104 protein-coding genes and 1 pseudogene (2 of these 105 cut by a window edge) are annotated in these 115343 nt (G+C 36.3%); 96 read left to right on the forward strand and 9 right to left on the reverse strand.

Annotated features, from left to right (window positions below):
• On the reverse strand, window positions 1–94 hold the 5' portion of the coding sequence (locus tag HBB17_RS05010; RefSeq protein WP_167956323.1) for a nitroreductase family protein. The gene continues 425 nt to the left of window position 1, outside the view; only the first 94 of its 519 coding nucleotides appear in the window; it begins with the start codon at window positions 92–94; its stop codon lies off the left edge, out of view.
• Window positions 95–254: 160 nt separating this feature from the next.
• On the opposite strand from HBB17_RS05010, the gene HBB17_RS05015 reads away from it, so the two are divergent.
• The 28 genes and pseudogenes from HBB17_RS05015 (at window position 255) to HBB17_RS05150 (ending at window position 27950) form a co-directional block, all read left to right on the forward strand.
• Window positions 255–647: a winged helix-turn-helix transcriptional regulator gene (locus tag HBB17_RS05015; protein ID WP_167956325.1), complete on the forward strand. Its 393-nt coding sequence runs from the start codon at window positions 255–257 to the stop codon at window positions 645–647.
• A 101-nt stretch (window positions 648–748) separates the two neighbouring features.
• Entirely contained in the window at window positions 749–1597 is an 849-nt protein-coding gene (locus HBB17_RS05020; RefSeq protein ID WP_167956327.1) for a hypothetical protein, read from the forward strand.
• A 296-nt stretch (window positions 1598–1893) separates the two neighbouring features.
• On the forward strand, window positions 1894–3363 hold the full coding sequence (locus HBB17_RS05025) for a methyl-accepting chemotaxis protein (protein WP_167956329.1): 1470 nt from the start codon (window positions 1894–1896) through the stop codon (window positions 3361–3363).
• Window positions 3364–3691: 328 nt separating this feature from the next.
• Window positions 3692–4591: an NAD-dependent epimerase/dehydratase family protein gene (locus HBB17_RS05030; RefSeq protein WP_167956331.1), complete on the forward strand. Its 900-nt coding sequence runs from the start codon at window positions 3692–3694 to the stop codon at window positions 4589–4591.
• A 74-nt stretch (window positions 4592–4665) separates the two neighbouring features.
• The gene (locus HBB17_RS05035) at window positions 4666–4887 is read left to right on the forward strand and encodes a hypothetical protein (RefSeq protein WP_167956333.1); all 222 of its coding nucleotides are present in this window, start codon (window positions 4666–4668) and stop codon (window positions 4885–4887) included.
• Between the two features lie 169 nt (window positions 4888–5056).
• A complete protein-coding gene (locus HBB17_RS05040) occupies window positions 5057–5218 on the forward strand; it encodes a hypothetical protein (protein WP_167956335.1) in 162 nt (53 codons plus the stop codon).
• Between the two features lie 243 nt (window positions 5219–5461).
• A complete protein-coding gene (nudC, locus tag HBB17_RS05045) occupies window positions 5462–6349 on the forward strand; it encodes an NAD(+) diphosphatase (RefSeq protein WP_167956337.1) in 888 nt (295 codons plus the stop codon).
• A gap of 193 nt (window positions 6350–6542) precedes the next feature.
• Window positions 6543–6998 carry a thioredoxin-dependent thiol peroxidase gene (gene bcp / locus HBB17_RS05050; RefSeq protein WP_167956633.1) on the forward strand — a complete coding sequence of 152 codons (456 nt, stop codon included), beginning with the start codon at window positions 6543–6545 and terminating at the stop codon, window positions 6996–6998.
• Window positions 6998–7744: a peroxide stress protein YaaA gene (yaaA, locus tag HBB17_RS05055; protein WP_167956338.1), complete on the forward strand. Its 747-nt coding sequence runs from the start codon at window positions 6998–7000 to the stop codon at window positions 7742–7744. The genes bcp and yaaA overlap by 1 nt, the downstream gene beginning before the upstream one ends.
• 29 nt (window positions 7745–7773) lie before the next feature.
• Complete coding sequence (locus HBB17_RS05060; RefSeq protein WP_167956339.1) at window positions 7774–7917, forward strand: GNAT family N-acetyltransferase; 144 nt, start codon at window positions 7774–7776, stop codon at window positions 7915–7917.
• 359 nt (window positions 7918–8276) lie between these two features.
• Window positions 8277–8896: pseudogene (locus HBB17_RS05065) on the forward strand (DUF6434 domain-containing protein).
• A gap of 44 nt (window positions 8897–8940) precedes the next feature.
• Entirely contained in the window at window positions 8941–9492 is a 552-nt protein-coding gene (locus tag HBB17_RS05070; protein ID WP_167956340.1) for a hypothetical protein, read from the forward strand.
• A gap of 335 nt (window positions 9493–9827) precedes the next feature.
• Window positions 9828–11153, forward strand: coding sequence for an aminotransferase class III-fold pyridoxal phosphate-dependent enzyme (locus tag HBB17_RS05075; protein WP_167956341.1), 1326 nt, complete (start codon window positions 9828–9830; stop codon window positions 11151–11153).
• 34 nt (window positions 11154–11187) lie between these two features.
• The gene (locus HBB17_RS05080; RefSeq protein ID WP_167956634.1) at window positions 11188–12342 is read left to right on the forward strand and encodes an iron-containing alcohol dehydrogenase; all 1155 of its coding nucleotides are present in this window, start codon (window positions 11188–11190) and stop codon (window positions 12340–12342) included.
• 271 nt (window positions 12343–12613) lie between these two features.
• Entirely contained in the window at window positions 12614–13417 is an 804-nt protein-coding gene (locus HBB17_RS05085; protein ID WP_167956342.1) for an ABC transporter ATP-binding protein, read from the forward strand.
• The gene (locus tag HBB17_RS05090; protein ID WP_167956343.1) at window positions 13414–14253 is read left to right on the forward strand and encodes an ABC transporter permease; all 840 of its coding nucleotides are present in this window, start codon (window positions 13414–13416) and stop codon (window positions 14251–14253) included. Before HBB17_RS05085 ends, HBB17_RS05090 begins: the two co-directional genes overlap by 4 nt.
• Window positions 14254–14269: 16 nt before the next feature.
• Window positions 14270–15103 carry an ABC transporter permease gene (locus tag HBB17_RS05095; RefSeq protein WP_167956344.1) on the forward strand — a complete coding sequence of 278 codons (834 nt, stop codon included), beginning with the start codon at window positions 14270–14272 and terminating at the stop codon, window positions 15101–15103.
• Window positions 15104–15162: 59 nt separating this feature from the next.
• On the forward strand, window positions 15163–16392 hold the full coding sequence (locus HBB17_RS05100) for an ABC transporter substrate-binding protein (RefSeq protein ID WP_330588158.1): 1230 nt from the start codon (window positions 15163–15165) through the stop codon (window positions 16390–16392).
• A gap of 152 nt (window positions 16393–16544) precedes the next feature.
• Window positions 16545–17915 carry a dihydropyrimidinase gene (gene hydA, locus HBB17_RS05105; protein WP_167956345.1) on the forward strand — a complete coding sequence of 457 codons (1371 nt, stop codon included), beginning with the start codon at window positions 16545–16547 and terminating at the stop codon, window positions 17913–17915.
• Window positions 17916–18018: 103 nt separating this feature from the next.
• On the forward strand, window positions 18019–19515 hold the full coding sequence (preA, locus tag HBB17_RS05110; RefSeq protein WP_167956346.1) for an NAD-dependent dihydropyrimidine dehydrogenase subunit PreA: 1497 nt from the start codon (window positions 18019–18021) through the stop codon (window positions 19513–19515).
• A gap of 101 nt (window positions 19516–19616) precedes the next feature.
• On the forward strand, window positions 19617–20879 hold the full coding sequence (locus HBB17_RS05115) for a Zn-dependent hydrolase (RefSeq protein ID WP_167956347.1): 1263 nt from the start codon (window positions 19617–19619) through the stop codon (window positions 20877–20879).
• 20 nt (window positions 20880–20899) lie between these two features.
• A complete protein-coding gene (locus tag HBB17_RS05120) occupies window positions 20900–21523 on the forward strand; it encodes a cytidylate kinase-like family protein (RefSeq protein ID WP_167956348.1) in 624 nt (207 codons plus the stop codon).
• Between the two features lie 19 nt (window positions 21524–21542).
• Entirely contained in the window at window positions 21543–22691 is a 1149-nt protein-coding gene (locus tag HBB17_RS05125; RefSeq protein WP_167956349.1) for a PucR family transcriptional regulator, read from the forward strand.
• 124 nt (window positions 22692–22815) lie between these two features.
• Entirely contained in the window at window positions 22816–23553 is a 738-nt protein-coding gene (locus HBB17_RS05130; RefSeq protein WP_167956350.1) for a helix-turn-helix transcriptional regulator, read from the forward strand.
• Between the two features lie 172 nt (window positions 23554–23725).
• On the forward strand, window positions 23726–24298 hold the full coding sequence (locus tag HBB17_RS05135; RefSeq protein WP_167956351.1) for a histidine kinase dimerization/phospho-acceptor domain-containing protein: 573 nt from the start codon (window positions 23726–23728) through the stop codon (window positions 24296–24298).
• On the forward strand, window positions 24261–25061 hold the full coding sequence (locus HBB17_RS05140; protein WP_167956352.1) for a response regulator: 801 nt from the start codon (window positions 24261–24263) through the stop codon (window positions 25059–25061). Before HBB17_RS05135 ends, HBB17_RS05140 begins: the two co-directional genes overlap by 38 nt.
• Window positions 25062–25193: 132 nt before the next feature.
• Window positions 25194–26018: a hypothetical protein gene (locus HBB17_RS05145; RefSeq protein WP_167956353.1), complete on the forward strand. Its 825-nt coding sequence runs from the start codon at window positions 25194–25196 to the stop codon at window positions 26016–26018.
• Between the two features lie 228 nt (window positions 26019–26246).
• On the forward strand, window positions 26247–27950 hold the full coding sequence (locus HBB17_RS05150) for an ammonium transporter (RefSeq protein WP_167956354.1): 1704 nt from the start codon (window positions 26247–26249) through the stop codon (window positions 27948–27950).
• A gap of 55 nt (window positions 27951–28005) precedes the next feature.
• Here HBB17_RS05150 and HBB17_RS05155 read toward each other — a convergent pair whose 3' ends face one another.
• Together HBB17_RS05155 and HBB17_RS05160 are read right to left on the reverse strand one after the other, a co-directional pair.
• Complete coding sequence (locus HBB17_RS05155) at window positions 28006–29037, reverse strand: ABC transporter permease (protein ID WP_167956355.1); 1032 nt, start codon at window positions 29035–29037, stop codon at window positions 28006–28008.
• Entirely contained in the window at window positions 29027–29797 is a 771-nt protein-coding gene (locus HBB17_RS05160; protein ID WP_167956356.1) for an ABC transporter ATP-binding protein, read from the reverse strand. Before HBB17_RS05160 ends, HBB17_RS05155 begins: the two co-directional genes overlap by 11 nt.
• 203 nt (window positions 29798–30000) lie before the next feature.
• Between HBB17_RS05160 and HBB17_RS05165 the strand changes: the two genes are divergently transcribed.
• The 12 genes from HBB17_RS05165 (at window position 30001) to trpS (ending at window position 46028) form a co-directional block, all read left to right on the forward strand.
• Window positions 30001–30591, forward strand: a complete 591-nt coding sequence (locus HBB17_RS05165) for a TetR/AcrR family transcriptional regulator (protein ID WP_167956357.1) — start codon at window positions 30001–30003, stop codon at window positions 30589–30591.
• Window positions 30592–30714: 123 nt separating this feature from the next.
• Complete coding sequence (locus HBB17_RS05170; RefSeq protein ID WP_167956358.1) at window positions 30715–32238, forward strand: methyl-accepting chemotaxis protein; 1524 nt, start codon at window positions 30715–30717, stop codon at window positions 32236–32238.
• 85 nt (window positions 32239–32323) lie between these two features.
• Window positions 32324–32932 carry an NUDIX hydrolase gene (locus tag HBB17_RS05175; protein WP_167956359.1) on the forward strand — a complete coding sequence of 203 codons (609 nt, stop codon included), beginning with the start codon at window positions 32324–32326 and terminating at the stop codon, window positions 32930–32932.
• A gap of 385 nt (window positions 32933–33317) precedes the next feature.
• Window positions 33318–34577, forward strand: coding sequence for an ATP phosphoribosyltransferase regulatory subunit (gene hisZ, locus HBB17_RS05180; protein ID WP_167956361.1), 1260 nt, complete (start codon window positions 33318–33320; stop codon window positions 34575–34577).
• A gap of 15 nt (window positions 34578–34592) precedes the next feature.
• Window positions 34593–35228, forward strand: coding sequence for an ATP phosphoribosyltransferase (hisG, locus tag HBB17_RS05185; protein WP_167956363.1), 636 nt, complete (start codon window positions 34593–34595; stop codon window positions 35226–35228).
• Between the two features lie 101 nt (window positions 35229–35329).
• Entirely contained in the window at window positions 35330–36619 is a 1290-nt protein-coding gene (gene hisD / locus HBB17_RS05190; RefSeq protein ID WP_167956365.1) for a histidinol dehydrogenase, read from the forward strand.
• Between the two features lie 18 nt (window positions 36620–36637).
• Window positions 36638–37228, forward strand: a complete 591-nt coding sequence (gene hisB, locus HBB17_RS05195; protein WP_207717320.1) for an imidazoleglycerol-phosphate dehydratase HisB — start codon at window positions 36638–36640, stop codon at window positions 37226–37228.
• 30 nt (window positions 37229–37258) lie between these two features.
• On the forward strand, window positions 37259–37975 hold the full coding sequence (hisA, locus tag HBB17_RS05200; RefSeq protein WP_167956366.1) for a 1-(5-phosphoribosyl)-5-[(5-phosphoribosylamino)methylideneamino]imidazole-4-carboxamide isomerase: 717 nt from the start codon (window positions 37259–37261) through the stop codon (window positions 37973–37975).
• A gap of 68 nt (window positions 37976–38043) precedes the next feature.
• On the forward strand, window positions 38044–39279 hold the full coding sequence (hisIE, locus tag HBB17_RS05205; protein ID WP_238483676.1) for a bifunctional phosphoribosyl-AMP cyclohydrolase/phosphoribosyl-ATP diphosphatase HisIE: 1236 nt from the start codon (window positions 38044–38046) through the stop codon (window positions 39277–39279).
• A gap of 464 nt (window positions 39280–39743) precedes the next feature.
• Complete coding sequence (locus HBB17_RS05210; protein WP_167956370.1) at window positions 39744–40640, forward strand: metallophosphoesterase; 897 nt, start codon at window positions 39744–39746, stop codon at window positions 40638–40640.
• 271 nt (window positions 40641–40911) lie between these two features.
• Window positions 40912–44631, forward strand: a complete 3720-nt coding sequence (locus HBB17_RS05215) for an InlB B-repeat-containing protein (RefSeq protein WP_167956372.1) — start codon at window positions 40912–40914, stop codon at window positions 44629–44631.
• A 311-nt stretch (window positions 44632–44942) separates the two neighbouring features.
• Window positions 44943–46028 (forward strand): tryptophan--tRNA ligase, encoded by a 1086-nt coding sequence (gene trpS / locus HBB17_RS05220; protein ID WP_167956374.1) that lies wholly within the window; start codon window positions 44943–44945, stop codon window positions 46026–46028.
• Window positions 46029–46225: 197 nt separating this feature from the next.
• Here the strand turns inward: trpS and HBB17_RS05225 are convergent, their stop codons facing one another.
• Entirely contained in the window at window positions 46226–47233 is a 1008-nt protein-coding gene (locus HBB17_RS05225) for a LacI family DNA-binding transcriptional regulator (RefSeq protein ID WP_167956376.1), read from the reverse strand.
• A gap of 222 nt (window positions 47234–47455) precedes the next feature.
• Here HBB17_RS05225 and HBB17_RS05230 point away from each other — a divergent pair, with 222 nt between their 5' ends.
• The 30 genes from HBB17_RS05230 to mutL all read left to right on the forward strand — a co-directional run bounded on the left by HBB17_RS05230 (window position 47456) and on the right by mutL (window position 83893).
• Complete coding sequence (locus tag HBB17_RS05230) at window positions 47456–48784, forward strand: extracellular solute-binding protein (protein WP_167956378.1); 1329 nt, start codon at window positions 47456–47458, stop codon at window positions 48782–48784.
• Between the two features lie 215 nt (window positions 48785–48999).
• Window positions 49000–49884 carry a carbohydrate ABC transporter permease gene (locus HBB17_RS05235; RefSeq protein ID WP_167956380.1) on the forward strand — a complete coding sequence of 295 codons (885 nt, stop codon included), beginning with the start codon at window positions 49000–49002 and terminating at the stop codon, window positions 49882–49884.
• On the forward strand, window positions 49885–50724 hold the full coding sequence (locus tag HBB17_RS05240; RefSeq protein WP_167956382.1) for a sugar ABC transporter permease: 840 nt from the start codon (window positions 49885–49887) through the stop codon (window positions 50722–50724).
• Between the two features lie 27 nt (window positions 50725–50751).
• Complete coding sequence (locus HBB17_RS05245; protein ID WP_167956384.1) at window positions 50752–52536, forward strand: glycoside hydrolase family 13 protein; 1785 nt, start codon at window positions 50752–50754, stop codon at window positions 52534–52536.
• A 714-nt stretch (window positions 52537–53250) separates the two neighbouring features.
• Complete coding sequence (gene alaS / locus HBB17_RS05250; protein WP_274380760.1) at window positions 53251–55905, forward strand: alanine--tRNA ligase; 2655 nt, start codon at window positions 53251–53253, stop codon at window positions 55903–55905.
• A 197-nt stretch (window positions 55906–56102) separates the two neighbouring features.
• A complete protein-coding gene (rpsU, locus tag HBB17_RS05255; RefSeq protein ID WP_033166800.1) occupies window positions 56103–56279 on the forward strand; it encodes a 30S ribosomal protein S21 in 177 nt (58 codons plus the stop codon).
• 227 nt (window positions 56280–56506) lie between these two features.
• A complete protein-coding gene (locus HBB17_RS05260) occupies window positions 56507–56875 on the forward strand; it encodes a YabP/YqfC family sporulation protein (protein ID WP_167956385.1) in 369 nt (122 codons plus the stop codon).
• A gap of 15 nt (window positions 56876–56890) precedes the next feature.
• On the forward strand, window positions 56891–58132 hold the full coding sequence (gene yqfD, locus HBB17_RS05265) for a sporulation protein YqfD (protein WP_167956386.1): 1242 nt from the start codon (window positions 56891–56893) through the stop codon (window positions 58130–58132).
• Window positions 58107–59165 carry a PhoH family protein gene (locus HBB17_RS05270; protein WP_167956387.1) on the forward strand — a complete coding sequence of 353 codons (1059 nt, stop codon included), beginning with the start codon at window positions 58107–58109 and terminating at the stop codon, window positions 59163–59165. Before yqfD ends, HBB17_RS05270 begins: the two co-directional genes overlap by 26 nt.
• A gap of 1 nt (window position 59166) precedes the next feature.
• A complete protein-coding gene (ybeY, locus tag HBB17_RS05275) occupies window positions 59167–59670 on the forward strand; it encodes an rRNA maturation RNase YbeY (RefSeq protein ID WP_167956388.1) in 504 nt (167 codons plus the stop codon).
• Between the two features lie 3 nt (window positions 59671–59673).
• Window positions 59674–60789: a DUF3048 domain-containing protein gene (locus HBB17_RS05280; RefSeq protein ID WP_167956389.1), complete on the forward strand. Its 1116-nt coding sequence runs from the start codon at window positions 59674–59676 to the stop codon at window positions 60787–60789.
• Window positions 60790–60813: 24 nt separating this feature from the next.
• On the forward strand, window positions 60814–62460 hold the full coding sequence (locus HBB17_RS05285) for a putative polysaccharide biosynthesis protein (protein WP_167956390.1): 1647 nt from the start codon (window positions 60814–60816) through the stop codon (window positions 62458–62460).
• 85 nt (window positions 62461–62545) lie between these two features.
• Window positions 62546–63169 (forward strand): BofC C-terminal domain-containing protein, encoded by a 624-nt coding sequence (locus HBB17_RS05290; protein ID WP_167956392.1) that lies wholly within the window; start codon window positions 62546–62548, stop codon window positions 63167–63169.
• 65 nt (window positions 63170–63234) lie between these two features.
• Entirely contained in the window at window positions 63235–64539 is a 1305-nt protein-coding gene (locus HBB17_RS05295) for a BaiN/RdsA family NAD(P)/FAD-dependent oxidoreductase (protein WP_238483677.1), read from the forward strand.
• A gap of 19 nt (window positions 64540–64558) precedes the next feature.
• Complete coding sequence (locus HBB17_RS05300) at window positions 64559–66154, forward strand: NAD(P)/FAD-dependent oxidoreductase (protein ID WP_167956394.1); 1596 nt, start codon at window positions 64559–64561, stop codon at window positions 66152–66154.
• A 159-nt stretch (window positions 66155–66313) separates the two neighbouring features.
• A complete protein-coding gene (gene proB / locus HBB17_RS05305) occupies window positions 66314–67180 on the forward strand; it encodes a glutamate 5-kinase (RefSeq protein WP_167956396.1) in 867 nt (288 codons plus the stop codon).
• 46 nt (window positions 67181–67226) lie between these two features.
• The gene (locus HBB17_RS05310) at window positions 67227–67436 is read left to right on the forward strand and encodes a DUF896 domain-containing protein (protein ID WP_167956398.1); all 210 of its coding nucleotides are present in this window, start codon (window positions 67227–67229) and stop codon (window positions 67434–67436) included.
• A gap of 14 nt (window positions 67437–67450) precedes the next feature.
• Complete coding sequence (locus tag HBB17_RS05315) at window positions 67451–68044, forward strand: 5-formyltetrahydrofolate cyclo-ligase (protein WP_167956400.1); 594 nt, start codon at window positions 67451–67453, stop codon at window positions 68042–68044.
• Between the two features lie 71 nt (window positions 68045–68115).
• Entirely contained in the window at window positions 68116–69360 is a 1245-nt protein-coding gene (locus HBB17_RS05320) for a glutamate-5-semialdehyde dehydrogenase (RefSeq protein ID WP_167956402.1), read from the forward strand.
• A 26-nt stretch (window positions 69361–69386) separates the two neighbouring features.
• Window positions 69387–69797: an acyl-CoA thioesterase gene (locus tag HBB17_RS05325; protein WP_167956404.1), complete on the forward strand. Its 411-nt coding sequence runs from the start codon at window positions 69387–69389 to the stop codon at window positions 69795–69797.
• 226 nt (window positions 69798–70023) lie between these two features.
• On the forward strand, window positions 70024–71517 hold the full coding sequence (gene spoIVA / locus HBB17_RS05330; protein WP_167956406.1) for a stage IV sporulation protein A: 1494 nt from the start codon (window positions 70024–70026) through the stop codon (window positions 71515–71517).
• A gap of 371 nt (window positions 71518–71888) precedes the next feature.
• Window positions 71889–72851: a ribosome small subunit-dependent GTPase A gene (gene rsgA / locus HBB17_RS05335; RefSeq protein ID WP_167956408.1), complete on the forward strand. Its 963-nt coding sequence runs from the start codon at window positions 71889–71891 to the stop codon at window positions 72849–72851.
• A gap of 146 nt (window positions 72852–72997) precedes the next feature.
• Window positions 72998–73351: a hypothetical protein gene (locus HBB17_RS05340; RefSeq protein ID WP_167956410.1), complete on the forward strand. Its 354-nt coding sequence runs from the start codon at window positions 72998–73000 to the stop codon at window positions 73349–73351.
• 43 nt (window positions 73352–73394) lie between these two features.
• Complete coding sequence (locus HBB17_RS05345; RefSeq protein ID WP_167956412.1) at window positions 73395–73757, forward strand: DUF6483 family protein; 363 nt, start codon at window positions 73395–73397, stop codon at window positions 73755–73757.
• Between the two features lie 350 nt (window positions 73758–74107).
• A complete protein-coding gene (locus HBB17_RS05350) occupies window positions 74108–74656 on the forward strand; it encodes a hypothetical protein (RefSeq protein WP_167956250.1) in 549 nt (182 codons plus the stop codon).
• Between the two features lie 343 nt (window positions 74657–74999).
• Window positions 75000–75341 (forward strand): arsenate reductase family protein, encoded by a 342-nt coding sequence (locus HBB17_RS05355; RefSeq protein WP_167956414.1) that lies wholly within the window; start codon window positions 75000–75002, stop codon window positions 75339–75341.
• Between the two features lie 377 nt (window positions 75342–75718).
• Window positions 75719–76882 (forward strand): C40 family peptidase, encoded by a 1164-nt coding sequence (locus tag HBB17_RS05360; protein ID WP_167956416.1) that lies wholly within the window; start codon window positions 75719–75721, stop codon window positions 76880–76882.
• Window positions 76883–77245: 363 nt separating this feature from the next.
• Window positions 77246–78919, forward strand: coding sequence for a MutS-related protein (locus HBB17_RS05365; protein ID WP_167956418.1), 1674 nt, complete (start codon window positions 77246–77248; stop codon window positions 78917–78919).
• Between the two features lie 88 nt (window positions 78920–79007).
• Window positions 79008–81695 carry a DNA mismatch repair protein MutS gene (gene mutS, locus HBB17_RS05370; RefSeq protein ID WP_167956420.1) on the forward strand — a complete coding sequence of 896 codons (2688 nt, stop codon included), beginning with the start codon at window positions 79008–79010 and terminating at the stop codon, window positions 81693–81695.
• A gap of 74 nt (window positions 81696–81769) precedes the next feature.
• A complete protein-coding gene (mutL, locus tag HBB17_RS05375) occupies window positions 81770–83893 on the forward strand; it encodes a DNA mismatch repair endonuclease MutL (protein ID WP_167956422.1) in 2124 nt (707 codons plus the stop codon).
• A gap of 252 nt (window positions 83894–84145) precedes the next feature.
• Here mutL and HBB17_RS05380 read toward each other — a convergent pair whose 3' ends face one another.
• Window positions 84146–84334 (reverse strand): hypothetical protein, encoded by a 189-nt coding sequence (locus HBB17_RS05380; RefSeq protein WP_167956424.1) that lies wholly within the window; start codon window positions 84332–84334, stop codon window positions 84146–84148.
• A gap of 331 nt (window positions 84335–84665) precedes the next feature.
• On the opposite strand from HBB17_RS05380, the gene HBB17_RS05385 reads away from it, so the two are divergent.
• From HBB17_RS05385 to HBB17_RS05395, 3 genes are all read left to right on the forward strand, one after another.
• On the forward strand, window positions 84666–85463 hold the full coding sequence (locus HBB17_RS05385) for an FHIPEP family type III secretion protein (protein ID WP_167956426.1): 798 nt from the start codon (window positions 84666–84668) through the stop codon (window positions 85461–85463).
• Window positions 85464–85801: 338 nt separating this feature from the next.
• On the forward strand, window positions 85802–86623 hold the full coding sequence (locus HBB17_RS05390) for an undecaprenyl-diphosphate phosphatase (RefSeq protein WP_167956428.1): 822 nt from the start codon (window positions 85802–85804) through the stop codon (window positions 86621–86623).
• 62 nt (window positions 86624–86685) lie between these two features.
• Window positions 86686–87069: a DUF2500 domain-containing protein gene (locus tag HBB17_RS05395; protein ID WP_330588160.1), complete on the forward strand. Its 384-nt coding sequence runs from the start codon at window positions 86686–86688 to the stop codon at window positions 87067–87069.
• Between the two features lie 373 nt (window positions 87070–87442).
• Here the strand turns inward: HBB17_RS05395 and HBB17_RS05400 are convergent, their stop codons facing one another.
• Window positions 87443–87613 carry a hypothetical protein gene (locus HBB17_RS05400; RefSeq protein WP_167956429.1) on the reverse strand — a complete coding sequence of 57 codons (171 nt, stop codon included), beginning with the start codon at window positions 87611–87613 and terminating at the stop codon, window positions 87443–87445.
• Window positions 87614–87925: 312 nt separating this feature from the next.
• Here HBB17_RS05400 and HBB17_RS05405 point away from each other — a divergent pair, with 312 nt between their 5' ends.
• From HBB17_RS05405 to HBB17_RS05445, 9 genes are all read left to right on the forward strand, one after another.
• Window positions 87926–90358, forward strand: coding sequence for a glycoside hydrolase family 2 protein (locus HBB17_RS05405; protein ID WP_167956431.1), 2433 nt, complete (start codon window positions 87926–87928; stop codon window positions 90356–90358).
• 52 nt (window positions 90359–90410) lie between these two features.
• Window positions 90411–91172: a M48 family metallopeptidase gene (locus HBB17_RS05410; RefSeq protein ID WP_167956433.1), complete on the forward strand. Its 762-nt coding sequence runs from the start codon at window positions 90411–90413 to the stop codon at window positions 91170–91172.
• 199 nt (window positions 91173–91371) lie between these two features.
• A complete protein-coding gene (locus tag HBB17_RS05415) occupies window positions 91372–91866 on the forward strand; it encodes a CarD family transcriptional regulator (RefSeq protein WP_167956435.1) in 495 nt (164 codons plus the stop codon).
• A gap of 178 nt (window positions 91867–92044) precedes the next feature.
• Complete coding sequence (locus HBB17_RS05420; protein ID WP_167956437.1) at window positions 92045–93139, forward strand: sigma-70 family RNA polymerase sigma factor; 1095 nt, start codon at window positions 92045–92047, stop codon at window positions 93137–93139.
• 171 nt (window positions 93140–93310) lie between these two features.
• A complete protein-coding gene (locus HBB17_RS05425; RefSeq protein WP_167956439.1) occupies window positions 93311–94696 on the forward strand; it encodes an MATE family efflux transporter in 1386 nt (461 codons plus the stop codon).
• 388 nt (window positions 94697–95084) lie between these two features.
• On the forward strand, window positions 95085–95708 hold the full coding sequence (locus tag HBB17_RS05430) for a DUF3793 family protein (protein ID WP_167956441.1): 624 nt from the start codon (window positions 95085–95087) through the stop codon (window positions 95706–95708).
• Window positions 95709–95770: 62 nt separating this feature from the next.
• Window positions 95771–96205: a flavodoxin gene (locus tag HBB17_RS05435; protein WP_167956443.1), complete on the forward strand. Its 435-nt coding sequence runs from the start codon at window positions 95771–95773 to the stop codon at window positions 96203–96205.
• Window positions 96206–96231: 26 nt separating this feature from the next.
• Window positions 96232–96519 carry a DUF2325 domain-containing protein gene (locus tag HBB17_RS05440; RefSeq protein WP_167956445.1) on the forward strand — a complete coding sequence of 96 codons (288 nt, stop codon included), beginning with the start codon at window positions 96232–96234 and terminating at the stop codon, window positions 96517–96519.
• A 195-nt stretch (window positions 96520–96714) separates the two neighbouring features.
• The gene (locus tag HBB17_RS05445; protein ID WP_167956447.1) at window positions 96715–97074 is read left to right on the forward strand and encodes a DUF3783 domain-containing protein; all 360 of its coding nucleotides are present in this window, start codon (window positions 96715–96717) and stop codon (window positions 97072–97074) included.
• 13 nt (window positions 97075–97087) lie between these two features.
• On the opposite strand, the gene pnuC is transcribed toward HBB17_RS05445, so the two are convergent.
• Window positions 97088–97822 (reverse strand): nicotinamide riboside transporter PnuC, encoded by a 735-nt coding sequence (pnuC, locus tag HBB17_RS05450; RefSeq protein WP_167956449.1) that lies wholly within the window; start codon window positions 97820–97822, stop codon window positions 97088–97090.
• A 515-nt stretch (window positions 97823–98337) separates the two neighbouring features.
• On the opposite strand from pnuC, the gene HBB17_RS05455 reads away from it, so the two are divergent.
• From HBB17_RS05455 to HBB17_RS05485, 7 genes are all read left to right on the forward strand, one after another.
• Window positions 98338–98730 (forward strand): bacteriohemerythrin, encoded by a 393-nt coding sequence (locus HBB17_RS05455; protein WP_167956451.1) that lies wholly within the window; start codon window positions 98338–98340, stop codon window positions 98728–98730.
• A gap of 139 nt (window positions 98731–98869) precedes the next feature.
• A complete protein-coding gene (locus HBB17_RS05460; RefSeq protein WP_167956453.1) occupies window positions 98870–99742 on the forward strand; it encodes a damage-control phosphatase ARMT1 family protein in 873 nt (290 codons plus the stop codon).
• 375 nt (window positions 99743–100117) lie between these two features.
• Complete coding sequence (locus HBB17_RS05465; RefSeq protein ID WP_167956455.1) at window positions 100118–101932, forward strand: sensor histidine kinase; 1815 nt, start codon at window positions 100118–100120, stop codon at window positions 101930–101932.
• Complete coding sequence (locus tag HBB17_RS05470; RefSeq protein ID WP_167956457.1) at window positions 101910–103496, forward strand: response regulator transcription factor; 1587 nt, start codon at window positions 101910–101912, stop codon at window positions 103494–103496. The genes HBB17_RS05465 and HBB17_RS05470 overlap by 23 nt, the downstream gene beginning before the upstream one ends.
• Window positions 103497–103601: 105 nt before the next feature.
• Window positions 103602–105293 carry a type 2 periplasmic-binding domain-containing protein gene (locus HBB17_RS05475; RefSeq protein ID WP_238483678.1) on the forward strand — a complete coding sequence of 564 codons (1692 nt, stop codon included), beginning with the start codon at window positions 103602–103604 and terminating at the stop codon, window positions 105291–105293.
• 79 nt (window positions 105294–105372) lie between these two features.
• Window positions 105373–106326: an ABC transporter permease gene (locus HBB17_RS05480; RefSeq protein ID WP_238483679.1), complete on the forward strand. Its 954-nt coding sequence runs from the start codon at window positions 105373–105375 to the stop codon at window positions 106324–106326.
• 18 nt (window positions 106327–106344) lie between these two features.
• Window positions 106345–107256, forward strand: coding sequence for a carbohydrate ABC transporter permease (locus HBB17_RS05485; protein ID WP_167956459.1), 912 nt, complete (start codon window positions 106345–106347; stop codon window positions 107254–107256).
• An 18-nt stretch (window positions 107257–107274) separates the two neighbouring features.
• Here HBB17_RS05485 and sfsA read toward each other — a convergent pair whose 3' ends face one another.
• Together sfsA and HBB17_RS05495 are read right to left on the reverse strand one after the other, a co-directional pair.
• Complete coding sequence (gene sfsA, locus HBB17_RS05490; RefSeq protein WP_167956461.1) at window positions 107275–107955, reverse strand: DNA/RNA nuclease SfsA; 681 nt, start codon at window positions 107953–107955, stop codon at window positions 107275–107277.
• Between the two features lie 70 nt (window positions 107956–108025).
• Window positions 108026–108778, reverse strand: coding sequence for an AraC family transcriptional regulator (locus HBB17_RS05495; protein ID WP_167956463.1), 753 nt, complete (start codon window positions 108776–108778; stop codon window positions 108026–108028).
• A gap of 450 nt (window positions 108779–109228) precedes the next feature.
• Between HBB17_RS05495 and HBB17_RS05500 the strand changes: the two genes are divergently transcribed.
• The 7 genes from HBB17_RS05500 to HBB17_RS05525 form a co-directional block, all read left to right on the forward strand.
• The gene (locus HBB17_RS05500) at window positions 109229–111256 is read left to right on the forward strand and encodes a glycoside hydrolase family 127 protein (protein WP_167956465.1); all 2028 of its coding nucleotides are present in this window, start codon (window positions 109229–109231) and stop codon (window positions 111254–111256) included.
• Window positions 111257–111395: 139 nt separating this feature from the next.
• A complete protein-coding gene (locus HBB17_RS05505; protein ID WP_167956467.1) occupies window positions 111396–112451 on the forward strand; it encodes an NAD(P)H-dependent flavin oxidoreductase in 1056 nt (351 codons plus the stop codon).
• Between the two features lie 145 nt (window positions 112452–112596).
• Window positions 112597–113001 (forward strand): NifB/NifX family molybdenum-iron cluster-binding protein, encoded by a 405-nt coding sequence (locus HBB17_RS05510; RefSeq protein WP_167956469.1) that lies wholly within the window; start codon window positions 112597–112599, stop codon window positions 112999–113001.
• Window positions 113002–113322: 321 nt separating this feature from the next.
• Window positions 113323–113817, forward strand: a complete 495-nt coding sequence (locus HBB17_RS05515) for a DUF134 domain-containing protein (RefSeq protein WP_167956471.1) — start codon at window positions 113323–113325, stop codon at window positions 113815–113817.
• 1 nt (window position 113818) lies between these two features.
• Window positions 113819–113950, forward strand: coding sequence for a hypothetical protein (locus HBB17_RS20620; protein WP_274380763.1), 132 nt, complete (start codon window positions 113819–113821; stop codon window positions 113948–113950).
• The gene (locus HBB17_RS05520; RefSeq protein WP_167956472.1) at window positions 113947–114969 is read left to right on the forward strand and encodes an aldo/keto reductase; all 1023 of its coding nucleotides are present in this window, start codon (window positions 113947–113949) and stop codon (window positions 114967–114969) included. Before HBB17_RS20620 ends, HBB17_RS05520 begins: the two co-directional genes overlap by 4 nt.
• Window positions 114970–115006: 37 nt before the next feature.
• Window positions 115007–115343 carry the 5' portion of a hypothetical protein gene (locus HBB17_RS05525; protein ID WP_167956473.1) on the forward strand. The gene runs 245 nt beyond the window's last position, so the window shows 337 of its 582 coding nt (coding positions 1–337); the start codon lies at window positions 115007–115009; the stop codon falls past the right edge of the window.

Consider the following 115343-nt stretch of genomic DNA (forward strand, 5'->3'; position numbering starts at 1 on the left):
CTTCCAATATTTTCTCTAACTTTTCAGGCTCTACCTTTTTTTCAGCATAGTTACGAACAGAACTACGTTCCTTTAAAATGTTTATTAATTCCATGTCTTTTCTTCCTTTCTATAGGCTTTAAATAATCTATGTAGTCATTCTTGATAACTCAACCGGCCTATGCTATAATTTTAGCAGTTACTTTAGAAAAGACAAGAACGCACTTTTTTGTCATATACTACCCAAAAAGATACTGTTAATTAAGGAGAAAAATATGAAATGTCCAAGCACTTTTAGTTGTCCAATAGAAGCCACTCTGAATTTGATCGGAGGAAAATATAAAGCACTTATTTTATGGCATCTAATAGATAGCACTTTACGTTTTAATGAAATCAGCAAGCTTATTCCACAAGCAACTTCAAAGATGTTGACACAACAATTACGAGAGTTGGAGGCAGATAATCTCGTTATTCGTACTGTCTATCCGGTTGTACCTCCAAAAGTAGAATACTCACTAAGTGATTTTGGAAAGAGTATTACTCCAATATTAGATTCAATGTGTAAATGGGGAGAAAACTATTTAGATGGACTAGATGTTCGTCCATTAACTTGTTCGTCCGAAAATAATAATTTAGTAGAAAAGTTGGAACAACAAAAAACGAAATGAAATTCTTAAAAAAAGAAAATATACATTGACAAAAGGTAACATATTACTTAATATTTAAATAAGGTAATATGTTACCTTTTTCGGTTAGAGGAGGAATTAATATGCAAAAGAGAATTGATCGATCAGTTATTATCACAATTGTTTTATTACTAATCACTTCCATTACGGGAATCTTATCTATGAATTTTGATCACAAATGGGTGTTTACCAATCAATACGGTCATACAGTGGAGATGTATGGATACGGGATTTATGCAAACGACACATATTTGAAAGCACCCATTAACATTGGTACAGATTGGATCATTTTGTTGCTTGTGATTCCGATTCTCGTAGTAAGCTACATACAATTTTACAAAAATGACTGCACATTGAATCGGCTAAAAATGGCATCCATTTATGGGGTAATAACCTATTATGCTGCCAGCATCTGTTTTGGAGTGACATATAATCAATTATTCTTGGTGTATGCCGTTCTGTTTGGCATATCCTTATTTAAGACCTTTATCTATACAAGAGCAATCTCCTTGAAGAAAGTCCCAAAAGTTCGTATTAGTATGACAATCTTCTTGTATATATTAGGAGGTTCTTTGTTTGTTGCTTGGTTACCGGATATCATCCCTGCTGTTCTGAATAATACAACACTTTCTTCGATTGGTGTGTACACAACAGAAATTACCTATGTGATCGATATGGCGATTGTGAGCCCATTGATCTTTATCAGTTTATATCTTTTGAAGAAAAGAAATCCGTTGGGTGCAATTATTTACGATATAATACTAGAATTATGTGTCGTGGTAGGAATTATTGTAATATCGCAATCCATCATACAGATGCTATCACATGTAGAAATGCCATTACCAGTTATGATTACAAAGGTTGGTATCTTTGTAGTGCTAGGCGGATTTGCCCTTTATTTTAGGAATAAATTACATAAAGAAATAGCATAAAGAAATTCTATAAATAAATTCTTTAAATAAGGGACTTTGCTGTTCCAGTCTTAGATTTCATTAGTTACAGAACTTATGGAGAGATACAAGGAATAGAAAGCGTAAAATCATATAGAAAAGCTCGGTGATATCAGTTCATTGAGCTTTTGTTTTTATTTAAAAGGTGGCCTACATAAGCTGAGATTTTCTTGAAGATAGGTCGTAATTTTGATAAAATATAAATAAAAAATGTGATGTATTATAGTAAAACAAATTAGTTTATGCTTTTCATTTGACAAAGAGACTGGAGGTTCTATATGGACTATAACTCAATTATTAGAAGAAAAAATCGTATATTATGTATTTCTCTATTTGCCAGTGTTTTATTAAGATGTATTGTAAATGGTTTCTTTTCAGGAATTAAAAACATCTTGACTTTGGGTGCAGCAGGTCTTGTTTTGACTGCAATTGTTAGTTTTTTGTGTTGGAAAATACATAATGGAAGAGTCATGATGTATGGAATGGTTATTGTCTTTTCTGGGCTTAGTATCATGTGTATGAGTATCATTCCTTGTACAACAAACTTTTTGATGTTTTTCCTGGCTATTTTTATGATTTTGATTTACGAGGATGTAAAGCCTATATTTTTACAGTGTGGCATAAGTATGATTTGTATAGTTTATTTTTATTTGAAATACCATGAGAATATGAACAACACATGGACACCAGATACGATGTGGATGAGTTTGGTCTACGTAATTAGTGGTATGTTCGTATTTGGTGCAATGTGCCATTTATCACATGAAGTAAATAAGAACCTTGAGAAGACATATGAGGAGAGCAAAACTGCCAGAGATCAGGCGGAGAGATTATTAGGCGAGATTCAGACTTCGGTACAGGTTCTTGGAGAATCAAGCAAGGTAATTAGCCACAATATATATGATACAAGACAGATATCTGAACTAATTGCGTCTTCTTCTAGGGAAGTTACAGGTATGACTGTGGAAGAGGTTAGTGCAACAGATACCATTGAGAATATGATGGAAGAAGGGTTTGAGAAGACCGTTGTAGTAAAACAGGCCATGAAGGAAATGGCATCAACATCGTCAGAAACCAATGATACAGTTATATCTGGCAGGACCTCAATGAAACAGCTTGTAGACAAAATGACTGAACTCAGTAAACAGATGGACCACACAGTTACAGAGATGAGGATTCTTTCTGAAAATAATGAAAAGATTGTTGAGATTTTGGGAACCTTAGACTGCATTACTTCAAAGACGAATCTATTGTCCTTAAATGCTTCGATAGAAGCAGCGAGAGCAGGAGAGCAGGGACGTGGGTTTGCAGTTGTAGCGACAGAAATTCGTGTTTTATCAGAGAATTCTCGTGAGTTCACGGAGCAGATTCACAAAATATTAGATTCAATCAATGATAAAACACAGGTGCTACAAACGGAAATACAAAATGGAAAACTTGCGGTAAATGAGTGTGTAACAAGTGTTGACGTAGTTGACCAATCTTTGAATCGGATATCAGATAACACCAATCGAATTATGACGAAGTCACAGGATGTAGAGGAAAAAACATCTAAGCTAGAGGAGTTGTTAAACAATACATTACAAGATATCAAGTCTATTCATAATAACGCGGAGGCAACCTCTGCTGCAATGGAAGAAGTATCAGCCAATATTGAAAATATGAATGACAAGGTAGAAAATGTGGTGGCTGGTTATTCGAAAGTTCAGAGTATTACCAAGACGTTGATTCAGAGTGCAGAATTATAATAAACCAGAAGATATAGGATGCTACCTTGTGTATCTTAGCACAAAACAGTATGATAGATATCATACATCAAGGCGCAAAAGAATGTATGTAAAAACGAAACCAGGAGGTAATGTCAAGGTGTAATACCTTTGCATTGTCTCCTGGTTTTGTTTATGTTTTGCTAATATGGACTTATTGTATTAGAACTTGTAGTGATTGTAACATTGGTTGTATTGATGGTTTAGGAAGCAACAGGGGTATTATAAAAAAGAATTTAAGTAGTTAAAGAGCAAAATTAATGGTAAAATAAAGAATAATGACACATTTGAATTATGGAAGGGGAATGACATGAAAAAAATATTAGTTACCGGAGGAACCGTGTTTGTTTCTAGATATATTGCAGAGTATTATGTTAAAAGAGGAGATGAAGTATATGTTCTTAACAGAAATACGAAGGTACAATCCAAAGGAGTTAAATTAATTCAAGCTGATCGATATGATATTGGCGACAAATTACGAGACTATTATTTTGATCTTGTTATTGATAATGGTTATTCAGCAAAGGAGATTGAACTCTTGTTGAAGGCGTTGGGGGATTATAAAGACTATATTTTGATAAGTTCAAGTGCAGTATATCCTGAATATGAGGTACAACCGTTTAAAGAAGAAACGAGTTTAGCAGAAAATAAATATTGGGGAAAATATGGAACCGATAAAATAGAAGCCGAGAAGGTACTGTTGGATCGTGTTCCCAATGCTTATGTTGTTCGTCCACCGTATTTGTATGGACCAATGAATAATATATATCGCGAAGGGTTTGTATTTGACTGTGTAATTAAAGATAGAAAGTTTTATTTACCTAAAGACGGCTCCATGAAGCTTCAATTTTTTCATGTTCAAGATTTGTGCAGGTTTATAGATCTTTTATTGGAACAAAGACCAGAATGTCATATCTATAATGTAGGTAATAAAGAGGCTGTTACAATAAAAGAATGGGTTACCTTATGTTATGAAGTGGTAGGAAAGACGGCGGAATTTGTTAATGTGTATGATGAAATCGACCAAAGAAACTACTTTAGCTTTTATAATTATGAATACTATTTAGATGTCACAAAACAAAATGAATTAATGCCAGAAACCCAGGCACTTCGTGAGGGATTGAAGGAATCCTTTGATTGGTATAAGGAAAATATGGATAACGTTATCAGAAAAGACTATATGAATTATATTGACAATAATTTATTATAGAAAGTAAACGGTTTTTTGCTTGGAGTGCAAGTGCAAAAATGGGATAGGAGAAATCTTTGATATAGGAGGATTATATGATAATAAAAGATTTAAAAGGTAATGAATTGCTCGATATTATACAGATTGATGAAAATCGAATTTCTGATAAATATACTCCATTAACACATGCATTAGTGGTTGTGAAAATTGGAGAAGAGTATTTGATGGGGGGGAATCATTTTCGTAAAGATTGGGAAATAAGTCTAGCACATTTTTCGTGGTGTGCTTTTTCTTTTTCATACAATATTTCTTATTAAATGTATCTTACATTTGACAAAGTATGTTATACTAATAGAGAAATGTATATTGTTAATGGATTATCGGTAAGATTCCTATGGATTTTGTTATAATTAAATCTGCTGAAGAATCTTGCGTATATTCAAGCAAAGGAAAATAACTAGTGAAGACTGAATGGAGAACTTTAGTATGGCGATGAAAGATATGGAAAGAATGAAACAATTACTTGAAGAGAAAAAAGGTAAGAGTAATTTCTTTTATGGAGAGAAGAAAATTGGAGTTGGTAAAGTACAACAAAGACACAAAAACATTGGGACGGATTCAGAAAGAACAAAGAAAATCTCTCAATAAGTAATTTACTTGTAGGATTTATGGAGAATGAATAACCCATAGAGGTCAATTCTAGTAGATAGGATTGGTTTTTATGGGTTTCTTATATAGTGAGTGATGTGTAACAACGGAATAGGTTGGTTAATAATTCTTAAGACGTTGTTATAGAAAGGAACAGAAAAATAACGGATAAATATAGTTAATCTAGAAGGATGCTGTATGAATAAAGGGAAAAACGCACTTGTCTAGTAGAATGGAGAAAAGATGATACAAAATATTGAACCACATATATATAATAATACATATTTGACAAAAGAACAAAAGAATACGGATCATGTATTCGTATTTCAATCAGGCAAAATTTTATTAGTAAAAAAAGAACAGAATTGGACAGTTCCTACAAGACAAGATATAGGAGCATTAAAACAATTTGAAAAGCAAGAAACGATTTACCTATTTTCGATTGATGACCAGGCAATCTTTCTACTGAAAGATTTTGCAGGTAAGACTTATATAAACAATGATTTTACGAATATGAAAGAAAATGAAATATCGGATGAGACTACGTTTGCTTATCATGCGTTAAGTGTACTTCGAAACTTTACCCCAAAATGGCTTGGATTTGCTGGTATTACAGCAAATCATCTATATAATTGGTATCGAAGTAATCAATTCTGTGGTTGTTGTGGCACACCTATGGATTTAAGTACCACAGAACGGGCTGTGCGATGTCCAAATTGCGGATTTACGGATTATCCGAAGATCTGTCCAGCAATTATTGTTGGAGTTATTCATGAGGATAAAATCTTAATGACGAAATACGCCAATAGAAGTTTCAAAAAATATGCATTAATTGCAGGTTTTTGCGAAATAGGAGAGACCTTAGAGGATACGGTACGAAGAGAAATTATGGAAGAAGTGGGGTTAAAGGTAAAGAATATTCGCTACTATAATAATCAACCATGGGGATTCTCAAGCAGTTTACTCATTGGGTTCTTTGCTGATTTAGATGGCGATAACCAGATTGCATTGGATACGAACGAATTAGCAGAGGCAGAATGGTTCAATAGAGAAGATATACCCGAAGATGAAGAGAATAAGTTGAGTCTTACTTATACAATGATGATGGCTTTTAAAAATCAACAAATTTAATTATATAGACAAAGTACCACCAATGGACTTTATTGGAAATATAATAATAATAATAATTCCTATAATTATTTCTTGAAAATTTTTTATCTATCCGTTATGATGAAAGTATAGTTCGAAGTTAATCAGTTTATGTTTACATGAAACAGGACTTTACAAATATGATAATGGATTTAGTAAGAAAGGATCGATGAATATGTTAGAAGTTGGAATGAAAGCACCTGAATTTACATTACCAGATCAAAATGGACAAATACATTCGTTAGAAGAATTTCGAGGTAAGAAGATTATTCTATATTTTTATCCGAAGGATAATACACCTGGTTGTACAAAACAAGCTTGTGGATTTTCAGAATTATATCCTCAATTTATGGAGAAAGATGCAGTAGTTATAGGAATTAGTAAAGACAGCGTGGCATCACATAAGAAATTTGAAGAGAAGTTTGGATTATCATTTCTATTATTAGCAGATCCAGACTTAGAAGCAATCAAATCTTACGATGTGTGGCAAGAGAAGAATATGTATGGAAAGAAGACGATGGGTGTTGTTCGAACCACGTACTTGATTGATGAAACTGGTATGATCATGAAAGTTTTTGGTAAGGTAAAAGCAGCACAGAATCCGCAAGAGATGCTTGAGGAGTTACAATAATGAGGATTATTATCTCACCTGCTAAGAAGATGAATAATCGTGCAGATGAATGTGGGATACAAGAATTGCCGGTATATATTCGTGAGACTGAATTAATAATGAAATGGTTGAAACAGCTATCGTTTGATGAAGCGAAAAGTTTATGGGCTTGCAATGACCAACTAGCAGAACTTAATTATACACGGTTTCAGAATATGGATCTGTATAAGAATTTGACACCAGCACTTCTTGCATACGAAGGACTGCAATATCAGCATATGGCACCAGGTGTATTTTCAGAGGAGGCGATCCATTATGTGGAGAAAAATCTTAGAATCCTGTCTGGGTTTTATGGTGTTCTTAAACCATTTGATGGGGTTACACCTTACCGCTTAGAGATGCAAGCAAAGGCAAACATAGGGGAAAGCAAAGGACTCTACCAATTTTGGTCGGATAAACTATATCATGAAGTATTCGATGAAGATCGAGTGGTAATTAATCTTGCTTCGAAAGAATATTCCACATGTATTGAACGTCATTTATCTGTCGAGGATCATTTTATAACTTGTGTATTCGGGGAAATGAAAGGTGAAAAAATTGTTCAAAAAAGTACCTTAGCAAAGATGGCTCGTGGAGAGATGGTTCGCTTTATGGCAGAAAATAATGTGAAATCACCAGAAGAAATAAAGGAGTTTCATGAACTTTCCCTTGTATTTCAACCTGAATTGTCAACGGATCAACAGTATGTATATTTGATAAAAAAGTAAGGAAATGCAAAACAGTTACATAGCTTCTCATGGAGAAGTATGTAACTGTTTTTGGATATGGAACGAAGTTGCTTTCCATGCTAATCCAAGCTTCAATTCAACAGATGGGATACAAGAAGGTTATTCTTAACACAAGTCAGAGAAATCTTAGGGTCCAACATGTTTATGAATAACTAGGAAAAGGCGTGTTTTTTGGTGGGAAAATATATTGAATTAAGATAAGATCGGAGTGGTATTATGGATACAACTAGATATATTTTTAGGAACATGATATACTCTTTTACAGAAAATAATCATATTCTAGAAACATGTTTGAAGCAAGGAACATATGATATTTTTGAATCATACATTTTATTTAAGAATTTAGGGTAGAGATATAAGGGAGGCTGTCGTATGGATTATAAGAAAGCAGCAGAACATTGGAAAAAGAAAGATGCTGAGAGCATAAAGATGAATGAGCAACAGTTAATGCACAGACAGTCTCTTGTTGTAACGTAATGAGAAATTGTTATTAATGAGGGGGGGATTCGTTATGGAACGACCAATACTTAGTAAACAACTAGATCAAACAACATTTCGTAGTTTTTATTATCGAAAAGAAGAATTAGTAGACTTTTGTAGAATGAATGGTTTACCCACTTCTGGCGGGAAGATTGAGATAACAGACAGGATTGCGTATTTCCTTGAGACTGGAAAAATCATAGAGAAAGCCAGATCTATGAAGGAAGGGACAAAAAAACTGGAAGCAAAAGCCAAAGAAGCAAATAGAATAACAGGAGACATTTTGGAAGATACCAGAATCGAACCTAATTTTGTTTGCTCTGAAAAACATCGAGTATTCTTTAAGGAACATATCGGAAAAAGTTTTACATTTAACGTTGCTTTTCAGAAATGGTTAAAGCGAATACAGGGAAAACATATCGCGATGCCATTATGGCATATAAGCAGATTCTACAGGAGAAGAAAAATGGAAAAACAACCATTGATCCGCAATTTGAATATAACACCTATATTCGAGATTTCTTTGCAGATAACGATGGAATCCATAATGAGAAACGAACATTGAAAGAGGCGATCCAATGTTGGACATATAAAAAACAGTTACAAGGCCATAATAAGTATGAACGAACGGACTTAGCTGTTTTAAAGTGATTGAAACAATTGTATTATGTTTACCATTTGGAGGAGAATATTATATGAATATTAGTTTTACAAATGCCCTTGCTCGAAAGATTACAGCTAAATATGAGGAAAAACAACAAGAAAAACGCAAGAAAGAACAAGGACAACATTTTCTTGTTGCTAAGATGGAGGCAACATTTTCTATATTGTTTACTGGATTTGCTATCTTTTTGTTGGTTTGCTTAATCATAATTTCTTTTCTTATCCCGTATATGGTTGAGACAGAAGAAGATCGGATGGTACTGCTGTGGTTGTACATTGTGTCAGGTATTATGATTATTTTATGTATGGGAACCACCATCTATTATCGTTCTTGGAAGTTGACAAGGTTTCCAGATCGTTTAGTTATCCGAAAGTTATGCTTTCATAAAGTGATTAAACTTTCAGATATAGAGGCAGCTATGAGAAAAGGGAAAGTGGCAAGACGAACGAGTCGATTCTATTATTTGCCTTATAAAAATGGGTATTACAAGGTGAATATATCCCAAACTCAATATACAATATCCATTCTTGATGATGTACTACAAGATTTAAGAGCGGACGAGAAGATGAGTTGTAAGAATTAATACATAACAAAAAGACGGAATATGAATAAAGACTACTCCTTTTGGATACCAGAAGGATGTAGTCTTTTTTACTATAAATCCAAACTATTTGGAGAATTCTTATGTAATTCCATCGGAAAGAGAGAACAAAAAGGAGTAGTAAAGGTATACAAAAGAAGTAGAATGTTACTCTTTTTTTGTGATTGTAGAAGAAAGGAATTCGAGATATAAATAATACATCAAACACAACAACATATGTGTTGCAGCACAAAGACAAAGAATAAAGTGCATTGTATGACCTTTTTTTACATAACAACATGTGCTAGTGCACAAACAAAAGCAAAGGAGAGATGGATATGACAGGAGAAGAAGTAAAAGAATTATCAAAGAAATACGTATTACAATCTTGGAGCAAACAAAAGTATACAAATCCAATTCCAATAGAAAAAGCAGAAGGAATATACATGTATGATTATGATGGCAACCGCTATACAGATATGTCAGCACAGTTAGTCAATCTGAATGTAGGGTTTGGGGATGAAGATATTGCAGATGCAATCAAGAAGCAAGTTGATCAGTACTGTTACTTAGCTCCTTCCTATGCAGTAGAATCTAGAGCAACCTTAGCGAAGATGATTGTTGATCTTCTTCCTGATAATTTCGGAAAAGTATTTTTTACCAATGCTGGTGCAGATGCCAATGAGAATGCAATTAAGATTGCTAGAATGTATACAGGAAAGAATAAAGTGTTAAGTAGATATAGAAGTTATCACGGTTCTTCCTTTGGAGCAGGTAATCTTACTGGTGAACCAAGAAGGTTTCCATTGGAACCTGGTATTCCTGGGTTTGTAAAATTCTTTGATCCCTATATCTATCGGGAAGCCATTGATTTTCCATCAGAAGAGGCTGCTACAACATTTTACTTAACAAAATTAGAAGAACAGATTAACTATGAAGGCGCAGATAGTATTGCAGCGATCGTAATGGAAACAATCACTGGATCGAATGGAGTTATTATTCCTCCAAAAGGATATTTACCAGGAGTAAGAGCGTTATGTGACAAATACAACATCGTAATGATCTGCGATGAAGTAATGGCAGGCTGGGGCAGAACCGGTAAGATGTTCGCATTCGAGAATTTCGATGTAAAACCAGATTTAGTTAGTTTTGCAAAAGGAGTTACCTGTGGATATGTTCAATTAGGCGGCGTTGCTGTTAGTAAGAAGATTGCAGAGTATTTTGATGAACATCTGTTATCCTGTGGACTTACCTATAGTGGTCACCCACTTGCATGTGCAGCCGGAGTCGCTTGTGTGAATTATTATACGAAAGCAAGTATTCTGGAGAATGTAAATAAAGTTGGCAAAGTATTAGGAGAAATCCTAGAAGAAATGAAAGAAACATACAAATGTGTAGGCGATGTTCGATATATTGGTTTATTCTCCGCAATCGAACTTGTGAAAGACAAGAAAACGAAAGAACCGTTGGTTGCTTACGGAAAAGATCCACAAGGAATCATGGGAAGCATTGTTGGAAAATTAAAAGCAAAAGGATTTATGACGTACTCTCATGAAAATATGCTCTTTGTAAATCCACCTTTGATCATTACAGAGGAACAATTACGAGATGAGATGAAAAAGATGGCGGAAGTATTACAGGTTGTTGATGAAGAATATTTATAGAAAAATAGTATAAGTAACAACGAAAGCAGGTGAGATAATGGCACAATTTACAGTTCCATCTCATATTGTAATGGGACAGGGAGCACTGAATGAAGCAAAACTTTACATCAAATCCTATGGAAAGAAAGCATTAATCGTTACAGGAAAACATGTTGCAAAATCAGAGATGATGAAGATGTTACAGGACATGCTGAAAGAAATAGCGGTAGAATATATCGTATTCGATGGAATTACAGGAGAACCGAATGATCAAATGATCGATGCAGGAATCCTTGCCTATACAGAGAATCAATGTGATTTCCTAATCGGTATTGGAGGAGGAAGTCCACTTGATTCAGCAAAAGCAATTGGTGCGATGATTACGAATCCAGGAAAAATTGCAGATTATAACGGCAAAGAAATTCCCAATAAGATACCACCTGTTGTAGCAATTCCCACCACAGCAGGAACCGGATCGGAAGCAACTAAGTTTACAATCATAACCGATTCGAAAAAAGATATTAAGATGTTACTGAAAGGAGACTATCTCATACCAGAATTAGCAATCCTCGATTATTCCTTTGGTATGACGGCTCCAGAAGAAGTAACAGCAGCAACAGGATTAGATGCACTAACCCATGCGGTTGAGGCATATACGTCTAAAAAAGCCACAGTAATGACAGATACCTTGGCAGTGTCAGCAGTTAAGAGAATTGTTCGATTCTTGCCAATCGCTTATCAAGACAGAACGAATACAGAAGCCAGACAGGAGATGGCAATTGCTGCTTTAGAAGCGGGAATCTGTATCAACAATGCAAGTGTTACACTTGTCCACGGGATGAGCAGACCAATCGGTGCACTATTTCATGTACCTCATGGAATGTCCAATGCGATGTTATTATCCAAATGCATGACATTTGCAGCAAGTGAAGTTTCAGAGCGACTTGCCGTATTGGCAAGAGCAACAGAAGTGGCAACGAAAGAAGATTCCGATAAAATTGCAGCAGCAAAGTTTGTGGATCAATTGGAGAAAATCTGTGCAATCTGTAAGATTCCAACGTTAAAGGAATATGGAATTGATCAGAAGACATATGAAAGTTCCATTGATAAGATGGCAACCGATGCTATAGCAAGTGGAAGCCCAGCTAATACACGAAAAGAAGTGACAAAAGACGATTGTATCCGATTGTACAAGGAGTTATACCAGTAGAAGATCCGATAAGTAATATTATCTGGTTAGGATATCAAAAGTCTACATTTCATTTAATTATATGAGATAAGTTCATGTTTGTATTAATTGAAGTAAGTTCGTTTTAGTAAGGAAGTTTGAGTTATTAATTAAATAGTAGGAACAAAAAATGCGTGACAAAGAGGTCATCAAGAAATCTCTTTGTCACGCATTTTGTCATTTACGCAAGTAATGATGCCAATACCATGCTTGCACGTGTATTCGCATATTACATAGTACAGGAGGAGTCGATATGAGTGAGATGTTAAAAGAAGAATGGAAGAAGGAAATTGAGATTAAGATTGATGATGTGTGTATGTCCTTCAAAGATAACAGTGGCAATGATGTACAGGCCTTGAATCACATTAACCTTGCTATACACAAAGGTGAATTCATCTCTCTTCTTGGTCCTTCTGGATGTGGTAAAACTACATTACTTCGTACCATTGCAGATCTATTAGAACCAACTACAGGAAAAGTCAGAATTAGTGGGATGACCCCAAAAGAAATCCGTTTGCAACAAAAGTTCGGAATCGTATTCCAAAGTCCCGTATTGTTCGAATGGAGAACCGTTAAAAAGAATGTAGAGCTTCCTTTAGAAATCATGTACTGGAGTAAAGAGGAACGATCCAAACAGGCAGATAAGATGTTGGAATTGGTTGGACTTACAAAATTCGCGGATCATTATCCGAAACAATTAAGTGGTGGTATGCAACAAAGAGTAGGTATTGCAAGAGCATTTGGTATCAAACCCAACATTCTGCTGATGGACGAACCGTTCTCCGCATTAGATGAATTTACAAAAGAAAAATTACATGATGATTTACTAAAGATGTGGAGAGAGACGAATAAAACCGTTATCTTCGTAACCCATAACATTCAGGAAGCAGTTTATCTGTCAGATAAAGTCTGTGTCTTGTCTCCACACCCAGGCAGATTATCAGCAGTTGTTGATATCGATTTAGAAAGACCACGAAATATTCGTATGAAAGAATCGCAGCATTTTACGGATCTTGTAGCCAAAGTAAGAAACAGTTTTGAAGGAGGGAGCCTATGAGTAAAGCAAAGAAGATTCTCTCATCAAAACCCCTGATCATGATGGTATGGTTTCTTGTGTTGGTTGTCCTTTGGGAAATAGGTGCGAGCAACATGGAGAAAACAAAGCGAACCCCAGAGAATATTCTACCACATGTTTCACAGATTGTTGGATCTGTGACGGATGGCAAGTTGGTGAGTAACAATATGACAGCAACGCAGATAGTTTTGAAAAGTGCAGGAGCAACGTTAGAACGAGCGTTGATCGGTTTCTTATTCGGTTCAGTTTTTGGATTCTTAATGGCACTGCTCATGAAATTATCCAATCTTGTGGAAAAGACCATTTTCCCTTATCTGATGCTTATTCAGATGATTCCCATCATTGGTATGGCTCCAATCATTTTGGCAATTACCCATGATATTGGAACAAGCCGAATTGTGATTGCAGCAATCCTCACATTTTATCCAGTTGCGACGAATACGTTAGCAGGATTGAATTCCGTTTCCAAAGAAAAATATGAACTAATGTATTCTTACGCAGCGAATAAATGGACTATCTATAAAAAGGTGTTGATTCCTTCTTGCATACCTTACTTTTTTACGGGATTAAAGATTTCTGCACCAATGGCAATTACCGCTTCCATCTTGGTGGATACGTTGCAAGGGGATGGAGGGCTTGGCTGTATGTTATCCCAATCACTAAAACATGCCATGAGTATATACGTATTCTGGCAAATCGTTTTCTTCAGTGCCATCATTGGAATACTAAGCAGTGTGTTAATGGGATTTATTGAAAAATTAGTTTCTCCGCAGATGCGACAATTCCGTCAAAGCCGAAAACATAGAAGCAAAGCCTAAGAAAGGAGGCAATTGTATGATAAAGAGAAAAAAGAATGTGTTTGTTCGTTTTATTACGAACCCGAAAGTACAACCCTTTCTAAGCGTGATCTTACCAGTGGCATTAGGACTATTCATATTCATATTGTGGCAAACCCAGGTATTACATAAGCTTCTTCACACGGATACATTTACATTGCCACTACCGAGCCAGATCAATCAGATCATCGGAGATAATATTCCAAAGATTATAACCAATGTAAAATCGACGGTATTGGTAGCAGTAATTGGTTTAACAATTGGTTCCTTGATTGGATATCTGATCGCCGTGATTGCAACGGTATTTCCCAAATGGGGTGCAGGCGGATTATCAATCGTGGCTGCATTCAATGCGATTCCAATCGTTGCATTAGCACCTGTAATGACCAATTGGACAAAAGATGTCAGCAAGGATGCAAGTGTACGAAGTATGGTTGCAAAGATTTTGGTCGTAATGATCGTTTCCATTGCCACAATGAGTGTAAATGCGTATCGAGGTCTGAATGATCTTCCGGTATTTTCCCTTGATTTGATGAAATCATATGCAGCAAAACGAAGAATCGTATTCTTGAAACTGCGATTACCGAACAGTGTACCCTATATATTTACCGCACTTCGTGTAGGTGTTCCTTCCAGTGTAATTAGTGCTATTGTTAGTGAATATTTTGCAGAATATATAACAGGTGTTGGAAGGCAGATTCGAGAGAATATTGTTATCGCACAATATGCAACCGCTTGGGCCTATATAGCAGTCGCCTGTATCATTGGTATTAGTATGTATTGTATATTGATGATCTTTGAGGGTATTTTGCTAAGAAACAGAAGATCGTAATGAAGATTACGAGAGTGTTACTGGCTGAATATAGAGTAATTTCAAGCTTTGAGACCTAAATGAAACTAGTTAATTTGATGAAAGGACATGGTGATGATATGAGAGATATGAGAAGATGCAGAACAAAAAAAATGAGTGCAATACTTATGGTAGCAGTATTAACAATGGCTTCTATGAATGGTTGTAGTAGTAAGAAAGAGACAACGAAAACGAACCAGACGAACCAAACAACAGAGGCTACAACAACGTCACCAGAAGGAACGACAGCAGCTGACACGAGTGAGGCAGGAGTGATGTCCAATGAAGAGATTATTAAACAAGCGGCTTCCGAAGGAAAAGTAGGAAACTGGGGACTTGGTAATGAATATGAGATTCAGGCGTTACTAACAAAGTACGGACAACCAATTACCTATCTTAGCCAGGCATTTGATATGGACGGTTTTGATGATGATTCCATCAGTTTAGCTTCTGCAATGACATTTAATGAATTAGGACTTGTGAAGAATAGTTATGATGGCGGATATAATTACGGAAATACCGTTGGAACCATTGATATGAATGAGGAAGGAGTTGCTATGTTAGAGGATAATATCTTCTGTACAAAAGCATTTGCAATGGCAAATCCAAACACAGTAAAAGCGTTCATCTATGCATCGATGCAAGGTTGGAAGTATGCGTGTGAAAATCCGGAAGAAGCAGCAGAAATCGTTTACAAATACGGTTCCTCTGTTTCACCAGATCATCAAGCTTATATGGCAAGTGAAGTAAAGAAACTAGTTGAGACAGACATGCAAGGAAGTGCAGTTACAGAGCTTGGTAAAATGGATGAAGCAGCAATGCAACAGACATTACAGTTAGCGCAACAATACATACAACTTGATGACGCGACAGCAGCAGACAAATTAAGCAAACTTACCTTAGATGATGTGAGAGACACTTCTTATTGGGAAGCAGCAGCTTCTTCTACGGACGGAAAATTCGGTGATCTGGAAAAAACAGATGTAACAATTCAATTAAAGTGGCTTCCACAAGCACAGTTCATGGGTTACTATGTAGCATTAGAAAAAGGTTACTATAAGGAAGTTGGTCTAAACGTCGATGTTGTTTCTGGTGGTGGAGATATCAGTGAAACAACGGCAGTAAGCAATGGAACAGTAGACTTTGGTGTTACATGGTTAGCAAACTTGATCGCAGCGAATGCAGGCGGTATGGATCTGTTAGAAGTATCCCAAGTATATCAAAGATCAGGTCTTGTCTTAGTTTATAAGCTAGATACATTTACAAAATAGAGAATAACTCAAACTTCATACTTGAATGTATGGAACGCGTATGTGGTTGTGATATTTAGTTGGGGTCAATCCATGGATTGATCCCAGGATCTAAGAAAATAGAAGGTAAGGAATTACCTAAAAGATAATGAAACAGAAGGGATGGATGAAATATGGATTTGCTAATAAAGAATGGAACGGTTGTTACAGCAAAAGAAAGTTTTGTGGCAGATGTAGCAGTAGATGCAGGGAAGATTGTAGCAATAGGAAAGGACTTACCGATGGAAGCGAATCAAGTAGTAGATGCTACGGGAAAGTTAGTGCTACCTGGTGCACTGGATGTGCATACCCATTTGGCAATGCCATTTGGTGGAACAGTTTCTGCAGATAGTTACTTATCAGGAACAAGAGCCGCTGCTTGTGGTGGAGTTACCACCGTATTTGATTATCCAGTGCAGCACAAAGGAGAAACCATCTTAGGATTGGTGAATTCGAAGAAAGCAATTTTGGAAAAAGAGGCATGCGTTGATTATGCGTTTCACTGTTGTATTACCGATCTGAATGAAGGTACGATTCTTGAAGAGATGGAAAAGGCAGTAGAAGAAGGAATCACAAGCTTCAAATGCTTTTTAGTATACAAAAAAGAAAATATGATGGTTGATGATGGAACGTTAGCAAGACTGCTACTTCGAGCGAAAGAACTCGGTGCTATGATTAATGTTCATGCAGAGAATCCAGATTTAATTGACTTAAATATAGAAAAATTCCTGGCAGAAGGCAAAACAAGTGCCTGGTACCATTACCTAAGTAGACCAGAGTTTGTGGAAGCAGAAGCAGATAAGAGAGCTGTGCACTGGGCAACGCATCTTGATGCACCAATCTATCTTGTACATATGGCAGATAAAGAAGGATTGGAGGCTTGTATTGATGCAAAGAAGGCAGGGCATGAGGTTTATGTAGAAACTTGTCCACAATATCTGGAATTTACTTGTGATGTATACAAGAGAGAAGATGGTAGGAATTTCGTATGTTCCCCTCCAATGAAAGGGCAAGAGAGCCAAGATGCATTATGGGAAGCTTTGAAAGCTGGATTTATCGATACCATAGCAACTGATCATTGTCCATTCCAAAGTTTTGAAAAGGATTGGGGAAAAGATAATTTTACAAAAATTCCGAATGGTTGTGCAGGTATTGAAAACATGTATCCATATATGCTTGATGCAGCCAATGCAGGAAAGATTTCGTTTGAAAGAGTTGTTGAGTTATGTTCTACAAATCCAGCAAGAATCTTTGGTTGTACAGAGAAAGGTTCTCTTGCAATTGGAAAAGATGCAGATATCGTGATTTATGATAAAGACAAAGATTTCACCATTCATGTTGAGAATATGCATTCTGATTATGATCATACCATTTGGGAAGGAAAGCAATTACATGGATATCCGGTACAGACCTATTTACGAGGAAACCTTGTATATGACAATGGTGAATTTGTTGGTGAAGTAGGAGCAGGCAAGTATGTGAAACGAGTTCGTAAAGCAAATTAACTAGATCAAAGGGAATATCAATAAAGGGATATATACCAGGATTTTAATGACGAATAAACAATTGATAAAAATGATGGTAGAAAGATGAATGGAGGCGATCCGTATGGTAGTAATAGACAGAAAAATTAGTACATTAACAAATGCTTGCTTTCTTTGTGAAGACCCAACTTGTACAAAGGCATGTAGAAAGCAACTTGATCCAGCTAGAGTAATCCGCGCACTTCGCTTTGAGAACATGCAAGGTGCCAGAGCACAGATTACAGAAGAATCCACTTGTGAAACATGTGAAGAGAAAGCATGTATGAGTGCCTGTGTGAGATCGCAATATGATCATCCTGTTGCAATTGACGAGATTATGAAAGCTACAAAGTTGTTGCCAGTTCAGGAGGACATGCAGAAAATTGACCTGACAACACAAATCTGTGGTGTAACATGTGAGAATCCATTTTTCTTATCTTCATCAGTGGTTGGTAGTAATTATGAAATGGTTGCGAAAGCATTTGATATGGGATTTGCTGGTGTTGCATTTAAGACAGTAGGCATGTTTGTTCCTAAAGAAGTTTCTCCACGGTTTTCACAGATTGAGAAGGAAGGTGAAAAGTTCGTTGGTTTTAAGAATATTGAACAGATTTCTGATCATACGCTGGAAGAAAATCTTGGATTCTTCCGTCGGTTAAAGAAGGAATACCCAAGTAAGATCATTATTGCTTCTATTATGGGACGAACGGAGGAAGAATGGACCAAACTTGCAACATTAGTAGAAGAAGCTGGAGCAGATATCATTGAATGTAACTTTTCTTGTCCTCATATGAGTGGCTCTGGTTTAGGAAGTGATGTGGGAACAAATCCGGAGTTGGTACATCTCTATACCAAAGCGACGAAGAAAGGAACCACATTACCAGTGCTAGCAAAGATGACACCGAATATCACCAATATGGAGGTTCCAGCCAGAGCAGCAGTGGAAGCGGGTGCAGATGGCTTGGCAGCAATTAATACGATTAAGAGTATCATGAATGTGAATTTAGATACCTTCGTATCAGCCCCTGAGGTAGTGGGAAGTTCTTCTGTAGGTGGATATTCTGGTAAGGCGGTTAAGCCAATTGCCCTTCGTTTCATTCATGATATGAAAGTAGACCCGATGTTAAAAGAGATTCCAATCAGCGGAATGGGCGGTATTACAACATGGAGAGATGCGTTGGAATTTATTGCAATGGGTTGTTCAACCGTTCAGATTACAACATCGGTTATGGAATATGGATATCGGATTATTGATGATTTACTTGATGGTTTATCACGATATATGGCGGAACATAAGTTGGGTAAGATTGATGAAATTCTAGGAAAAGCACTTCCTACTGTAGTAGCAGCCGAAAGCCTTGATCGTGACAGCATTTGTTATCCTAAGTTTGATCGGAAACGCTGCATTGGCTGTGATCGTTGTGTTGTTTCTTGTTACGATGGTGGACACCAGGCATTATCCGCTGGAAACGATCGAAAACCAGTTATGGATGCAAAGAAATGTGTGGGCTGTCACCTTTGTACCACAGTTTGTCCAGTGGATGCGATTTCAATGGGAGCTAGAGTGAGGAAGGTCAAATAAACAGTTTTGCAACAGGAATGTAGAGAATAATAAATAACATAATCAAAATCAAGTACATACAAGATTATAAAAGCTCAATTAGAAAGGGAACGGTGATTATTATGTATACATGTAGTTTAGAAAGAATGACAGATAAGATCAAAACATTTTCACAATTTGGAGACGCTGGACATGGTGGAATTACAAGATATTCGTTATCGCCAGAAGCTTTAATGGCAAGAAACGAGTTCAAGAAACGAATGGAAGCAATCGGTGCAATTATTGAAATTGATGATGTAGCCAACATGTATGCAACACTTCCAGGTAGTGATCCAAAAGCAAAACGTATTGTAATGGGTTCCCATGTGGATTCTGTTAAGAATGGTGGTAACTATGATGGTATCTTAGGTGTTATGTCTGCTATGGAAGTACTAGAAACGGTTGCAGAACAAAAGATACCACATAAGCATCCATTAACAGCGATGATTTGGACGAATGAAGAAGGTTCTCTGTATCCACCAGCAATGATGTGTTCCGGAATTGTTTGCTATGATTATATTCCAGAAGACATTCGTGTGAAATTCAAATACGAAGATATGATGAAATCAGCAAGTATCCTAGATCCAACAAAAACATTTGGAGAAGCACTTGAAAAATCAGGCTTTAAAGGGGATAAGAAGTATCGAATCTCTCCTGAAAATTATCAATACATGTTCGAAACGCATATTGAACAAGGACCAATTCTTGAAGATGCTGGAAATACCGTAGGTGTAGTTGACTGTGTACTTGGAATGTTCAATTACCGTGTAAAATTCTATGGACAAACGGTTCATGCTGGAACATTTCCTATGCCAAAGAGAAGAGATGCGTTCTATGCAGCGTCCATGGCTTTATGTTACTTACATGAAGAAATCGATAAGTTAGGTGTTACGGACCTGGTATATACAACAGGTGAAGTTGTATGTCATCCATGTGTCCATACATGTGTACCTGATTTCTTTGATTTCTCCATCGATGCGAGACATGAAGATCCAAAGGTACTTGAAAAAGTTCTTGCAATCGTTAAGAGTGTAGCAGATCGGGAATGGAATGGCTGTATATGTGAAGTAACAAAAGCATGGAATCGTGATACCGTTTACTGGGATAAGAAGCTTGTATCTTATGTAAAAGCAGCAGCAGAAGAAGTAGGTGTAAAACATCAATACATTCACTCTGGAGCAGGGCATGATGCACAATTCGCAGCATACATGCTACCAACTACGATGATCTTTGTACAATCAAAAGATGGTTTATCTCATTGTGAACCAGAATACTCATCACCAAAACATTGTACCGATGGTGCAACGGTCATGTTAAATGCAGTATTGAAAGCGGATGCGGAATAAGCAAGTAAGGAGGGATTGCAATGAAGAATTATGTAATCACGATTGCGAGAGGATTTGGAAGCGGTGGCAAAGAGATTGCAACGAAACTAGCAGAAGAATTGCAGATTCCATGTTATGAACGACAGATTCTTACCATGGCATCCCAGATGAGTGGAATTGATGAGAGCGAATTTGTAACGGTGGACGAAAAACTAAGAGGTTCTTATCTGACCAATCTACTAAAAGCTGTCCCATTTAGTACGGTTGTTGAACCTACTGAAAAGGATTTCGTATCGGATACAAATCTTTTTAATATTCAGGCAGAGATTATTCGGAATCTTGCTAAGACGGAATCTTGTATCATTGTTGGAAAATGTGCCGATCATGTATTACGAAAGTATGGGAATGTAATAAGTGTCTACATAGAAGCACCAAGGTACGCCTGTGTTACTTCTATTATGAATAAGATGAACGTTACTGAAGAGAGAGCGAACCAACTGATTAAGAAAACAGACAAATATAGAAGTAATTATTACAAGTACTATACTGGCGGAAAGGATTGGACAAACCCAATCAATTATGATCTGGTCTTGAATAGTGAACGAATTGGAAGAGACAAATGTGTTCAATTGATAAAGGAATATATACCAATTAAGTTATCCTAATCGTTAGGAGTGTTGCAATATGGCATTAGACCTTCAAAAATTATGTCAAAATGCAGATTATCTATATGGAATGCGTGTGTTAGCTGGTGAGGATGGAATGAATACCGTTGTACAATGGGTACATACCATAGAAGAAATTGAAGTTGGTAATTTTCTGCATGGTGGAGAGTTAATCTTTACTACTGGAATTGCATCCAATGGGAAGGAGTGGTTACTTCCTTTTGTCAAGAAAATAGAAGAGAAGCAAGCAGCAGGACTTGTTGTAAATGTTGGTCCATACATTGATCAAGTACCATGTGAAGTTTTAGAGTATGCGAACGATCGAAAATTTCCAGTACTAGAAGTTCCATGGAAGACAAGGCTCGTTGACATCACCAGAGACTTTTGTAATCAGATTATTAGGGAGGAACAGAAAGAGGAGCAAGTTGCAGATGCATTTAGAAACTTGCTCCACTCATCCCATATGGATGAGAATCAGATTTGTATAATTGAAAAATATGGTTTCCGACGAGAAGCGCAATACTGTGTTGTTGCCGTAAGATTGATAGAGCGGGAAGATGATTCTGCAAGAAGTAAACTATATCACATTATTCAAGAGAATATAGAGATTCTAGCCGGACAGCTTAGTTATTTCCAAGAGAAAGAACAGATTTATATGATCTGCATCGGGTGCGACAGTAACCGTATAGAATTTGTAATTGAAAATGTCGTTCAGATGTGTCATAATAAAGGTATTGATTTATATGTTGGAATTGGACCTAATGTTGATACGATTTACTTATTAAAGAGAAGTTACGATCGAGCAATACGAGTAATGACTTTATCACAAAATACAGATCACAAGTATTTGGTTTATGACAAACTAGATAGTCGTAAAATACTAATCTGTGTGGAAGAAACAATGATTTTACAAGAGTATTATAAGGCGACATTAGGTATGCTAGAAGATTACGATAAAGAGCATGATACGAATTATATCCAGTTGCTAAAGCGATATATTACCAGTGATGGAAGCATTCAGCGAATTGCAGAGGAAGAAAATCTGCATCGTAATACGGTTAATTACCAACTAAATAAAATTAAAAAGATAATAGAGAACGAGATTGGCACATTTGACGATAAGTTCCGTTTGATGTTAGCATTTCGTATAAAAGAGATATCTCAGTGAGGAGAACCACCCTTGCTGAGATTTTTTTTTTCTCTATTAGGAGTACCATGTGAAAAGAATATTCACATGGTAATTTGTGTCTTGGACAAAATCGCAGAACGATAGAAAGGAAATGGTGAGTATAGTGAGTGAATCATGGTATGGAAAATTAGCTGTTATCAGTGATATTATATTGAAAATCTATGCAACACATCAAGTAGGAGACATGGCAAACCGTTTATTTGAAGGAATGCGTATGTTTGTTGATTTTGATGCAGCAGATCTGTATCTGTATAATGAAGCAGAAGAAAACTATACCTTATGTTCTTCTCTGCAGTATCATGCAAAGGAACATACAACAAGTGAAGAACTAGGAATTGATCAGTCGCTTCTGGAAAAGAAGATTAATTTAGTATATCGAGATTCTGATTATATGACGGAACAATTGGAGAATAAAAAAAGTCATAATTCGATGTATCGACGGAACCAATTCCAATATGGATTGCATATGTTACTTGTTTATGAAGCGAAACAGGTTGGAGTAATCAATCTGTATCGTTTTATGGGGAAACCGGATTTTGATTATGATGAATTATCCGTTTGTAATATGTTGAAAGAGCATCTTGCTCTCCGGCTAAGCAGTGAAGTAATGGCAGGAATAGAAATAAAATATACAGTAAGTGAAGTAGTAGATCGTTTTGGATTGACGCCTAGAGAAACACAGGTATTAAAGAATATGTTAGCGGGGAAAGACAATTATCAGATTAGTGATGATATGATGATCAGTACATTTACGATTAAGAAACATATTCTAAATATCTATCGCAAATTAGAGATTAGTAGCCGTACACAACTTTTTAAGAAAGTGAAGGAATATGAATAAAAATTCGCTTGTAGAAAAACGGATAATCATGGAAAATCTTCTTGTATTATGCTATGATAAAGGTATCAAATAATCACAATGAAAGCTTGGAAGATGTAGGATTCATCTAAAAAAATGTAGTTACATAGCAAATGATGCGAGCATAACGAGTTGTGGGAAATGAGGTACAAGTATGAGTTTACAAGAAGATTTAGAACGAATTTATACAGCATTATTCAGCTTAATCCCAATGGTGATTTCGGTTAACCTTACAAAAAATCAATATAAGAAATTAAATTATATAAATTATCATGTGTCCGATCGTAATGAGTCAGATGTATTTGATGATTTTCTTTCTTCAGGGGCTTTGACAATCCCACTAGAAGAGCGACAGATCTTTATGGATACATTCTCCCGTGAAAACTTGTTGAAGGCTTATGAAAGAGGTCAAAAAAAGGTTGAACTAGAACATAGACAAGTTGGTGATGATGGAGTTGTTCGATGGATACAGACACAAGTAATATTCGTAAAAAGTAGTGAAGAAGGTGATTTATATCAAATCACGTTGGCACAAGATATCAGTAAAAAGAAACAACAGGAAATACAATTAAAACAAGCATTAGATGAGGCAAGTAAAGCGAATCATTCAAAGAGTGATTTTCTTGCTCGTATGAGTCACGATATTCGAACGCCATTGAATGCAATTATTGGATTAACAGCATTACTTTATGGCAGACAAACTTCGTATGGATCAAGTGTTCTTTAATATATTGTCCAATGCTGTGAAATTCACTCCAGAAGGTGGAAAGATTTCTTATTATACAACTAACTCAATTATAGATGATAAATTAATTTCTACAGATTTTATTGTTGAGGACAATGGAATTGGTATGTCCCAGGAGTTTTTAGAACATGTATTTCAGTCCTTTGAACAGGAAGATAACCAATATTCGGCAAATCTAAAAGGCAGTGGACTAGGCTTAAGTATTGCTAAGAGTCTAGTAGAATTAATGGGAGGATCCATAACAATTGAAAGCCAAAAGAATATTGGTACCAAAGTAACAGTACATCTTATGTTTACCCGTAGTAACATTGAGAAATCTGAAAAGAAGAAGGATTCCTCTCATGAGGTATATGCAAAAACTTCTTGGGAAGGGAAGCATATTCTTCTTGTTGAGGATCATCCATTGAATGTGGAAATTGCAACAAGACTTCTTGAAAAAGTTGGGTTTGTTGTAACACAAGCATTAAATGGACAAATTGCCGTGAATGATTTCAATGCATCAAAGGAATCCTTTTATAGTGCCATATTGATGGATATTCGAATGCCTGTTATGGATGGAATTGAAGCTACGAAGACAATCCGTGCTTTAAAGAGATTGGACGCAGGATCCGTACCAATTATCGCTATGTCAGCCAATGCTTATGAAGAAGATGTACAGAAATCCATATCGGTTGGTATGAATGAACATCTTGCAAAACCAATCAATCCAGCATTATTATATCAAACATTAGAAAGATATATATAAGAATGTGAGTAGGTATCTTTACACAATATTAACATTATATGTATAATATGTCGTAAATTTGACACAAAGATCTTCTATAGTATGGAGGGCTCATAAGCCAAAAACATATCGTATAGAAGGAAAGGTGAAAAAATGAAAAAGAAAGGAATATTTCAGTATGTATCAAAGGTGACCTTGATGCTTTCACTGGCTGTTTGCTTCACTGTATCAGCGAAAGCAAAAACCATTACGGATGCAAAAGAAGGGAAAACTTACAAGATCGACCTTGATCAAGATGGAGTAAAAGAAAAAGTAAAGTTAAAACATGTCACACAGGAGGATTCTCCGGATAACGTATATGGAGAAGTCTATATTGATGGAAAAAAGAAGTATACCACTGATACGGAAGCCTATGGTTATGGAATTAATATGAAATTCGTTACTTGTGGTGATCAGGTTTTTATTAATTTGAGCCAAGAAACAGATAATGATATTTTGTTGATCAACAAATTGCTGTATCTAAAAGAAGACAAATTAATTGAGGCTGTTGATTTTAAGAGTGTTGAGTCAGGAATAAGAGGTTGTGAAATAACTTCTGCAAAAGAAGGAAAGATTATTGTACGTTGCGAAGCACAGCCAAATCAACTTGCTTCAATTTTATGGAATTCCACCTATATTGTTGATGGAACCAAGGTTACATTAAAGAGTCATGTACATAAAGTAAAAAGTGGGATACCAGATCGTTCTGTCTCATCTTTCGTTACGAATAAGAAACTTACTTTTACAACAAAAGTAGGGAATAAGACAACGGCTTTCAAAGTTGGTGCTGGGAAGAAGGTACAGTTAATTAGCATCGTGACCAAAGGGGATAAGATCTATGGTTACTTCAAGTATGGTAAGAAAAAAGGATATGTACGCGTCGATCCTTACTATGAGAAAGCATACTTTAAAAATGTGTATAAGTATTTAGCAGGATAAATAGATGAGTAGGAATATGCATTTGCATAAAGATAGCGCTAAGAAGGAAGAAAATTCCATATTTGTATTGACTATCAGAAAATGGTCTGTTACTATGTTGTTATAAAGAAAGAGCAAAGATGTTCGAACGAACATCTTTGCTCTTTTTTTGTACAATCGCTCAAAATCTGCAGTTATTCGAACATAATCGTACTGCTGTTTGAGTTAATCATATGGAGGTGCTTTTTTATGGGTAATTCGATGATTATTGATACAATGTGGGTGTTTCTTGCTGCAATTCTTGTTTTCTTTATGAATTTAGGATTTGCAGCAGTGGAAGCAGGATTTGCAAGAGCAAAGAATACAGTTAATATCTTGTCCAAGAATTTTATCGTGTTTGCTATTTCCTCGTTTGGTTTTTTGTTCCTTGGTTGGGGGTTGATGTTTGGAGGAGATAATCCATTAATAGGTACGCAACATGTATTTGTTTTAGGTAATGTAGATCTATCGTTTTACGATAATACATTAACCACCAATGTACCGTTTTGGGGAAAATTCTTTTTTCAACTTGTGTTTTGTGGAACGGCTGCAACAATTGTTTCAGGTGCTGTAGCAGAACGAGTGAAATACATTTCATTTATTTTGTTTTCATTGGTTCTAACACTAGTTGTATATCCAATTGTTGGTCATTGGATTTGGGGAGGTGGTTGGTTAGCAAAGCTTGGTTTCCTTGATTTCGCTGGTGATACTGTAGTTCATTCTGTTGGTGGCTGGGCTGCTTTATCAGGTGCTTGGATTTTGGGACCAAGAATTGGGAAATACGATAAACATGGAAAAGCAAAAGCAATACCAGGTCATAATATGTCACTTGCGGTAATTGGTTTATTTGTTTTATGGTTGGGTTGGTTTGGATTTAACCCAGGTTCTACAATGAGCTTTCAAAATCCTTCTGATGTAATGCATATCTTAATGACAACAAATACAGCTGCAATCGCTGCTGTGATTACATCAACCATAGCATCATGGATTATCATTGGAAAACCGGATTTAGGAATGACGATTAATGGTTGTCTGGCGGGACTTGTTGGAATCACAGGTAGTTGTGCGTATGTCACGATTGAAGTAGCTATGTTAATTGGTGCAATTGTTGGTGTTGTAGTTGTATTTTCTGTATTATTCTTTGATCGAATTCACATTGATGATCCAGTGGGTGCGACTTCTGTTCATCTATGTTGTGGAATATTAGGAACGATATTTGTAGGACTTTTTGCAAAAGAAGGAGTAACAACACTTGCAACAAAAAATGGACTGTTCTATGGCGGTGGATTTACGTTGTTAGGTATTGAAATCGTTGGAATATTGGCTGTGGGAGCCTTTGTATTCCTTTCTTCTTCTATCATATGGACGGTTTTGAAGAAAACAATAGGTATTCGTGTTACACCAGAAGAAGAAATTGCTGGTTTGGATATTGGAGAACATGGGAATCTTGCATATCCTGATTTTACAACAGTTTCTATGGAATCAGAAGATTCACTTCCAAGGAGCCTTGTTTCAAAAACAGAAGCAGTACCAGTTGTCGACTACAAGCAATCAGATTCTAAGATGACGAAGGTTACGATTATAACCAATCAAACCAAATTCACCGAATTGCAGGATGCATTGGAGAAACTTGGTGTCACTGGTTTGACGGTAACCAATGTATTTGGTCATGGTATGCAAAAAGGTCATCAAACGTATTTTCGTGGAGCACCGGTTGATACAAGATTATTGCCAAAACTAAAGATTGATGTAGTAATATGCAAAATTCCTACCAAAGTGATCGTTGAAACGATTCAAAAAGCTCTATATACGGGCAAAATTGGTGATGGTAAGATTTTTGTCTATGATGTAGAAGACGTTATTAAGATTCGAACCAATGAACATGGATATGAAGCGCTTCAAGATGAAGAATAAGTAAAGTTAGATCTTCCAAAACAGGTAATTGGGATGCCTGTTTTGGAAGATCTTTTTAAAGTTTTCTTTGCTTTTTTAGTAACTGCATGTTCAGCCAGATAAAGAAGAGGAGGCTAACAGTAAAGTAGAGAAGGTCAAACTTGATGGAAGAAAGTCCATTTCCTTTCATCATAACTTCAATCATGGCATGTGATGTGTAGTGGAGTGGCATGATGTAACCAAACTTGCTGAATAAACCAGATATCTGGAATAATCCACATAGGAAAATCTGAGGAAGGATGATGATGGGAATAAATTGCACCATCTGAAACTCACTGTTTGCTATAGTCGATAAAAGTATACCTAGGCTTAATGCATGTATGGCGGTAAGTAAGGTGATGAGTAAGACAAGCCAGATGTTTCCATGACTAGGAAGTCCAAGTACATAAACAACAAAAAATGTGATCAAGGATGATTGCAAAATTGCTATGATACCAAATCCTGCAAGATAACCCATGATGATCTCATAACGTCGCATGGGCGTGGATAGTAATTTCTCTAGTGTTCCAGAAGTACGCTCGGATAAGAATTGAATTCCGGCGATCAAGAATACGAAGAAATATACGATAATCCCAATTAATTGTGTACCGAATTTGTCAAAAAGACTGCTAGTTGCATCCCCTACTTCATAATGTATTTCAAAATGCATGGAATGACTTGCGGGTGCTTGTACTTGCTGTTCAAAAGCCCTTTTTACCAGTTGTTGTATTCGGCTAGAAACGGAGGAATCTACCCCTAATAAGTATAATGTAACAGAATCAGAAGATGCATCAATTGCAGCGTCAATCGTTTCTTCATTTAGTGCGTTTTCTATCGCATCAGGTGCAATCTCTTTTATATTAATTGTATAATCTGTTTGATCTTGTAAAGTTTGAACAACACCTTCTGGTGCCTGTATGATACCAATGGTGTATTCTTTGTTCTCTGAATTTAAAATGAAATAGATTAAGGTAAGAACCAGAATCGGTGCGAATAAGATCAGAGCCAGCGTACGTTTGTCATGAAACATTTGTAGTATGATTCGTTTGGTAATTGCTTTAATTCGCATAAGAATACCCTCCATTCTCTTGTTTTTCGCTAAAATGTACAAATGCTTCTTCCATCGTTGTAGTTCCAGCAGCTATTATTATGGACTTAACGGAACCAGAAATTAGGATCGACCCTTCTCGCAGCATGGTTAATTCATCACATTGATTTACTTCGTCCATTACATGTGTGGTTACTAGAATGGTAACACCTTCATCACGTAAGAGACGTAGCTGTTTCCAGATTGCCTGACGAAGAAGCGGATCAATTCCTACTGTTGGTTCATCTAATAACAAAACAGCTGGTTTTGGTAAAAGAGTAATTGCTAAAGACAATCGTTGTTTCATTCCTCCTGAGAATGCTGATATCGGTTTTTTTAGATCAGCGGTCAAGTTTACGAGGGAAGCAACTTCATGGATTCGCTCTTTTCGAAGAGATCGACTTGGAATATAGAGAGAACCAAAGAAATCAAGATTCTCATAAGCACTTAAAGTTGGATAGAGTGCAGCAGATTGCGCCATATAGCCAACTTGCTGCATACATGAAAAATCTGGCATTTCTTTGCCTAATATAGTAATTCGACCACAGTCTGGATTACTGATTCCAGCGATCATCTTAACTAAAGTAGATTTTCCACAACCAGAAGGACCCAATAAGCCATAGATCATGCCGCGTCCGATATTAAGTGAGATATCGGATAAGATGGTTTTTCTACCAAACGATTTCTTTACGGATTCAATTGTTATGCCAGATGTGGAACTTGTTGAAGAGTTGTTTATCATAATAGTCACCTGTCCTTTCTAATGGATTTTTATTGGAAGATCGTTGTTTCAACGTTTTGTATCAATCCAACATCTAATTAATCCAACATGGTGTTGCAACATAGAATAGTATACGGTAGAATACACCTTAATAAAACAAACAATATTTGAAAAAATGTTGGATTCAGGATTCCTATTAATTCATGCAAAGGGAGGAAATTAAGATGGCGAGAAAAGCAGAACATACCAGTGAGGAAACAAAACAAGCAATCATAAAAGCATTTATCGAACTATATCGGGAGGAGCGCTTAGAGAAGATTACGATTCAGGCAATCACGAAAAAAGCAGGTGTAAACCGAGGGACGTTTTACTATTACTTTCAAGATATCTATGAGCTTTTGGAATCATTAGAACAGCAATTTGTTGAACGGATCCAACGAGCAATCCAACAAATTATTAATGGAGTTTTACAGAGTGACCTTCCCATGTATGTTGAACAGTTGTTGGCATTTTATAAAGACAATAAAGTATTATTGGAGTTATTCTTTCTTCAGAGACCAAATCGTAAGGTACTAGAGTGCGCAAAACAGTATGCGATGTCGTATGCCTTATCCCATCTAGGGTTATCTCCAAACAATCTTTCAAAAGAAGAGGAGTGTATTATAACGTATATGGCACATGCTCAGATTGGATTAGTTTTGTTTTGGTTGGAAAACAATCAAGAAATTCAGATTGAGCAGCTGGCCAATATCATGGTGAGAGTAAACCAAGAGGGACCAGTAACAACATTTAAAAGTCTTGAACGAAAGAAGTGATAATAATAGGATGCAAGGCTATTATCTGTTAAATTAGCAAATGTTTAGTTGAAATCAGTAGATAATAATGTTATTATTAGCATTCAGTACTATTTATGAAGAAATATGGAGGTACACGCAAGCGTGAAAACAGTAACAGTAAAAGAAAGAAAATTTGATACAAAAGAGAAAAGAATCCAGCTCAATAATAAAATTAGTTTATTGATCTTAACCGTTATGTCTGTAATTGTTGCTGGAGGGATGATGGTGCAATTAGGTTCTGGTTCTGTTGAACGACCAATTAAAGTCCTTCTTCCATCCGTGTTAATGGCAATAAGTGTTGCTATTGGTTGGGGGTTATACATAAAAGATAACCAATACAGAAAATTAATCGTAATTCCAAATGCAATGTATACTTTTGCGTATATTTATCTGGTGATTACAGCTAATAATTCCTTTGTTGTGATGCATGCATTTCCAATTGCAATTGGAACATTGCTCTATTTTGATAAGAAGTTTCTGACAATATTGACTTCTGCTATTACACTAGTAAGTAGCATACGAATCTTGCTCGGTGTAATGGGACAATATCCGGAAGAATTGACAACGACTATTATGTCTTGTGGGATTGCAGGGTTAACAGGTATTATTATTATGATAGCAGGAAGAATTTCTGTTCAATACAATCATGATGCAGTTCATGCGGCAAAAGATAAAGAAGGTTTACAAAAACTTATATTAGAGGATGTTCTTAACATTTCTGTAACCGTTAATGAAGAAGCAAAACGCCTTAATGATGAAATGAATGAATTAGAGAATTCATCACGTTTTGTTTCGAATGCAATGGATGAAATCTTGGAAAGTACGAAAATGACTGCAACAAGTATTGAAGAACAAACCCTCATGACACAAAATATTCAAGAAACGATTGAGAAAACATCCCATGTTTCAAAAGAAATGTTAGAAGCGACAAGCCAATCAAAAGAAGTGGTTGCGGATAGTTTAGCAGTTGTAAAGGATATGAAAGATCAGGTAATGATCATTGGAGATACCAATGCATCAGTAACAGATTCTATGGAACGTTTGCAAGGGAAGATGCAGGAAGTTAAAGAAATCGCCAAATTAATCTTTGGTATCTCCAATCAAACGAATCTTCTTGCCTTGAATGCATCCATTGAGAGTGCAAGAGCAGGAGAAGCAGGCAAAGGCTTTGCTGTTGTAGCGGAACAGATCCGTTTACTTGCAGAACAGACTAGAAAATCAACGGAAGAAATCGCAGCGTTGATTGGAGAATTGGAACAGAATGCGCATGATTCGGCACAACGTGTAAATGATTCTTTAGAAGCAACGTCTAGACAGAATACTCTCGTTGTACAAGCTTCCGAAAGCTTTGAAACAATTGATCACCAAGTTGGCATATTAGTAGAACAGGTTCGTATCATGGATCAGATGATCTCAAATTTAAAGAGTGCCAATGACAATATCGTTGATAATATCAATCAATTATCTGCTACTAGTGAAGAAGTAAATGCAAGTGCAGAAGAATCAGCGAATACGACGCATCATAATGAAGAAAGTACTAGAAAAGTAAAAGAAAAATTCAGCAACGTATTATCCTCAATCGGTGAAATCGACAAATACTTACTCGAAAAAAATGAACAAGATTGACTTATTCGTGGAAGAAGAATACTATTATGATACAAGACGGAAAAATCATTTTTCACATTGTAAGAATCAATTTTGGGAGGTCAACATGAGTAAAGTAAATCATATAAAAATGCAAACATCCAATCGTTTTCTTAATTTGTATGAATTAGAAGCAGAACATAGAGATGGCAGAATTTCGCCATATTTTCTAGCTTCTCGATCAGAAAAGATAGAAGATTTGAAGATATCTACAGGTAAGAATTCTCCAGACGGGGTTGCAATCTATGGATTATATGGGGAAAAGAAAGACAAGGTAGCACTTGTGAAACAATTTCGCTATCCCATCAATGATTACATATATGAATTCCCAGCAGGTTTGGTAGAACCAGGAGAAGACGTACAGCAAGCTGCTGTTAGAGAAATGTATGAAGAAACAGGATTAACACTCACCCCTGTTCCTTGTAGTCAGGAATATCAGAAAGCATATTTCACTACGATTGGTATGACGGACGAATCCTGTGCAACTGTTTATGGTTATCTTAGTGGAGAACCTACAAATCGACACCAGGAAGCAGCAGAAGATATTCAGGTGATCTTAGCGGACCGAGAAGAGTGCAAACGAATCTTAAAGGAAGAAAATGTGGCAATCATATGTGCTTATATGTTAATGCATTTTATTCATGATACGGAAGAACCATTTGCATTTTTAAAATGATTTTACAAGTTGAGAATTACAGAAAAGTTTCATAAGATACAATAGAATGAATGCTCCTATCAATAGCCAGAGACAATGATTGGATAGAAGTAATTGATTCATCAAAAAAACAACGGTATTGATTTTCCGTTGTTTTTTTGTTAATTCACGTTTGTACACATTCATATACAATGGGATCAGGGATAGGAAGTATGGAATTGCAACCAAGAAAGTGATTGACATAATAAAAAGTATCGATTATAATAGACTAAGATTTACTCAGGTAGCGAATTATCACTTTAAAGCAATAAAGTATGATACAAGAAAGTATAAACCAAGAAAGAACAGGAACTTGAATTCGAGTAGAATTCGTAAGATAGAACAGGTTTAGAAAGGGTGTTTGATTATGATTGATAAGTTATTACATACGCCAGAAGGTGTTCGAGACATATATAATGGAGAATGTGAGAAGAAGCTCATCTTGCAAGAACGCATGCATGAAATCTTAAAGTTATATGGATTTAAAGATATTCAGACACCAACGTTTGAATTCTTTGATATATTTAACAAGGAACGTGGAACAATTGCTTCCAAAGAGATGTACAAATTCTTTGATCGAGAAGGGAATACATTGGCATTACGTCCGGATATGACACCTGCAATAGCAAGATGTGTAGCAAAATATTATCGAGAAGAAAATCTTCCGATTCGACTATGCTATATGGGAAGTACTTTTATCAATAATAGTAGTTACCAAGGAAAATTGAAGGAAACGACACAGTTAGGTGCGGAACTAGTGAATGACTCATCGGTAGATGCAGATGCGCAGATGATTGCCTTGTCCATTGAATGTTTAAAGAAGGTTGGATTGAAAGAATTTCAGTTAGAGGTTGGACATGTAGATTTCTTCCGAGGATTAGTCGAAGAAGCTTGTTTTGAAGAAGATGAGATTGAACAATTACGGGCGGCTATTGAAGATAAGAATTTATTCGGTGTGGAAGAACTGGTATCCAATAAAAATATCGACAATAATTTAAAAGAAGTGTTGTTCAAATTACCAGAATTGTTCGGTAATGAAGAGATTCTAAATTATGCGAAGAAGATGACATCAAATCAGAAAGCACAAAAAGCCATTGAACGTTTGAAAGAGGTTTATGAAATTCTTAATCTGTATGGACTTGGGGATTATGTAACATTTGACCTTGGTATGTTGAGCAAATACAATTATTATACAGGAGTTATTTTCCGTGGATTTACATATGGTACAGGTGATGCCATTGTTACAGGTGGTCGTTATGACAAATTGGTATGTCAATTTGGTAAGGATTCCGCAGCAATTGGAGTTGCAATCGTAGTCGACCAATTAATGAATGCATTATCCAGACAAAAGATTGAAATTGAACTGGCAGAGAATAATACGTTGATCTTGTATAAGGAAGAGTTTCGGAAATCTGCAATCACATTAGCAGGATATTTTAGAAAGAATGGAATGAACATAGAGATGCTTTGTGTTAAGCCAGGGTATACGGTAGAAGACTACAAAGAATACGCATCGCGGATTGGTATTGGTGGAATATTAATGATGGAAAACCAGGAGACCATTCAAGTGATCAATCGAAAAGAAAATGTTACAAATGTGGTGAAGATGTCAGACTTGATTCAATAGAGTAGGAGAATGGATATGAGATATTTAACATTTGCCTTAGCAAAAGGCCGGTTAGCGAAAAAAACATTAGGAATCTTAGAACAGATTGGGATCACTTGTGAGGAGATGAAAGATCCTGACTCAAGAAAACTAATATTTGTAAATGAAGAATTAAAATTACGTTTTTTCCTTGCAAAAGCAACAGATGTACCAACTTATGTAGAATATGGTGCTGCTGATATTGGTGTTGTAGGAAAAGATACTATAATGGAAGAGGGACGAAAACTTTATGAAGTAATTGATCTTGGACTTGGTAAATGCAGAATGTGTGTTGCTGGTCCTGCATCTGCAAAGGAATTGTTACAGCATGGAGAACTGATTCGTGTAGCAACCAAATACCCAAACATTGCAAAGGATTATTTTTATAACAAGAAACATCAGACAGTTGAAATCATTAAATTGAATGGATCCATCGAATTAGCACCAATTGTTGGCTTATCGGAAGTGATTGTTGATATTGTAGAAACTGGTTCCACATTACGAGAAAATGGATTGGAAGTGTTGGAAGAGATCTGTCCATTATCAGCACGTATGGTGGTAAATCAAGTGAGTATGAAGATGGAACATGAGCGAATTCAACAATTAATTACCCAATTAAAAGATATTATGTAATAATCCGAAGGTGTTTTAGGTATTTTCTGCTATGATTTTAAAGAAAAACGATGTAGAATATAAAAAAAGCTTGTATAGAAGATGCAGAAGGAGAGAATGGAATGAGAATTGTAAAAGTAGATGAACAATCAAAGAATAATATACTAGAAAATCTATTACAAAGAAGTCCTAGCCAATATGAAGAATATGCTGGTCGTGTCAATGCAATCTTACAAGATGTCAGAACAAAAAAGGACGAAGCCATCTTTGAATATACGAAACGTTTTGATGGTTGTGAGAGCAACAAAGAGACCATTCAGGTGACTGAGAAAGAAATTGAGGAGGCATATGCTACTGTTGATCCTTCTCTATTAGATGTCATTCGCAAAGCAATCGTTAATATACGAGATTATCATGAAAAACAAAAACAATATAGCTGGTTTGATTCAACACCAGAGGGAACCATACTAGGACAAAAAGTAACAGCTTTGGAAAGTGTTGGTGTATATGTTCCAGGAGGGAAAGCAGCATATCCTTCTTCTGTCTTAATGTGTGTTATTCCTGCTCAAGTTGCTGGGGTAGAACGAATTGTTATGGTAACGCCACCTGGAAAAGATGGAAAAGTAAATCCCAATACCTTAGTAGCAGCAAAAGAAGCGGGTGTTACAGAAGTATATAAAGTAGGTGGGGCACAGGCAATTGGTGCACTTGCTTATGGAACGGAAAGCATTAAAAAAGTATGTAAGATTGTAGGACCTGGGAATATCTATGTTGCATTAGCAAAAAAGGCAGTATTTGGCTATGTAAGTATCGATTCCATTGCAGGACCTAGTGAGATTCTTGTGTTAGCAGATGAAACTGCCAATCCAAGGTTCGTTGCAGCTGATTTATTATCACAAGCAGAACATGATGAACTTGCATCTGCAATCTTAGTGACAACAAGCAAAGAACTTGCAGAACAGGTTTCAAAAGAAGTGGAAGAATTCGTAAAGAAACTATCGAGAAAAGAGATTATTCAGAAATCTCTTGATAATTATGGATACATATTATTAGCGGAAACGATGGAGGAAGCCATTGAAGTAGTCAATGAAATCGCTTCTGAACATCTAGAAATTGTAACAAAGGACCCATTCAACACAATGACGAAGATTCGTAATGCAGGTGCAATCTTCCTTGGTAGCTATAGCAGTGAACCATTAGGTGATTATTTCGCTGGTCCAAACCATGTATTACCAACCAATGGAACTGCCAAATTCTTCTCACCTCTTAGTGTTGATGATTATATTAAGAAATCAAGTATCATTTCCTATTCCAGAGAAGCGTTAGAGCCAATACACAAAGATATCATCAAATTTGCTACGGAAGAGCAATTAACGGCACATGCGAATTCCATTGCCGTTCGTTTTGAGTAAGAAGAGAGGAAGGTGTGTATGATTAACAGAACTTCAAAGATCAACCGAAAGACAAAAGAGACGGACATCCAATTGGTACTAGATATTGATGGTTCAGGAATAACCAATATAGATACTGGTATCGGCTTTTTTGACCATATGTTAAACAGCTTTTCAAGACATGGATTTATGGATCTGGATCTTCAGGTAAAAGGTGATCTCTATGTAGATGGACATCATACAGTAGAAGATACAGGAATTGTACTTGGTCAGGCAATTAAAGAGGCAATTGGTGAAAAAAAAGGAATCAAACGCTATGGTTCTGTTATCCTTCCTATGGACGAAACGTTGATGTTGTGTTCCCTTGATCTTTCTGGAAGACCATATTTTGTATATAATCTTGACTTAACAACAGACCGTGTGGGTTACTTGGATACGGAATTGGTAAAAGAGTTTTTCTATGCCGTTTCGTATTCAGCAGGTATGAACTTACACATCAAACAATTAGATGGCAGCAACAATCATCATATTATTGAAGCTGCTTTTAAGGCATTTGCAAAAGCACTTGACGAAGCAACAAAATACGATGATAGGATTACCGATGTGTTATCCACAAAAGGTGCACTATAAGAAAAGGATTTGATGACAAGGAGGAAAAGTATGCAACTATATCCAGCAATTGATATAAGAAATGGACAATGTGTTCGATTAAGACAAGGACAATTTCATGATCAAGAGATCTATTCAAACTCACCAGTAAAAGTTGCAATGCAATGGGAAGATATGGGGGCTACATTCATTCATCTGGTTGATCTTGATGGAGCATTGCATGGACATGGAGTTAATGAAGATGTGATCAAAGAAATTACAAATGCAGTATCCATTCCTGTTCAGGTTGGAGGTGGTATTCGTACCATCAAAGATATTGAGAATAAAATGAATCTTGGCGTCAATCGTGTAATTATTGGAACAAAAGCAGTAGAAAATCCTGTATTTATAAAAGAAGCAATCAACACCTTTGGTAGAGATCGAATTGTTGTTGGAATTGATGCAAAGAATGGTATGGTAGCCATTGAAGGCTGGGAAAAAGTGAGCAATTACAATGCGGTTACATTGGCAATGAACATGAAAGAATTAGGCGTTAAAACAATCGTATATACGGATATTGCCAAAGATGGTATGCTACAGGGACCAAATATTGAATGTACAAAAGAGATGGTTGAAGCGACTGAATTAGAGATCATTGCTTCTGGTGGAGTCTCCTCATTGAAAGACTTAGAGTCTGTAAATCAGATTCATGTACATGGTGCGATCATAGGAAAAGCATTGTATGAGAATCGCATTCAACTTGATGAAGCAATTCGTTTGTTTGAATAATAAAGCAACGCCACAGACTTTTGAAAGGACTGGTAATGAATATGGTAAGTAAAAAAATTATTCCATATATGAATATAGAGAATGAAGTTGCTGCGAATGTATTAACAACAGCAGAACATTATGCTACAGAAGGGGCAGATGAATTATTCCTGTTTGATTATTCAACAGACGATTATTCAAAGGAAGAGCTACTTCGCATGGCAAAGGAAGTTGCAAAAGCAGTAGATATTCCTTTTATCCTAGGTTTATCAGTAAAAAGGTTTGAAGATGTAAAGAAAGCACTTTACACGGGAGCAAGCTATGTAATGGTGAAACATTCCTGCGTGGAAGACTACAATGTAATTAAAGAAGCAACCGATCGTTTTGGAAAAGACAAAGTGTTAGTAGAAGTAGATACGATTAAGCAATTTCGACAAGAAGGATTTGTGAAGCAACTTTTAGAGTGTGGTGTTTATGGTATCATGCTTAAGCACCTTACGATGACATCAGAATTAGCAGCTGAGATTGCTTCCTGCCCATTACCTGTCATGATTCGTGATAGTTTTACTCGAAATGATCTAGAAGATCTCGCTAGTGTAGATAATGTATTTGCTGTATCGACCAACTATTTTGAGAAAAAAGATATCATGAAAGCCAAATATGCTTTAAAAGAGAAAAATATTCCGGTGAATACATTTGAGAGTACGGTATCATTCACTGATTTCAAATTGAATGCAGATGGATTGATTCCGGTAATCGTACAAGACTACAAGACAAGTGAAGTACTTATGTTGGCATACATGAATGAAGAATCCTTCCAATTGACTGTAAAAACAGGAAAGATGACATATTTTAGCCGTAGCCGCCAACAATTGTGGTGTAAGGGAGAAACTTCAGGACATTTCCAATATGTAAAAGCATTAAATCTTGATTGTGATAATGACACGATCTTGGCAAAAGTAAAACAAGTTGGAGCAGCATGTCATACAGGAAACCGTTCTTGCTTCTATACAGAAATTGTAAAACGGGAGTATGATGATACCAATCCACTAACGGTATTCTCTCAAGTGTATGATGTAATCATGGATCGCAAGATGCATCCAAAAGAAGGTTCCTACACAAACTATCTGTTTGATAAGGGAATTGATAAGATCCTAAAAAAATGTGGGGAAGAAGCTACAGAAATCGTAATTGCTGCAAAAAATCCAGATGCGGAAGAACTTAAATATGAAATTTCTGATTTCTTATATCATATGATGGTATTAATGGCAGAGTGTGGTCTGGATTGGAACGATGTAGTAAAAGAATTAGCACATAGACGTTAGTATAATTGAGATATATTGTGAATAGCAAAGTGAAAAGTAATAGAAATATTCTGACATTTAACATGATTTAAAAAAATATTTGTATATTTGTCGAACATATTGTATAATCTTAATAGTAGAACAAAGGATCACCAGTAAGGAGGCAATTATATGGTATTTCTTGGTCATTTAGTTACAGCAATCGTAAAATTTATCTTCCTTGCAGCTGTTGCAGTAGGAGGAATTTTCCTAGGAAAGTTTTTAAGAACGAAAAAAGATAGCAAGTGCTAATCTGCGTCTCTTATATATGTGAATAGGCATAATGAAAAATCTGTGTACATGAGAATCGTCTTGTACACAGATTTTTTTGTTTATTTCAATGAGTAAGGATTTGTTTTTCGTAAATACTATGATAGGAACTGTAAAGGTTAAGTATAAACGACGAATGAAATAATAAAGTATGTTGATTGAAAGAAGGAATACTCATGAATACAGAGAAACGTCTAAATGAAGCGTATCGTAAAGCAAAATGCATTCCCATAGATCAAAAGACAAAAATGGTGTTTTTTAGTGATCATCATCGTGGCGATGATAGTATTTCAGATGAATTCGCAAGAAATCAGGCGCTAATGTTAAGTGCTCTACAGTATTATTATTCCAAAGGGTTCACTTATGTTGAAGTTGGAGACGGAGATGAATTATGGCAACATAGAAGTTTTAAACATATACGAACTGCACATACAGATATTTTTACGGTAATGAAAGCATTGTATCAGGAAAATCGTTTAATCATTCTCTATGGCAACCATAATATTTATATGAAGCAACCCTATTATGTGAAAAAAAATTACTACTATTATTATGACGAGTATTATGAAAGAGAAGAAGAACTATTTGTTGGATTACGACCTCTTGAAGCTATACGGTTACAAGAAAAACAATCAGGGAATGAGATTTTAGTTCTTCATGGACACCAAGGGGATTTCCTTAATGACCAATTCTGGATTCCGTCTATGTTGGCATTGCGGTATTTTTGGAAATTCATGTATCTTATTGGTTTTCGTAACCCTGCAAGTCCAGCAAAAAATCAGTCCAAACGACATAAGATTGAAAAAAATTATTCAAAATGGATTGTAAAACATAAAGTTGCAATGATCTGTGGACATACCCATCGCTTAAAGTTTCCAAAGAGTGTACAGGTTCCTTATTTTAATTGTGGCTGCTGCATTCATACAAAAGGAATTACAGGAATAGAGATTGAAAATGGAAAAATAATGCTTGTACAATGGAGAATACAGGCAGATCAGGAAGGGATTATGCGTGTAAAACGGATTTTGGTACGTGATGGAATGCCAATTGCTAATTTTTTTAAAAAAGACTAAATAATTCGTACAAATATGTCGAAAAAGATATAGAGGCATTGGTACTCTTTTTACAGGATCTTCTATATATTGATATGTTCTGGCTAGTGTGATACTATTAGAGTAGTGTATCTTAGCGTATGAGCAATCTTTTATAGAATGGGAACAGATTCTATAAGAATAAAAAAAAGATAAGATGAAGGTAAGAAATGAATAATAAGTAAGTGTAGTTAAAGTAAGACTCGAAACATAAAAAGTAGTGAACATAATAAAACAAAATGGAGTGGTGAGGATGAAGAAGAAAAAACTTCTAGCTTATCTACTTGTACTCGCTATGGCAGTGCAAATTCCTTGGCCAGTACAGGCAAGTGCGAAGAGTATGGGTGTAAGTGAAGCAGAAAAATCTACAACAAAAAAACAAGTAGCAGCTGAAGAACAAACGCAAAATGGTGATTTGTCCATTATGCGGGGCGTACAGGTATCAGAGCAAGAAGCGAAAAAGATTCCTTTGTATGAGCCTGCTACGGATACATATGCATCGGTATTTGCAAAAACGAGGAATTCCTATTCCTCTACTTATGGATACTCGAAATTGAGCAATTCCGCACAAAAAGAAGTCTATGTTGCATTGTGTACAGCAGCGAAGGAATTTACAGAAAATCATACGGATGCAACAGCAGTTTCTAGTGGAAGTAGTTATTATGCATTTCGGTTGGATATCAGCAGTTATAATATACCAACATCCGCATTGTTACCAATTGTAGCCTCACTCTATTACGATCATCCAGAGTTTTATTGGATGGAAGCTTACGGTTGTACGTCGTCAAGCACTACAGGTTATGCGATTAATATCATGCTTCAATGTCATGAGGATTATTACCGTGGTTCTGTAAGACGGAGTCTTGATACCACAATGGATACGAAGATACAGTGGTATTTAGATCAGGTAGAGGGTGTTAAAACGGATTACGAAAAAGAATTGATCTTACATAATACAATGATTAATAATATTAGCTATGCAATGGATGGAGGCTCTCCAAGCAGAGAAAGATGGGCACATTCCATTGTTGGTGTATTTGATGATGTACATAATCAAGCAGTTTGTGAAGGATATGCGAAAGCATTTCAATTGCTGATGAATGCCTGTGGTATTAACTGCCTCTACATACCTGGATATGGTGATGGTGGTGGACATGGTTGGAATAAAGTACAACTAGGTGGACAATGGTATAATGTTGATACAACTTGGGATGATCCAGTTGATGCAGAAAATCCTGAACACGCAATCTTACGATGGGACTTTTTCAACCTTCCGGATTCTACATTTGGTATACGACATGTTACAGCTACAACCTCTGGCACGACAATCAACGGATGGTGTTATGCGGTGCCAAGTTGTACAGCAACTACTTATGCATATCGTGCAATGGAAGCCAGTACAAAGTACGCAGTACAGTATACACAACCAAGTAATGCTACAGTAAAATTATATAATAAAGGAATTGAGTTGGATTCTGGTACGGAAGTTGCTTCTGGTACAGCAATCACAGTAGAAGCAACTCCTGTAAATCAATCCATTAATTATACGGTATCCTGCAAGTTGAACGAGGAATCTCCGCTTACCATGACACGTCATACAACGGAAGCAGGTGTTGTTTATTATAGTACGATACTTAATATGCCGGAGAGAAGCAGTACCGTTTATGTAACTTTAGAAAATCCTATACCGATCTATACGGTGTCTTTTGAATCCAATGGAGGAACAGCGGTATCGCCAATTACGGAGGTTGAGGAGAATTCGACCATAACCTTACCAACGCCACCAACAAGGACAGGCTACTCATTTGAGGGCTGGTATACGGATGCTGAATGTACGGACGAATTTAATACAGCTACTGCAATTACCTCTAATTTTACGCTGTATGCCAAATGGGATGCTGCAGAACTGGACCATATAACGGCTGTATATAATGGTGAGAATGTTCTAGTTGGCAGAGAGGTAAATAAGTCTGACATTTTGGTGTATGCACATTATACAGATGGTACAAGTCCGATGCTTGGAGTAAGTACATATACGATCAATCCTTCTGTGATTACCATTGAAGGAAATAATACCATTGAAGTTAGCTATAATGGTAAAACTACAAATATTACGGTAGTTGGTTATACGCAGGTTATGACCCATGCAGTTACATTTGACTCAATGGGTGGTTCGGCAGTTAATCCAATTACCAATGTTCCAGATAGAGGTACCATCACATTACCTGCAGTACCAACAAGAAATGGATATTATTTTGCAGGTTGGTATACACAACGTTCTTGTCTGACCAAATTCGTTCAAGACACAGAAATTAGCCATGATATTACATTGTATGCAAAATGGATAGCATTACTTGATGATCCTTCCACAACGATAAGTCGAATTTCTGCTACTTATAATGGTAGTAATATATTGGTAGGCAATGATATATCTCGTTCAAATGTTATTGTAACAGTAACGGATAACAATGGTTCTACCCATAGAGTGACGAATTTTACCTTGTCAACAACAAGAATATCAACCGTTGGTACGAATACGATCACGGTTATGTATGGTGGATTTTCAACAACTATTTCCGTAAGAGGGTTAAGTACCCAAAGTAGTGATCATACACCATCAAAATATGTAACCTTTGTAACCGCTGGTTACCATGGTGGACCTGTAGAAGTTGGTTCTACCGTCGATCGCTCGAATATTACGGTTGTAGTCGTTTATAGTGATAATACGGTAAGTTATGTAACGGATTTTGCGATTTCCAATGCAACGATTAATACAATTGGAAATAATACGGTGTATGTATATTATGATGGATTCTCAGCTAGTATAACAGTTACAGGAGTAGCAAAAGGCTCGCTAACGCCAACAACACCGGTGCAGCCGAATGTAGCAACGACTGTACTAATTAATTCTTCTTCAATTACAACTACTACGGTTACAGGTGGTTATACTGGTACAGTAATACCAAGATTAACCTTGACAACCAATACGAATTACTCCGTGATTAATGCGGAAATTGAAGAAAGTGTATTGGCGTCAAATCTTAGTGGAAAAACATTAAGTAATATCAATACCTATCAGTTAACAATTACAAACTTAAGTTCTCGTATATTGAATCAGTTGGAAAGAAGTTCGGTTGATGAAGTTTATGTGAAGATTTGTCTTCCTGTACAATACTTTGGAAGAAATGATATTCGTATTGATAGTGTGCCAATTGATTATACGACAATGACCAAATTGCAAAACAGTAAGAAAAAATTGATCATTCAGTATATAGGATCTTCTTATGATACAAACACTGGAAAAACTGCATATACCAATCCGTTAAGCTCTATCGTAATCGATGGAAGCACATTAACAAATGCAGTTGCATGTGATGTTTCGCTTGCAGTAAATTCATTAGATAAAGAATACAAAATTGAATCAGCTGTAAATGCTTATCTAAAAGAGGAGGATCGTGGAAAAGGTGTTGTTGTTACACTTGGTCAAACAGGTGAGTTAAGTAATGCGGGTACTGTTACTGTTGATGTAGGTGGTAACCTTGGAAAAGTTAAGGACGATTATGTTTATGTCTATGGTTTTAATGAAAAGAAAAACCGCCTTGAGGAATTACCAAAGACCAAATACAAAGTGAATAAAGCACAATGTATCGTGCTGCAAATGGAATTCTACTCCAAATATGTGCTTCTTTCAGAACCGACAGAGGAAACTGTTACAACTTTAGCAAGTCGAGCAAAAGTATCTAGTTCGTTAACGATGAAAAAGAACAAGAATAAACAGATCTCTGTTACATTACCAAAGGGAATAACGAGCAGTGATGTTAAGATAACCTATTCTTCAAGTAATAAGAAGATTGCATACGTATCCAAGACAGGTAAAGTATACGGTAAGAAAAAAGGTATAGCCGTTATCACAACAACTGTAAAGTATGGAAATTATTCAAAGAAGTACAAAACAACCATCAAGGTAAAATAGAAAAAAGACTTCTAGTCTTGACAATCGGTTAGAAATCTTTATACTAGATTATATGAGTAAACCGTTGAGTAAGAAGAGTATGCAAAAGGTAGGAATTACAGAGAGTCGTATAGGGTGAGAGTACGATATTTTGAATTTGTTGAATGGGCTTATGAGGGCAACCCGAACGAATAGTAGGCGTTGACGGAAATCCTAACCGTTATAATGGAAGCATATGGTAGTATGTGAACAATGGTGGCATATAAGATGATTTGACTCTTATCCTTTGTTGGATAAGAGTCTTTTTTAATGTTGATTCAGGAGGGAAAATCATGGAAAAGACAATCTTAACGGGCGACCGCCCAACAGGAAAATTACATTTAGGTCATTATGTTGGCTCTTTGAAAAGAAGAGTTGAATTACAAAATTCAGGTGATTACAAGAATATATTTATTATGATCGCAGATGCACAAGCATTAACGGATAATGCGGATAATCCAGAAAAGGTAAGACAGAATATTATTGAAGTTGCACTTGACTATATGTCAGTTGGACTAGATCCGAAAAAGTCTACGTTGTTTATTCAATCACAGATTCCAGAACTTTGTGAACTTTCCTTTTACTACATGAATCTGGTTACTGTTTCTCGTCTACAGAGAAATCCTACTGTAAAATCAGAGATTCAGATGCGTAATTTTGAAGCAAGTATTCCAGTAGGATTCTTTACCTACCCAATTAGTCAGGCTTCTGATATCACTGCATTTAAAGCAACTACCGTTCCCGTGGGTGAAGATCAACTTCCTATGCTGGAACAAACAAAGGAAATTGTTCGTAAGTTCAACTCTGTTTATGGTGATACCTTAATCGAGCCAGATATCTTACTTCCTGAAAATCAGGCATGCTTACGTTTGCCAGGAACAGATGGAAAAGCGAAGATGAGTAAATCTCTTGGAAACTGTATCTATCTTTCTGATCCTTCTGATGAAGTAAGAAAGAAAGTAATGAGCATGTATACAGATCCAGATCATATTCAAGTATCTGATCCAGGTAAAGTAGAAGGAAATAGTGTGTTCACGTATCTCGATGCGTTCTGTAAAGAAGAACATTTTGCAAAATATCTTCCAGAATATCCAAATTTGAAAGAATTAAAAGCACACTATCAACGTGGTGGTCTTGGTGATGTTAAGGTTAAGAAATTCCTATATGCAATCTTAGAGGAAGAATTAGAGCCAATCAGAGCAAGAAGAAAAGAATTAGAAAAAGACATTCCAGCAATTTATGAAATCCTTCGGGAAGGTAGCTTGAAGGCGCGAGAAGTTGCATCAAAGACACTTGATGATGTAAAGAGTGCAATGAAGATTAATTACTTTGATGATACGGAATTAATCCGTGCGCAAAGTGAAAAGTATGGGAAATAACAACTCTTTAGAATAATACGGTAAAGCGCAATTAGTTAATTATACAATCATTCTATAGGAAGAAATAAAAATCTCCATGTGTGGTATTAAGATAACCAGTAAAGTATCCAGTGTTATCCTACCACTTGTGGAGATTTTTTTGCTTTGTATCCCGTGTTTAGATGTGGTTTGTATTGAGATTCTATATAGAGCTGTTTTTACGTTGTTTGCCCGCTATGAATGACAGGGATTGTCGTAAAACTTTGAACCAATAAAGAAGGGTTCTCAAGCTTTCTAATCATCATACTGCCTGCCTGTGCGCCCATATCAAACACATCAATATCAATCACAGTTGGTTTGGGGTCAATGATGTTTGAATAGGGATATGCGTCAAATGTAAGAAATGCAATATCATCTGGAAGCGAAAGACCAGCCTGTTCGATGGCTTTCATGGAACCAATTGCAAGGGTATTGTTCTCGCAAACGATTCCACGTGGACGATTAGGTTGTGATAACAGATGTTTGGTTGCTTCAAAACCTTCGTCAACGGTAGACGTGGTATAGATGACTTTATCTTCAGGAACCTGATATCCATATTGATACATTGTTCCGAGAAATCCTTTTTGTCTTTGGAAGGAGAGCTCATCTGTCTTTTGCCCGCCAATAAATGCAAGAGAGGAATATCCGTGTTCGATCATATGTTGTGCGGCAAGCTGTCCCGCTAGCGCATGATTGGTATCTACCCAGCAGAGCCTGCTTTCAAAACCTGGATGTCCTATAATAATGTGGGGGAAATTCTGCTTAATGATCGCTTCGGCAATATGAGGAGAAATCGCAGAACCATGAATGATCAGTCCGTCACAACTTTTCGTGGATAGAAGATAGGAGATGGTTTCTCCTTTGGCGGTATCCTTAGAAACGTCTTGGAGGGTCATTGTGAATCCATTCTTCGATATTTCACTGTATGCCCCACACATGATATCAAACATATGTGGATTTACATAAGCGCTATCTTTTTCAAGGTAGGTTAGGAACACAATATTTTTTGTAGATTGCCTAGCAAAGCTTACAGCACGGGCATTGGGAATATAGTTTAATTTCTCGATTGCTTGATGGACACGTTTTGTAGTTGCAGGTGAAATGGTTGTCCAATTGTTAAGTACTTTGGAAACAGTTGAGGTTGAAACACCAGCCTCTTTGGCTACATCAGTTATGGTAATTGGCATATTACTCCCTTCTTTAGGAAAACGTTTTCCTAAACATATACAAATATACATATATAGTATAGCGTTTTCCTAACAAAGTCAACAGAATATTTCTAGGGTTTATTGACGAAAACCTTATAAAATGGTAAAACATAGATAACAACAAGAACAGCTGATTTGTTGAATATTAAAAATCAAGGAAAATAGTTTCCTAACTAGTTTCCTAAAATGGAGGGATTCATTATGAAGAAAAAGTGTCTTGTTTTTGGTCTTATAGCTGCTATGTTGATTGGTTCCTTTACTGGATGTAGTTCAAAAAAATCCAATAATCAAGCGACAGAGAACAATGGTACGAAAGAAACAACAACGGAAACGAAAGAAACAACGGATGACGCCCAGAATACAGATGAGACTTCTGGTGATACAAAAGCAAATGTAGAACCGGTAGCAATCACAGTTTGGCATGATGGGGCTGACAACATTATGCAGACAATACAGGATTATGTGAATGAACAGCTAAGTGCTGATCAAATTACAGTTACTTTTGAAAAGAAGACAGGTTTAACCGATCAATTAAAACTATATGGAAATGATTCTGCTAACGGACCAGATCTATATTTCTATGCACATGATTCTTTAGGAATGTTTGCTGAAATGGGAATTCTTGCACCAGTAACAGATCTTGTAGAAGCATCTACGATGGGTGATTTCTTACCAATGACAGTTGATGCCTGTACCTATAAAGATACACAATATATGATGCCTGTTTATTTTGAAACATTATTATTCATGTATAACAAAGCATTATGGGAAGGTGAAGTTCCATCTACTATGGACGAAATCTATGATTACATGGTAGCGCATACGGACACAAAAGCTGGAACTTATGCACTTGTTAATCAACATTCTACTGCTTATAATGTAGCTCCGATCATCAATGGATTTGGTGGTTATATTATTAATGAAGACGCAAAACCAGGTTTGAATGAACAAGCAACAAAAGATGCCATCACGTATAACAAAAAGTTTGCTGAATTAGAAGCAGACGGAGACTATAATACCGTAACAACGTTGTTTAATGAAGGAAAAGCAGCAGCAATCATGGGTGGACCATGGTTAGTATCTGGAATACAGGAAGCAGGAATTGATCTTGGAATCAAAGCACTTTCAAGTATCACTTTACCAAATGGAAATGCACTTGCTCCTTATTCAGGGGTTCAAGGAATCGGTGTACTAAAGTATGCAGCAGAAAATAAAAAAGAAGCTATTGCAAAAGTATTAACAGCAATCTCAACAGATGGATTAGGAATAGCATTATGTAAGTCAGCAAACTGTGCACCTGCAAATGGTAAATCTTACAATGATGCAGATGTTTCTGTTAATGAAATGGCTATGGCTATGAGAGCAACCGCATCAACAGCAGTACCAATGCCAAATATTCCAGAGATGAGTGTAATGTGGGGACCAGCAGAAAGCTTACTAGCAGCTGTTAATAAATCAGGTGATGATGTAGAAAAAGTTGCTGATCAATATCAAAAAGATGCTGAGACTGCAATCAAAGATATGCAATAGATAAAGATATACAATACATAACGAGATATACAATAGGTATAAAAGATCGAAAATAGAATAAGGATCTACAATAGAAATAAAAGATCTGTATTAGAATAAAGAGCTACAATAAAAATAGAAGATCAATATCAGAATACAGATCCATATTAAATAAAGATCTATAATAGACTAAGAAATGAAACAGCACACGATATGTATAAAAGGAGTAAGACAGTATGAAGAGAAAAAAACGATTACCGTGGCTATATTCCACACCAGCTCTGCTTTTGATCAGTGCAATTATTGTCTTCCCAATTCTATATACAGGCTATATATCATTCACGAACATGAACGTTTTCCATTGGTTTGATTATAAGTTGATTGGATTTCAAAATTACCAAAGAGCTTTGCTCAAGGTAGATTCAGGGTTCTTGAAAGCGATACTGACTACACTGGTATGGACCATTATTAATATGGTCCTCCAGGTAGGAATCGCTTATTTAATCGCATTAGGACTCAATACACCAGGGCTTAAATTAAGCAGATTGTATAAAACATTATTGATGTTTCCGTGGGCGATGCCTGCCTATGTGTCCATCCTTCTTTGGAGAGTAGGAATCTATAACACGGAATTTGGGTTGTTGAATAAGATATTGGTTGCACTTGGCTGCGACAAGATGAATTTCTTGTCGGAAAATGTACCAGCATTTCTTTCTTGTATGGTTTTGAATCTCTGGATGGCACTTCCGTTTATGATTATGATGATCGATGGGGCACTGCAAAGTGTAGACCGATGCTATTATGAAAGTGCAACACTAGATGGAGCAGGTTTTCTTGTGAAAAACCTGTACATAACGATTCCTTCCATTAAGAAAATCATTGCGCCAGCAGTAATAATGACCACATTTACAACATTTAAGCAATTTGACATCATATATTTGCTGACGTTACAGAAAGGATCGCTAACTGGATCAACGTTGCAGACGATTATTACATATGCACACCAGAATGCATTTGTTTCTAATAATTATGGTTTATCCTCAGCGGTTTCCATCGTTATCTTCCTAATCATTATTGTTTTTTCATTGTATACCAATCGTGGCATAAAGGAGGAAGTTTAGATGATGAATAAAAAAACAAAGAAAAGAATTGGTTTAATTCTGTTAAATATCTTCTTCCTTACCATTTGCTTTCTTGCATTGATTCCAATCTTATATGCATTTACGTTATCAGTGAGTGGGGAAGGGGGAGCAATCTCCTCCAGTATGTTACCAACCTCATTTACACTGAAAAACTATGCAGCAGTGCTTAATGAAAAACCCTTTTTAGTGTGGTTTAAGAATTCTATGGTACTTAGTGTGGGAACGATGATCGTAGCAATGTCTTTTGCAGTGGTAGCAGCGTATGCTTTTTCTCGTTTTCAATTCAGAGGGAAAAGAGCGGTGTTACTGTTACTACTCCTTTTAAATGCATTTCCACAGATTTTGTCGATGTTTGCAATCTTTCGTTTATTTAAGACGCTCAATCTGTTGAATTCGCAAGGCGGTTTGATCTTAATCTATGCCGGAAGTATGTGTATCTTTAGTATTTGGAATATGAAAGGGTATTTTGATACGATTCCAATTGAAATTGAAGAAGCTTCAAAAATTGATGGAGCAAGCAATGGTCAATTGTTAACAAAGATCATCTTACCGTTAGCCAGACCTGCAATTATCGTAACATCTGTCATGGTATTAATCTTTGTGTGGAATGAGTATTTATTTGCTACAACATTTTTACTAAATGACAACAGCTACACATTAGCTGGGGGACTCTATCAGTTGCAGGCGAATGATTATACACGAAGTTGGCCAATGTTTACTGCAGCGGCAATCATGGTATCTATACCAATCCTTATTATCTTCTTCGCGATACAGAAATATATGGTATCTGGTTTGACAGCGGGTGGAGTGAAAGGATAATTAAACTAAGATTGAAGGAATGAACCTATGAATAAAAGTGCTATTTTACATATTCCGCTATCCCAGTATGCATTTGCAACAGGAGAACATAGCTTGACGATTCGGATTCGTACGGGTAGGGATGATCTCACATCCTGTATTCTGTATTACGGAGATCGTGCTTGTAATTTTACACCAGTACGATTCGATCCATTACCAATGAAAAAAATTGGGGATGACAGCTTATATTCCTATTATGAAGCAAATTTGGAGAGCGATTATAACCGTATCTGTTATTATTTCAAATTAGAGAAAAATGAAGAATGGTATTATTACTATGCTGACCAATTTACAAAACAGTTAGCAGATGTGACGATTGATTCACACATTATTGAAGGTAGAAGTGAATATTACCAATATCCTTACATTTTGCGAGAGGAAATCGTTGATGTCCCAGAGTGGTTTAAGGACGCCATTGTCTATAATATATTTCCAGATAGTTTTGCTGATCAATACCGAGATATCTCTCAAACAGCAAAGAACTTACAAGTAAAACTGCAGAATTCCAACGCCGCAGAGGAGTATACAACGAGTTCTAAAGCAAGGCTGGGAGGAACCATTGAAGGAATCAGAAAGAATCTGGATTACATCAAAGAGCTTGGTTTTAACTGTATTTACTTGAATCCAATCTTTGTTGCTGGGGAAAGTCATAAGTATGATATCTTGGATTATTACCATATTGACCCATGCTTTGGAACGGATGAGGATTTTGCAACACTTGTCAAGGAAATCCATGCACTTGGAATGCACATTATCATTGATGGAGTATTTAACCATTGTAGTTGGTATTTCTTCGCATTTGAAGATGTGGTTCGGCATGGAAGAGATTCTGCATATGTAGATTGGTTCTATGATCTGAATTTCCCTGTTATCAGACCAGAGGATGCACAAGACACACCTCAGTATGCATGTTTTGCTTATGAAAGAAAAATGCCAAAACTAAATACCTCCAATGAAGAGGTACAGGAGTATTTTGCTAAGGTTGGAGAGTATTGGATTCAAACCTATGGGGTGGATGGCTGGCGTCTTGATGTTGCCAACGAAATTGATCGAAACTTTTGGCGTAGATTCCGACAAGCAGTAAGAAATGTGAACAAAGAAGCAGTGCTGATTGGAGAAGTATGGGAGGATTCCTCTTCTTGGTTGCGTGGAGATGCATTCGATTCCACGATGAATTATGATTTCAGAAAACATTGTAGATCCTTCTTTGCCCTTCATGAGATCACAGGAAAACAATTCACGGAGAGAGTTCTACAGATGTATCTACGATATCCAAGTAATCTTTCTGTTGGTCAGTTAAATCTTCTAGATAGTCATGATGTACCACGTTTCCTATCCCTTTGTAAGGAAGAGGAGAATACATATTGTCAAGCGATTGTATTTCTTATCTTATTTCCAGGAGTACCTAGTGTGTTCTATGGAGATGAAAAAGGTGTAGTGGGAATCACGGAGAATGAATATCGGCAGCCGATGCCTTGGAAAAAAGAAGATGAGACAGCAGTGAAGATCACAGATTTGCTGCGTTCGTTACTTGCAATTCGAAAAAGGTATCTGCATGCACTTGATCCGTTTACAATGGGATATGAGAAAGAAACACCAGACGTAATCTACCTAAGCCGCCAGACGAAGAAAGGTACGCTCATGGCCTGGTTTAATGGGTCCTCGGATCTTTTCACAATAGATAAGAGGAAGATGGGGACAATTCTATTAAGCGCAGGATATCATGAGGGATTCTTAGAAGGAAGAGGTTTTGTAGTTACCTGGCAAGAATAAGGATTAATGAATCCATAGATAAGTTATGAATTAAGCTTTTTTATAAGCAAGATACGAATAAACAAGATATTGATAAACCAACATATTAATAAGAGAAGATTAATAGACAAAATTTTTGTAAACAAGATATCAATAGACAATTCACCATAAACACATATTGATACGATGATTTGAGTGAAATGATTATTTTTCCACTAGTTTCATCCTATTGCTGCGCATGATGTGCGTTTGCAAAAAGAAATCAATTGTGATTTTGATGAGTTGTCTATTTTATTTCTGTGGTAGATTTCCTCCAAATCTTTTCCCGTTGAGGGGGGAGACTTAAGAAACCCTTATTAATCGCGTCTCGTACTTTTTTTGCGTAGCTCCGCTTTAGTTGACAAAAATTATAGAACAATTTATAATAGATTACTAGTATTAGGACGACTGCTCGCAGTACGTGTTTTTCATATAATAAGAAAGTCTTTCGACAATCTTATTATATAAACCCGCCGTGGGATGCGCTGGCACATAGGTAGATATCAGCTAACGATGACTGTGCTCGGCGTGGAGAACAAATTGTACTTTGATACTGTTATTAAAGCGAGAGTGTACGAAGTACACTTTGTTATATAATAGGACAGTCCTTCGACTTCCCTATTATAAAACTGAAATAGGAAGTATGTGGCAATTACTGCACACACGAATAGAATATATACGCAGGAGGCAAACACAGTGAAAGTGTATGGACTTAACGATTTAAGAAGAATGTATTTAGAGTTTTTTGAAAGCAAAGAGCATTTAAGATTGAATAGTTTTTCTTTGGTTCCAAGAAATGATAAGAGTTTATTGCTCATTAATTCTGGTATGGCACCTCTAAAACCTTACTTTACAGGACAAGAGATTCCTCCAAGAAAAAGAGTAACGACTTGTCAAAAATGTATTCGTACAGGTGATATTGAGAATGTAGGTAAGACTGCTCGTCATCTTACTTTTTTTGAAATGCTTGGTAATTTCTCTTTTGGAGATTATTTTAAAAAAGAAGCAATTGCTTGGTCATGGGAATTCCTTACGGAAGTGGTTGGTTTAGATGCAGATCGCCTCTATCCTTCCATCTATTTTGAAGATGATGAAGCGTTTGATATCTGGACAAAACAAATTGGTGTAGCACCAGACCGTATTACTCGTTTCGAGAGAGATGAGAATGGGGATTGTGATAATTTCTGGGAACATGGTGCAGGCCCTTGTGGTCCATGTTCAGAAATCTATTATGACCGTGGTGAAAAGTATGGTTGCGGTAAGCCTGATTGTAAAGTTGGCTGTGAATGTGACCGTTACATGGAAGTATGGAATAATGTATTTACACAGTTCGAAAGTGATGGAAATGGTCATTATACAGAACTACAACAAAAGAATATTGATACAGGTATGGGATTAGAACGTCTTGCAGTTGTTATTCAAGATGTAGATACCGTATTTGATGTTGATACGATTAAAGCACTTCGTGATAAGGTTTGTGAAATAGCTGGTGTTACGTATCAGACAAATGAAAAATTTGATGTTTCCATTCGTTTGATTACCGACCATATCCGTTCTGTAACCTTTATGATTTCAGATGGAATCATCCCATCGAATGAAGGACGTGGCTATGTACTTAGAAGACTTCTTCGTCGTGCTGCTCGTCATGGTAAATTACTTGGAATCAGCGGCAAATTCCTTGCTGAATTAAGTAAAACAGTAATCAATGAGTCAAAAGATGGTTACCCAGAATTAGAAGAAAAGAAAGAATATATTCTTAAATTATTAACGATTGAAGAAGATAACTTTAACAAAACAATCGACCAAGGATTAAGTATTCTTTCTGATTTAGAAGAAAACCTTAAAAAAGAAGGTAAGAATACCTTAAGCGGAGAGGATGCTTTCAAATTATATGATACGTATGGTTTCCCTCTTGATTTGACGAAAGAAATCTTAGAAGAAAAAGGATTCCTAATCGATGAAGAAGGATTCCATAAAGCAATGAATGTACAGAGAGAAACAGCAAGAAATGCTCGTGAAGTAACAAACTACATGGGTGCTGATGTTACGGTTTACCAATCCATCGACGCAGCAATTACCTCTGCTTTTGTTGGTTATGAAGAATTATCTTGTGATAGTAAGGTAACTGTTCTTACTACTGACAGTGAAATCGTTGACGAATTAGTAGCAGGACAAAACGGTACGATTATCGTTGATGAAACTCCTTTCTATGCAACAATGGGTGGTCAATTAAATGATACTGGTGTGATCAAAACTGCAAATGCTTCCTTTATCGTAGAAGATGTTATCAAGTTACAAGGTGGTAAGATCGGCCATGTTGGTAAGATGGAAGAAGGTATCATTAAGAAAGATGAAATGGTTACATTAATAGTTGATGGAGATCGTAGAACAGCAACTGGTAAGAATCATACCGCTACTCATCTATTACAGAAGGCATTGAAGATGGTTCTTGGAAATCATGTTGAACAGGCGGGTTCATATGTAAGCAAAGATCGTCTACGTTTTGACTTTACACATTTTTCTGCAATGACAAAAGAAGAGATAGAAAAGGTAGAAGCAATCGTGAATGAACAGATTGAAGCTGGTATTGCTGTTCATACAGATGTAATGTCGATTGAAGATGCAAAAAAATCTGGAGCAATGGCTCTATTTGGAGAAAAATATGGCGATTCCGTTCGTGTTGTATCTGCCGGAGACTTCAGTAAAGAACTTTGTGGTGGTACGCATGTAAGTAATACAAGTGTGATTGCAGCATTTAAGATTATCGCAGAACAAGGTGTTGCAGCTGGTGTACGTAGAATAGAAGCATTAACTGGAAAAGGTGTGTTTGAATATTATAATCACCTTGAGGATACACTAAATGATGCAGCGAAAGTTGCGAAAGCAGAGCCTACAATGTTAGCGAAGAAGATTGAAACGATGCATGAAGAGATCAAAGCACTTCAATCAGAAAATGAGAAGTTAAAGAATAAGTTAGCAAAAGATGCACTAGGCGATGTTATGAACCAAGTAGTAGAAGTGAAAGGTTTAAAAGTTCTTGCAACGAAAGTAGCTGACGTAGATATGAATGGGCTTCGTAACCTTGGTGACCAATTAAAAGAAAAATTAGGTGAAGGTGTAATCGTTCTTGCTTCTGCACAAGGCAATGATAAAGTGAATTTAATTGCAATGGCAACAGAAGGTGCAATGAAACAAGGTGCTCATGCAGGAAATCTGATTAAATCCATAGCTTCAATCGTAGGTGGAGGCGGCGGTGGCCGTCCAAATATGGCACAAGCAGGTGGAAAAAATCCAGCAGGAATTGATGAAGCAATCGCAAAAGTTGTGGAAGTAGTAGAACAACAAGTTTAACAACTCTTTTGTTTAGGGTATAAGATATTGATAGAATGTATTGCTAAGCAGAAAACTATAATTATTATAAGAATTTTTGCAAAAAATTGTTGACATTTATACTAGTAAATACTATAATCTTAATAGTGCTATTCAAATTATACCCAAACAGTTGTATAGGCACAATACACAACTGGAGGGAGGTTAGGTGTGAGACTATGTCAAATGTAATTGTTAAAGACAATGAAACTTTAGATAGTGCTCTACGCAGATTCAAAAGAAACTGTGCTAAAGCAGGTATCCAACAAGAAATACGTAAAAGAGAGCATTATGAAAAGCCAAGCGTAAGACGTAAGAAGAAATCTGAGGCTGCTCGTAAACGTAAATTTAAATAGTTAATTATTAGTGTATAAAGCGCTACGTAAAAAGCCAATAAACCCTTAATCATTTATGATTAAGGGTTTTTTACGTTCTATCGAGATGTATGAATTTACCAATAAAAAGTATATACTATTTGTACAGCTACATATACTGTTATAGTACTTTTATGTGCGAAAGGCAGGGAAAGGCATGTTCTGTACAAAACGAAGTATTAAAGTAGTATGGCAACATGTTAATGATAATGAGTAAGAATATAAAATCAAGTCATAATACATTTAAAAAGAAATCTAAGAAAACACTGTATAAGCAATTTGATCGTTCCCAAAAGAAGGTATCACCAGAAGAAAAAGAATCGTATCTTGAAACGTTATCAAAGAATCTTAGCCTTCCTGGAGATATGATCGCAGGAGCACCGATCATTACAACCACAGGTCGCTGTAGTTTGTGTATTGAGAATTATAAAGGAATTATTGAGTATAATTCTAATGTGATCAAAGTACAGACAAAAACCGGAAAGATTTGTGTGGAAGGAAATAATCTGATAATCAAATATTTTACCAATGACGAGATGCGTGTAACAGGTATCGTGCATTCTATCAAATATTGTTGACAAGGAGGACCTTCATTGCTGATTCGAATTATTAAATGGTTTCGAGGGTATCTACTGGTTCGTATCAAAGGATATTCTCCTGAACGGTTCATTAATTTATGCAGTGCTAAAGATATCCTAATCTGGGATTTGAAACAGGTTGGAGATGAGTACGAATTTTTTATTAGTGTACAAGGATTTCGACAACTGAAACAAATCGTGAAGAAAACTAAGACACGACCATACATTAAGAAAAGATACGGATTACCTTTTCTATTACATAGATACCGCAAAAGAAAAATCTTTGCTTTTGGCGTTCTTTTGTGCTGTATCTTAGTCTATACGATGTCTTTGTTTATCTGGGAAATAAGCATATCAGGAGAACAAAAACATACAGATGAAGCAATTCTTAAATTCTTAAAAACGAATAATATCTATACGGGCATCCAAAAGAAAAAAGTCAGTTGTCAAGAAATTGAAGAAGAGATACGTGCCAAGTATCCTGACATTGGCTGGGTTTCAGCTGAAATAAGAGGAACAAGATTACTAATCAAATTGAAAGAAACGAACATGCCAAAAACGGTTGAAAAACGTACGGAAGTATGTCATATCGTTGCTATGAAGGATGGAATCATCACATCCATAATTACCAGAAAAGGGGTGCCACTTGTAAAGGAAGGAACCGTTGTTAAGAAAGGGGATATTCTGGTATCCGGGGTTGTTGAGATCATGGGTGATTTTGATCTGTTGATTCGGAAGGAAACGGTTGTCTCTGATGCAGATATACGAATGAAAACGTATTATGACTATAAGGATTCGTTCCAAATGGATTATTGGAAAAAAGAGTATACAGGAAAGAAGAAAAAGGCATATAGTGTAAATATAAATGAAAATAAAATATTTTTATATAGTCCTTTTAATGTTTATAAGAAGTATGATATAATTGACAATGATGAAAAATTAAGGATCGGTAAGAATTTCTATTTACCGATATCATTTACAACTACTTGTTTTAGAGAATATGAGATGGTATCGACTACCTATACCAAGGAAGAGGCAAGTCGGATAGCAAAAGAAAAATTGCAACTTTATCTGGAAGATTTAGAGGAGAATGGGGTTACAATTCTTGAAAATAATGTTAAAATTGAATTTAGTGGGAAGAAATGCGTTACTTCTGGCAAGTTGATTGTGGAAGAAAGTGCTACCACCTATCGATCAATTGATGACAGCGAGTGGAGGAATATAGAGACTGATGAGCATAGTGGAAACGATGATTGACATACCTGTAGAACATACAAAGAATGTATTTGGTCAATTTGACTCATACATTAAGATAATCGAGAAAACATTGAATGTTACCATAGTAGCAAGAGATGGAGCCTTAAAAGTAATTGGGCAAGATGCAAAGGTTACTAAGGCTAAAAGTGTGTTCTCCCAATTGTTGGAGCTCTCAAGAAGAGGAAATGAAATAACAGAACAACAAGTGAATTATGCACTTGCACTTGGTATGGATAATAAGGAAGAGGAGATTGTTGCAATCGATACGGACCTAATCTGTCATACCATTAATGGCAAGCCGATTAAGCCAAAGACGATTGGTCAAAAGAACTATATTGATGCAATTCGAAAGAAAATGATCGTATTTGGTATTGGTCCAGCTGGAACAGGTAAAACGTACTTGGCAATGGCAATGGCAATTACGGCTTTTAAGAATAATGAAGTGAATAAGATTATTATGACAAGACCTGCTATTGAAGCAGGAGAGAAACTAGGTTTTCTACCAGGAGATTTACAAAGTAAAGTCGATCCTTACTTAAGACCTTTGTATGATGCACTTTATCAGATTATGGGAGCGGAATCCTATGTTAGAAATTCAGAAAAAGGCTTGATTGAAGTAGCGCCTTTGGCATATATGAGAGGGCGTACACTGGATAATGCATTTATTATTCTAGATGAAGCACAGAATACAACACCAGCCCAGATGAAGATGTTTTTAACAAGAATTGGATTTGGGTCAAAAGTAATTATAACGGGTGATCAATCCCAAAAGGATTTGCCAATCGGTCAAAAATCGGGTCTTGATCATGCAATCAAGGTACTAAAGAGAGTGGATGATATTGGTTTTTGCTACTTGACTAGTCAAGATGTTGTCCGTCACCCACTTGTACAAAAGATTGTAAAAGCATATGATGATTATGAAGCAAAAGTACAAGCAACACAAAAGGATAGTCATGTAAGTACAGATGCAGGAAAAGGAAAATATGCGAGAGAGAAAGGTCAAAGAAAGAAAACCGGAAAGGCAAGGTTTTAGAATGACAATTAATTTCGAGTATGAAACAGAAATAAAATTAAACCTGGATTATGAGACGATCATAAACCAAGTAGTTGAAATGGCTTCTGATTATGAAGAGTGTCCTTACGAAATTGAAGTGAGTGTTGTTCTGACTGATAATGAATCCATTCGACAGATTAATGCAGAAAATCGGCAGATTGATCAACCAACGGATGTATTGTCTTTCCCAATGATTGATTATGAAGAACCAGCAAACTTCACTTGGATTGAAGAGGAAGAGCCAGATTATTATTTCAATCCTGACTCAGGGGAGCTTGTATTAGGAGATATTGTAATATCTGTGGAGAAAGTAATGGAGCAGGCAGAAAAATATGGACATTCTCAAAAAAGAGAGTTAGCATTCTTAACTGCTCACAGTATGTTACATTTATTTGGATATGATCATATGGTGGATGAGGAACGTGTGGTCATGGAAGAAAAACAAAATGAAATACTGAATAAACTTGGAATAGTAAGGGAGTAAAAGATGAAAAAATACAAAAGTATGATTGTTATTCTTCTAATTGCTATGTTGTGTGCAGGTTGTAAGAAAAAAGCGGATAAGCAAATAGAAGAACCCATAGTGGAAGAAACCGTAGAACCTGAGGAAGTTACACCAGAACCAGAAGTAGAAGAGGAAGAACCCGTTGTAGAAGAGGAGAATCATGATGGAATGGTACTTAGCAAATTAACAGGGGATTGGGTACCTGAGGAAGTAGGTAATCGTCGCCCCTATGCAGTTATGTTGAATAATCATGAAATCGCTTCTCCACAAAGTGGGACTTCTGAAGCATCAATTTTGTATGAAGCCATTGTAGAAGGTGGTATTACTCGTTTAATGGGTATTTTTGAAAATTTTTCAACAGACCGAATTGGATCGGTTCGTAGTGCGAGACACTATTTTGTCAGCTTTGCTGATGAGTATGATGCTATTTTTGTCCATTATGGACATACGAAGTATGCTTTAGCGAAGATCGATGAACTAGGAGTCAATAACTTAAGTGGTTTATCGGGGATTGGTACAACGGTATTCTATCGTGACAAATCCATAAAAGCACCACATAACGCATTTGCTAGTTATGAAGGAATCCAAAAAGGAACAGAAAAATTAAAGTATCGTACAGAATATAAAGAGGACTTTGAAAATCATTTCACTTTCTATAAAGAAGATACTGATTTAACAAGTGATATTGTAGCAAATAAAGTTACTTTAAAGTTTTCTAAATATACGAATCCATACTTTGTTTATGACAAAGAGAAAAAAGTTTATGGACGCTATCAGTTTGGAGGCAAGCATATTGATTACAATACGAATGAGCAACTGACATTTAAGAATATTATTGTTCAATATGTAAAGGAATGGAACATTGATAAGAACGGTTATCAGACCATGGATTTAGGCAATGCATCTGGTGACGGATACTATATAACGAATGGGAAAGCGGTTAAGATCACTTGGAAAAAGAATGAATCCTCATCGAAGATGCATTATTATGATGAGGAGGGGAACATTCTGACCATTAATCCAGGAAAGACGTATATTGCAATCTTCCCAACGGATCGCCAAAGCGATGTTGTTCTCTCAGATAAAACATCCGAATAAGTTAACCAATGATAGGAGTATATTATGAGACAGACAACAAAAAGAAAACAGAATAATTTTATCGTCCAAGGAAGTATCTTGGCAATCGCTTCCCTGTTAAGTCGGATCATCGGTTTACTGTATCGTGTCCCAATGACCAATATCATTGGGGATGAAGGAATGGGGTATTATAATGTTGCATTCCAGATATATAATCTGGCATTGCTGATTTCTTCTTACAGTATGCCTTTAGCGGTATCCAAATTGGTTGCCGCCTATTGTGTTAAAAAAGAATATCGTAGTTCATATCGAGTTTTCAAAGCGGCAATGGTCATTGCAGGTTTATCAAGTTTAGTAGTTGCTCTTATAATCTATTTTGGCGCAGATTTCTTTGCAGGTACAATCTTCAAGAGTCCTAGAAGTGCAATCCCGCTAAGGGTATTGGCGCCAACCATATTAATTGTTGGAATTATTGGTTCATTGCGTGGGTATTTTCAAGGAAAAAACACCATGTTACCAACGAGTGCTTCCCAATTATTAGAGCAGATTGTTAATGCCTTTGTTAGTGTTTATGCCGCATATACATTTATGGTAGCCAATAGTGCTTCAGCCAGTATTGCTGCCTATGGAGCAGCCGGAGGTACTTTAGGTACGTTAGCAGGTGCGTGCGCTGCTTTATTCTTCTTATTGTTTGTATACTTTGCGTATCGGCCAATCATCAAAAAGCAGATTCGTAGAGATACGATGTCACCAGTAGAGGATTATCCTAGCATCTATAAGATGCTGTTGTTAACGATTGCGCCTGTTATCTTAAGTCAGACGGTTTATCAATTAAGTGGAATCTTGGATAATGCCCTATTTGGTAATATCATGCATGCAAAAGGATTTACAGCAGAAGAACATTCTGCGTTACTTGGTATCTATTCATCCAAATATAATCTTCTTGTTACGGTTCCTGTTTCCATCGCATCTGCAATGGCATCGTCAATCGTACCTGCAATTGTTCGCGCGAGAGTACAGGGAGCATTCAAAGAGGTAAAGAAAAAAATTCATGTTGCCATTAAGTTTAACATGATTATCGCAATTCCTTCTGCTGTTGGAATGACGGTATTGGCGCAGCCAATCCTTAATATGTTATTCCCAACCAATGATCAAAAAGCTGCAGAAACAGCGATTCGATTACTGACATTAGGTTCCATTGCCATTGTATTCTATGCACTGTCAACGATCAGTAATGCGGTATTGCAAGGAATTAATAGAATGAGTTTACCAGTAAGACATTCAGCCATTTCTCTTGGTATTCATGTGGTATTGGTGTTTGTATTATTGAAGTTTACCAATATGGGCGTATATGCCTTGGTAATCGGTAATATCACATTCCCATTGGTTGTTTGTATCTTAAATTGGAGATCCATTGGAAAACTGTTACGTTATCGACAAGAATTACTGCAAAGCTTTATTATCCCTACGATTTGTTCATTTCTTATGGGAATTTTGGCATTCTTCTCGTATAAAGGGGTACATGCAGTTGTACATTCAAATGCCTTTGCGACGGTTGTAGCAGTAGGAATAGCAGTAGTAGCTTACTTTATCTTCCTAATCATATTCAAGGGTGTAACAGAAGATGAATTAGAAGGACTACCAAAGGGACATCTTATTGTGAAAGTAGCAAAAAAATGCCATCTTATGTAAGGGTAACATATGTAACTATGCATAGAGACAGGCTGTATAATTAAAGAAAAACTGGTAATAACTATATCCAAAGGAGTGAATACCCATGAAGAGGATTTATGTTATTATCAGTAGTTTTTTTATACTAACCATATTATTTAGTATTTATTTTTACGGAAGTTATCGTTTGGCGTTACGAAACTTCAATAATCATGCCGATGAAAGAAACGGTTTAGTTGTTAAGATGAAAGAAATTGATACAAAAATGGTAGATACAACCAAAGTAAATACCATTACGCCATTTACCAATATCGTGGTAAAACAATATGATGTTGCTACGAGACAGATGGACACGTTCCGAATGAATGTAAGTGAAGAAATGATTGGGTATACAAGAGAAGATCTTGTTGCATATTGTGCGCAATATATGCATCAACTTCCTGTTGCAGAACAAAAAGAAGGCTTGTTATCTTATCAGGTAGAGTCGTTCTCGGAAAGTGAAGTTGTCTTAAGTAAGAATTATGATAGTGATCGATTACAATACGAATATTATATAGTTGAGCAAAATGGTTTACTAACCGTTTTTCATAAAGACAAACAAACGGTGTTCGAATATACCAATATTGAAATAAAGGATTTACCACAAGAGGATATTGATAAGATTGAGGCTGGGATTTATGTTTCTGATAAACAGGAACTGTACACAATTCTAGAAGGATATTCTAGTTGATTTCGCTCTTATTATGAAAGTGATGTGGTTCCTTTTATGTGTTAAAATTATCTAGGAGGTGCTGTGTGAAGAGAGAAGTTATTGTAGTCGGAGGAGGCGCCGCTGGTATGGTAGCAGCGATTGCCGCCGCTTCCGAAGGTGCAAGAGTCACCATACTAGAACATAAAGAAAAAGTAGGTAAAAAAATATTAGCGACAGGAAATGGAAAATGCAATTATACAAACCTGTATCAATCCATGGAATGTTATCGAAGTGAGAATCTTCCGTTTGTACAGGAGGTATTCTCACATTTTAATGAAAAGGATACGATTGCGTTCTTTCAAAAATTAGGGATTGTACCAAAAGCGAAGAATGGCTATCTATATCCTGGTAGTGAACAAGCCTCCTCGATCGTTGATGTATTAACGATGGAATTGAAGCATCTAAAAGTTGAAGTACGTTGTAATGAAGATGTGACAAAGATCATACCAACGAAAGAAGGGTATCATATACAGACCCTTGTTCGTGTTTTGGAAACAAGAAGTGGTGCAAAACAAAATGGAAAGAATAAGAAAAAAGAAAAAGCAATAGAAGTTGATTCTTATGTGGCAGAGTATGATGCAAAAAAAGTGATCATCGCTACTGGCGGAAGAGCTTCAGAAAAGCTAGGCTCTAATGGGAGCGGTTACCGCTTGTTGAAGGAGATGGGCTATGGTCTTGTGCCGGTCGTACCTGCATTGGTACAACTAAAGGCAAAAGGAGCTGATTTTGAACAGGTAGCTGGTGTACGCTGCGATGCTAATATAACACTTCTTGTTGACGGGGAAAAGGTTGCTCAAGAAGAAGGGGAACTGCAGCTTACAAACTATGGCGTATCTGGAATTCCCGTATTTCAAGTGAGTCGGTATGCTGCTAAAGCATTGTATGATCAGAAAAAGGTAACGATGGAGATTGATTTCTTACCACAATTTGGTTTGGACGAGCTGGGAGCACTTCTTTGTCAACGTTATCAGGAAAGTTCATATAAAACAGATCATGAAGTATTGATTGGCTTGATGAATGATAAGTTGATTACCCTGTTATTAAATAAAGCGAAGAATATTGATCCTTATGGTACCGATTGTAAGCGATTAGCGAAGAGGATGAAGCAGTTTACGATTGAAATCACAGATACAAATGGATTTGATAATGCACAAATCTGTGCGGGTGGAATGGATACAACAGAACTTGCAGGAGTGACAATGGAGTCGAAAAAACATAGTGGCTTCTATATAGTTGGTGAAGTACTCGATGTGGATGGAATCTGTGGTGGATATAATCTGCAATGGGCTTGGGCAACCGGGTATCTTGCAGGGAAAGCTGCAGGAAAAAAGCTTAAACTGCACGAGTAGGAAGGATTATGAATAGCAAATGATTAAGATAAATCAATTAAAACTTGGAATTGAACATAGCAAGGAAGCATTAGAAGAAAAGATTGCTAAGACGCTGAAAGTGTCTAGGAAACAAATCCTATATTATGAAATCAGCAAGCAATCCATTGATGCAAGAAAAAAGAATGACATAATGTACACGTATACCGTATTCGTTACATTAGAAGAACTAAATGAGAAGAAAATTGTGGAACGCTGTAAGAATAACAATGTGACGATTGGTAAAAAGACAATTTACCATACGGTGAAAGATGGAACTGAGGAATTAAAAGAACGTCCTGTTGTTGTTGGTACTGGACCTGCAGGAATCTTCTGTGCTTTAAAGTTGGCAGAAGATGGATTCCGTCCTATTGTTATCGAACGAGGAGATGACGTGGATCAACGCGTGGAAGTTGTGAATCACTTTTGGAAGACCAATGAATTGAATACAGAATCCAACGTACAATTTGGTGAAGGTGGTGCAGGAACATTTTCCGACGGAAAACTGAATACTCTTGTGAAAGATGTAACAGGTCGGAATACAGAAGTCCTTCGTCTATTTGTGGAATATGGGGCACCAGAAGAAATATTGTATCTTAATAAACCGCATATTGGAACAGACCGGTTACGTGAAGTAGTGAAAGCGATGAGAAATCGTATCATTGCCTTAGGAGGAGAAGTACGTTTTCGAACAAAATTAACAGATCTGAGATACGAAAATGCTAAATTAAATGCCATTGAAGTAAATGATTCAGAATGGATTCCTTGTGAGGTCTTGGTTCTTGCAATTGGGCATAGTGCGAGAGATACCTTTACCATGCTTTATGAGAAAAAACTAGAAATCACAAAGAAGCCATTTGCAATCGGTGTTCGAATGGAACACCCACAGGAATTAATCAGCAAATCCCAATATGGGGAATCTTATTCAAAGCTTCCTGCAGCTGATTATAAAGTCACGCATCAAACGTCCAATGGAAGAGGTGTCTATTCGTTTTGTATGTGTCCAGGAGGATTTGTTGTGAATGCTTCCAGTGAGAAGGAACGTTTGGTTGTAAATGGAATGAGTAACTATGACCGTGGTGAAAAAAATGCGAATAGTGCCATTATCGTAACAGTGAATCCAGAAGATTTTGATGGAGATTCTCCTCTTGCTGGAATGGAATTTCAGCGAAAGTTGGAACATCTTGCTTATATGGAAGGAAAAGGGAGTGTACCAGTACAGTTATTCTGTGATTTTGAAGCAAACCGACCTACTACGGAATTGGGTTCTATGACACCGAACTTAAAGGGACAATATACTTTAGCAAATGTTCGAAATTGTTTGCCATCCTTTGTTAGTGAATCAATCATTGAGGGAGTACATGCATTTGATCAAAAAATTCATGGCTTTGCAAAACCAGATGCTCTAATGCTAGGGGTTGAGACAAGAACCTCCTCTCCGATTAAGATGATCCGTAATGAGGAGCTGGAATCCAATATTGCTGGACTTTATCCTTGTGGAGAGGGAGCAGGATATGCAGGTGGAATAACTTCAGCAGCAATGGATGGAATTAAAGTTTATGAGATGATTGTGCATAAATATAAACCTTTTTTGTAAAGTTATAATTGCGAGAAAATGGGCAATGTGTTATGATTGGTAAGAATACATTGTAAGGGAAAACCTTATAATTCGTCAAAAAACAAGTCAAGAGCGTCAAATTACTTTTGACACGTTGCTCATTATTATCGCAAATAGGCAGGAAGGGATTGTAGTACAATGAACACAAGAGAGTTTTTGAAGGATAAGAAGCGTATCGTTATTAAAATCGGATCGTCAACGATTACCCATCCAGCAACAGGAAGCTTGAATCTGAAAAAGATGGAACAGTTGGTTCGTGTCTTAACAGATCTAAGAAATCAAGGAAAAGATGTAATCCTTGTTTCTTCTGGGGCCATTGCTGTTGGACGAAAATCACTAGGACTTACGCAAAAACCGAAAGAGACAAAGACAAAGCAAGCTTGTGCAGCAGTTGGTCAAGCAAGATTAATGATGGTATATCAAAAATTGTTTGCAGAATACAATCAAGTACCAGCGCAGATTTTAATGACAAAATATACAATGTTTAATGAAATCAGCAGACAGAATGCACGTAACACATTTGAAGAATTGCTTGATTATGGAGTAATTCCAATCGTTAATGAAAATGATACCGTAAGTACAGATGAGTTAGAACTGGAGTTCGGAGATAATGATACCTTGTCAGCAATCGTTTCTGCTGTTATTGATGCAGACCTTTTGATCTTAATGTCGGATATCGATGGATTATATACGGATGATCCACATACAAATCCAGATGCAACGTTTATCGATGTGGTAGAAGAATTAACCGATGAATTATGTTCTATGGGAAAAGGTTCAGCTAGCAGTGTGGGAACAGGTGGAATGGCAACTAAGCTTTCAGCTGCGAAGATTGCTACAACGGCAGGGACTGATATGTTGATTGCCAATGGAGAAGATGTAGAGATCATCTATGACATTATGGAAGGAAAGCAGATTGGTACCTTATTTAAACAAAATAAGAGTGACAGTTTTAATTTACTTGATTATATATCGACAAAGCAATATAATATTCAGAATAAATGATGAATGCTTTGCTTCGTCAATTAGGAATAGATTCATGGAGGAAGATATGGACGATTTATCAATACAAAGAATTAATGAATTATATAAAAAGATGAAAACAGTAGGATTAACAGAAGAGGAAAAGAAAGAGCAGGCAGAATTACGTAGTGCATATATTAGTGCAATTCGAGCAGATTTACAAAGTTCCTTAAATAATATATCAATTAAGAATGAAGATGGATCAATCACACCACTAAAAAAGAAAAATCTACATTAAAGCTGGTACTATTGATGAAAACAAAAACGGAAATCAGGCAGTATATGAAAGAATTGAAGAATCAATTATCCAAACAGGAGATACAAGATCGAAGTAAACGAATCGCTTCGATTTTTCTTGCGCAACCTTTTTATCAACAAGCTGAGAATATTTTTCTATACGTCTCTTATAACCAAGAGGTTGATACAAAGAAGTTGATTCAGTTGATCCTTAGGGATGGGAAACATGTTGCTGTACCCAAAGTTGTAGATGATCATATGGAGTTTCATGAGATAACGAATCTTGATCAGTTAACGGTTGGAGCTTTTGGTATTCTTGAACCTTCCATAAATTGTCCTATTAATAGGAATGCAAGTTGGGAGTCAAAGAAGAATTTGATGATTGTTCCTGGATTAGCTTTTGATAAATCAGGGAGTCGAATCGGATATGGCGGAGGGTATTATGACCGCTATATACATAATTACCCGGAACAGATTGGATTAAAGATTGCTCTAGCATATGATTTTCAAGTTTTTGAGCATATTGATATAGAGAGTTTTGATGAGAAAATCGATGGTGTCATTACTGATAAAGATTACATTGGCATAACGGTATGTGAACCACAGTAATTTGCGATACTTGGGTAGGAGCATTTCGAGGTTGGTTAATCAGTTGTAAAGAGATAGAAGGGGGAAATCACATGAGTTATCTAGAAGAGATTGGTCGTAAAGCAAAAGAAGCTGCAAGTTTTATGAATCGTGCTAGTATGAATGACAAGAATGAAGGCTTACAAGCAGCAGCTACGGCACTTCGTGAACATGCAGAAGAATTGATTGAAGCGAATCAAAAAGATTTAGAAAAAGCAAAAGAAAATGGAATGAAAGAATCCTTACAAGATCGTTTACGCTTAACAAAAGAACGCATTGAAGCTATGGCGATTGGGTTAGAACAAATTATTGCTTTGGAAGATCCGATTGGTGAAGTTATTTCAATGAAAGTACGACCAAATGGTTTGCAGATTGGACAGAAAAGAGTTCCCCTTGGTGTGGTTGGAATTATCTATGAGTCAAGACCAAATGTTACAGCAGATGCGTTTGGATTGTGTTTTAAAACGGGAAATGCCGTTATCTTACGTGGTGGAAGTGATGCATTCCAATCCAATCTTGCCATTGTACATGTGATTCAAGAAGCCTTACGAGAAAAAGGATTATGTGAATCAGCCATTCAATTACTTGAAAAGACAGATCGTGAAACAGCAAAAGAGTTCATGCGAATGAACCAATATGTGGATGTGTTGATTCCTCGTGGAGGAGCTGGTCTCATTCGTTCTGTTGTAGAGAATAGTACCATTCCTGTTATTGAAACGGGAACCGGTAATTGTCATGTCTACGTAGATGAATCAGCAGATCTTGCAATGGCATTAGATATCATCGAGAATGCTAAGACCCAACGTTATGGAGTCTGCAATGCGTGCGAATCACTTGTTGTTCATAAGAATATTGCACCAAAAATCATACCATTGATTCAAGAAAGACTATCCATTAAGCAGGTAGAGATTCGTGGTGATGAAGAAGCTTGTAAAATCTGTGATCAACTGGTAAAAGCAACACAGGAAGATTGGGGTACGGAATATCTTGACGCGATCATTTCCTTAAGGGTAGTCAATACCATTGATGAAGCAATTGAACATATTAATCGCTATAATACAAAACATTCAGAGGCGATTATCACAAAAGATTATGCTAATTCAATGAAGTTTTTAAATGAAATTGATGCAGCAGCCGTATATGTAAATGCCTCCACAAGATTTACCGATGGATTTGAATTCGGATTTGGTGCAGAAATTGGTATAAGTACGCAAAAATTACATGCGAGAGGACCAATGGGACTGCTTGCACTGACAACGACCAAATATATTATCTTTGGTAATGGTCAGATTCGTTAAACTGAGATAGAAAGAAGAAGACAAAGATGTCATATATACGCGATGTAAAATATTATGAAACGGATAAGATGGGGATTGTTCATCATTCCAATTATATTCGCTGGTTTGAAGAAGCTCGTATGGATTTCTTGGAAAAATTGGGATTTCCATATGACAAGATGGAAGAGATGAAGATTATGTCTCCTGTCCTTGCAGTAAGCTGCACATACAAATCGGTCGTAAAGTTTGGAGAGAAAGTTACGATTCATACGAAGGTGACCTCGTTTGATGGAATTAAACTCGTCTTAGCCTATGAAATTGAAAAACAAGATCATACCCGTACAACACTGGGTACATCCGAACATTGTTTTGTTGATGAAACATTTCGACCAATCAACATGAAAAAAGTGAATAGAGAGTTTTATGAAGCAATTAATGCTGTAAAGCAAACGCAGTAAAGAAGCAATGCTCCATGAAGTGGAAGAAAGAGTAAGGTGAGAGTTATCACCATTCTTTAATTCAACTCATGGAGCTTTTTTGATTCTACAGAACGTATCATCCAATCTTTCCCGTTATTCGAAAAGAGAAAACAGCCGAACTATTAGAAAATGGTATAATAAAAAGTCTCTTTGCATATATTGTACAAATGACGAAGTCATGTACATATATGGAAGGGGTATATTCATGGACAATATTTCTATAGCAAATGGCTATAATGTATACAAAGATATACAGGTCCGTACAGGTGGTGAGATCTACATTGGTGTAGTTGGCCCTGTCCGCACAGGAAAATCAACATTTATCAAACGGTTTATGGATTTGTTGGTCATTCCGAATATTGAAGATGTTCATAGTAAAGAGCGTGCAATCGATGAACTTCCTCAAAGTGCAGCAGGCAAGACAATTATGACAACAGAACCTAAATTCATACCAAAAGAAGCAGCCGAGATTGGATTATCTGATGAAACAATGGTAAAGATTCGTTTGATCGATTGTGTTGGTTTTATGGTAGATGGTGCGTCTGGTCACATCGAAAATGATCAGGAACGGTTAGTAAAGACGCCATGGTTTGATCATGAGATTCCATTTACACAGGCAGCAGAGTTAGGGACCCAAAAAGTAATCAGTGAGCATTCCACAATAGGCATTGTAATTACAACAGATGGCAGCTTTGGAGACTTATCAAGAGAGAATTATGTGAAAGCAGAAGAGAAGACAATCAGTGAGTTGAAGAAAATGAAGAAACCTTTTATTGTGCTTCTTAACACGAATAAACCATACTCCGATGATACAAGAGCGCTTGCAGATAGTCTTATGGAGAAATACAATGTTGCAGTAATGCCTGTTAACTGTGAACAATTACGTAAAGATGATATTAATTCCATTATGGAGACCATATTAAATGAGTTCCCAATTACGGAACTTGATTTCTTTATTCCGAAATGGGTTGAAATGTTATCACCAAATCATTGGTTAAAAACAGATTTAATTAATAGTGTTAAGAATATCATGCAGAATATTAATCTGATCCGTGATGTGAAGTCGGAAAATGTTCGATGTGATTCGGATTACATAAAACGCTGTAAAATTGACCGCGTGTCTATGCAAGATGGTAGTGTTAAGATCTTCGTTGACTTTGATGATAAGTATTATTATCAAATCTTAAGTGACTTGATTGGAACACCAATTGAAGGAGAGTATCAGCTGATTGCCACCTTACGTGAACTGGCTGCCATGAAGAATGAGTATACGAAAGTCGGTGGTGCCATGGATGACGTTCGCTATAAGGGGTATGGCGTTGTTACACCAATGCGGGAAGAAATCAAGATTGAGCCACCAGAGGTAATTAAACATGGAAATAAATATGGTGTGAAGATTAAAGCAGTGGCCCCATCCATTCATATGATCCGTGCCAATATCGAAACAGAGATTGCGCCAATCGTAGGCAGTGAAGAACAAGCAAACGATCTGATTACGTATATCAAAGAAAGCGCAGACGAGGAACCAGAAGGAATCTGGGATACCAATATATTTGGAAAATCCATTAAGCAATTGGTGGATGAGGGTATTAATAATAAAGTGCATAATATGAATGACGAAAGCCAGTTGAAGTTACAGGAAACGTTACAGAAAGTAATTAACGACAGTAATGGTGGCTTGATCTGTATTATCATATAAAGTGGTTTACAACCTTCTCTTGTGTAGAAAAACAAACCCAGTTTTTCTTTCACTTGTGGGAGGTTGTTTTTATCTATTGACCTAGCTCCATCGCTCAGCCATGGTAACTTTATGATGCTTTTTGTATTTTCTTTGAAAAAGGTTGACGATATTACGAAATTGGACTATAATTCTTCTAAATAAAAACTTCGATTTTGTAAGATACGAAAGGAGTGATCGATATGAAAAAATTGGACAGGGTGATTTATCAGTAATTTCATATGCTGTATGCGAAGCTTTATGCTTCCGTATACAAGGAACCTTTCGTAGTTAATTCAAGTAGACTTGCTGAAAGGCAAGTTTTTTTGTGCCCAAAATTGGAGGAATGTGTAATGAAGAAAGAACACGAGAACGTCCTGTTGAGAGGACGAATCAGTGAAATGCAACGAAAAATCTATACAATAGAATATGATCAGGGAAGTGTAAAAGCTCAATTAAGTGGACATTTCTATAAAAAGACTATGGATAAACCGGTAGTTGGAGACTATGTATTGTTTTATAAGAATACCAATGGAATATCCTTGATCAAAGAATTACTGAAACGAAAAAGTATCTTGAAACGTCCAGATCAGTCGGGACATCTTGCTGGTTATGTTAAGACGATGAAAGAACAGGTATTGGCTGCTAATTTTGATTATGTATTTATAATGGATTCTTTGAACCAAAACTATAACATCAATCGAATTATGCGATACATAACAACAGTCTTACAAAGTGGGGCAAAACCGGTTGTAGTGCTAACAAAAGCAGATTTATGTGATAATCCAGATTATTATGTTCGTGAGGTAAAACAGGTATCGAAACAAACAGATGTATTTGCAATCAGCGCAGTAACAGGGGAAGGGTTGGAAGCGTTAAAACCATATATGAGAGAAGAAACAACGATTGTATTCATAGGCTCCTCAGGTGTTGGTAAATCAACCTTGGTCAATGCCATGGCAGGGAAAGAAATCATGAAAACAAGCCAGATTAGAGTAGACGATGCCAAAGGTCGTCATACAACAACCCATAGACAGTTAATTACTTATCCATCCGGAGTAACGATTATCGATTCTCCGGGAATAAGAGAGATTGGAATGTGTGATGTGGAAGAAGGAATAGAGCATACCTTTCCTGATATACTGGAATTAAAAGGTCAGTGCCGATTTTCAGATTGTAAACACAAGACAGAGCCAGGATGTGCGATTAAACAGGCACTTGCTGATGGTACTTTATCAAGAAATCGCTGGAACCTATATTGTAACCTTACGAATGAAAATGATTGGGGGACGGAGAAACTTGCTAGAAGGAGATAGAAAGAACGAACGAAGTGGAGTAGAATCTATCAACTCTTCTGGAACATAGAAGAAAAGGAATTGCAGAAAAGTTAGGACGTATTGTTTCGGATAAGAAGTTGCTGTAATAGGTAACAGCAATATAAGTGTAGGAGGGAGGTCATAGGATGAGAGAGCTGAAAAGAATAAAAAGAATAAAAAGAAGATGGAATCATATGTTTCAATTACAGGTATTCTTTTTTTGGATTTCTATGACTTTTTCTGTACTACCGTATCAGATGGTTCCGATATATGGACTTTTGGGAGAAGTACGAGAAACTACCGTACTGAGTGAACTTGAAATAAGCAATATACAAGCAGCAAAATGGAAATTACGGTTTAAAAATCAGAAGCAAAGGAATGGTCTGAACGCGTGGTTTGCACTATGGATGGTAATAATCTTTTTTATCTTTTATTCCTTTAGCAAGCAGTTCCTCATACATTTGAATATCGTATTGTGGAAGGTACGAATGAATTGTTGATCCTTACGGCATTACTATACTTAAATGACGAAAGGTGATCGATATGTTTGAAAAAGATTATATAATGAGAATTATTCATGAAATGGTACGAGCCGTCTTAAAACTCGTTTTTCGAATTGATACGGATTCTCCTACTACGGTATTAGTTGAAGATACAGAGAAGAGAGAAGTGTTAGAGAATCTATTGGCACTGTCCGATGATGGCCAGATTAATGATGCAGAAAACAAACTTTTCGAGCTACTGGAAGAACAGTCTCGTGACCATACGATGGCAGCACTATTGTTCTATGAACATTTGAATGCTATGTCGGATGAATTCCTGGAAGCACACGATTTTACGAGGACAGAAGTACAGGAAGGTTTGAAGGCAGCATTACGACATTGTAAGATTAATTTCTTTCAGTAAGATTCGTTTGTTTATGGTTTAGATTTTGGAGTGCGAAACTTGTGCTTATATGTTCTAGGAGAACAAGTAAACTTCTTGAAGAAGACATCTTTAAAATAGTTGGCACGGTTAATCCATATGATGCAAGCAACCTTGTAAAGAACCAGCTATTAATATTCCCAGGTAGATAACCGATACATATTGTAGAGAAGATTCTTAGTACTCATTTCATGATTTGCAAGATGCTTCATAATTTTTCTGTATCTATCACAATAGAGAAGCCGACGAACTGTGATGAAGGTATTAAGCGAGAAGATAAGTAAATGAGAAAGTTAAAATTTAAGGTGGAGTTATAGGGAAGGAGAGTCTACATGAGAATTACAGAATGTGTTGTATGGAATACGATACTACGAACAGGATACATAACGAATAAGACAGATTCCTTTCAATCTGTTTGGACAGATGAATTACAAAAAAAATCGTTGTCTAGTAAAGATGCAATTGTAGTAATGAAGAAGGATTATTATGAACAAGGAGATTCCATATTCGATTCTCTTAAGGAACAAACTCTGAATTATAATCGGTCTGGTTATAGAGCTAATCTTAATAATGTTTTGAGTTATGAATGGAATCAGGTAAAGCAGACAACAAACGGGATTGATGGAGAAAAAACGAATCAATCTGAGAAATGCAGTGGATCTGATAAAGCGGAAAAGGCTGAAAAAACAGAAAGTAATATTGTTGTAAAACCGGATGGTTCGCGAGTATTAGTAATCACAACATATGTATGCGGTATGGTAACAACGATGAGTTTGGAATTATCAAAGGCGACGGAATTTGTGAACGATAACAATGATAAAATGCCGGGAGATACTGAGACATGGAATCAATCCATTGAGTCAGGAATGGAAATCCAATAAGTTCCTGATAAGAGTACATATTGACGAATAAGAGAATTATGATATGCAGAAATAGATACGTTAGTATACGATGTATCTGTTTCTGCATATTTTATGTCTCTATAAATGTATAACAATCGCATATAAACAACATGTAGTGACGAATGAAGCTAGACGTGATTACGCAATCGTTTTGTTTGTGATTATTTGTATGAATATGAAAATTAGTATGAAATACTTGACCTTATACCAGTAACATGATAAATAATATAACACAAGGTAATCGATATATTATGTAGAAATTTCTACTTTAATAGATTATCGGATATAAAAAAAGAATGAGAGAAGAATGGAGAGAACCCTAATGAACATACAGATTTTTGGAAGAACCAAATGCTTTGATACGAAAAAAGCACAGAGGTATTTTAAGGAAAGAGGTGTTAAGTTCCAATTTATTGATCTTTCGCAGAAGGGCTTAAGCAAAGGGGAATATCAAAGTGTGAAGCAGGCAGTAGGGGGTATGGAACAGTTGGTAGATCCAAAAACAAAGGATCAACAAACTTATCTTTTGTGGAAATATCTTGCAAAAGAAGACCAGGAAGAAAAATTGTTGGACAATCCCCAGCTATATAAGACACCAATCGTTAGAAATGGAAAAAATGCAACAATCGGGTATCAACCGGATGTTTGGAAGATCTGGGAGTAGCCTCTTAATTTTGACGAAAAAACAAGTCTGTAATTGTTTATTGTATCTTAGTTCTTTGGTCCTACAAAAAAGAAGAATGTGGTAAAAATGCATAGGATTGCCATAATTATTAAAAAGTTTTGACATATAGTTGACAAATTTACGCAGTATTGGTATAATACTCTCGTAATATATTTAACAATTATGTAACAAATTAAAAATTTCGATTATAATATGAGTTACATAAGAGTACAAAAAGCAAATATTTATATGTCAAACTACTAGGGATAAGAAAAGTAAATTGGGTAACAGGGAGTTACCAATAGGAATAGAACCATAGATCAAACCGATACGAGAGATTTGTAGATTGTTTAAACAAAGCGTTTAGGAGGCGTATTATGAATTTTAACAAGAAATTGCTTAAGATTTCAACATTATGTGTTGCTGGAGCAGTTACAGTTGCAGTAAGCGCAGTTGGAATGGGCGCAATGTCATATACTACAGAAGAACCAGTTGCAGGTATTTCCATTTCATTGGATGATTACTACTCTTCAAAAAGCACAGCAAATGAAGTTGCTTTTGCTGGCGTATTAGCTAAAACGGTTGAGAATTCTTTTGAAGATGCAGAGAATACAACGGAAGAAGAAACCGATGAGCAAGCTCCAGAAGAAGAACCTACGGAAGCTACTGCGACGGATCAAGAAAAAGAAGATGCGATTGCGCTAAATTATGAAAATCTTGGAATAGCAAAAGTAGATAATTATTTGAATATCCGTGAAAAAGCAGGGGAAAACAAAAAGATTATTGGAAAGCTTCCTAAGAATGCTGGTTGTGAAATCTACAGTATTTCAAAAGATGGATGGGCAAAGATTAAATCTGGTAAAGTTGTTGGCTATGTATCTGCTGAATACCTTGTAACGGGAGATGAAGCAAAAGAATTAGCGAAGGAAGTTGGAATGATCGTTGCAACGGTTAATACAACAACATTAAAAGTTCGTGAAAAAGCAGATAAAGAATCTACTTGTTTAACGTTAGTTCCAGAAGGGGAAGAACTGGAAGTTAAAAAAGTAAAAGATGAGTGGGTTAAAGTTGTTATTGATAATGATAAGGGATATGTATCAAAAGAATATGTGGATTTATCTTATCAATTAGCAAAAGGTGTTTCTGTTGAAGAAGTGGAAGCTGGAACGAATGGAGTATCTTCAACTCGTGCGAATATGGTGGCCTATGCAAAACAATTCTTAGGAAACCGTTATGTATGGGGAGGTACAAGTTTAACAGGTGGTACCGACTGCTCTGGATTTACAATGCGAATCTATCAACATTTTGGAATTCCTATTCCAAGAACTTCTCGTGCACAAGCATCAAGTGGAACAACAATTTCAACATCAAGTGTAAAACCAGGAGATTTGGTATTCTATAGCAATGGTGGTGGAATCAACCATGTTGCTATGTATATTGGTGGTGGTCAGGTAATTCATGCCAGCAATCCAAGAAGTGGTATTAAGATTAGTAATATGTATTATCGTACTCCTGTGAAGGCTGTTCGTTACTTTGACTAATGGAATGAATCAATGATGGTGAGATCATAGGGTTTTAACAAATTCGAATTGATTTCATCAACTAAATGATAGAATAAAGGTGAGGAAATCAGATATTAATCTGTAAGCCTCACCTTTTTATGTTGTAACGTATCTTTATTGTGTTAAAGTATCTTTATTACGTTTTGTTCGTTTTAACTTTTCATTATATAAAAAATGGAAAAAATGTACGTTCCCTATCCTTTCCTGTTTGAAATAACTAACTGTATCATGTATAATGATACTTGTGCCAATCGTACTAAAATCCACATTCAGAAATCGGATGGAAGTATTATCGAGAGGAAAGATACGATGGGGATTACGTAAACAATTAGGAGGAACACCATGAAATATATCATTTGTGTAGTTGCTATAATTATTTTTCTTATCATCATAAGTAAGAAGGAAGAAAAGCGCCGTATGCTCGTGTGGAGAGAACGGATTCGCAATGCCTTCGGAGAGGTGCCGGAGCAGGAGTATACATCAGAGTATTTCAAAGGGTTACAAGGATATTACCAGTATAAGAAAGTTACTAAGGGTGATGTGGACGATATTACCTTTAATGATCTGGATTTGAAGAATATCTATATGTTATTAAACAATACAGAAAGTTCTGTAGGGGAGGAATATCTCTATTATGTGTTACGCCAATTACGCTTTGATAAAGAAGAGCTACTAGAGCGAGATAAAGTGATGGAGTATTTTACTCAACATGAAGAAGAACGAATCAAATTTCAATTAATCATGAGTCGTCTTGGTAAACTTCCGAATCTTTCTGTATTTACCTTTATGAACCGTATGAAGGAATTGAAAGCTTATGGTCTGGGGCAACATTATTTCTGTATCGGATCATTACTTGTGGCCTTTGGTATCTTAGCAGTTGAACCTAAAATAGGTATTCTGGCTGTCTGCCTTACGATTGGAAATAACATCTATCAGTACTATAAGCGTAAAGGAACGGTTTCTGATTACTTCAAGATTTTAGCGTTTATCGTTAGACTTCTTCGTAGCGTAGATGAATTAGAAAAACAAGACGATCCATTTTTACGACCATACGTGGAGAAGATGATAAAAGTAAAACAGGATTTTCGTTATGTAAAGAAAAATGCGAAATGGATCAGTTGTGGCTCCAGTATGAATGGAAGTCTTTTGGATAGTATATTAGATTACGAACGTATGCTTTTTCATACGGATTTGATTAAGTTTAGTCGTATGGTCAAATTATTGAATGAGAAAAATGATGAATTGGTTATGATCTATGAAACGATCGGTTTTCTTGAAAGTATGCTTGCAGCAGCTTCGTTCCGTCAATTACTTGATTTTTATAGTAAGCCGGATTTGGTACCAGGGGTAAAACCATTTATAGAGGCAACGGATCTATATCATCCATTGTTAGATGAGCCAGTAACGAATTCGATTAAGGAGAAGCAAAATATTCTAGTAACAGGATCCAATGCTTCCGGAAAATCAACATTTATAAAGACCGTTGCAATTAATGCAATTCTTTCTCAAACGATCTATACAAGTACAAGTCATGGTTATCGTGGAAATTATTATCGTGTCTTTACTTCTATGGCGTTACGGGATGATATATTCAACAATGAAAGCTACTATATTGTTGAGATCAAATCATTAAAGAGAATTTTAGATGCAGTAGATGAAGAAACACCGATTCTATGCTTTGTAGATGAGGTATTACGAGGAACGAATACACTAGAACGTATAGCGGCTTCCGCACAGATTTTACGTAGTTTATCAAAAGGGTATGTGCTTTGCATGGCAGCAACCCATGATATCGAATTAACCTATATATTAGAGAGATATTATTCCAATTACCATTTTCAAGAGGAAGTAGTGGACAATGATGTATTGTTCGACTATCGCTTATGTAATGGAAGAGCCCAGTCAAGAAATGCAATCAAGTTATTAGGAATGATTGGATATAAACAAGAAATCATTGACCAGGCAACAAAAGCAGCAAATGATTTCCTAAATACGGGGACTTGGGAAACGATTTAATAGATGGGTTTCCAGATTAATTTCAAATTAGACAATAAATATATGAGACACGGGAAAAGGGAAGGTTGATACTATGCAGTTAACTCCAATGATGCAGCAATATATGGAGATAAAGAATCAATATAAGGATTGTATTCTATTTTATCGTTTAGGCGATTTTTATGAAATGTTTTTTGAAGATGCTACCATTTGTTCGAAAGAGTTAGAGATTACGTTAACGGGAAAAAACTGTGGGCAGGAAGAACGTGCTCCTATGTGTGGAATCCCTTATCACTCTGTGGATGGCTACTTAACGAAGATGATTAGCAAAGGGTATAAGGTTGCAATCTGTGAACAGATTGAAGATCCTAAATTAGCAAAGGGAATTGTAAAGCGTGAAGTAATTCGAATTGTAACACCTGGTACAAATCTGAATACCCAGTCTTTAGATGAATCGAAGAATAATTATTTATGTGGAATATATTATACAGACAAATGCATTGGAGTAACATTTGTTGATATTACAACGGGGGATTACTATGTTACAGAAGTTGACTCTAAGAAAAAATTATTAGATGAGATTAATAAATTCCTCCCAACAGAAATCGTAAACAACGACGCATTTACTAGTTCAGGTGTAGATATTACGGATTTAAGGGAACGCCTTAAGATTGCGGTATCAACATTGGATAGTTGGTATTTTGAACAGGAAACTTGTGAGAAGAGCTTGAAGGAGCATTTTCAAGTGACATCCCTTGACGGTTTAGGTTTGCGGGATTATCCATATGGGGTAATTGCGGCAGGATTTGTTATGCGTTATCTCTATGATACACAGAAGACGTCTCTTTCACACTTGACACATATTCAACCATATATTACAAGCAAATACATGCTACTTGACAGTTCGACGAGAAGAAATCTAGAACTGACAGAGACGTTACGTGAAAAACAGAAACGAGGTTCTCTTTTATGGGTATTAGATAAGACAAAGACTGCGATGGGTGCTCGTCTATTACGTAATTACGTTGAGCAGCCTTTGATTGATATCGACTTGATTAATGAACGGTTGGACTGTATTGAAGAGATCAACCAATCAGCAATCACAAGAGAAGAATTACGGGAGTACCTTAATCCAATCTATGATCTGGAACGTTTGATCAGTAAAGTAAGTTATAAAAGTGCAAATCCAAGAGATTTAATTGCGTTTCGTGCATCGTTAGAGATGTTGCCATCCATTAAGATTCTTTTAGAGGATTTTCATTCCCCATTGATGCAAAAGATTGACCAAGACTTAGACACGTTAGAGGATATCTGTGCATTAATCACAGATTCCATTGAGGAAGAACCACCAATCTCCCTTAAAGAGGGTGGAATCATCAAAGAAGGGTATCATGAAGAAGTCGATCGATTACGTCATGCCAAAACCGATGGGAAATCGTGGTTGGCGGACTTGGAAGCGAAGGAACGAGAGAATACAGGAATTAAGAATCTGAAGATCAAATTCAACAAAGTATTCGGGTACTACCTAGAAGTAACTAACTCCTATAAAGACCTTGTGCCAGATAGTTGGAATCGAAAACAAACCTTGGCAAATGCAGAACGATATATAACGCCAGAATTAAAAGAATTAGAAGACATGATCCTTGGCGCAGAAGATAAATTGTTCAGTCTAGAATATACTTTATTCGGAGAGGTTCGAGACCAAATTGCAGACCAGATAAAGAGAATTCAAACAACAGCAAAAGCAATAGCAAAATTAGATGTATTTGCCTCTTTGGCATTTGTAGCAGAACGCAATAGTTTTGTAAAACCAGACATGAATGAGAGTGGAATCATTGATATTAAGAATGGACGTCATCCTGTTGTTGAGAAGATGATCACCAATGATCTGTTTGTAGCCAATGATACCTTCTTGGACAATGAAGAAAATCGGGTATCCATCATTACGGGACCAAACATGGCAGGTAAGTCAACCTATATGCGGCAGACTGCCTTGATCGTGTTAATGGCACAGGTGGGAAGTTTTGTTCCTGCAGAATACGCAAAGATTGGGATTGTGGATCGTATCTTTACCCGTGTTGGCGCATCGGATGATCTGGCGTCAGGACAGAGTACATTCATGGTGGAGATGACAGAAGTCGCCAACATCTTACGGAATGCAACGAAGAATAGTTTGTTGATCTTAGATGAGATCGGGCGTGGAACAAGTACCTTTGACGGATTAAGCATTGCTTGGGCGGTCATCGAGCATATCAGTAATAAAGAAATCATTGGTGCGAAGACATTATTCGCTACCCATTATCATGAATTAACGGAACTGGAAGGAAAACTAAGTGGTGTTAATAATTATTGCATTGCAGTAAAGGAACAGGGAGAAGATATCGTATTCCTTCGTAAGATCATCAAAGGTGGAGCAGATAAGAGTTATGGAATACAAGTGGCTCGTTTAGCTGGTGTTCCTGATGCAGTACTCCATCGTGCCAGAGAAATTGTGGATGATCTAACCGATAATGATATTACGGAAAAAGTGAAGCGAATGTCAGACTCACTTGCTGAGAGCGCGCTTACAAGTGAAACGGTACAAGAAGCAACAGTACAAGCAACCGAGATTGACAAGAAGAAAAAAATAACAAAAAATCAGAATGAAACCTATGGAACACAGCTGTCGTTCTTTATGGTTGATGAAACAAATCAAGTAATTGATGAGATTTGTAACCTTGATGTTGCTAATATGACACCAATGGATGCAATGAATACCTTATATCGTTTACAAAAACAGATCAAAGAAAGCAAGTAACGTAGAGAAACTTAGGATAGTCTTATGTCAACCATTTTGCGTTATGGACAGATTAGAAAGCGTGGTGTTAAGAGATGGCAAAGATAGAATTGCTGGATCAAAATACAATCAATCAAATTGCTGCTGGAGAAGTAATTGAGCGTCCGGCGGCGGTAGTAAAAGAATTAATTGAAAATGCAATTGATGCCAAAGCGAATGCTATTACCGTTGAAATCAAAGAAGGCGGTATTAGTTTTATACGTATTACGGATAATGGAGGCGGTATTGCAAAAGATGATATCAAAGTTGCATTCTTACGTCATTCAACAAGCAAGATCCGTTCTGCTCTTGATCTGCTTCATGTATCTAGTTTGGGGTTTCGAGGAGAAGCTTTATCAAGTATCGCCGCAGTTGCGCAGGTGGAATTGGTTACGAAAACCCCTGGTGAACTAACGGGAACGCGATATGTGATTGAAGGTGGTGTAGAAAAGACAATGGAAGAAATAGGTTGCCCAGAAGGAACAACATTTCTTATTCGGAACTTATTCTACAACACGCCTGCAAGAAGAAAGTTCTTAAAGAGCGCGACTACCGAAGCCTCCTATATTGGGGATATTATTGAGCGGATAGCAATTTCCCATCCTCATATCTCCTTTAAATTCATGAGCAATAACCAAGTGAAACTGCATACGTCAGGGAATGGAAATCTGAAAGATATCATTTACAATGTGTATGGAAGAGAGATTGCTTCTAACGTTGTACAGGTCAAAGAAAGTAGTGAGAATGTTCAAGTGGAAGGCTTTATAGGAAAGCCGATCATCTCCAGAGGAAATCGAAATTATGAAAATTACTATATCAATGGACGTTATGTGAAGAGTAGTATTGTGAATAAAGCGATTGAAGAAGCCTACAAATCCTATACCATGTCTCATCGATATCCATTTACAGCCATTCATCTGCATATACCAGGTGAGTTTATCGATGTGAATGTTCACCCTACTAAGATGGAGATTCGTTTCCGTAATAGTGAGGAAGTCTATACAACGGTGTATCATACCATTAAGGATTGTTTGTCGGGACGGGAATTGATTCCGGCCGTTACATTGGTGGAACAAAAGGAAAAAGAAAAACGATATGAGAATACACCAGAACCGTTTGAAAAAAATCGACTACGTGAGAATAAAAATCAAGGTGGGAACACCAGAGCCATGGTGAAGGAAACTGAGATTGGACGAATGAAGGAAATTATCAAACATCCCCATGAAGCCATTCAGCAGAATCGAAAGGAATCTCATTCTGGTAAAGATTTTGAAACCAAGGAAAATCAAGTGACCGAGGTCCCACAGAAGGGACAGGCTGAGAAGTGTGAAAATAGATTGGTTTCTAAAGAAGAAAGTTATGAACATAAAGTCGATCAATCTAGAAGATTAGAAAATAACAATGGAGAATTATACCTTACCAATCAGAATACCATCAATCAAACGAAGGGGAGTCAATATGAAGATTCGATAACTCCTAGTGAAGCACCAAAGGTAGATGATGCAAGAATCCAAGAAAACGAAGTAGTGAAGGAAGCGGAAACGTATGGACATGGAGAACAGATTAGTTTATTCGAGGATAAGTTGATCTCTGAACGGGCTCGTCCTCGTCAGCGAATCATCGGACAATTATTCGCAACCTACTGGATTGTGGAATACGATGATAAGATGTTCATGATCGATCAGCACGCGGCCCATGAAAAAGTGCTTTATGAGAAATTATTGGCTAGTTATAAGAACAAAGATAATACTGCACAAATGTTACAGCCACCAATTATCTTGTCTCTTTCTATGAGAGAAGAAGATGCTTTGAAAAAACAGATGTCGGTATTACAGGAGATTGGATTTGAAATCGAACATTTTGGTGGAAAGGAGTATTCCGTTCGCTCGATACCAAATAACTTGCTGGGTATTGCTGAACGAGAATATTTGATTGAATTAATCGATTCTCTAGTTGAGGATAATCATACCAATCTAGTAGAGTCTCTTCTTGAAAAAGCAGCTTCCATGTCATGTAAAGCGGCTGTAAAAGGCAATAACAAGTTGTCTTTTGAAGAAGCCAATGCATTAATCGATGAGCTGTTACAATTGGAAAATCCTTATAACTGTCCTCATGGTAGACCGACAATCATATCTATGAGCAAATACGAAATTGAGAAAAAATTTAAGAGAATTATTTAGCTCTCTTTTTTATACGCGCTGAGCACAGTCAGCTTCAGCTGATATCTACCTTATGTACCACTACGAACTTCAGCGGGGCGAGAGCGTGCCCGGAGTGAACGATGTCTTGTATTACATGTTAGACAAACTTGATTTGTGTAAATTGACGGACTTCAAATAAATAAGGGGTTTTGACACTCGAACCCTATTATAGAAAACAGAGACACAACCTTTTGGGAGTGTCTCTGTGAGTTTACTCTGACAAACCGGAATTTATTTAGCTTTTGTTCTTTTGATTTTATCACCAATGATTGAAAAAATAAAGTCTACAATCATTGAAACTACAAATGTCACAATGATATCTATAAAACCTATTTTATCTTTCATAACCACATTGACGATAAGCATTCCAATAGTTAGTGACACTCCAAATTCCAATGCTTTCATTACTCTTTCTTTCATCTGTTTCCTCTCTACCTTTCGACTTTTATTTTTTATTTTCATTGTATATCCACATAACTAAAGTGTCAAACAATATAGTTCGAATGACTTTGGGTTTGTTGGTTGTGTAATCTGTCATAGCAGGCAAGGAAAGAAAAAGGTAACGAGAAAACAGTTCGTTTCCCAGTAAGCAAACGAACCGTTGTTTTACAAGAACAAGGTTCTTTGCTATGATACTTATAACGTATTGATCAGTACAGACTCAAACTTTACACATACACGTTTTGAATGAGTAGGAAGCTGTGATTGTGTGAAGTTTGAGTACAGAATAAAAACTAGGAGTGTAAAGCATATGAATATACAACAATTTGGCTCAAATCTTGTACAGTATCGACAAGCAGTAAAAATGACACAGGAAGATCTAGCAATGAGACTGGGAGTTACATCGCAAGCAGTATCCAAGTGGGAGCGTGGTATTGGATATCCTGACATTGAAAGTATCTGTTCCATTGCAGAAATCTTACATCTTACGTTGGATCAGTTGTTCAATAGCAGTGAGAAGATTACGGAAAGCGGAAATTCGCAGGACATACATCGTGTGATGAGTGAAATTCTTGCTGACCCAATCATGTTTCAAGCGGGAGAATCCTTTCTACCTATGATGATGAAGGAAAATGCAGAACATTTTAAAGGAATTCAAATTATTAGAGAAGAAATTGCAAAAAAATATGGGTATCTCATGCCAGTAGTACGAATGAAGGATAATTGTGAATTAGCAAAGAATCAATATCAAATCTGTATCTATGATGAAGTAGTCATTAATAAGACGATTACTGATATGGAGACATTTTCATTTGAAGAAATCTATGCTCAGATCAAGGAGGTTGTTACGAGTCAGTATGAACGAATATTAAATCGCCAGCTTGTTAAGAATCTATTGGACAATGTAGAAGAACATTATCCAGTGATGGTAAAGGGTTTCATTCCAGAGAAGATTTCTTATGGAACAATGCAAAAAATTCTTACTGGAATTATCCAAGAGAAGAAACCGATTCGTAATTTAATAAAGATTTTGGAATGGATTGAAGACGATCTCAATAATAAGATTGCTGTTGAGGAAATTGGAAAACGAATTGCAGCAAAGTTATAGAAAGTAAATAGAATATATTGCTGATGGACATGCATATAATGATAAGGAGCTGTTGTAAATTCGCATACAACAGTTCCTTATTTTGATGTTAAACGGAATTGTTCCAATATTTTTAAGTTTTAATTAAGAAAAGGGAAATCCAATTGCACTTAGATTATGTTTCAAGTATAATTAACAAGTGCATGTATTGGTACATATGTAAACGAAGAACAATACGTAAGTATTAGGGACAAAGTACATCTTGACCGGACTTCATCATTATATGTAATCATACATATCGATCGTTCATAAAGGTAGGATCAATCAAGAAGGATGAATAGGAAGGAGAAACAGATCCAATGATAGAATTTTTAAAAGCAATACTATTTGGTATTATTGAAGGAATAACAGAATGGCTTCCAATAAGTAGTACAGGTCATTTGATCTTATTCCATGAGTTTGTGAATCTAAAAGTAAGTGATGCATTTTTCAGTATGTTTGAGGTGGTAATTCAATTGGGTGCCATTCTTGCAGTTGTTGTGTTATTCTGGAATCAGTTATGGCCATTTTCCAAGAAGGAGAAATATTTTATAAAGCAAGATATATTTATGATGTGGCTAAAGATCGTTGTTGCCTGCATACCTGCCGCTGTAGTTGAACTTGGTTGGGGGGACGTGATTGAAGAAAAGTTCTACCGTTATGAAGTAATTGCAGTGGCATTGATCGTCTTTGGTATTGGTTTTATCGTAATCGAGAACTTGAATCACAAAAGACGTTCTCACATCAATTCTTTATCGGAAATTACATTCAATACGGCTTTGATTATTGGGATGTTCCAATTGATTGCAGCTGTATTTCCAGGAACCAGCCGTTCTGGAGCAACAATCCTAGGTGCAATCTTGATTGGCGTATCTAGAAGTGTTGCCGCGGAATTTACTTTCTTCTTAGCAGTTCCCGTCATGTTTGGTGCGAGCTTTATGAAGTTGTTAAAGTTTGGATTTGTTTTTACAAGCACAGAGCTAGTCATTTTGTTGACAGGAATGGTCGTTGCATTTGTAGTATCAATCATTGTTATCAAATTCTTAATGAGTTATATTAAGAAACATGACTTTAAGATCTTTGGTTGGTATCGAATTATCTTAGGAATCGCAGTTCTTGTTTTCTTTGGATTGGTCAAATAAATTATATATTTTCTTCATCATAACTATGTGTATAGTTTGCAAATTTTGGGAGGAGGATTCACATGATGATGCCAGATAATAGTTTGTTCATGAGTGGTTTTTTTGTTATCTTCTTTATCATCTTTGCAATGGTCATCATTACATTTGGAATAACCATTGTAAAGGGTGTGAAACAATGGAGCAATAATAACAATTCACCTGTATTAACGGTTATGGCGACTGTCGTTTCCAAGCGGATTAAGGTGAGAAATACTTCTTCAAACTTGAATGATAATAGTGGATTACATACGAGTTCCTCTACGGATTATTTTGTGACTTTTGAAGTAGAGAGTGGTGACCGACTAGAGTTCGAAGTACATGGAGAAGAGTATGGATTACTTGTAGAAAAAGACCAAGGGAAGTTAACCTTTCAGGGTACCAGATACCAAGGATTTGCAAGGCTGTAGATAATATTAATAATCAAATGATAGTATTGCTGTGCACTGCGTGCAATCGCAATAAAAAAGGAGTCGCTACATATACATACTGTATGGGTAGCGACTTTCTTCCGCTAATAAAAGGAAGGAATAAGAAAGACAACAGATAATAGAAAGGTTTTGAAATTACAATGGATAAAAAATTACATATATATACAAGTGAAATACAAAGAGATGGAAAAGACACCTATTATTTTCATAAATATGAACCTACTTCTTATGAAGTATTAGCGTTCTTTTTTGATCGCTTTCATCTGGATAAGAAAGAAATAAAAACAATAGAAAGCACATACATGCTTTCTATTGCTAGGAAGAAGAATATAATGGTAGTAAGCATTTGGGATTATCGATATTTTCCACAATCTTTACAGCTTAATTGAGCGCGGGGATTATGTGCACCGCAGGAAGGACAGACCCAAAAGTCTTGATTTTCTTGTGTTGCTGTGGAAGCCTTCTTTTTCGATACTTTATCAACAGAATTCGTCTTGCTAAAAAGTTTTGATAGTTTTCCCATATGGCAACCTCCTATGATCGATATGAATCCTGCATGTTGATTTGGGTTCTAGTAGAGTATATTAATTTATTTGCAATAACATGCTAATCATTTCTTACTTTTCATTGTATTTTCGGTTGAGACAGGAATGATACTTGACTTGTTTATATGGTATGATATACTAAAGAAAACTGAAAAAGGAAATTTAGTTTTCGTATAAATCATAAGATTTGAATGAGCGTAATCGTTGCTCACCGGCCAATGAGTAAAAGCAAATCATTTATTTTCACTAGAATGGAAATAAGTTGTCTAGGAGAGAAAGAGAGGAAGAACATGATGAAACAGAGAATCCCATGGAATTATGGTTGGTTTTACCAAAAAACGTTTGACAAAGAAATGTTACAACAATCCATTACTAACGACATGGAAAAAGTAGATTTACCACATACCAACCAGATATTACCCTATCATTATTTTGATGAATCCCTCTATCAGTTTGTTAGTTGCTATAAAAAGGTATTACATCTAAATCAGAGCATTACCAATAGAAGAATTTTTCTTACATTTGATGGTGTTGCACATATTGCGTCCGTATATGCCAATGGAAAATTCGTTGGTAAGCATGAAGGAGGCTATACAGGTTTCTCTGTTGAATTAACGGACGCGTGTAAAGGGGAAGATACCGTTGTGATTACAGTAGTAGTAGATAGTAGAGAAGAAAAATCTCTCCCTCCATTCGGTAATGTAGTAGACTATCTTACTTATGGAGGAATCTATCGTGAAGTCTGGCTAGAAATCAGGGATCAGGAATATATAGAAGATGTTCGGGTGAAAACCAGTACGAATGAAGATCATTCTGCGTTGCTCTCAGTAGATGTAACATGGTCAGCTGAAATTGATTCAAATCATAATTGGACGGTTCAGTTATTCCTAAAAAAGGAGAAAGAAAAAGACTATCGTGCAATCGGTAAGTATGATATGTCTGCCAAGATTAGTAATTATTCAGCAACCATATCGAATATTGAAGCATGGGACATTGAGAATCCGGTTTTATATCATCTAAAAGTTGTCGTGATGGAGCAAAAAGATTTCGAATATGGAGGTTCGGATGAAACAATTGTACGGTTTGGATTTCGTACAGCTGAATTCCGCAAAGATGGCTTTTATCTTAATGAGAAGAAAGTTAAGATTGTCGGACTTAATCGACACCAGTCCTATCCCTATGTTGGATATGCTATGCCAAAACGAATGCAACAACTGGATGCGGAAATCTTAAAAAACGAATTAGGTGTTAATGCTGTCCGTACATCACATTACCCACAATCACAACATTTTTTAAATCGTTGTGATGAATTGGGATTGTTGGTTTTTACAGAGATGCCTGGTTGGCAACATATTGGGGAGGAAGTTTGGCAGGAACATGCGTTAGACAATATTCGAGAGATGATTCTACAGAACAGAAACCATCCTTGTATTATCTTGTGGGGGGTTCGTATTAATGAATCTCCTGATCTGGATTCTTTTTATAAACGTACCAATGCCTTGGCAAAAGAACTGGATGATACAAGACAAACTGGAGGCGTACGATGTATTAAGAAAAGCCATCTCTTTGAAGATGTATATACGTATAATGATTTCTCCCATAATGGAACAACCAAAGGCTTAGATGATAAGAAACATGTCACCTCAAAAACAAATGCCCCTTATCTTGTGTCAGAATGCAATGGTCATATGTATCCAACAAAGATATTTGATCATGAAGAAAAAAGACTAGAACATGCGAAGCGTCATATGGCTGTATTAGAATCTCTGTACAAGGAAGAGGATATAACGGGCATGTTCTCATGGTGTATGTTTGATTATAATACCCATAAAGATTTTGGAAGTGGTGATCGAATCTGTTATCATGGAGTAATGTCAATGTTTCGAAATCCCAAATTAGCAGCCAGTGTATATGCAAGCCAATCCGATTGTTATCCGGTATGTGACATAACATCTACGATGGATATTGGCGAACATCCAGGTGCATACTTAGGAGAGGTAATGGCGATAACGAATGCGGATAGTGTACGCTGCTATAAGAATGATCGATTTATTAAAGAATTCTATCCAGATACGAAACAATATCCACATATGCCACATCCGCCGATTATCATTGATGATTTTATCGGGGATGCCTTGGTGAAAGAAGAAGGTTTTCGTAAGAAAAGTGCAGAGCAGATGAAAGAGTTATTGCGAATGGCACCCAAATATGGAGTTGATCATCTCCCAATGAAATACCTCTTAATGGCTCTTCGTATTGCAATAAAAGAACGATTGCATCTACAAGATGGTTTTGCGTTATTTAACAAATATATGAATAATTGGGGTGGTGAAGTAACCACTTATCGATTTGATGCGATAAAGAATGGAGAGGTTGTGAAATCTGTATATCGTACACCGGTTACAGAGGTACAGTTGCATGTAACTGTTGATGGTAATGATTTACTGGAAGAGGAAACATATGATGTTGCTTCTGTACGGGTAAAGGCAATCGATCAGCATGGAAATCAATTACCATATTATCAGGAAGCGATTACCATAGATGTAGAAGGACCAATTGAACTCATTGGACCATCCCATATTAGTTTAAAGGGAGGTGCTTTTGGATTCTATGTTCGTACAAAAGGGCAGGAAGGAAACGCAACTGTGCGATTACATGCAGATGGTGTTCCAACAGTTATGATACCTTTTCATGTACAGATAAAACGACTAGAAGAAAGGTAATACGGTGATATTGGCATAATATGCTAGACTTTTGAAAGGGCATGGTATGATCATGAAAAAAGCAGAAGACGAGAAACAATTGCTTGGTATCCGAGAATCAAAATTAATCTATTCTAATCTTGAGATTTCCTATGAAATGATGAGGTCCCGTAGAAAATCCATTGCCATAGCTATCGCAGTTGGAGGCAAAGTAACGATTAAGATTCCTACAAATGCAAGAGAGCAAGAGGTGTTGCATTTTTTACAGGAAAGAAGTTCTTGGATCTATGATTCATATAAGGAACAGATACAACGAGAAAAAAGAGGAATTCATATTGAAGATGGAGGCAAAATCCCTTTCCTAAGTGAAGAAGTTACCGTAAGGATTTTACCAAATCTGAATAAAGTAGATGCAAAAATCCGTTATATAGAAGAACAGAAGCAGCTAATCATTGAAACACCTAAGCTATGGCCAGCATTTCTCCGTGAATGTGTGGAATCATGGTATAAAAAGAACGCAAAATCTATCATCCCATTTCGAGTGGAACAAGTTGCAAAAGTTATGCAATTGACATATGGTAGAATTACAATTCGTAGTCAGAAAAGCCGATGGGGAAGCTGTAGTAGTGAAGGTAATCTAAATTTCAACTGGCATTTAATCATGATGCCACCTGCCATACTTGACTATGTTATTATCCATGAACTTGCACACCGAGTGGAGATGAACCATTCCAAACAGTTTTGGGCGATCGTTGAGCAAGCCTGTCCAGATTATAAGCAACGAAGGTTATGGCTGAAAGAGCATGGTTCTTCCTATGAATTCCTTGATACCTAGCAAAAACATGGAAAATATACACAAATTTAGGTTGTATTATCAGAAATATTCACAAAATTGCAAATATTTTAAAAATTTAACTTACATAAAATGAAATTGTATGTTAAACTATAAGCAGGCATATTAGAATCCGACTTATCCGTTCGAATATTGGGTAATCGGATTCTTTTATTAATAAAATGAATGAGGAGATGGAAACATGTTTGAAGTAGGAACTTTTATTGTCTATGGATTAAATGGCGTTTGCAAAGTAGAAAAAGTAGGAATGATGGAATCTTCCTCTGACAACAAAGATAAACTATATTATACATTAATTCCTGTGTATATTACAGGAAGTAGAATAATAACACCAGTTGATAATAAAAAAGTAAAGATGCGCTCAGTTATGAAGAAAGAAGAAGTTATGGAATTAATCCGTATGATGAAGCAATGTGAACCATTATGGATTCAAGATGATCGGAAAAGAGAAGGAATATACAAACAAGCCATAAAAGAGAATGATAGTGCGGAATTGGTCCGTATGATCAAAGCACTTTACTTGAGAAAAGAATCTCGTCTTGCAGAAGGGAAGAAAGCAACAGCCTCCGATGAAAAATATTTTCGATTAGCGGAAGAAAGTCTTTACGGAGAGTTTGCAATTTCTCTTGACATGGACAAGAAAAGTGTTATGGATTACGTTGCGGAGTGTCTGTAAAAAATAATCAAGAACAACCATAAGAAAGATAATTTTCACGTATTGTATGCTAGATTACATGTTTGTTATGCACACAGTTCGTTGAATATTGTCTTTTTCTTATATGATGAATAATATGAAAAAGAATTGTTAATGATTGTGTTAGGAGTGTCACACAAAATAAAGTGAAAATGCCTTTATGAACGATGAGAGTAAGGTTGTGAAAATGAAAAATAGAAATAAAATTGGTATCATAGAACATTCTGAGGAAAATGTAAAAATCCTTATACGAAGGAAACTTGATGTATCAAAAGTTGATATGGAAGAGACGGTAACGGAGATTCAAGAGGATTCCATAGAAGAGCATTTAGAAGTATTAATAGAAGAGAAACTAGGGGATTCGATGAAGGAGCCTTTGGAGGAATCAATAGAAGAAGCACTAGTACCAGAGGATGGTCAAGAGGTTTCTGATGATTTACTTAAAGTTTATCTCAAAGAGATTGGAAAAATTCCTTTATTAACCCCAGAAGAAGAGATTACTCTCGCTATTCGTATGGAACAAGGAGACGACGTGGCAAGAAAACAACTGACCAATTCGAACCTTCGTCTTGTGGTTAGTGTTGCAAAGCGTTTTGCGAGAGGAAGTGGTATGTCTCTTCTTGATTTGATACAAGAAGGAAATATGGGACTAATGAAAGCCGTGGACAAATTCGAATATAAGAAAGGGTTTAAGTTTAGTACGTATGCCATGTGGTGGATACGACAAGCAATCTCACGGGCAATATCAGATCAATCAAAGACCATTCGCATTCCAGTGCATATGCGTGAAATAATGAACCGATTAGGTAGGGAAATGCGTCAGTTCGCGTCGGAAAAAGGAAGAAAACCAACACCAGCAGAACTAGCCAATATTACGGGATTTACCAATGAACGTATTGAGGAAATCTTAATGTTATATGGAAACACCCTTTCACTAGATAATCCAATTGGTGAGGATGAAGAATCAACACTGGCCGATTTTATTACCGATGAATCGGTACCAGAACAATATCGATTGACGGAATATAAGATGCTACAAGAAGAACTGGGGAAACTGTTGAATACCTTAAGTGATCGGGAGAAGATGATCTTAAAACTTCGCTTTGGTTTGTACGATGGTGAAATATGGACGTTGGAAGAGATTGGACAAGTATATCATGTTACAAGGGAACGAATTCGTCAAATAGAAGGAAAGGCAATCCGTAAATTGCAAATGAAGAAGGAAGTTCGACAATTGCAGGTTTATCTAGAATGACATTTGACAGAAGTTGATGAAATGTTTATAATAAAAATATTGTTTATATAAGCAATAGAAATATTTGCTTATATTGGGAATAGACCTTCCTTACTTCAACAGTAATTGGGAGGTTTTTATTTGCCAAAAATGTAACAATAGGACTTGATGTGTATAGTAGACGGAGGAAGTATGGAAGAAAACACTTTGAAAAATCCATTAGGGCATGCGCCAGTTGGAAAACTAATGGTAAAGTTTGCAGTACCTAGTATCGTAGCAATGCTAGTTAGTGCATTATACAATATTGTCGATCAATTATTTATTGGACAAGCAGTAGGAACCAATGGAAATGCAGCAACGAATATTGCATTTCCACTTTCCACTTCTTGTGTAGCATTAGCCTTGCTTTTTGGTATAGGTGGAGCTTCTAGTTTTAATTTAGCAATGGGAAGAAAAGAACCGGATAAAGCAGCGCATTATGTAGGAAATAGTGTAGTACTCCTAGTGGGGAGCGGTTTAATTCTTACTTTGATTACGCAGATTTTTTTGACACCAATGCTCAGATTCTTCGGTTCACCAGATGATATTTTGGAATATGCGAAAACGTATGTAAGAATTACTTCATTTGGGTTTCCGTTTCTAATCTTAACAACTGGTGGCGGTCATTTGATCCGTGCAGATGGAAATCCGAAAATGACGATGATTTGTAATTTATCAGGAGCAATCATTAATACCATTTTAGATGCAGTTTTTGTAATCGGACTTGATTGGGGGATGGCTGGTGCTGCTTATGCAACAATCATTGGCCAGATCTTTTCTGGGTGCCTTGTGATCAACTATATGAGAAATTATAAAACAGTCAAGGTTAAGAGGGAACAATTTCGTATACGTATGGAATATGCGGGACGTATCATTTCTTTGGGTACCGCATCTTTCTTTAATCAGATTGCTATGATGGTAGTACAAATCGTATTGAATAATTCCCTAAAACATTATGGTTCTTTGTCTGTATATGGAGAAGCAATCCCACTTGCCTGTGTTGGTATTATATCGAAAGTTAATATGGTTTTCTTTTCGATTATTATTGGTATTGCGCAAGGAACCCAACCTATTGAAGGATTTAATTATGGAGCAGCAAAATATAAGAGAGTGAAGGAAGCATATCGCCTTGCTACCATTGTTGGTGGTGTAATTGCCGTAATCTTTTTCCTTCTTTTCCAGCTTGCGCCAAGGGAGATTATTCGCTTATTCGGAAAAGGAGACGAAAACTATTATCAATTTGGTATTAGTTATTTCCGTGTGTTCCTTCTTTTTACTGTACTGAATTTTCTTCAGCCAATCACCTCTACCTTTTTTACTTCCATTGGTAAACCATATAAAGGTATTTTCCTTGCACTGACAAGACAAATCCTTTTCTTATTACCATTAATAATTTTATTGCCAATGAAAATGGGCATTGATGGAATCTTATATTCTGGACCAATTGCAGATTTATTAGCAGCTATTATTACGGTGATTATGGTAGTTTCAGAATTCAAGAATATGAAACGATTGGAACAAGGATTACAAAAGCAATAAATTGCTTTACAACAGTAAGAAGTGAAATAAAATGAATAGAGAAAGAGTTGAAAGAGAAACTACCTATTATGGGAACATAATGAGTGGTTTGCTTTCAGCTCTTTTTTTATATACTAGGAAAATCCTCTAACTTTCCTAGTATATAAACCCTCCGGGAAATGCGCACTCGCATATAAGGTAGATGTCATCTGAAGTTGACTTTGTTCTGTCGTTTCCGTGTGGTATAGAAAGCATGAGAGCCTTCAACAATTATTAATTAAAAGTATGGCTGGGTAAATGGATCGTAATTGATAATCTTCGATCAATAAGGTGATTGATTTTTAGGAAGAAGTTCGTTATTATAGAGATAGGTTAGACATAACTAACTAATAGGAAAGTAGGAGGTATTATGAGCCAGGAATTACTACAGATGATCTACAGCTTGAATCAAGAAGACATTACAACACAACTTGCATTACAATGTGCACCTGTTTTAACAGGAATTAAGATGTCAAATCTTTTTATTATCCATAATTCATATGGAAAGATGATTTATGATATATTCAAGAATTCACCGATTTCTATATCTGTTATATGCAGGTCAGCAGATAAAACAACCTATCTTTTATATAATAAAGAGAAGATCGTTTCTTATCTTTCTGAAACAAAAGTACAAGAATTAATGCATATTTTGGGATATAAGAAGGTAGAACTCTATGCTGCATTGGTAGAACTTCGGGGGCGTTATACTGCTTATAAAGAACAATCTAAACCATTTCCACATGAGTTAGGTATTTTACTAGGATATCCGGTAGAAGATGTGATCGGTTTTATCCAGAATAAAGGGAAAAATTTCTTATATACAGGTTATTGGAAAGTATATGAGAATTTGCCTGAAACGCTAAAAATCTTTCAACTTTTCCATCAAGCTAGAGAAAATGTTCTAAAAATGTTAACACAGGGAGTAACAATACAGAGCATTTTGTCGCAATATTATTATACGGAAAAGGTAGAATCAGCAAGTTTTATATAAGAATTACCTCGTTGGAGCATAGAGAATCCCAATGAGTAAAAAAATAAAGGAGACAGATAAGTATGAGTAAAGTAAGTATTGTATATTGGTCACAAACAGGGAATACAGAGGCAATGGCAGAAGCAATTGGGCAAGGAGTAAAACAAGGAAATGGAGAGGCAAGTGTTGTTGATGTATCACATGCAGATTTAGAAGAAGTAAAGAATGCACAAGTAATCGTCTTGGGTTGCCCTGCAATGGGAGCAGAGGAATTAGAAGATGGAGAAATGGAACCTTTCATTACTTCGTTAGAGGCAAATCTTAATGGTAAAAGTATTGCATTATTTGGCTCATATGGTTGGGGAGATGGTCAATGGATGCGTGATTGGGAAGAACGAATGCAAAATGCTGGTGCTATATTGATTCAAGAAGGATTAATCTGCCAGGAGACGCCAGATGATGAAACATTAGAAGCATGCAAAAATCTTGGCAAAATAGTTGGAGCAATGACACGTTAGTCAAATACAGAATTGGAGGAAGAACAATGAGCATTGTAATCATTGGTGGACATGATCGTATGGTATGTCAATATAAGAAAATATGTAAATCCTATAATTGCAAAGCAAAGGTTTTTACACAAATGACAAGCAATCTTAGAGAACAGATTGGTAAGCCAGATTTAATCGTATTATTTACAAATACCGTATCGCATAAAATGGTGAAATGTGCTGTTGCTGAGGCAGAGAGAAATCATGCAGACGTAATACGTTGTCATACCAGTAGCAGCAATGCTCTTGGCGAGATATTAGAATCGCATATTTCTTTCACGTAAAACGCATAGGAAGTTCTAGATGCATTCTCTATTGGTTTAATTTGTAGAATACAGTATAATAATATAGTAAGGATACAATACTCTATATTGTTATACTGTTCATAACAAAGAAGAACGAAATATAAGAAGATCTTTCACTGTACGGTTTTGTGTAACGGACAAAATCGCCAAATTATTAAGGACATGGTGGTTTCAATGGAAAAAATATTATTATTTCAAGCTACGCAGGTGGCACAAATCAAAAAGATTGCATCAGCAATGAGAATACGTGTAGAGGAAGTTTCTCCAACGCAATATTATCATAAACTTGGTGTATTAGCTGGGGTACTACCGAAGGAAGAAGTAGAATCCTTTACAGGTGAGCCCCCAACGGAAAGTATGATGGTATTTTGCGGTTTAACGGATAAACATTTTAATGCGATGCTTCAAAAGTTGCGATTGGATAAGATTTTAGTAACATACAAGGCAGTGATTACTTCCCAAAACATGCAGTGGAATATCCTGCGACTCTATATGGAGATGGAACGGGAGCGCAAAGCCTATGAAAATCTATAAGGAGAGATGTCTCCTAAGATTCTTCCACTTCAAAAAAAGAGTTCTTCAATGCTTGTTGTCTCTGGCGAATCTTAGACCAGTTAAAAAATCCGTATAGATCATTTAACAGGAACATCAAAAAGCAGATTATCATTGGAATATAGGAGCGATCTTCTATGGAAGCAAGAATCCAAAGTACAATCAGTACAAGATCATTTGCTGCATATGCTAATGCATAGAATGCGCTTCGACGAAACATTAGATAGGATGCTAGGAAGCTTGTGGTAATGGAAATCGTACTAAAGACGATGTTATTCGTATGATAATGCACAAGTATAAAATAAAAGATAGTAGTTACGGTACCACTAAGGAAAAGTAGGAATAGGATTTCTTTCCAATCTAGCTGATTTACAGTAACTTCTGATTTTCCTTTCTCAAAGGGATTCCTCAACCAAGATATGATCGAAAGAATGGCAATTGGTGTAGTCATGAACAGATAAGTGATCATTTCTCCATAGTAATGGAATGTTAAGGATATCAATGCATAGAGTAAGCTAAAGATTACGGTTAAAATCTGTCCTAGTACGTCGCCTTTGGAAACAAAGATTAATGCAGTAACACCGATCAAAGAGGCAACAACCGTTACTGTATCTCGTTGACTAGAACATAGAAAAGATAAAAAGACGACAGTAAGAGAGAAAATGAGCAATCTGCGTTCAAATTTCGTGAGATTTTGAAATGATTTTACTAGGGGGGTTAATTTGTTCATATGTACTCCTTTAAATAATAGTAATAAAGAGATCTACCTTTCCGTGCAAGTGCGAATCCATTAGGAATTGGTAACGAAAATAGCATATTACAGAAAAAAGCACTTCAAGACACATCTTCTAAGACCTAACGATGTGTTTGGAGTGCTTTTTGCACAACTACCCGGTGGCAGTATTTCAATCTTTTTTCAATATACCATCTAAATCTGAGATTGTAAAGACTTTATTTGTAAAGATAAAAAGTTAAGGCCTATAACTTCTATTGATATACTACTAGCAATCCCAATTGTACTGTGCTAAGAGGAAGAATGGGAAAGAGAAAATTCCTAGAAATCACCTGAGAAAAGAAGTCTAAAGCATAATGAACCACAAGACTTAAGATCATTACAGAGATTCATAAATAATTATTCCAATATTTACATTTCGATATTGACGTACAAATGGTTTTGAGGTAAGATAGAAGTATAAAAATAGGAATCATTCCTATTATAAAATATGGATAAAAAGGAGAAAATATATGTACGAAATGAAAGAGGAATATCTTACTGGAATAGAGATGATTGATAATGAACATAGAACGTTATTTGAAATTTGTGAAGAGGCATACCAACTAAAAAATAATGATTTTATCGCTGATAAATACGATGAATTACATGCTATTTTACATAGGTTAAAGGATTATACCATCAAACATTTTAATGATGAGGAAGCCTATATGGAATCCATATCGTATAAGAGAATGTTTACACAAAAGGTACAGCATAACGCTTTTAAAGAAAAATTAGAAGCATATGATATTGATGGAATTGATGAGAATACCGAATACGTGATTGATGATATATTGAATTATCTAACAGATTGGTTAATTGAACACATCTTAGAGAATGATGTATTGATCGCACAACAATAATAAAACATTACTCCCAAATACTCTTATAGTATGGTAAAATAAAAAAGTCTACACTATTATATTATGCTTTCCTATGAAAGCATAGAAAGATCATCTATAAGTAATTTGTAATTACAAAAGAATGAGGAAAGAGGAGTATATGAAAATTAATTATGAATGTTTGCCATGTCTCGTTAATCAAGTTGTAAAATTGGCTGATATGACACAATCAGAAAATTGTGAGCAATTGTTTAAGAAGGTATTCTGGGAATTGAGTAATATGGATTTTCAAAAGACGAATCCTGAAGTTATTGGTATGATCTTTTCCTTGGTGAAAGAACATGTGGGGAATCATGATCCCTATTATGGAATTCGGCGATACTACAATGAGATGTTCTTACATATGGAATCGGAATTAGAAGAAAAGCTCACAGGAGCAGAGGATGTTCTGGCAGAAGCAATCAAATATGCCATTGTAGGAAATGTTATCGACTTTAATCCTGTACATAACAACACACAAGAAGATATCCTTCAATACTTTGATAAAATGTCGGAATTATCTCTTACGGTTGATGATACACAAAGCCTGCGTGACGATTTATCCAAAGCTAAGGTTTTATTGTATCTGGGGGATAATTGTGGAGAAATCTGTTTAGACAAAATATTGATTAAGAAAATTAAGGAGTTTTATCCAGAACTATCGATTTATTTTGGGGTTCGTGGAGAAGCAGTAGTGAATGACTCTATTGAAGAGGATGCATATTTTGTTGGAATGGATCAATATGCGAAGATAATTAGCAATGGGGACCAATCACTAGGGACTGTATTGGAACGAACCAGTGAGGAATTTCGACAAGTATATGAACAAGCAGACATCGTAATTGCGAAAGGACAGGCTAATTACGAGAGCCTTAGTGAACAAATGAATAAGAACATCTATTATTTACTGATGGTCAAATGTAAAGTTATATCTGAATATATTGGTATAAAACAAAAATCGCTTGTTTGCAAGAAAGGATTGAGAGTGGATTAATAGCGGAGTGTATCGAAAAGCACCCTTTTATAAATGAATAATAGTGAGAAATAGAAAAGATACGTTTATGAATTTGAAATGAAGTTCATGAACGTATCTTTTTCACATAAAAGGAAAGTCGAAAGACTTTCCTTTTATGTTATCCTCCGGTGGGGAGACACACTCGCACATAAGGTTTCCTATACTGAAAATGTAAAAATAGTAATAATGTACAACAAAAATATAAATTATATGCTAAAAATTATACAATTTACTTAAAAAGAGCAATGTGTTACAATATCTTTATATTAATTTACTAAATAAACTAAATACTGGAAGGATTAGTGTGTGTAAGGAAATCTTAATGAAATTTGAGAATATTGGGGGTAGGAACACATGGTTAGGAAAGGGATTAAATGGATCAGTAAGGCAATGGATAATGTAAAGATTCCACATAAGTTGGTAATCCTATTTATTTGTTGTGTGCTGATCCCTATTGTTACAACAAACTGTGCGCTTTATTACATTGTTAGTAAGAAAGCAGAGTTAGAACGAATAACAGAAATGAAGAATGCCAAACAACGATTGGAATATAACATTTCTGTTATGATCGATGCAGCAACTAGTGTGGCAAATCAATTTAAAGAAGATCAAGTTCTAAACAATTTTCTTGATACGACCTATGGAGATCGCATGGAATATTATACGAAATACTATAAATTGATGCAGGATAATGTCTTCAGTTACTATTATCAATCGGAGTCGGTATATAAGATTTCCATATTCACCAATAATACTACAATCACACGTAGTAGTTCGTTTTATCCATTAAGCGACGTAGTCGAAGAACCTTGGTATGAGGAGGTTGTAGGGAAAGATAAAGAAGAAAATAGTTTACAATTCTATTACAGTAATCCAGTGATCAAAAATCCTTATGATGCATATACAAGTCGGAAAATTTCTATATTTTCTAAATTCAATGATTATGGCTTAATTCGAAAATATCTTAAGGTAGATATTAGTTATATTGACATGGAACGATTGGTATTCAATGAGAAATCCTTTCAGGATATCCTGATCGTATGTGATGGCAAAATTTTATTTGATACAAGGAATGGTCGCTTAGAGGCAAAACCTTTTTCTCGATATGAACCTATGAAATCGGATTTATTACAAGTAGAGGAGCCAATGCGCATTTTTGGACAAGAGTGGAAAGTTATCCTCATAGCAGAGAAAAAACCTTTTTTTGATAATTTCCTAGATAATCGTGTTCTACTTGGACTTACGATTCTTATTAATCTAGTGATACCATGTACAGCAATCAAGATTATTGGAAAGTCATTGAAAGATCGAATTCGGATAACAGAGGACTACATAAAAGAATTGAAAGATGGGAAATACCAAAGGATTGATTGCTATGAAGGGAAAGATGAGATCGGATGTTTGATTCATAGTTACAATATGATGGTTCTTCGAATTCAGGAATTAATTGAAGTTGTTCTTAAAGGGAATGCAGAACGGCAGAAATTGATCATATCCAAGAAAGAAGCGGAACTGCAGGCATTACAAAGCCAGGTGAATCCGCATTTCATCTTCAATACATTAGAAAGTATCCGCATGAAGAGTTTGTTAAATGGGGAAGAAGAAACAGCCAATATCATTGGAACTCTTGCGCTTCATATGAGGCGTACGATTGGTTGGGGGGATGACTTAACTACAGTTGGAGAGGAAATCGCATTCTTAAAGGGATATCTGGAGATTCAGAAATACCGTTTTGGAGACCGTATGGATTATTCCATACATGTACAGGAAGAATGTAAGGCATATCATATTCCAAAGTTCGGAATACTGACCTTTGTTGAAAATGCATGTATCCATGGTATTGAGAAAAAAAGTGATGGAGGAAGGATTGATGTGATCATCATGAAAGAAGGAGTCCATTATTTTATTGAGATTATGGACAATGGAATAGGCATTGAGGAGAATAGACTAAAGCAAATTGAGCAACTGGTTCAACGCGCATCCATTGATACGGTAAGAGAAGGCAACAATATAGGTATATTGAACTCCTTTCTGCGATTATTCCTATATTTTCAAGGAAATGTAGAGTTTCAGATTGAAAGCAAACAAAACGAAGGTACCGAGGTCTATATTGTACTTCCATGTGAGGAAGAAAAGGAGGAGCAGAATGCTGTCAGTAATGATTGTTGATGATGAACCGTATATTCGTGAAGGTCTCAAGGTAGTGATTAATTGGGAAGAGCAAGGATTTCGAATAACAGGAGAGGCTTCCAATGGGCAAGAAGCACTAGAATTGTTAGAAAACAAGAAATTTGATCTGGTGATTGCTGATATCCGGATGCCAATCTATAACGGATTAGAACTGATCGAAATTGCAAAGAAAAAGAACAAAGGAATCACCAAGTATGTGATTCTTAGCGGATATAGTGATTTTGATTATGTAAAACGAGCGCTGAATCAGAGCGTATCAGATTACATATTAAAACCAATTCAAAAGGAAGAATTAATTCAAACATTAAAAAAAGTGAAAGAGGATATTCTGAAGGAACAGCTCGATGAAAAAGAGATTCAACAATTACGTACAAATCAGATTAAGAATTCAATAGATGGATTGCTTGGTGGATTATATAGTGATGCTAGTATTGGACTTCTAAAAGAGTACTTTGGAAAATTCATTTCTATGCGATATATACTGATAAGAATGGAGGAGAAGAAAGCTGCCAACAAAAAATGGAATGCGAGAGCACATTTAACGGAACTTCTAAAATCCAAAGAAGAGGAGAAAACATTCTATATAACAGATGGGAAAAAAATCAATGGAACAACTTATGACATTGGATTGCTCGTGTATGCAAGAAATCAAAAGAAGAAAGATACGCAGATCATAGAGGAAATCTATTCGATCTGTGTTACAGACGAAGGAAAAACGTATCGATTCTATGCAGGCATACAAGTTCCACATCTAGAAGACTTAATGGACAGTTTCAAAACGGCTATCAAAGCAACGGTGAACCAATGTATGACCGATGAAAAAGACCAGATCATCTATTTTGATGATTTGAAAGCGAAGGAATCCACAAAGCATACCGTATCCTATGAAAAGATTGAACGATTAACACGTTATGTAAAGGAACATGAAACAGAGAAGATTATACCTGTAATTAAAGATATCTATAAGGAATTAAAGGAAGGGTTGGTTGAACCGAATCTTATACAGCTTAATATACGCTATATCCTCTACAACCTAGTTGATGTCTCACAGAATCTATTAGGTTCTTCGGAACAGACAGAGCTTTTGGATTATCTCAATGACACATTGTTAGAAGATATCTCTTATTGTGGGGATATGGAGGCATTTATCCATGTAATAAGCGACCTTTCTGAATATCTCTATCAATTGAAGAACTGTCCTTCCGCGAATATACTCTCGAAAATTACGAAGGAGATCGATGAGCGTTATGCGGATAACATTACGCTAAAGGATCTTGGTAAAAAATATTATATTAGTAGTGTCTATCTTGGACAGATCTTTAAGAAAGAGATAGGAAAATCCTTTAAGGATTATTTGAATACGGTACGTATAGTAAAAGCAGCAGAGCTTTTATTACAGACAAATGAACGTGTATATGCCATTGCAGAACGTGTAGGATATCAAAAGGTTGATTATTTCATTAGTAAATTTGTTAGTATAAAAGGCACTACACCACATCAATATCGATTAAGAGTAAGGAATGAGCATATCCCCACAAATTAAATATCTTTATCCTTATTTCTAAAAATAACTAAATTTTATGTGGGTGTTTCCTGCTTGACCGGATGGTATGATAGGGGTGTTCTTAAAACTATTAAGGAGGTAGTCATGGTGAAAAAGTGGGGAAAAGTAGTATCTGTTATTATGGCGACAACGATGTTAGCAATGTGTTTTACTGGCTGTAGTAAGAAGAAGGACAGTAAAACAACAACAGCGGATGGACAGAAAATCAGAGAGTATTCGTTGTTTGTGGCAACTGCGGGAAAAGAAGTTCCCGATGATAACAGAATGTATCAGAAGATTACAGAGAAGATAGGTGCAAAGGCAAAAGTAACTTGGCTTACTGGTCAAACCGATAAGGAAAGAGTTGGAGTTATGATTGCTGGTAATGAATATCCAGATATGATCGTTGGATCAAATGCAACTCCTGATCTTGTAGCAGCAGGTGCTTTAATTGACTTAAAAGACAAATTAGATAATTATCCGAACTTGAAGAATTTCCGTTCTACTGAAGAATGGAACATGGTGGAAGGTGCATGTGACGGACATATCTATTACATACCGATCTTTGGTAAATCCAATGGGGAATCCATGATCGTAAAACAGAACGATGAAGCATTTTGGATACAAAAGAGAGTTTTAGAATGGGCAAATTGGCCAGATGTTAAAACATTAGACCAGTATTTTGATTTGATCCAATCGTATCTAGCAGCAAATCCAACGGATGCGGATGGACAAGAAAACATCGGTTATGAAATTCTTTGTGATGACTGGAGATGGTTCTGTTTAGAGAATGTATCTCAGTTCTTGGCTGGTTACCCAAACGATGGAGCGGCTATTGTTGATCCAGTAACAAAAAAAGCAAAGAATTATGATGATATTCCAGAAGCGAAAGCATTTTATACGAAACTGAATGAAATGTATAATGCAGGAATAATTGATCCAGAAACATTTACCATGTCATATGACCAATATATAGCGAAATTATCTTCCGGTCGTGTGCTTGGAATGGTTGATCAAGGTTGGCAGTTTAATGATGCTGTGACATCTTTGGTAAGCCAGGGAAAAGATGATTGCACATATGTGCCTCTTGATTTAACCATAGAAGAAGGTGTTGCTACGAAGTATTTTACACCAGCTTCATTGAATGTAGGAGATGGTATAGCAATTACAACCGCTTGTAAGGATGTTGATGGTGCTTTACAATTCCTGAATGATTTACTTGACCCTGAAGTGATTACAATGCGTACTTGGGGGGAAGAAGGCGTAGATTACATGGTAGATGATGACGGAATGTTCTATCGTACAGAAGAACAGAGAGAGAATGCAAAGGATGCGGACTGGGTTAACCAAAACCTAGCATCCACCATCTACAGTTATTTACCAAATTATTCTTCTGGATTATTATTTGACGGTAAGAATGCGGTGAGTCCAGCAGAACAGCCAAGTGAATTTCGTGAAGGTTTATCAGAGTACGATAAAAAGGTATTGGACGCATACGGATACGAAAAATGGACTGACTTTTTAGACTACACCGAAGATATTGGACCATGGTATCCAATTTATTCTGCAAAGAATACATGGGAATCAAGCTCAGAAGCTGCTATCGCTGCACAGAAGATGGAAGAAGTAAAGAGAGAATGGTTACCGAAGGTAATTATGGCATCAACCAGTGATTTTGAAAGTACATGGACAAAATACATGGATAAATACCATAATGATACGAATTATAAAGTTTTTGAAGATGCATTGTCAGAAGCAGTAGCAGAACGTATTGCCATTGCAGAAGGAAAGAATTAAGGGTTAATTAGTAGTAAAAAGGTGTTTGCAAGACAAACTGCAAACACCTTTTACAAATTATAAGAAAGGACGAATGCATATGAAGACCGAAACTGCTATTGCATCAGCAACACCGCTTAAAAAAAATCAATTTAGTAAAAAAATTAAGAAGCAAAAAACATTAGTATTCATGTCCATACCATTTATAATCTATGTATTTATCTTTAATTATCTTCCTCTAAGTGGATGGCTTATGGCATTTCAAAAATACCGTCCAGGTAAGGCATTGCTAAAACAAGAATGGGCTGGGTTATTTCAATTCCGTTTATTATTTCAAGATGAAACGTTTCTCAGAGTTCTTAGAAATACATTGTGTATGAGTTTAATTAATTTGATATTAGGTTTTATTACAGCAATTGGGCTTGCAATCTTGTTAAATGAAGTAAAAAGTATGTTTGGGAAGAAACTGGTTCAAACGATATCATATCTACCACATTTTTTGTCGTGGATTATTGTGTGTGGAATTATTGTTGATGTGCTATCTCCTGAAACAGGTATCATTAATCAATTGCTATTAAAAATGAATATAATCGATGCTCCGATCAACTTCTTTGCTGAGGCTAAGTATTTCTGGGGAATTGTTGGTATTTCGAATATATGGAAGGAAACAGGCTGGAACAGTATCATCTATCTGTCTGCGATTACAGCAATTAGTCCAGAGCTATATGAAGCGGCGTCCATTGATGGTGCTAATCGATTACAAAAGATTCGTCATATTGTTTTACCAGGATTAAAGTCAACAATCTTCATCTTGTTAATTATGAATATCGGTAATATCTTGAATGCTGGCTTTGAAGTTCAGTACATATTAGGAAATGGCTTGATTCAAAAAGTATCTCAAACCATTGATATCTATGTTTTGAAATATGGTATTAGTATGAACAACTTTTCTTTGGCAACAGCAGCAGGTATCTTTAAGAGCGTGATTAGTATACTTTTGATCGTAATAGCCAACAAAGCGGCAAAGGCAGCTGGCGAAGAACAACTATTCTAAGGAAGGGAGGAGAGCCATATGGAAAGACAAGAAAAGAGACATGCACCACATTATAAAATGAGCTTTGGTAGTATACTTTTTGACGTAATAAAATGGTTGATTCTAATTGTATTTGTGATCGTAACGTTATACCCAGTAGTTAATACATTGGCGGTATCCTTTAATGATGGTCTTGATACCATCAAAGGAGGAATCTATCTCTTACCACGGAAGTTTTCTATGCAAAATTACCTGACTGTTTTACGAAAGGATTCCTTAAGGATCGCTACAATGGTCACGATTGCAAGAACTGTAATCGGAACGATAACACAATTATTTGTTACAGCAATGTTGGCATATATTGTTAGCCGAAAAGAATTTGTATTACGGAAATTCCTAACAATCATCTATGTATTGACCATGTATGTCAATGCAGGCCTGATTCCAGGATACCTGTTGATTAAGAATCTTGGATTGCTGAACTCCTTTTGGGTGTATATCGTCCCAGGTATGGTAAGTGCATTTAATATGATCGTGATCCGTACCTTTATGAATGGTATACCTGATAGCTTGGCTGAATCGGCAGAGGTGGATGGTGCAGGGCATATGCGAATCTTTATGCAAATTATGCTTCCACTTTGTAAACCTGTATTAGCGACGGTTGCTTTATTCATTGCAGTTGGACAGTGGAATTCCTGGTTTGATGCAATGCTGTATAATTCCTTTAATGAGAATCTGACCACCTTACAATATGAATTAATGAAATTGTTATCATCGGTAAGTAGTCAAAGTGGTAACGTAGATGCTCTAAAGAACACCGGATCGATGGTAACTCCAATGTCAGTCCGTGCAGCAACGACGATCGTAACTGCAATACCAATCGTTTGTTTATATCCGTTCTTACAAAGATATTTTGTTAGTGGATTGACGATCGGTGGTGTTAAAGAATGATATTCCTATAACTTTACCTTATAATTTTATAGGAATGGGATTACGAACGAGTAATTGATCTGGTGTGACAGTACAATCATATGCGAGTATTGTTACACCAGATTTTTTTGCTTCAATAAGAGCCGTTGCAAAGGCTGGCTGCGTTTTGCTATTTGGGGTAAAGTAAGTAATCCCATCCATCTGGATTACGAAGAAAAGAAGCGTATGAAATCCTTCCTTTGCATGCCTTGCTAGCCCTTCTACATGTTTTATGCCACGTAAAGTAGGCGCGTCAGGAAATAGTGCTACATGGTCCTCTTCTAATGTGACTCCTTTGACTTCAATCAACCAGCGTTCCTTGTGATATTCCATATAAAAATCAAAGCGGCTGTCTTCGTATTGGTATTCCGGTTTGATAAGGTCAGGTTGAAAACCAAGTCCCCCTGCTTGTAACCATTCACCCACAACTTTATTGGGTGCCTGACTATCCATATTAATGATGACATCGCCTTTCTTAACTGCAATAAGATCCCAGTTGGTTTTCCGATTAGGTAAATCCCAATGCTGCACATATACCGTTGCACCTGGCAATAATAATTCTTTACATCTTCCTGTATTCTTAACATGGCAGGTTTCAATTGTTCCATTAATTTCTATATGTGCGATAAATCGATTGGGGCGGCTGACAAAGCGTCCTTCGTAGATTCGTTCGTATTTCATAGGTGTTCCTTTCTAGTATGGGTTGTACATATATATTCGAGCATTTTTTATCTTTCCTTACTGCAAACGTTCAATTTATGATCAAGTTCATTCTATACTGCGTTGGTGTTAACCCTGTTACTTTTTTGAAAGCATGCGTAAAATTGTGACTGTCACTGTATCCTAAACTATATGCAATCTGTGAAATGGATGTATTCGTAGTAGTCAATTGTGCTTTCGCATATTCTATCATTGTATTACTGAGATATTGCCTAAGGGATATACCAGACATTTGTTTAAAAAACGTGGAAAGATATTTTTCATGATATCCAAAGTAAGCAGCTAAATCAGAAACACGAATCATTCCAAAGCGATTCCATGTAATATAATCTAGTATATCTTGATATAGTTGTTCCTTATTGGTTACTTTCGGTATACTTTGTTGTATTTGTTGGTTATACAACTCCATTAATACGCCCACAGTAAGTACATTTGAAGTATATTCTTGATGATAACGGCGGTCGGTTTCTTGTAACTGACTAAGAAGTATGGTAATCCGCTCTATATTGGTTATTTTACCACGGTTTGGAAGTAATAAACCAGTCTCCTTGTTGATCGAACGACCCAGTGGTTGTGTAGTTACATTCTGTATTGCAGCATCTGGAGCAGTAAAATGCAACCAATAAAAAGAAGCAAAAGAAGGTTTATACCCATATTGCTTTCTAGTTGGTGGCATAATCAAGTATTCTCCTTTTTCAACGGTATGATAACGGTGTTCTTCAGCAATATAGAGAGTACCTGCCGTTACAAAGAACACTTCGTATTCGTTTAGTTCACGACTCATATGGATCCAAGAAGAGGAGGAAGCCGTGAAGATTCCTGCCCAGAAAAAGTGAAAAGTTTCTGAGGAAAGTAAATCATGGAGATTCAGGTTCCAATGTTGTGAATAGAACATCTTACAAAATCACACCTTCCATAACGTATTCGTATTTACCTGAATGAAAAATATAAGGTAAAATAAGTTTGTAAATAAAGGAATAGTGAAGATTCAAATAGGGAATGATTCACTGTTAATTAAGAGTATACATACGTAGCATGTAATTTACAAGTAGAATTAAACGTTGGTGTTCAATTGAGAGAGTAATACCTAGTGATAATGTAACAAGATAAAATAACACCAGGAGCAATTCGAAACCAGAAATTGATAAACTAGAGAGATTCGAGTGAAATAGGAGTCGATATACGTCAATTTGAGGTTGTATTCATCAATATTAAGAAGGGCGAGGAAATTCATATGAAGGAAACAGAATTTAGTAAACCACTTGATCTAAAGCAGATTGAAGTAACGGATGTATTTTGGAAAAAAGAGATGGAATTAATCAGAACAGAAGTAATTCCGTATCAATGGGAGGCACTCAATGATCGTGTAGAAGGGGCAGCACCAAGTTTTTGCATGCGTAACTTCAAGGTTGCTGGTAAGTTAACAAGGCAACGACAAAAAGATGCAAATTATCCAAAAAGCATTGAGATTGATTGGAAGGAATTTGAGTATCTTCCGGAAAAGGAAGGAACACTAGAAGAGAAATTCTACGGTTTTGTCTTTCAGGATAGTGATTTTGCAAAATGGATTGAAGCGGTAGCCTATTCTTTAACACAACACCCGGATCCATCGTTAGAGAAGATTGCTGATGAAGCAATTCAAATTGTTTGCCAAGCACAACAGCCGAATGGTTATTTGGACACGTTTTATATCATTAATGATATGAGCAAGGTATTTACGAATCTACGGGATCATCATGAATTATATTGCTTTGGACATCTAACTGAAGGGGCAGTCGCATACTATAATGCGACAGGAAAAGATGCGTTATTACAAGCTGCAAAACGATATGCGGATTATATCGATCAAGTATTTGGCATGGAAGAAGGAAAGGGTAAGGGGTACCCAGGACATGAAATTGCAGAGATGGCTTTGATGCGCCTATATGAAGTGACGAAGGATGAAAAGTATCTGAACTTAAGTGCGTTCTTTATTAATCAAAGAGGACAAAGACCATATTATTTTGACCAGGAACGAGGAATTGAGGAAAACAAGACGGAACAACGGTATGCATATCATCAGGCACATCTTCCAGTTCGTGAACAAAAAGAAGCAGTTGGACATTCTGTTAGAGCAACGTATCTCTATTCTGGTATGGCTGACTTGGCTAGAGAAACCAAGGAAGAAAGTTTATACCAAGCTTGCTTAAGCTTATGGGATAACATGGTAAATCGCAAGATGTATATTACGGGTGGAATTGGAAGTACACATATGGGAGAAGCATTTACCTATGACTATGATTTGCCGAATGATACTGCGTATGCAGAGACTTGTGCTTCAATTGGTCTAGTTTTCTTTGCAAGAAGATTATTGGAAATTAAGGCTAATGGGAAAATTGCTGATGTTATGGAACAAACCTTGTATAATGGTGTCCTTAGTGGTATGGCATTAGATGGTAAAAGCTTTTTCTATGTTAATCCTTTAGAGGTAGATCCAATCGCTTGCCAGAAGGACGATAGAAAAAAACATGTAAAACCAGTCAGACAAAAATGGTTTGGTTGTGCCTGTTGTCCACCGAATCTTGCAAGATTGATTAGTTCCATAGGGGAATATGCATATACACAAGCAGAACAGGAACTCTACATTCATCTTTATATCGGGGCAAACCTGAAGGTCAATGTTCAGGAAGAAGAGCTTATAATCAAGATTCAATCACAGATGCCATGGGATGGACATGTGACAATTCAAGTAGAAGCTAGTAAACCATTGAAACATACAGTAGCACTGCGTATACCTGGTTGGTGTGAATCCTATACCAGTAATATAGATCAGAAAAAAGAAATTGACTATGTGGTAAAAGATGGCTATCTATATTTGACAAAAGAGTGGAGTGCATCTGAGAAAATTGTTTTGGATTTCAAGATGAAACCTCGCTTTGTCTATGCAAATCCTAAGGTACGGGAAGATGTGGGAAAAGTTGCGGTAATGCGTGGTCCAATCGTGTATTGTCTTGAAGAAGTGGATAATGGAAAGAATCTTCCTTGTATACAAGTTGATCCTAACGATTGCTTGATTGAAGAACAAGAGGGAACAGTACTTACAGAGCCTGTTATGAAATTATGTTTTATGGCAGAGCAAGTTTGTACGCAGCAAAAGGAAGAAGCTTTGTACGATACCAAGGTAAAACAATATGAAGCAAAGAAAGTGACAATGATTCCTTATTATACATGGGCAAACAGAGGAGAGAATGAGATGCTTGTCTGGATCAGGGAAAAACATTAACAATCGCAACAATATAGTTAGAAAAACTACATGTAAAAGAAAATGATACTAGAAGATATTGACAACAATACTGAATACTCGTATACTGTAGATAGTTTGATTATCAAACTATCTACTTTTTCTATGGAGGTATACGGGTATGTTAATGAAACCATTATTGATTGGAAACCTGAAATCTCGTTTTCCGATTATTCAAGGTGGTATGGGCGTTGGTATTAGCAGAGCTAGATTAGCTGGTGCAGTTGCAAGCGAGGGAGGAATTGGAATCATATCTACGGCACAGATAGGATATGATGAACCCGATTTTGAGAAACATCCCATAGAAGCAAATCTATTGGCGATAAAGAAGCATTTACAAAAAGCAAAAGAAATAGCAAAAGGCGGAATCGTAGGGGTGAACATCATGGTTGCTACGAAACGCTATGCTGATTATGTGAAAGCAGCGGTAGAAGCAAAAGCAGATGTAATTATAAGTGGTGCGGGTCTTCCGGTTAATCTTCCAGAACTGGTTCGAGGAGGGGTTAGTAAGATTGCACCAATCGTATCCAGTTGCAAAGCAGCTTCTATCATACTGAAACTATGGGATAAAAAGTATCAAAGAACAGCTGATTTTCTTGTGATTGAAGGACCAAAAGCAGGGGGACATCTTGGATTTCATGAAGAGGAATTAGGAACAATCAACGAGGAGTCCTATGATCAGGAGATTCATAAAATTATTGATGTCGCAAGGGAATATGAGGACAAATACAAACAGAACATACCAGTGATTATAGGTGGAGGAATTTACTCAAAAGAAGATGTAGAACATGCATTACAGTTAGGTGCAGCAGGAATACAAGTAGGAACACGATTTGTAACAACGGAGGAATGTGATGCTTCAGAAGCATACAAACAAGCCTATCTCGCTTGTAATAAAGAAGACATTCGAATCATAAAGAGTCCTGTTGGCATGCCAGGAAGGGCAATTTGGAATCCATTTCTAGAGAAAGTGACCAAGGAGAAAGAGGTGATCACAAGATGTTTTCACTGTTTGGAACATTGCAATCCAATAGATGTCCCTTATTGTATAACAAGGGCATTAATCCATGCAGTGGAGGGGAATCTTGATCAAGGTCTTATCTTCTGTGGTGAAAATGCATACAAACTTAAAGAAATGTCAACGGTAAAAGAAGTCATGAGAGACTTAATCGTCTGATCATCGTTAGTAACCTTTATAATTAAGTTGATTGATATAGATGAAAACGCTGTTTGATGATTGAATTAGAAGAGGAGAGATATTGACATATGCCCAAAACGATCTATAATAGAACTTAACAAAAGATTATATGGAGGTTATAGATATGAAAATAGCAGTAACATATGAAGCTGGGCAAATCTTTCAACATTTTGGTCATACAAGTCAATTCAAGATTTATGAAGTAGAAGATCAAGAAATTAAAAGTTCAAAGATTGTGGATACCAATGGTAGTGGGCACGGAGCTTTAGCTGGTTTCTTGGCAAATGAAGAGGTTCAAGTACTTGTTTGCGGAGGTATTGGTGGTGGTGCACAAGCTGCATTAGCAGAACAAGGAATTCAGCTGTATGGTGGTGTTACAGGAGATGCAGATGAAGCGGTAAAAGCACTTCTTCATGATGCGCTTGCCTATAACCCAAATGTATCCTGCAATCACCATGATCATGAACACGGGGGAGAAGGTCACACTTGCGGAGAACATGGTTGTGGCAGTCATCATTGTGGTGAGTAGATACCAATTCGATCGTATAAACGGAAGCAATGCGTGAATTGTGAATAACAATCTTTCTGTACATGGTTGGAACAAAGGGTTTTCCTTCTGTTTCACCTATGTCATGGAAGGTTGTTTTTTTTATACTAGGGTTCGGGTGTCAAAAGCCCTTATTTACTTTGAGGTCCGACAATTTGTACAATTTGTTCTTATAGGTTTATTTCCTTACACACCTCTCTTGTTTGAATACATAATTTGTTTTATAATAATTTGATATAATGGAGAAAGGATATGTGCCATATCTTTTGAACTTTCGTTCATAAAAAAATTGAGGTGAAAGCAATGGCTAGACCAACGAAATTAAGAAAAATAGAATGTAGTCCTTCGATTCCCTATTTCGTACCGTCGGAAACAGGATTAGACGGTGTGGAACAGAATGTATTGTTATTGGAAGAATTAGAAGCATTGCGATTAAAAGACCTAGAAGGGTTAGAACAAGCAGAATGTGCAGCACAGATGGAAGTTTCTCGTCCAACTTTTCAGAGAATTCTCCTATCTGCAAGAGAAAAGGTGGCAGATTGCTTAATTCATGGAAAGAGCATTCATATTGAAGGTGGCAACTATACTAGGAATATCTGTCCAGTAAGATGTGAGGATTGTCACAAAGAATGGAAAGAAAGTTTAGAGAACATGCAAAAGATCAAAGAAGGAGCGTATGGATGCCCTACTTGTGGCTCAAGTAAAGTTGCTTGTATGAAACAATGCAACGGGATGCTGTGTCATAAGCAATGTGGAAAACATAGGGGGGAAGGAAAGACGTGTGGCTGCATTACATAAAATGCTACATGCATTGAAAGCCGATTCCAATATAATAACACGACAAATCGGAGTAACGTACCGTACAGTAAGAAAAACACCAAAGAAATCACAGGATACATCAAGAATACATGGTAAAGGAGAGAAACGATGACAACGGTAACTTTAGGTATGACAGGAATAACAACGAATAAGAATGGATTTGGCGCTCTACCAATTCAAAGAATAGGAGCCGATCAAGCGATAAAGCTATTACAGAAAGCATTTGCACATGGGATTACTTTCTTTGATACAGCAAGGTTTTACACAGATAGTGAAGAAAAGTTAGGAGAAGCCCTTTCTTCCGTACGAGAGCAGATCTATATTGCAACAAAAACAGCAGCGACAGATGCAAAAGCTTTTTGGAAGGACTTAGAAACTAGCCTTCGTTTATTAAAAACGGACTATATCGACTTATATCAATTCCATAATCCTTCCTTTTGCCCTAAACCAGGAGATGGAACAGGATTATATGAAGCAATGCTCGAAGCCAAAGAACAAGGGAAAATCCGCCATATTGGTATAACTAACCACCGTTTATCTGTTGCTAATGAAGCAATTGAATCGGGGCTTTATGAAACGCTACAATTTCCTTTTAATTATCTTGCAACAAAAGAGGAATTACGTTTGGTTACAAAGTGCAAGGAACAGAATATGGGATTTATCGCGATGAAGGCGTTATCAGGAGGACTAATTACGAATTCAAAAGCAGCATATGCTTACCAGGCACAATATGAACATGTCTTACCAATTTGGGGAATACAAAGAGAAAATGAACTGGATGAATTCTTAAGTTATATGGAAAATCCACCTGTTATGAGTGAGGAGATTCAAGCTATTATAGAAAAAGACCAAAAAGAATTGGCTGGAAACTTTTGCAGAGGTTGCGGATATTGTATGCCATGTCCAGTTGGTATAGAAATTAATAACTGTGCTCGAATGTCGTTGCTTCTTCGTCGCTCTCCATCTGAACTACAATTAACCAAGGAAGTTCAAGAAAAAATGAAGCGCATTGAAAAATGTATTAACTGTGGAAGATGTGCTTCACGATGTCCATATGGATTAAATACACCAAAGCTTTTAAAAGAAAATTATAAAGATTATAAAGAAGTTCTAGCAGGAAAACCTTTATAAATTCTTTCCTTTTGCCGATATAAGTAAGGAAAGGGTGATGAGAATGACGACAAATCCAGTTAGTCAAATGGGTCAAGGTATGTGCCAATCATATTTTGATGAAGTACAAAGACAAAAGGGAACAGAAATGTTAAGTCAGAAGGATACTGACTCTCTACAGAAATCATTTACTAAGGCTTTGGGAGATTATGAAGACTATGTAAGAGATCGTCTAAAAAATGGAGCCCCTAAATTCCAAATCGGCGGAGCAGAACTTTCTATAAAAGAATGGGATAATTTAATATCGAAAGTAGATGCTGCCATCGATCAGATCAAGGAAGAGCTGGAAGAAAGAAAAGAAGTCGCAGAAGAAGACGAGAAAAAAAGCCGAGAAT

Origin of the sequence: Anaerosporobacter faecicola (genome assembly GCF_012070565.1) — a bacterium.
Classification (GTDB): domain Bacteria; phylum Bacillota; class Clostridia; order Lachnospirales; family Lachnospiraceae; genus Anaerosporobacter; species Anaerosporobacter faecicola.

Bases quoted from the DNA above. Each gene is read 5' to 3' on its own strand.
- HBB17_RS05015 (WP_167956325.1), top strand. From the start codon at position 255: ATGAAATGTCCAAGCACTTTTAGTTGTCCAATAGAAGCCACTCTGAAT.
- HBB17_RS05020 (WP_167956327.1), top strand. From the start codon at position 749: ATGCAAAAGAGAATTGATCGATCAGTTATTATCACAATTGTTTTATTA.
- HBB17_RS05025 (WP_167956329.1), top strand. From the start codon at position 1,894: ATGGACTATAACTCAATTATTAGAAGAAAAAATCGTATATTATGTATT.
- HBB17_RS05030 (WP_167956331.1), top strand. From the start codon at position 3,692: ATGAAAAAAATATTAGTTACCGGAGGAACCGTGTTTGTTTCTAGATAT.
- HBB17_RS05035 (WP_167956333.1), top strand. From the start codon at position 4,666: ATGATAATAAAAGATTTAAAAGGTAATGAATTGCTCGATATTATACAG.
- HBB17_RS05040 (WP_167956335.1), top strand. From the start codon at position 5,057: ATGGCGATGAAAGATATGGAAAGAATGAAACAATTACTTGAAGAGAAA.
- nudC (WP_167956337.1), top strand. From the start codon at position 5,462: ATGATACAAAATATTGAACCACATATATATAATAATACATATTTGACA.
- bcp (WP_167956633.1), top strand. From the start codon at position 6,543: ATGTTAGAAGTTGGAATGAAAGCACCTGAATTTACATTACCAGATCAA.
- yaaA (WP_167956338.1), top strand. From the start codon at position 6,998: ATGAGGATTATTATCTCACCTGCTAAGAAGATGAATAATCGTGCAGAT.
- HBB17_RS05060 (WP_167956339.1), top strand. From the start codon at position 7,774: ATGGAGAAGTATGTAACTGTTTTTGGATATGGAACGAAGTTGCTTTCC.
- HBB17_RS05070 (WP_167956340.1), top strand. From the start codon at position 8,941: ATGAATATTAGTTTTACAAATGCCCTTGCTCGAAAGATTACAGCTAAA.
- HBB17_RS05075 (WP_167956341.1), top strand. From the start codon at position 9,828: ATGACAGGAGAAGAAGTAAAAGAATTATCAAAGAAATACGTATTACAA.
- HBB17_RS05085 (WP_167956342.1), top strand. From the start codon at position 12,614: ATGAGTGAGATGTTAAAAGAAGAATGGAAGAAGGAAATTGAGATTAAG.
- HBB17_RS05090 (WP_167956343.1), top strand. From the start codon at position 13,414: ATGAGTAAAGCAAAGAAGATTCTCTCATCAAAACCCCTGATCATGATG.
- HBB17_RS05095 (WP_167956344.1), top strand. From the start codon at position 14,270: ATGATAAAGAGAAAAAAGAATGTGTTTGTTCGTTTTATTACGAACCCG.
- HBB17_RS05100 (WP_330588158.1), top strand. From the start codon at position 15,163: ATGAAACTAGTTAATTTGATGAAAGGACATGGTGATGATATGAGAGAT.
- hydA (WP_167956345.1), top strand. From the start codon at position 16,545: ATGGATTTGCTAATAAAGAATGGAACGGTTGTTACAGCAAAAGAAAGT.
- preA (WP_167956346.1), top strand. From the start codon at position 18,019: ATGGTAGTAATAGACAGAAAAATTAGTACATTAACAAATGCTTGCTTT.
- HBB17_RS05115 (WP_167956347.1), top strand. From the start codon at position 19,617: ATGTATACATGTAGTTTAGAAAGAATGACAGATAAGATCAAAACATTT.
- HBB17_RS05120 (WP_167956348.1), top strand. From the start codon at position 20,900: ATGAAGAATTATGTAATCACGATTGCGAGAGGATTTGGAAGCGGTGGC.
- HBB17_RS05125 (WP_167956349.1), top strand. From the start codon at position 21,543: ATGGCATTAGACCTTCAAAAATTATGTCAAAATGCAGATTATCTATAT.
- HBB17_RS05135 (WP_167956351.1), top strand. From the start codon at position 23,726: ATGAGTTTACAAGAAGATTTAGAACGAATTTATACAGCATTATTCAGC.
- HBB17_RS05140 (WP_167956352.1), top strand. From the start codon at position 24,261: ATGGCAGACAAACTTCGTATGGATCAAGTGTTCTTTAATATATTGTCC.
- HBB17_RS05145 (WP_167956353.1), top strand. From the start codon at position 25,194: ATGAAAAAGAAAGGAATATTTCAGTATGTATCAAAGGTGACCTTGATG.
- HBB17_RS05150 (WP_167956354.1), top strand. From the start codon at position 26,247: ATGGGTAATTCGATGATTATTGATACAATGTGGGTGTTTCTTGCTGCA.
- HBB17_RS05155 (WP_167956355.1), bottom strand. From the start codon at position 29,037: ATGCGAATTAAAGCAATTACCAAACGAATCATACTACAAATGTTTCAT.
- HBB17_RS05160 (WP_167956356.1), bottom strand. From the start codon at position 29,797: ATGATAAACAACTCTTCAACAAGTTCCACATCTGGCATAACAATTGAA.
- HBB17_RS05165 (WP_167956357.1), top strand. From the start codon at position 30,001: ATGGCGAGAAAAGCAGAACATACCAGTGAGGAAACAAAACAAGCAATC.
- HBB17_RS05175 (WP_167956359.1), top strand. From the start codon at position 32,324: ATGAGTAAAGTAAATCATATAAAAATGCAAACATCCAATCGTTTTCTT.
- hisZ (WP_167956361.1), top strand. From the start codon at position 33,318: ATGATTGATAAGTTATTACATACGCCAGAAGGTGTTCGAGACATATAT.
- hisG (WP_167956363.1), top strand. From the start codon at position 34,593: ATGAGATATTTAACATTTGCCTTAGCAAAAGGCCGGTTAGCGAAAAAA.
- hisD (WP_167956365.1), top strand. From the start codon at position 35,330: ATGAGAATTGTAAAAGTAGATGAACAATCAAAGAATAATATACTAGAA.
- hisB (WP_207717320.1), top strand. From the start codon at position 36,638: ATGATTAACAGAACTTCAAAGATCAACCGAAAGACAAAAGAGACGGAC.
- hisA (WP_167956366.1), top strand. From the start codon at position 37,259: ATGCAACTATATCCAGCAATTGATATAAGAAATGGACAATGTGTTCGA.
- hisIE (WP_238483676.1), top strand. From the start codon at position 38,044: ATGAATATAGAGAATGAAGTTGCTGCGAATGTATTAACAACAGCAGAA.
- HBB17_RS05210 (WP_167956370.1), top strand. From the start codon at position 39,744: ATGAATACAGAGAAACGTCTAAATGAAGCGTATCGTAAAGCAAAATGC.
- HBB17_RS05215 (WP_167956372.1), top strand. From the start codon at position 40,912: ATGAAGAAGAAAAAACTTCTAGCTTATCTACTTGTACTCGCTATGGCA.
- trpS (WP_167956374.1), top strand. From the start codon at position 44,943: ATGGAAAAGACAATCTTAACGGGCGACCGCCCAACAGGAAAATTACAT.
- HBB17_RS05225 (WP_167956376.1), bottom strand. From the start codon at position 47,233: ATGCCAATTACCATAACTGATGTAGCCAAAGAGGCTGGTGTTTCAACC.
- HBB17_RS05230 (WP_167956378.1), top strand. From the start codon at position 47,456: ATGAAGAAAAAGTGTCTTGTTTTTGGTCTTATAGCTGCTATGTTGATT.
- HBB17_RS05235 (WP_167956380.1), top strand. From the start codon at position 49,000: ATGAAGAGAAAAAAACGATTACCGTGGCTATATTCCACACCAGCTCTG.
- HBB17_RS05240 (WP_167956382.1), top strand. From the start codon at position 49,885: ATGATGAATAAAAAAACAAAGAAAAGAATTGGTTTAATTCTGTTAAAT.
- HBB17_RS05245 (WP_167956384.1), top strand. From the start codon at position 50,752: ATGAATAAAAGTGCTATTTTACATATTCCGCTATCCCAGTATGCATTT.
- rpsU (WP_033166800.1), top strand. From the start codon at position 56,103: ATGTCAAATGTAATTGTTAAAGACAATGAAACTTTAGATAGTGCTCTA.
- HBB17_RS05260 (WP_167956385.1), top strand. From the start codon at position 56,507: ATGAGTAAGAATATAAAATCAAGTCATAATACATTTAAAAAGAAATCT.
- HBB17_RS05270 (WP_167956387.1), top strand. From the start codon at position 58,107: ATGAGCATAGTGGAAACGATGATTGACATACCTGTAGAACATACAAAG.
- ybeY (WP_167956388.1), top strand. From the start codon at position 59,167: ATGACAATTAATTTCGAGTATGAAACAGAAATAAAATTAAACCTGGAT.
- HBB17_RS05280 (WP_167956389.1), top strand. From the start codon at position 59,674: ATGAAAAAATACAAAAGTATGATTGTTATTCTTCTAATTGCTATGTTG.
- HBB17_RS05285 (WP_167956390.1), top strand. From the start codon at position 60,814: ATGAGACAGACAACAAAAAGAAAACAGAATAATTTTATCGTCCAAGGA.
- HBB17_RS05290 (WP_167956392.1), top strand. From the start codon at position 62,546: ATGAAGAGGATTTATGTTATTATCAGTAGTTTTTTTATACTAACCATA.
- HBB17_RS05300 (WP_167956394.1), top strand. From the start codon at position 64,559: ATGATTAAGATAAATCAATTAAAACTTGGAATTGAACATAGCAAGGAA.
- proB (WP_167956396.1), top strand. From the start codon at position 66,314: ATGAACACAAGAGAGTTTTTGAAGGATAAGAAGCGTATCGTTATTAAA.
- HBB17_RS05310 (WP_167956398.1), top strand. From the start codon at position 67,227: ATGGACGATTTATCAATACAAAGAATTAATGAATTATATAAAAAGATG.
- HBB17_RS05315 (WP_167956400.1), top strand. From the start codon at position 67,451: ATGAAAACAAAAACGGAAATCAGGCAGTATATGAAAGAATTGAAGAAT.
- HBB17_RS05320 (WP_167956402.1), top strand. From the start codon at position 68,116: ATGAGTTATCTAGAAGAGATTGGTCGTAAAGCAAAAGAAGCTGCAAGT.
- HBB17_RS05325 (WP_167956404.1), top strand. From the start codon at position 69,387: ATGTCATATATACGCGATGTAAAATATTATGAAACGGATAAGATGGGG.
- spoIVA (WP_167956406.1), top strand. From the start codon at position 70,024: ATGGACAATATTTCTATAGCAAATGGCTATAATGTATACAAAGATATA.
- rsgA (WP_167956408.1), top strand. From the start codon at position 71,889: ATGAAGAAAGAACACGAGAACGTCCTGTTGAGAGGACGAATCAGTGAA.
- HBB17_RS05340 (WP_167956410.1), top strand. From the start codon at position 72,998: ATGAGAGAGCTGAAAAGAATAAAAAGAATAAAAAGAAGATGGAATCAT.
- HBB17_RS05345 (WP_167956412.1), top strand. From the start codon at position 73,395: ATGTTTGAAAAAGATTATATAATGAGAATTATTCATGAAATGGTACGA.
- HBB17_RS05350 (WP_167956250.1), top strand. From the start codon at position 74,108: ATGAGAATTACAGAATGTGTTGTATGGAATACGATACTACGAACAGGA.
- HBB17_RS05355 (WP_167956414.1), top strand. From the start codon at position 75,000: ATGAACATACAGATTTTTGGAAGAACCAAATGCTTTGATACGAAAAAA.
- HBB17_RS05360 (WP_167956416.1), top strand. From the start codon at position 75,719: ATGAATTTTAACAAGAAATTGCTTAAGATTTCAACATTATGTGTTGCT.
- HBB17_RS05365 (WP_167956418.1), top strand. From the start codon at position 77,246: ATGAAATATATCATTTGTGTAGTTGCTATAATTATTTTTCTTATCATC.
- mutS (WP_167956420.1), top strand. From the start codon at position 79,008: ATGATGCAGCAATATATGGAGATAAAGAATCAATATAAGGATTGTATT.
- mutL (WP_167956422.1), top strand. From the start codon at position 81,770: ATGGCAAAGATAGAATTGCTGGATCAAAATACAATCAATCAAATTGCT.
- HBB17_RS05380 (WP_167956424.1), bottom strand. From the start codon at position 84,334: ATGAAAGAAAGAGTAATGAAAGCATTGGAATTTGGAGTGTCACTAACT.
- HBB17_RS05385 (WP_167956426.1), top strand. From the start codon at position 84,666: ATGAATATACAACAATTTGGCTCAAATCTTGTACAGTATCGACAAGCA.
- HBB17_RS05390 (WP_167956428.1), top strand. From the start codon at position 85,802: ATGATAGAATTTTTAAAAGCAATACTATTTGGTATTATTGAAGGAATA.
- HBB17_RS05395 (WP_330588160.1), top strand. From the start codon at position 86,686: ATGATGATGCCAGATAATAGTTTGTTCATGAGTGGTTTTTTTGTTATC.
- HBB17_RS05400 (WP_167956429.1), bottom strand. From the start codon at position 87,613: ATGGGAAAACTATCAAAACTTTTTAGCAAGACGAATTCTGTTGATAAA.
- HBB17_RS05405 (WP_167956431.1), top strand. From the start codon at position 87,926: ATGATGAAACAGAGAATCCCATGGAATTATGGTTGGTTTTACCAAAAA.
- HBB17_RS05410 (WP_167956433.1), top strand. From the start codon at position 90,411: ATGAAAAAAGCAGAAGACGAGAAACAATTGCTTGGTATCCGAGAATCA.
- HBB17_RS05415 (WP_167956435.1), top strand. From the start codon at position 91,372: ATGTTTGAAGTAGGAACTTTTATTGTCTATGGATTAAATGGCGTTTGC.
- HBB17_RS05420 (WP_167956437.1), top strand. From the start codon at position 92,045: ATGAACGATGAGAGTAAGGTTGTGAAAATGAAAAATAGAAATAAAATT.
- HBB17_RS05425 (WP_167956439.1), top strand. From the start codon at position 93,311: ATGGAAGAAAACACTTTGAAAAATCCATTAGGGCATGCGCCAGTTGGA.
- HBB17_RS05430 (WP_167956441.1), top strand. From the start codon at position 95,085: ATGAGCCAGGAATTACTACAGATGATCTACAGCTTGAATCAAGAAGAC.
- HBB17_RS05435 (WP_167956443.1), top strand. From the start codon at position 95,771: ATGAGTAAAGTAAGTATTGTATATTGGTCACAAACAGGGAATACAGAG.
- HBB17_RS05440 (WP_167956445.1), top strand. From the start codon at position 96,232: ATGAGCATTGTAATCATTGGTGGACATGATCGTATGGTATGTCAATAT.
- HBB17_RS05445 (WP_167956447.1), top strand. From the start codon at position 96,715: ATGGAAAAAATATTATTATTTCAAGCTACGCAGGTGGCACAAATCAAA.
- pnuC (WP_167956449.1), bottom strand. From the start codon at position 97,822: ATGAACAAATTAACCCCCCTAGTAAAATCATTTCAAAATCTCACGAAA.
- HBB17_RS05455 (WP_167956451.1), top strand. From the start codon at position 98,338: ATGTACGAAATGAAAGAGGAATATCTTACTGGAATAGAGATGATTGAT.
- HBB17_RS05460 (WP_167956453.1), top strand. From the start codon at position 98,870: ATGAAAATTAATTATGAATGTTTGCCATGTCTCGTTAATCAAGTTGTA.
- HBB17_RS05465 (WP_167956455.1), top strand. From the start codon at position 100,118: ATGGTTAGGAAAGGGATTAAATGGATCAGTAAGGCAATGGATAATGTA.
- HBB17_RS05470 (WP_167956457.1), top strand. From the start codon at position 101,910: ATGCTGTCAGTAATGATTGTTGATGATGAACCGTATATTCGTGAAGGT.
- HBB17_RS05475 (WP_238483678.1), top strand. From the start codon at position 103,602: ATGGTGAAAAAGTGGGGAAAAGTAGTATCTGTTATTATGGCGACAACG.
- HBB17_RS05480 (WP_238483679.1), top strand. From the start codon at position 105,373: ATGAAGACCGAAACTGCTATTGCATCAGCAACACCGCTTAAAAAAAAT.
- HBB17_RS05485 (WP_167956459.1), top strand. From the start codon at position 106,345: ATGGAAAGACAAGAAAAGAGACATGCACCACATTATAAAATGAGCTTT.
- sfsA (WP_167956461.1), bottom strand. From the start codon at position 107,955: ATGAAATACGAACGAATCTACGAAGGACGCTTTGTCAGCCGCCCCAAT.
- HBB17_RS05495 (WP_167956463.1), bottom strand. From the start codon at position 108,778: ATGAGTCGTGAACTAAACGAATACGAAGTGTTCTTTGTAACGGCAGGT.
- HBB17_RS05500 (WP_167956465.1), top strand. From the start codon at position 109,229: ATGAAGGAAACAGAATTTAGTAAACCACTTGATCTAAAGCAGATTGAA.
- HBB17_RS05505 (WP_167956467.1), top strand. From the start codon at position 111,396: ATGTTAATGAAACCATTATTGATTGGAAACCTGAAATCTCGTTTTCCG.
- HBB17_RS05510 (WP_167956469.1), top strand. From the start codon at position 112,597: ATGAAAATAGCAGTAACATATGAAGCTGGGCAAATCTTTCAACATTTT.
- HBB17_RS05515 (WP_167956471.1), top strand. From the start codon at position 113,323: ATGGCTAGACCAACGAAATTAAGAAAAATAGAATGTAGTCCTTCGATT.
- HBB17_RS20620 (WP_274380763.1), top strand. From the start codon at position 113,819: ATGCTACATGCATTGAAAGCCGATTCCAATATAATAACACGACAAATC.
- HBB17_RS05520 (WP_167956472.1), top strand. From the start codon at position 113,947: ATGACAACGGTAACTTTAGGTATGACAGGAATAACAACGAATAAGAAT.